At 39.7% G+C, this 115,343-nt stretch carries 85 protein-coding genes, 6 tRNA genes and 1 riboswitch (1 of these 92 cut by a window edge); of the genes, 47 read left to right on the forward strand and 44 right to left on the reverse strand.

Annotated features, from left to right (window positions below):
• Positions 1–169: 169 nt before the first annotated feature.
• Complete coding sequence (locus HDE68_RS11580; RefSeq protein ID WP_260171752.1) at positions 170–706, forward strand: porin family protein; 537 nt, start codon at positions 170–172, stop codon at positions 704–706.
• Between the two features lie 80 nt (positions 707–786).
• Here the strand turns inward: HDE68_RS11580 and HDE68_RS11585 are convergent, their stop codons facing one another.
• Positions 787–2,574 (reverse strand): M61 family metallopeptidase, encoded by a 1,788-nt coding sequence (locus HDE68_RS11585; protein ID WP_183882046.1) that lies wholly within the window; start codon positions 2,572–2,574, stop codon positions 787–789.
• 145 nt (positions 2,575–2,719) lie between these two features.
• Between HDE68_RS11585 and HDE68_RS11590 the strand changes: the two genes are divergently transcribed.
• The 4 genes from HDE68_RS11590 to HDE68_RS11605 are packed head-to-tail and all read left to right on the forward strand — an operon-like array spanning position 2,720 to position 9,129.
• Positions 2,720–3,811 (forward strand): efflux RND transporter periplasmic adaptor subunit, encoded by a 1,092-nt coding sequence (locus tag HDE68_RS11590; RefSeq protein WP_183882048.1) that lies wholly within the window; start codon positions 2,720–2,722, stop codon positions 3,809–3,811.
• 5 nt (positions 3,812–3,816) lie between these two features.
• Entirely contained in the window at positions 3,817–6,930 is a 3,114-nt protein-coding gene (locus tag HDE68_RS11595; protein ID WP_183882050.1) for an efflux RND transporter permease subunit, read from the forward strand.
• Between the two features lie 16 nt (positions 6,931–6,946).
• A complete protein-coding gene (locus HDE68_RS11600) occupies positions 6,947–8,260 on the forward strand; it encodes a TolC family protein (protein WP_183882052.1) in 1,314 nt (437 codons plus the stop codon).
• A 17-nt stretch (positions 8,261–8,277) separates the two neighbouring features.
• Positions 8,278–9,129 carry an N-acetylglucosamine kinase gene (locus HDE68_RS11605; protein WP_183882054.1) on the forward strand — a complete coding sequence of 284 codons (852 nt, stop codon included), beginning with the start codon at positions 8,278–8,280 and terminating at the stop codon, positions 9,127–9,129.
• Between the two features lie 517 nt (positions 9,130–9,646).
• Here the strand turns inward: HDE68_RS11605 and HDE68_RS11610 are convergent.
• Together HDE68_RS11610 and HDE68_RS11615 are read right to left on the reverse strand one after the other, a co-directional pair.
• Positions 9,647–10,063 carry a GNAT family N-acetyltransferase gene (locus HDE68_RS11610; RefSeq protein ID WP_183882057.1) on the reverse strand — a complete coding sequence of 139 codons (417 nt, stop codon included), beginning with the start codon at positions 10,061–10,063 and terminating at the stop codon, positions 9,647–9,649.
• 572 nt (positions 10,064–10,635) lie between these two features.
• Complete coding sequence (locus HDE68_RS11615) at positions 10,636–11,100, reverse strand: carboxypeptidase regulatory-like domain-containing protein (protein WP_183882059.1); 465 nt, start codon at positions 11,098–11,100, stop codon at positions 10,636–10,638.
• A gap of 65 nt (positions 11,101–11,165) precedes the next feature.
• Between HDE68_RS11615 and HDE68_RS11620 the strand changes: the two genes are divergently transcribed.
• The gene (locus tag HDE68_RS11620; RefSeq protein WP_183882061.1) at positions 11,166–13,247 is read left to right on the forward strand and encodes a S8/S53 family peptidase; all 2,082 of its coding nucleotides are present in this window, start codon (positions 11,166–11,168) and stop codon (positions 13,245–13,247) included.
• 9 nt (positions 13,248–13,256) lie between these two features.
• On the opposite strand, the gene HDE68_RS11625 is transcribed toward HDE68_RS11620, so the two are convergent.
• The 3 genes from HDE68_RS11625 to HDE68_RS11635 form a co-directional block, all read right to left on the reverse strand.
• Complete coding sequence (locus HDE68_RS11625) at positions 13,257–13,760, reverse strand: GAF domain-containing protein (protein ID WP_183882063.1); 504 nt, start codon at positions 13,758–13,760, stop codon at positions 13,257–13,259.
• Between the two features lie 136 nt (positions 13,761–13,896).
• Positions 13,897–15,057: an iron-containing alcohol dehydrogenase gene (locus tag HDE68_RS11630; protein WP_183882065.1), complete on the reverse strand. Its 1,161-nt coding sequence runs from the start codon at positions 15,055–15,057 to the stop codon at positions 13,897–13,899.
• 56 nt (positions 15,058–15,113) lie between these two features.
• The gene (locus HDE68_RS11635; RefSeq protein WP_183882067.1) at positions 15,114–15,302 is read right to left on the reverse strand and encodes a hypothetical protein; all 189 of its coding nucleotides are present in this window, start codon (positions 15,300–15,302) and stop codon (positions 15,114–15,116) included.
• Positions 15,303–15,388: 86 nt separating this feature from the next.
• On the opposite strand from HDE68_RS11635, the gene HDE68_RS11640 reads away from it, so the two are divergent.
• Complete coding sequence (locus tag HDE68_RS11640) at positions 15,389–15,757, forward strand: PleD family two-component system response regulator (protein WP_183882069.1); 369 nt, start codon at positions 15,389–15,391, stop codon at positions 15,755–15,757.
• 47 nt (positions 15,758–15,804) lie between these two features.
• On the opposite strand, the gene HDE68_RS11645 is transcribed toward HDE68_RS11640, so the two are convergent.
• Genes HDE68_RS11645 through HDE68_RS11655 form a run of 3 tightly spaced genes read right to left on the reverse strand, consistent with a single transcriptional unit; the run spans position 15,805 to position 29,804 of the window.
• Complete coding sequence (locus tag HDE68_RS11645) at positions 15,805–17,808, reverse strand: OmpA family protein (RefSeq protein WP_183882071.1); 2,004 nt, start codon at positions 17,806–17,808, stop codon at positions 15,805–15,807.
• Between the two features lie 9 nt (positions 17,809–17,817).
• The gene (locus tag HDE68_RS11650; protein WP_183882074.1) at positions 17,818–18,813 is read right to left on the reverse strand and encodes a PorP/SprF family type IX secretion system membrane protein; all 996 of its coding nucleotides are present in this window, start codon (positions 18,811–18,813) and stop codon (positions 17,818–17,820) included.
• A 29-nt stretch (positions 18,814–18,842) separates the two neighbouring features.
• Positions 18,843–29,804: a putative Ig domain-containing protein gene (locus tag HDE68_RS11655; protein ID WP_183882076.1), complete on the reverse strand. Its 10,962-nt coding sequence runs from the start codon at positions 29,802–29,804 to the stop codon at positions 18,843–18,845.
• A gap of 334 nt (positions 29,805–30,138) precedes the next feature.
• Between HDE68_RS11655 and HDE68_RS11660 the strand changes: the two genes are divergently transcribed.
• Positions 30,139–32,649 (forward strand): hypothetical protein, encoded by a 2,511-nt coding sequence (locus tag HDE68_RS11660; RefSeq protein ID WP_183882078.1) that lies wholly within the window; start codon positions 30,139–30,141, stop codon positions 32,647–32,649.
• Between the two features lie 76 nt (positions 32,650–32,725).
• Here the strand turns inward: HDE68_RS11660 and HDE68_RS11665 are convergent, their stop codons facing one another.
• The 5 genes from HDE68_RS11665 to HDE68_RS11685 all read right to left on the reverse strand — a co-directional run bounded on the left by HDE68_RS11665 (position 32,726) and on the right by HDE68_RS11685 (position 37,464).
• The gene (locus HDE68_RS11665; protein ID WP_183882080.1) at positions 32,726–34,333 is read right to left on the reverse strand and encodes a S8 family peptidase; all 1,608 of its coding nucleotides are present in this window, start codon (positions 34,331–34,333) and stop codon (positions 32,726–32,728) included.
• A gap of 223 nt (positions 34,334–34,556) precedes the next feature.
• Positions 34,557–35,348, reverse strand: coding sequence for a uroporphyrinogen-III C-methyltransferase (gene cobA, locus HDE68_RS11670; protein WP_183882082.1), 792 nt, complete (start codon positions 35,346–35,348; stop codon positions 34,557–34,559).
• An 87-nt stretch (positions 35,349–35,435) separates the two neighbouring features.
• On the reverse strand, positions 35,436–35,873 hold the full coding sequence (locus HDE68_RS11675; RefSeq protein ID WP_183882083.1) for an RrF2 family transcriptional regulator: 438 nt from the start codon (positions 35,871–35,873) through the stop codon (positions 35,436–35,438).
• Between the two features lie 50 nt (positions 35,874–35,923).
• Positions 35,924–37,150, reverse strand: coding sequence for a sterol desaturase family protein (locus HDE68_RS11680; RefSeq protein ID WP_183882085.1), 1,227 nt, complete (start codon positions 37,148–37,150; stop codon positions 35,924–35,926).
• A 68-nt stretch (positions 37,151–37,218) separates the two neighbouring features.
• On the reverse strand, positions 37,219–37,464 hold the full coding sequence (locus HDE68_RS11685; RefSeq protein ID WP_183882087.1) for a hypothetical protein: 246 nt from the start codon (positions 37,462–37,464) through the stop codon (positions 37,219–37,221).
• Between the two features lie 232 nt (positions 37,465–37,696).
• Between HDE68_RS11685 and HDE68_RS11690 the strand changes: the two genes are divergently transcribed.
• Together HDE68_RS11690 and HDE68_RS11695 are read left to right on the forward strand one after the other, a co-directional pair.
• On the forward strand, positions 37,697–38,098 hold the full coding sequence (locus HDE68_RS11690; RefSeq protein WP_183882089.1) for a hypothetical protein: 402 nt from the start codon (positions 37,697–37,699) through the stop codon (positions 38,096–38,098).
• Between the two features lie 95 nt (positions 38,099–38,193).
• Entirely contained in the window at positions 38,194–39,522 is a 1,329-nt protein-coding gene (locus tag HDE68_RS11695) for a sigma-54-dependent transcriptional regulator (RefSeq protein WP_183882091.1), read from the forward strand.
• Position 39,523: 1 nt separating this feature from the next.
• On the opposite strand, the gene HDE68_RS11700 is transcribed toward HDE68_RS11695, so the two are convergent.
• The 6 genes from HDE68_RS11700 to HDE68_RS11725 form a co-directional block, all read right to left on the reverse strand.
• Positions 39,524–42,037, reverse strand: a complete 2,514-nt coding sequence (locus HDE68_RS11700; protein WP_183882093.1) for a hybrid sensor histidine kinase/response regulator — start codon at positions 42,035–42,037, stop codon at positions 39,524–39,526.
• A gap of 50 nt (positions 42,038–42,087) precedes the next feature.
• On the reverse strand, positions 42,088–42,687 hold the full coding sequence (locus HDE68_RS11705) for an alpha-ketoglutarate-dependent dioxygenase AlkB family protein (RefSeq protein ID WP_183882095.1): 600 nt from the start codon (positions 42,685–42,687) through the stop codon (positions 42,088–42,090).
• Entirely contained in the window at positions 42,657–42,911 is a 255-nt protein-coding gene (locus HDE68_RS11710; protein WP_183882097.1) for an Ada metal-binding domain-containing protein, read from the reverse strand. The genes HDE68_RS11705 and HDE68_RS11710 overlap by 31 nt, the downstream gene beginning before the upstream one ends.
• A gap of 1 nt (position 42,912) precedes the next feature.
• The gene (locus HDE68_RS11715) at positions 42,913–43,626 is read right to left on the reverse strand and encodes a 2OG-Fe(II) oxygenase (RefSeq protein ID WP_183882099.1); all 714 of its coding nucleotides are present in this window, start codon (positions 43,624–43,626) and stop codon (positions 42,913–42,915) included.
• Between the two features lies 1 nt (position 43,627).
• Positions 43,628–44,476 carry a bifunctional helix-turn-helix domain-containing protein/methylated-DNA--[protein]-cysteine S-methyltransferase gene (locus tag HDE68_RS11720; RefSeq protein WP_183882101.1) on the reverse strand — a complete coding sequence of 283 codons (849 nt, stop codon included), beginning with the start codon at positions 44,474–44,476 and terminating at the stop codon, positions 43,628–43,630.
• A 79-nt stretch (positions 44,477–44,555) separates the two neighbouring features.
• Positions 44,556–45,110 (reverse strand): hypothetical protein, encoded by a 555-nt coding sequence (locus HDE68_RS11725; RefSeq protein WP_183882103.1) that lies wholly within the window; start codon positions 45,108–45,110, stop codon positions 44,556–44,558.
• A gap of 331 nt (positions 45,111–45,441) precedes the next feature.
• Here HDE68_RS11725 and HDE68_RS11730 point away from each other — a divergent pair, with 331 nt between their 5' ends.
• The 5 genes from HDE68_RS11730 (at position 45,442) to HDE68_RS11750 (ending at position 49,835) form a co-directional block, all read left to right on the forward strand.
• Positions 45,442–45,648, forward strand: a complete 207-nt coding sequence (locus tag HDE68_RS11730) for a hypothetical protein (protein WP_183882105.1) — start codon at positions 45,442–45,444, stop codon at positions 45,646–45,648.
• A gap of 75 nt (positions 45,649–45,723) precedes the next feature.
• Positions 45,724–46,896: an HlyD family secretion protein gene (locus tag HDE68_RS11735; RefSeq protein ID WP_183882107.1), complete on the forward strand. Its 1,173-nt coding sequence runs from the start codon at positions 45,724–45,726 to the stop codon at positions 46,894–46,896.
• Positions 46,893–49,046 (forward strand): peptidase domain-containing ABC transporter, encoded by a 2,154-nt coding sequence (locus HDE68_RS11740; RefSeq protein ID WP_183882109.1) that lies wholly within the window; start codon positions 46,893–46,895, stop codon positions 49,044–49,046. Before HDE68_RS11735 ends, HDE68_RS11740 begins: the two co-directional genes overlap by 4 nt.
• 295 nt (positions 49,047–49,341) lie before the next feature.
• The gene (locus tag HDE68_RS11745) at positions 49,342–49,557 is read left to right on the forward strand and encodes a hypothetical protein (protein ID WP_183882111.1); all 216 of its coding nucleotides are present in this window, start codon (positions 49,342–49,344) and stop codon (positions 49,555–49,557) included.
• Between the two features lie 92 nt (positions 49,558–49,649).
• Positions 49,650–49,835, forward strand: a complete 186-nt coding sequence (locus HDE68_RS11750) for a hypothetical protein (RefSeq protein WP_183882113.1) — start codon at positions 49,650–49,652, stop codon at positions 49,833–49,835.
• A 37-nt stretch (positions 49,836–49,872) separates the two neighbouring features.
• On the opposite strand, the gene HDE68_RS11755 is transcribed toward HDE68_RS11750, so the two are convergent.
• Complete coding sequence (locus tag HDE68_RS11755) at positions 49,873–50,721, reverse strand: helix-turn-helix domain-containing protein (protein ID WP_183882115.1); 849 nt, start codon at positions 50,719–50,721, stop codon at positions 49,873–49,875.
• A 90-nt stretch (positions 50,722–50,811) separates the two neighbouring features.
• Here HDE68_RS11755 and HDE68_RS11760 point away from each other — a divergent pair, with 90 nt between their 5' ends.
• From HDE68_RS11760 to HDE68_RS11770, 3 genes are all read left to right on the forward strand, one after another.
• A complete protein-coding gene (locus HDE68_RS11760; RefSeq protein WP_183882117.1) occupies positions 50,812–51,747 on the forward strand; it encodes an NADP-dependent oxidoreductase in 936 nt (311 codons plus the stop codon).
• A 227-nt stretch (positions 51,748–51,974) separates the two neighbouring features.
• A complete protein-coding gene (locus HDE68_RS11765; RefSeq protein ID WP_183882119.1) occupies positions 51,975–52,406 on the forward strand; it encodes a DUF417 family protein in 432 nt (143 codons plus the stop codon).
• 112 nt (positions 52,407–52,518) lie between these two features.
• Positions 52,519–54,723, forward strand: a complete 2,205-nt coding sequence (locus HDE68_RS11770; protein ID WP_183882121.1) for an alpha-galactosidase — start codon at positions 52,519–52,521, stop codon at positions 54,721–54,723.
• 8 nt (positions 54,724–54,731) lie between these two features.
• Here HDE68_RS11770 and HDE68_RS11775 read toward each other — a convergent pair whose 3' ends face one another.
• The gene (locus HDE68_RS11775; RefSeq protein ID WP_183882123.1) at positions 54,732–56,012 is read right to left on the reverse strand and encodes an acetyl-CoA C-acetyltransferase; all 1,281 of its coding nucleotides are present in this window, start codon (positions 56,010–56,012) and stop codon (positions 54,732–54,734) included.
• A gap of 400 nt (positions 56,013–56,412) precedes the next feature.
• On the opposite strand from HDE68_RS11775, the gene HDE68_RS11780 reads away from it, so the two are divergent.
• The gene (locus HDE68_RS11780; RefSeq protein WP_183882125.1) at positions 56,413–57,924 is read left to right on the forward strand and encodes a glycosyl hydrolase family 18 protein; all 1,512 of its coding nucleotides are present in this window, start codon (positions 56,413–56,415) and stop codon (positions 57,922–57,924) included.
• Positions 57,925–58,006: 82 nt separating this feature from the next.
• Here the strand turns inward: HDE68_RS11780 and HDE68_RS11785 are convergent.
• The 6 genes from HDE68_RS11785 to HDE68_RS11810 all read right to left on the reverse strand — a co-directional run bounded on the left by HDE68_RS11785 (position 58,007) and on the right by HDE68_RS11810 (position 59,917).
• Positions 58,007–58,078, reverse strand: a tRNA-Glu gene (locus HDE68_RS11785).
• Positions 58,079–58,119: 41 nt separating this feature from the next.
• Positions 58,120–58,192 (reverse strand) — tRNA-Met (locus HDE68_RS11790).
• A gap of 1,303 nt (positions 58,193–59,495) precedes the next feature.
• A tRNA-Glu gene (locus tag HDE68_RS11795) sits at positions 59,496–59,567 on the reverse strand.
• A 43-nt stretch (positions 59,568–59,610) separates the two neighbouring features.
• Positions 59,611–59,683 (reverse strand) — tRNA-Met (locus HDE68_RS11800).
• A gap of 48 nt (positions 59,684–59,731) precedes the next feature.
• Positions 59,732–59,803: transfer RNA gene (locus tag HDE68_RS11805), tRNA-Glu, on the reverse strand.
• A 41-nt stretch (positions 59,804–59,844) separates the two neighbouring features.
• Positions 59,845–59,917: transfer RNA gene (locus tag HDE68_RS11810), tRNA-Met, on the reverse strand.
• Between the two features lie 111 nt (positions 59,918–60,028).
• Here HDE68_RS11810 and era point away from each other — a divergent pair.
• The 3 genes from era to HDE68_RS11825 all read left to right on the forward strand — a co-directional run bounded on the left by era (position 60,029) and on the right by HDE68_RS11825 (position 63,868).
• Positions 60,029–60,907, forward strand: coding sequence for a GTPase Era (gene era / locus HDE68_RS11815; RefSeq protein ID WP_183882127.1), 879 nt, complete (start codon positions 60,029–60,031; stop codon positions 60,905–60,907).
• A 46-nt stretch (positions 60,908–60,953) separates the two neighbouring features.
• Positions 60,954–62,255, forward strand: coding sequence for a ribosome biogenesis GTPase Der (gene der / locus HDE68_RS11820; RefSeq protein ID WP_041879769.1), 1,302 nt, complete (start codon positions 60,954–60,956; stop codon positions 62,253–62,255).
• Between the two features lie 287 nt (positions 62,256–62,542).
• The gene (locus HDE68_RS11825; RefSeq protein ID WP_183882129.1) at positions 62,543–63,868 is read left to right on the forward strand and encodes a glycosyltransferase; all 1,326 of its coding nucleotides are present in this window, start codon (positions 62,543–62,545) and stop codon (positions 63,866–63,868) included.
• Positions 63,869–63,935: 67 nt separating this feature from the next.
• Here HDE68_RS11825 and HDE68_RS11830 read toward each other — a convergent pair whose 3' ends face one another.
• Positions 63,936–65,543 carry a S41 family peptidase gene (locus HDE68_RS11830; protein ID WP_183882131.1) on the reverse strand — a complete coding sequence of 536 codons (1,608 nt, stop codon included), beginning with the start codon at positions 65,541–65,543 and terminating at the stop codon, positions 63,936–63,938.
• A 191-nt stretch (positions 65,544–65,734) separates the two neighbouring features.
• On the opposite strand from HDE68_RS11830, the gene murQ reads away from it, so the two are divergent.
• From murQ to HDE68_RS11860, 6 genes are all read left to right on the forward strand, one after another.
• Positions 65,735–66,541, forward strand: a complete 807-nt coding sequence (murQ, locus tag HDE68_RS11835) for an N-acetylmuramic acid 6-phosphate etherase (protein ID WP_183882133.1) — start codon at positions 65,735–65,737, stop codon at positions 66,539–66,541.
• 8 nt (positions 66,542–66,549) lie between these two features.
• Positions 66,550–67,119 carry a hypothetical protein gene (locus tag HDE68_RS11840; RefSeq protein WP_183882135.1) on the forward strand — a complete coding sequence of 190 codons (570 nt, stop codon included), beginning with the start codon at positions 66,550–66,552 and terminating at the stop codon, positions 67,117–67,119.
• Between the two features lie 50 nt (positions 67,120–67,169).
• A complete protein-coding gene (locus HDE68_RS11845) occupies positions 67,170–67,919 on the forward strand; it encodes a Bax inhibitor-1/YccA family protein (protein ID WP_183882137.1) in 750 nt (249 codons plus the stop codon).
• Between the two features lie 227 nt (positions 67,920–68,146).
• Positions 68,147–68,256, forward strand: a riboswitch (SAM riboswitch).
• Positions 68,257–68,374: 118 nt separating this feature from the next.
• Entirely contained in the window at positions 68,375–72,034 is a 3,660-nt protein-coding gene (metH, locus tag HDE68_RS11850) for a methionine synthase (RefSeq protein WP_183882139.1), read from the forward strand.
• A 16-nt stretch (positions 72,035–72,050) separates the two neighbouring features.
• Positions 72,051–73,004 carry a methylenetetrahydrofolate reductase [NAD(P)H] gene (gene metF, locus HDE68_RS11855; RefSeq protein ID WP_183882141.1) on the forward strand — a complete coding sequence of 318 codons (954 nt, stop codon included), beginning with the start codon at positions 72,051–72,053 and terminating at the stop codon, positions 73,002–73,004.
• 74 nt (positions 73,005–73,078) lie between these two features.
• Positions 73,079–73,516, forward strand: coding sequence for an META domain-containing protein (locus tag HDE68_RS11860; RefSeq protein ID WP_183882143.1), 438 nt, complete (start codon positions 73,079–73,081; stop codon positions 73,514–73,516).
• Between the two features lie 53 nt (positions 73,517–73,569).
• On the opposite strand, the gene thrC is transcribed toward HDE68_RS11860, so the two are convergent.
• The 3 genes from thrC to thrA are packed head-to-tail and all read right to left on the reverse strand — an operon-like array spanning position 73,570 to position 78,271.
• A complete protein-coding gene (thrC, locus tag HDE68_RS11865; protein ID WP_183882145.1) occupies positions 73,570–74,880 on the reverse strand; it encodes a threonine synthase in 1,311 nt (436 codons plus the stop codon).
• An 11-nt stretch (positions 74,881–74,891) separates the two neighbouring features.
• The gene (locus HDE68_RS11870; protein WP_183882147.1) at positions 74,892–75,827 is read right to left on the reverse strand and encodes a homoserine kinase; all 936 of its coding nucleotides are present in this window, start codon (positions 75,825–75,827) and stop codon (positions 74,892–74,894) included.
• A complete protein-coding gene (gene thrA / locus HDE68_RS11875; protein ID WP_183882149.1) occupies positions 75,824–78,271 on the reverse strand; it encodes a bifunctional aspartate kinase/homoserine dehydrogenase I in 2,448 nt (815 codons plus the stop codon). The genes HDE68_RS11870 and thrA overlap by 4 nt, the downstream gene beginning before the upstream one ends.
• Before the next feature lie 578 nt (positions 78,272–78,849).
• On the opposite strand from thrA, the gene HDE68_RS11880 reads away from it, so the two are divergent.
• The 4 genes from HDE68_RS11880 to HDE68_RS11895 all read left to right on the forward strand — a co-directional run bounded on the left by HDE68_RS11880 (position 78,850) and on the right by HDE68_RS11895 (position 81,155).
• Entirely contained in the window at positions 78,850–79,338 is a 489-nt protein-coding gene (locus HDE68_RS11880; RefSeq protein ID WP_183882151.1) for a hypothetical protein, read from the forward strand.
• A 110-nt stretch (positions 79,339–79,448) separates the two neighbouring features.
• On the forward strand, positions 79,449–80,369 hold the full coding sequence (gene rsgA, locus HDE68_RS11885) for a ribosome small subunit-dependent GTPase A (protein ID WP_183882153.1): 921 nt from the start codon (positions 79,449–79,451) through the stop codon (positions 80,367–80,369).
• Positions 80,370–80,375: 6 nt separating this feature from the next.
• Complete coding sequence (gene dtd, locus HDE68_RS11890; RefSeq protein ID WP_183882155.1) at positions 80,376–80,828, forward strand: D-aminoacyl-tRNA deacylase; 453 nt, start codon at positions 80,376–80,378, stop codon at positions 80,826–80,828.
• Positions 80,829–81,155 carry a nucleotide pyrophosphohydrolase gene (locus HDE68_RS11895; RefSeq protein WP_068405648.1) on the forward strand — a complete coding sequence of 109 codons (327 nt, stop codon included), beginning with the start codon at positions 80,829–80,831 and terminating at the stop codon, positions 81,153–81,155. It begins immediately after the preceding gene.
• A gap of 33 nt (positions 81,156–81,188) precedes the next feature.
• Here the strand turns inward: HDE68_RS11895 and HDE68_RS11900 are convergent, their stop codons facing one another.
• Together HDE68_RS11900 and greA are read right to left on the reverse strand one after the other, a co-directional pair.
• Complete coding sequence (locus HDE68_RS11900; protein WP_183882157.1) at positions 81,189–81,581, reverse strand: HIT family protein; 393 nt, start codon at positions 81,579–81,581, stop codon at positions 81,189–81,191.
• A 9-nt stretch (positions 81,582–81,590) separates the two neighbouring features.
• Entirely contained in the window at positions 81,591–82,064 is a 474-nt protein-coding gene (greA, locus tag HDE68_RS11905; protein WP_183882159.1) for a transcription elongation factor GreA, read from the reverse strand.
• A 249-nt stretch (positions 82,065–82,313) separates the two neighbouring features.
• On the opposite strand from greA, the gene HDE68_RS11910 reads away from it, so the two are divergent.
• On the forward strand, positions 82,314–84,191 hold the full coding sequence (locus HDE68_RS11910) for a M1 family metallopeptidase (RefSeq protein ID WP_183882161.1): 1,878 nt from the start codon (positions 82,314–82,316) through the stop codon (positions 84,189–84,191).
• Positions 84,192–84,268: 77 nt separating this feature from the next.
• Here the strand turns inward: HDE68_RS11910 and HDE68_RS11915 are convergent, their stop codons facing one another.
• Together HDE68_RS11915 and rsmA are read right to left on the reverse strand one after the other, a co-directional pair.
• Entirely contained in the window at positions 84,269–85,192 is a 924-nt protein-coding gene (locus tag HDE68_RS11915; RefSeq protein WP_183882163.1) for a 2-hydroxyacid dehydrogenase, read from the reverse strand.
• An 11-nt stretch (positions 85,193–85,203) separates the two neighbouring features.
• Positions 85,204–85,986 carry a 16S rRNA (adenine(1518)-N(6)/adenine(1519)-N(6))-dimethyltransferase RsmA gene (gene rsmA / locus HDE68_RS11920; RefSeq protein WP_183882165.1) on the reverse strand — a complete coding sequence of 261 codons (783 nt, stop codon included), beginning with the start codon at positions 85,984–85,986 and terminating at the stop codon, positions 85,204–85,206.
• Positions 85,987–86,174: 188 nt separating this feature from the next.
• Between rsmA and HDE68_RS11925 the strand changes: the two genes are divergently transcribed.
• The 14 genes from HDE68_RS11925 (at position 86,175) to HDE68_RS11990 (ending at position 100,788) form a co-directional block, all read left to right on the forward strand.
• On the forward strand, positions 86,175–87,299 hold the full coding sequence (locus HDE68_RS11925) for a hypothetical protein (RefSeq protein WP_183882167.1): 1,125 nt from the start codon (positions 86,175–86,177) through the stop codon (positions 87,297–87,299).
• A gap of 32 nt (positions 87,300–87,331) precedes the next feature.
• The gene (gene pdxA / locus HDE68_RS11930) at positions 87,332–88,411 is read left to right on the forward strand and encodes a 4-hydroxythreonine-4-phosphate dehydrogenase PdxA (protein WP_183882169.1); all 1,080 of its coding nucleotides are present in this window, start codon (positions 87,332–87,334) and stop codon (positions 88,409–88,411) included.
• A gap of 75 nt (positions 88,412–88,486) precedes the next feature.
• Positions 88,487–89,020, forward strand: coding sequence for a YceD family protein (locus HDE68_RS11935; RefSeq protein WP_183882172.1), 534 nt, complete (start codon positions 88,487–88,489; stop codon positions 89,018–89,020).
• 18 nt (positions 89,021–89,038) lie between these two features.
• Positions 89,039–89,230 carry a 50S ribosomal protein L32 gene (gene rpmF / locus HDE68_RS11940; RefSeq protein ID WP_183882174.1) on the forward strand — a complete coding sequence of 64 codons (192 nt, stop codon included), beginning with the start codon at positions 89,039–89,041 and terminating at the stop codon, positions 89,228–89,230.
• Between the two features lie 99 nt (positions 89,231–89,329).
• Positions 89,330–90,268: a phosphate acyltransferase PlsX gene (gene plsX, locus HDE68_RS11945; protein ID WP_183882176.1), complete on the forward strand. Its 939-nt coding sequence runs from the start codon at positions 89,330–89,332 to the stop codon at positions 90,266–90,268.
• 13 nt (positions 90,269–90,281) lie between these two features.
• Positions 90,282–91,271, forward strand: coding sequence for a beta-ketoacyl-ACP synthase III (locus HDE68_RS11950; RefSeq protein WP_183882178.1), 990 nt, complete (start codon positions 90,282–90,284; stop codon positions 91,269–91,271).
• Between the two features lie 71 nt (positions 91,272–91,342).
• A complete protein-coding gene (accB, locus tag HDE68_RS11955; protein ID WP_183882180.1) occupies positions 91,343–91,822 on the forward strand; it encodes an acetyl-CoA carboxylase biotin carboxyl carrier protein in 480 nt (159 codons plus the stop codon).
• 36 nt (positions 91,823–91,858) lie between these two features.
• Positions 91,859–93,199 carry an acetyl-CoA carboxylase biotin carboxylase subunit gene (accC, locus tag HDE68_RS11960; protein WP_183882182.1) on the forward strand — a complete coding sequence of 447 codons (1,341 nt, stop codon included), beginning with the start codon at positions 91,859–91,861 and terminating at the stop codon, positions 93,197–93,199.
• Positions 93,200–93,279: 80 nt separating this feature from the next.
• Positions 93,280–94,170: a twin-arginine translocase subunit TatC gene (gene tatC / locus HDE68_RS11965; protein WP_183882184.1), complete on the forward strand. Its 891-nt coding sequence runs from the start codon at positions 93,280–93,282 to the stop codon at positions 94,168–94,170.
• Positions 94,171–94,174: 4 nt separating this feature from the next.
• Positions 94,175–94,609 (forward strand): ribose 5-phosphate isomerase B, encoded by a 435-nt coding sequence (rpiB, locus tag HDE68_RS11970; protein ID WP_183882186.1) that lies wholly within the window; start codon positions 94,175–94,177, stop codon positions 94,607–94,609.
• A 189-nt stretch (positions 94,610–94,798) separates the two neighbouring features.
• Positions 94,799–96,433 (forward strand): M28 family peptidase, encoded by a 1,635-nt coding sequence (locus tag HDE68_RS11975; protein WP_183882188.1) that lies wholly within the window; start codon positions 94,799–94,801, stop codon positions 96,431–96,433.
• 109 nt (positions 96,434–96,542) lie between these two features.
• Positions 96,543–97,934 carry a LutB/LldF family L-lactate oxidation iron-sulfur protein gene (locus HDE68_RS11980; RefSeq protein WP_183882190.1) on the forward strand — a complete coding sequence of 464 codons (1,392 nt, stop codon included), beginning with the start codon at positions 96,543–96,545 and terminating at the stop codon, positions 97,932–97,934.
• Positions 97,935–97,939: 5 nt separating this feature from the next.
• Positions 97,940–99,916 (forward strand): thiamine pyrophosphate-dependent enzyme, encoded by a 1,977-nt coding sequence (locus tag HDE68_RS11985; protein WP_183882192.1) that lies wholly within the window; start codon positions 97,940–97,942, stop codon positions 99,914–99,916.
• 53 nt (positions 99,917–99,969) lie between these two features.
• Positions 99,970–100,788 (forward strand): hypothetical protein, encoded by an 819-nt coding sequence (locus tag HDE68_RS11990; protein WP_183882194.1) that lies wholly within the window; start codon positions 99,970–99,972, stop codon positions 100,786–100,788.
• Here the strand turns inward: HDE68_RS11990 and HDE68_RS11995 are convergent.
• The 8 genes from HDE68_RS11995 to sprA form a co-directional block, all read right to left on the reverse strand.
• Complete coding sequence (locus HDE68_RS11995; protein WP_317617696.1) at positions 100,737–101,351, reverse strand: SprT-like domain-containing protein; 615 nt, start codon at positions 101,349–101,351, stop codon at positions 100,737–100,739. The two genes, HDE68_RS11990 and HDE68_RS11995, sit on opposite strands and share 52 nt — an antisense overlap.
• A gap of 18 nt (positions 101,352–101,369) precedes the next feature.
• Complete coding sequence (gene feoB, locus HDE68_RS12000) at positions 101,370–103,487, reverse strand: ferrous iron transport protein B (protein ID WP_183882196.1); 2,118 nt, start codon at positions 103,485–103,487, stop codon at positions 101,370–101,372.
• 7 nt (positions 103,488–103,494) lie between these two features.
• Entirely contained in the window at positions 103,495–103,710 is a 216-nt protein-coding gene (locus tag HDE68_RS12005; RefSeq protein WP_183882689.1) for a ferrous iron transport protein A, read from the reverse strand.
• Positions 103,711–104,269: 559 nt separating this feature from the next.
• Positions 104,270–106,690 carry a TonB-dependent receptor gene (locus HDE68_RS12010; RefSeq protein ID WP_183882198.1) on the reverse strand — a complete coding sequence of 807 codons (2,421 nt, stop codon included), beginning with the start codon at positions 106,688–106,690 and terminating at the stop codon, positions 104,270–104,272.
• 534 nt (positions 106,691–107,224) lie between these two features.
• Entirely contained in the window at positions 107,225–110,062 is a 2,838-nt protein-coding gene (locus HDE68_RS12015) for an outer membrane beta-barrel family protein (protein ID WP_260171753.1), read from the reverse strand.
• 229 nt (positions 110,063–110,291) lie between these two features.
• Positions 110,292–110,699, reverse strand: a complete 408-nt coding sequence (locus tag HDE68_RS12020; RefSeq protein WP_260171754.1) for a VanZ family protein — start codon at positions 110,697–110,699, stop codon at positions 110,292–110,294.
• Positions 110,700–110,702: 3 nt separating this feature from the next.
• Positions 110,703–111,083: a glycine cleavage system protein GcvH gene (gene gcvH, locus HDE68_RS12025; protein WP_183882200.1), complete on the reverse strand. Its 381-nt coding sequence runs from the start codon at positions 111,081–111,083 to the stop codon at positions 110,703–110,705.
• A gap of 137 nt (positions 111,084–111,220) precedes the next feature.
• A protein-coding gene (gene sprA / locus HDE68_RS12030) for a cell surface protein SprA (protein WP_183882202.1) crosses the window boundary here: on the reverse strand, positions 111,221–115,343 show its 3' portion. 3,041 nt of this gene lie beyond the right edge of the window; only the last 4,123 of its 7,164 coding nucleotides appear in the window; its start codon lies beyond the right edge, outside the window; it ends in the stop codon at positions 111,221–111,223.

Raw genomic sequence — 115,343 nt, forward strand, 5'->3', positions numbered from 1 at the left:
TCATCCTGCTGGAAACAAATTTAATATGATCCTGGATAACAGGCTGTCCTGTTACTACTGTATGTCAATCCATATCACTTCTATAAACGGTTCACGTTGGGTCCACCTATTTTCTGCAAATACGTGGACTCACACCCTACTCAGCCAGAAGTAATTTCGAGCAAAAAGAATGCGCGGCATAATAATTGATAAGCTCATTTTTACATTTAAACATTATATAACTCATATGAAAAAAGTATTTACAATACTTTGCCTTACTGTAATCGCAACGTTTGCGATCCAATCTTCTTCTCAAGCTCAGAGCTACAAAAATGCCATTGGTGGTCGTTTTGGTGCTGCTAACGGCGTGACTTTCAAAACATCTTTAGGTGAAAATAAGATGCTGGACATTATTGCAAATTTCAGGTCTAATAATAACTACAACTATTTCCGCGCAACAGCTTTATATGAAGTTTATCAGCCTGTTAACGGTGCGCGTGGCCTTAACTGGTACTATGGTGGTGGTGGTAGTATTGGTACTGTAAAATACAAACCATATAATTCAAGCGATCTGTACCTTTCAGTTGATGGTGTTTTAGGTTTGGACTACAAGTTTGCAGACGCACCTATCAACGTTTCTTTAGACTGGAAACCAGCTATTCAATTAGCTCCTGATACTAATTTCGATGCTTCTGGCGTGGGGATATCTCTGCGCTTCACTTTCTAGGCATCAGATAAAACGTATTTATACAAGAAAGGCGTATGGATTTTAGTCCATACGCCTTTCTTGTATAAAAATAAATGAATCTATATTCCTGTCCAGCGCTTAAAAACTGCCTTATCAATTTCCGTTCCTTCCGGATCCATTGAAGAGACCAGCTGAACATTAGGACTTTCTTTCAGTGTAACTTTAATCTCTTTTGGCAGACCATCTCTTCTAATCTGAAAAGTTACTATATCTCCAACTTTCTTTTGTTTCATCACAGACATTTTATCAATAGCCGGCTCTGCATAAGTGCCGTCAACACCGATCAATTCGTCATTCACATTTAATCCATCAACCCACGCTGCAGAATTACGGGAAACTGCAGTAATCAGGATATGACCTTCAGTTACCCTGGTTGCAATACCAAGATAAGCATCTTTTTGTGCCATATCTTTTACCTTGATCCCTGCATAACCCAGATACTTTTCATACTCAATCGTCTCAGTACCATTCACATATTTAGCCCAGAAATCTGTAAAACTGATTCCACTGATTTTTTCCACCATAGCTTTAAATTCAGCATCTGTATATCCTCTGCCTTTAATTTTGCATTGTTCATACATCGCCTTCATTACATTGTCAAGACTCGCTTTACCTTTTGTTGCCTTTGCAATTTCAAGATCCATAAGCATTCCTACAATTTCGCCTTTGCTGTAATAAGAGATACCACTGTTCTTTGAATTTTCATCCGGACGGTAGTATTTGATCCATGCATCAAAACTTGACATCGCTGCCGACTGCACATAACCACCACGTGAATTGATAACATCGGATGTTGCCCTGGTCAGGTTTCCGATAAATTCTTCCGGACTAATCAGTCCTGCACGCAGCAGCAGTTTATTTTCATAGTATGCTGTAAATCCTTCAGCAATCCATAAATCTGTCGTATAATTTTCATTTTCATAATCAAAAGGCCCCAGAGCTACGGGACGCAGTCTTTTCACATTCCATAAATGGTGATACTCATGTGCTACCAGGCCAAGGAAATCTTTATGTCCCTTTTCTGTGGCATAAGCATCTCTGGAAGCACCTAATACTGTAGAATTTAAATGCTCCAGACCACCACCGCCTCTCAGGAAATTATGGACAATAAACGTATAATGTTTGTTTGGGTTCTCGCCGTAGATTGCAGTTGCCTGCTCTACAACCTTAGCCATATCAGTTTTTAAACGTTCCACATTATAGTTTCCTCCGCCATACATTGCCACTTCATGTTTTACACCCGCAGCTGTAAATTCAAATACTTCCTGATTACCAACTTCTATCGGGCTATCAAATAAAATATCATAATTTTTTGCCGTATAGGTAAATTTCTGACCAGCTACGGGCTCCAGTCCTGTAGAAACCTTAGTCCATCCTTCAAAAGGAATAACTTTAACCGTGCTCGATAAAGCAAGTTGATTATCAGGGTACATAAAAATCGCAGTTGGCGATAAAAATGCATGGGTAGCATCTATAAAAGGGGTACGCACTGATATTTCAAAAGCATAAACACTGTAGTTGATATCAATTGAATTAGAATTACTGGTATAGACTCTCCAGGTATTTTTTTTAAGCTTTTCTGTTTTAAGCAGTTTTTTACCCGATGTAGCTGCAAAGCCTTCCACATTCCTTGAAAACTCTCTGATCAGATAAGATCCGGGAGCCCATACAGGCATTTTAACGTCTACATATTCTTTATTCAGACCACCGATATGCATTTTAACATCTGTATAATGCGCTTGTGGTTCTCTGAAACTTACTTCATAATTAACTTTAATTTGTGCTTTAGCAGCCAGGGCAGGCGCCAGTAAAATTAATAACCCTAATCCTATTTGTTTCAACAGCATATTATAATTCTTTTTGCGCAAATTTAGAATTTATCACATTTGTTATAAGTTTTAATCGGAAATTAGCTGTAACATACTTAATACAAGCATGGCTGGCGCACATATTTAAATATTTTTGTATAATTAGTCGCTCCAAGAACCCATTATGAAACTGAAATACGTCATTTACCCCGTTATTTTCCTGGGGATCGCTTACCTCATTTATCACAGGATATCTACTAACAAGAAACTTGAAAGCTCTGGAATGGGTGCTGGTGCCAAAGGTTCAGGAAGTGCTAAAGGTGGAAAATCACAACATATGCTGGTTAACGGCATAGTGGTACAGACTACCTCTTTTGCCAATAAACTGGACGTTACCGGAACTATAGAAGCCAATGAGTCCGTTGCTTTACAAAGCGAGGTCCCTGGTTTAGTCACTGGTATTTATTTTAAAGAAGGCAGTAATGTAAGTAAAGGCAGTTTACTGGTCAAAATTAATGACCGTGATATTCAGGCACAATTACAGCAGGCCATCACTAAACAAAATTTGTCCGCTGCGAATGAAAACCGGGCAAAACAACTTTTACAAAAAGGGGCAATCAGCCAGGAAGAGTATGATACAGCACTTGCCGATTTAAAATCATTAAAAGCGCAAACACAGTTAATCAGTGCACAACTTGCTAAAACTTCTATTCTCGCACCTTTCAGCGGAAAAATAGGTTTACGTTCAATTTCTGCCGGTGAATATATTACACCGACTAAAATCATTGCAAACCTGCTCAGTACAAACCCTGTAAAGATCAACTTTTCTGTTCCTGAAAAATACATGGGCCAGATCAAAGTAAACGCGACCATCACCTTCCGCACAGATGGTTCTGCGCAACTTTATACAGGAAAAGTTTTTGCACTGGAACCTGGAATCAATGCACAAACCAGAACCTTACAGGTAAAAGCACTGGCATCAAACGAGAATAATGAATTACGTCCCGGCTCTTTTGCGAAAGTGTCCCTTACACTTGATAAGGTTGAAAATGCGATACTAATCCCTAACCAGGCTGTAATTCCTGTATTGAGAGGTAAAACTGTATTTATTAGCAAAAACGGTAAAGCCAGGCAGGTTGAAGTACAATCCGGCACACGCACAGATGACAACATATTAATTACCTCCGGACTAAAAATCGGTGACACAGTTTTAACAACAGGAGCGCTTGCTTTAAAGAATGAGGCCCCTGTAAAAGTATCAGTAGTTAAAAACTAACCGAAATGAGTATATCCACCACGAGTATAAAAAGACCCGTTCTGGCAATTGTAATGAATCTGATGATCCTCCTTTTCGGGGTTATCGGGTACAATTTTCTGGGTGTAAGAGAGTTCCCGAATATTGACCCTACGGTAGTTTCTGTGCGTACCTCCTATCCTGGTGCCAACTCGGATATTATCGAGTCACAGATTACCGAACCCCTGGAAAAATCCATTAACGGGATTGACGGGATCAGAAACATGTCTTCTTCCAGTAACCAGGGAAGCAGTACAATTACCATAGAATTTAACCTGGGTAAAAATATTGAGGAAGCAGCGAATGATGTCCGTGATAAAGTTTCACAGGCCACGCGTAATTTGCCTAAAGATATTGACGGGAACCCGGTAGTGAGCAAGGCCGATGCCAATTCGGATGCGATCATAACCATGACTATCCAGAGTGATAAAAGAAATCAGCTGGAGCTAAGTGACTATGCAGAGAATGTAATTGCCGAGCGTATACAAACTATACCAGGCGTGAGCAGTGTGCAGATTCAGGGGCAGAAGAAATATGCTATGCGGATTCGTATTGATCCGAATAAACTGGCTGCCTTAGGCCTGACTTCGCAGGATATTGTCACCGCTCTTGATAATGAAAACGTAGAACTTCCTTCTGGAAAAATTACAGGTTCGAGTACAGAATTAACTGTAAAAACATTAGGTAAGTTAACGAATGAAAAACAGTTCAACGATCTGATTATTAGAAATGACGGCAATAATGTTATTCAATTGAAAGACGTTGGTTATGCAGAACTTGGTCCTGAAAATGAAGAAACTATTTTAAGGGACTCAGGTAAACCCATGGTTGCAGTAGCTCTTATTCCGCAACCGGGAGCAAATTACATGGATATTTCAACAGAATTTGAAAAGCGTTTTGCGAGGCTGAAAGATGATGTCCCTAAAGATATCAAACTGAATGTTTCTCTGGATAATACCAGGTTTATCAAAAACTCAGTAACAGAAGTTGCAGAAACGATTATCCTTTCGCTGGTGCTGGTTATTCTGATTATCTACTTGTTTTTCAGGGATTGGGCCATTGCCGTAAGACCTTTAATAGATATCCCTGTATCGCTGGTTTTCACTTTCTTTATCATGTATATTTTTGGCTTTTCCATCAATGTACTGAGTTTACTGGCTATAGTACTGGCAACAGGCCTGGTAGTGGATGATGGAATTGTGGTAACAGAGAATATTTTCAAGAAAGTAGAGGAAGGCTATTCTCCTTTTGAAGCTGCAATTAAAGGTTCCAATGAAATTTTCTTTGCTGTTATTTCCATTTCGGTTACACTGGCAGCAGTATTTTTACCTGTAGTATTCCTGCAGGGATTTGTGGGCCGGCTATTCAGGGAATTTGGAATTGTAATTGGTGCGGCAGTATTAATTTCGGCTTTTGTATCGCTTACTTTAACCCCGATGTTAAATGCTTACCTGATGAAAAAGACAGGTCACAAAAAATCGAGGTTTTATGAATGGTCTGAACCTTATTTTGTCAGACTGAATGATAATTATGCCGAAAACCTCAATAAGTTTCTGAACAAAAGATGGCTGGCGATCCCTATTATAGTAGCCTGTCTTGGTCTGATTGTCTTGTTCTGGAAGATCCTTCCTAAAGAAACTGCGCCTTATGATGATAGAAGTGCAATCAATATGAGCATCACAACTCCCGAGGGTGCATCTTATGATTACACGGATAAGTTCATGATGAAAATAGCCAAAATGGTCGAGGATTCTATTCCCGAAAAGAATGTAAACATCACCGTTACTTCTCCGGGATTTGGTGGAACAGGGGCTGTAAACAGTGGTTTTGTCAGAATAGGGCTTATTGATCCCGAATTGCGTGGCCGTTCACAGGAAGAGATAGCCGCTCAGCTTACGCGGATTACAAAAAAATATACCGAAGGAAAAGTATTGGTTACCCAGCAGCCAACGATATCAGTTGGCCGTCGTGGCGGCTTACCGATCAGCTATATTATCCAGGCACAGAATTTTGAAAAGCTCAGAGAAAAAGTACCTCAGTTTATGGACGAGGTAAGTAAAGATCCAACATTCACTGTTTCGGATGTCAACCTGAAATTTAATAAACCAGAAATCAATCTGACTATAGACAGGGACAAAGCCCGGAACCTTGGTGTATCGGTCTCCGCCATTGCGCAAACTTTACAGCTTGGGCTAAGTGGTCAGCGTTTCTCCTATTTCTTTATGAATGGTAAGCAATATCAGGTGATTGGACAATTCGATCGCGGTAACCGTAAAGATCCTCTGGATCTGAGTTCTGTGTATGTAAGAAGTGATAAAGGAGAGCTGATACAAATTGACAACCTGGTAAGTGCAAAAGAAGAAAGCAGTCCTCCGCAGTTGTATAGAAATAATCGTTTTACTGCAGCGACAATTTCTGCTGGTCTGGCTCCCGGAAAAAGTATAGGTGATGGTATAGCGGCAATGGACAAAATCAGGGACAAAATTTTAGATGAGACATTTTCTACAGACCTGAGTGGTGAGTCCAGAGATTTCCAGGAAAGCTCTTCGAATACCATGTTTGCTTTCGGGCTGGCTTTATTATTGGTATACCTGATTCTATCGGCACAGTTTGAGAGTTTCAAAGATCCTGTTATTATCATTATGACTGTACCTATGGCAGTAGCAGGTGCCTTTTTATCGTTATGGCTATTTGGACAAAGCTGGAACATTTTCAGTCAGATTGGTACAATCATGCTGATCGGTCTGGTTACCAAAAATGGTATTCTGATTGTAGAATTTGCTAACCAGCTTAAAGAGGATGGTAAGAGCGTACATGATGCGATCAGAGAAGCTTCAGTTTCACGTTTGAGACCCATCCTGATGACCAGTCTGGCTATTGCCATTGGTGCTTTACCAATTGCTATGGCACTGGGTGCTGCAGCAAAAAGCCGTATGGGTATGGGTGTTGTCATTGTCGGCGGAACCACTTTCTCATTAGTCCTTACCCTGTTCGTTATTCCTTCAATTTATTCTTACTGGTCTAAAGAGCACAAAACAAATACTGATTTACAAGAGTCCTTAAAAGCAGCATTGGCTGAAGAAAAAAATCCTTCGGCCTAAATAATTATACAGACAAATGAACAAGCATTTCTTTTATTTCTTAGCATTCCTGATTACCTGCTGTACACCAAGGTTAATAGCTCAGGATACGCTCAGCCTGGAGGACGCGATCAGTACTGCATTAAAGAACAACTATGATATCAGGCTGGTCAATAATGAAATACAAATTGCCAAAAACAACCTGAATGCAGGAAACGCAGGAATGCTGCCTGGGCTTGCAGGAACTTTCAGCAATGGGGGCAGCAGGCAGAATACGGTACAGAGCCCGGCAACGGGTCCGGAGAAAAAAACGACTGGTGCGCGCAGTACCAGTTTAAACTATGGAGTGGCCCTGGACTGGACTATTTTTGATGGGTTTCAGATGTTTGCTAATTATGATAAACTAAAGGAGCTACAAAAACAAGGCGAGGTTAATGGTAAACTAACGATATTGAATACAGTGTCTGATGTTGTATCGGCCTATTATGCACTGGTCAGACAGCAGCAACTCGTACTGGCAACAGACAGTGCGCTGAAAATCTCCAGGTTAAGGGTATCTATTGCAGATAATAAATTAAAAATTGGCCGCGGTTCCAGACTGGATGTGCTGAGTGCGAAAGTAGATTACAATACAGACACTACTTTATTTCTGCAACAGAAGAACATTCTGAATACTTCCAGGATAACGCTGAACCAATTAATGGCAAGAGATCTGAATATTGTATTTGCTGTGAATGAGAAACTCAATATGGAGAATGATCTGAAATTAGCAGATCTGGAATTGTCTATGCAGCGTTTGAACCCCGCTTTACAAAATGCCTTTATCAATAAGAAGATTGCCGAACTGAGTTTAAAACAGGTTAAAGGACAACGTTATCCTACGGTTGCCTTAAATAGTGGCTATGAGTTTTCAAGAAGTACCAGTCCAACAGGATTTAACCAAAAATTCAGGGCTAATGGTCTTACTTACGGGTTAACGGCGAGTCTGAATATTTTCAATGGTTTTTTGCAAAGACAGAATGAGCGTAATGCAAAAGTGCAGCTCAATTCTTCGGAGTTAAGTCTTGACAAGACGAAACAGGATGTCAGTGCATTGCTAAACACTACTTATCAAAATTACGTGACCAACCTGGATCTGCTTAAAGTGGAAACCGGGAATGTAGATCTGGCAAAACAAAACCTTGATATTACATTTGAAAAATATCGCCTTGGCAGTATCAGTCCGCTGGAATTGCGTGAGGCACAAAGAAATTCTATAAATGCCATTATTCGCTTTCTGGATGCACAATATCAGGCTAAACTAACAGAAATTAATTTAAAAGAGATTAGTGGTACTTTAAATGTTAAATAAGATTATTACTTTCGTTTATGATACTAGTAGCAGATAGCGGGTCTTCAAAGACAGACTGGCTTGGATATAAAGATGGCAAAACAATTAGTTTTAGCACGCAGGGCATCAATCCGTATTTTTTAAATGCGCAGGATATCTTCAAGATATTTTCTAAAATGAAGGTAACGGAGGAGTTTGCTGAGGATGTCAGGGAAATTTATTTTTATGGCTCCGGATGCTCTACTCCTGATAAACATGAGGTCATCTCTAATGGCTTATCTCTGTATTTTACCAAAGCTTTTATCAGTGTTGAGAATGATTTAATTGGTTGTGCTTACGCAACCTGTGGTGATGAGAAGGGATTAATCTGTATCCTTGGTACAGGATCTAATGTTTCTTATTTTGATGGGGTATCGACCTATGACAGTAATTATGGCTTAGGTTATATTCTGGGCGATGAGGGGTCAGGTACTACTTTCGGAAAGAAAATGGTTACTTCTTATCTTTATAAACAGATGCCTGAAGATTTACGCACCCTATTTGAAAAGGAGTTTAATACGGATAAGGAAACTATTATTACTAATGTTTATCAAAAACCTTTTCCAAATACTTATTTAGCGGGATTTAGCAGGTTTATGTATACGAACCGGGAACATCCTTTTATTAATCAAATACTGATTGATGGCTTCCAGGAATTTATTGATGTAAATATTAAGAATTTTAAGGATTATAAGACGCTTGATTGTCACTTTGTAGGATCTGTTGCCTATTATTATCAGGATACGCTGAAACAGGTGTGTGAGTTGAACGGATTGAAGATTGGCAGGATTATGCAGAAGCCGATTGAAGGGATATATAATTATATTCTGAAAAAAGAAGGGATTCTCTAGGGGTAAGTCTAGCTTCGCAAAAAAAACAAGATACCATGTTCGGTGGGCATTGCCTTCGCTTGAAGGAGCTCGGAACGCTATACCCTCACATTGGTATATTGTTTTTTTTTCAAAACTCTCCAATTGGCGTTCACCTGTGGGCTGGCGTGTTAACATGATGTGACTTTGAGAATTGTTAATATAGATTGCTGATGCGAGTATTCATATTCGTTTATGATCTGGCAACCCGAATTTAATGCTTCATAGTTACCCCATCTCCCGAACAGACAACATTAAGAATGCTCATAAACTTAATATTGATAATATCTCTATAACAGAATATGCACGATACCGGCAGTTAGACTAGTGAGCTCAGGCAAACGGTAATATGTTCAGTTCAATTCTAAACTCAGTGCGTTCTGAATTGGCCACACGTTTGATAAAACTGATCGACACACCATAAGGTCATGCGCATTAAAGCTACCTCCCAAAGGTGCTATTATCTTATAATTGCGTTAGATTAATTGATTAAAGCACTTCATGTAAAGATTGCTCTTTGCATCTTCACATAATTGATTCCCCCTTTAATAAATTCTTCGCCAACCTCAACCATTCCGAATTTCTTATAAAACGGTACTTTATCCAACCTTGCATTACACCAGACCCTGGCAATATTTTGCTGCTGTACTACCCCCATTAAATGCTCTAGTAATTTTGATCCATATCCCCGCCCCTGCATAAGATTATCCGTAGCAAACTTCCTGAACTGGGCCTCCTGTCCAAAAACAAAAAGGGACACTATTGACCTTAACTGCCCATCCTCAAAAAGCCCAAAATGTAGCCCATCTTTATCTTCTTCCAACTTCACATACTCAACAGGCTTATCCGGCCACATCACCCTGTGCCGTAAATCCCACGTTTTAGAAGCATCTATTTCCTTTATTATTATTCCCATTTATAAATAAACTGCAATTTCCCCTCATTATCCCTACTATTAATCATCTTATCAAATAATCTAAACCCCACCTGTCTCAATTCAGAAAACTAACTAACTAACTAACTAACTAACTAACTAACTAACTAACTAACTAACTAAAATCTCTTCCTTTTATAGAACCTAACCGCCTTCCTATCTTTCTTCCTCATCATATAATCTAACCTCTTTTTAAGCTTCTATATAACAATCCATATCAGCGCATCCTATTAACACGCCAACCAATAGACGCCCCCCAGTTGGAGAGTTTGGAAAAAAAAACGATATACCAATGTGAGGGTATAGCGTTCCGAGCTCCTTCAAGCGAAGGCAATGCCCACCGAACATGGTATGTTGTTTTTTTTGCGAAGCTAGACTTACCCCTCCCAGTAACACGCCAACCAATAGACGCCCCCCAGTTGGAGAGTTTGGAAAAAAAAACGATATACCAATGTGAGGGTATAGCGTTCCGAGCTCCTTCAAGCGAAGGCAATGCCCACCGAACATGGTATATCGTTTTTTTTGCGAAGCTAGACTTACCCCCCGAAGCCCCCTTAGTACACTGCTTTATGATTCACCACAATATCACAAACACTTACCTTACCTGCAGAAACCTCCACAGGATTCAACTCCCCTTTTCCATTAGACAAACTTGCGAAAAACTGACCGTCCTGTTCACCAGTAAACACCGAATACGTTCCCGCAGGCACTTTACACTGAAAAAAACCCTTTCCATCAGTTTTCACCTTTGCAATCAATGGCTGATGAATAGCTTTATACAAAGGGCCATTGCCCTCAGCCTGCGCACCCGTAGTAACTGCATAAATATAAACGGTACGCTGCGCCCCCTTACTGCTTCCCTGCTTTATACCAGGCCCTGGCATCATGTTCCCTTCCTGAACCGACACCCTTCCACTTATTCCTTCCACGATACTTTTTTCCTGGCCAGGATTTCTGGAAGCGCAAGAAAAAGCCAGTAATGTGATCACTGAACAAAAAATAGCTAAATAAAATTTCATCTGTATAAGTATTAAAGTTAAATTTGGTTACCTCAAAACGCAATTCATGCAATCCTTTGTGCATTATGATTAATTCTCTCAATTTACGAAAGTGTGGACTATTATCCATACTCCTTTGCACAAGTATAGCATTTTCTTCTGTTTCTTCTATCCAGGCCCAGGGAATTGTCACGCCAAATGTAACCAATACTACATTCCTGCGCAGCAATAGTGTTTCCTTAGCAAACATCGCCCAACAGCAAAGAATCACTGCTTTTTCTCAGGCGGCCAGAAAAGGATGGGTCATCACAAGAAAAGCTCCGGATGGAACCGTAATGAGATTACAACGTACCGATGATACTGGTTTACCAGTATACTATGTCACTAATAACAATACAGTGGCTGCTGCTACCACAAGAACCAATAAATTATATAGTGGAGGTGGCTTAGGCCTCGCACTCAGTGGGAGCAGTATTCCCGTTGGGAAAATAGCCATATGGGACGGAGACGGAGTTTTAACAAGCCATGTAGAGTTTGCCGGAGGAAGAGTTGAAATTAAAGATCAAACCACAACCACATCAGAACATTCTACGCATGTAGCCGGAACGATAATGGCCGCGGGGGTAAACCCTATTGCCAGAGGTATGGCTTTTGGACTGCCAAAACTTTATTCATTTGACTTTGACAATGACACGCCCGAAATGTCCGCAAATGCGGCCGGACTGCTCATCTCAAATCATTCTTATGGTGTAGTAGCAGGCTGGTCTTTAAATACAGATGTTAACCCTCAGCGCTGGGAATTCTACGCCTCACCGGGAGCAACCGAAGACTATAAATTTGGATATTATGACTCACAGTCTTCTGATTGGGATAAAATATGTTATAACGCACCCTATTATCTGCCGGTGAAATCTGCAGGCAATAACAGATCTTCTAACGGACCAGCCGTAGGAGCTCCTTATTATAGATTTAATGCAGATAAAGTGATGGCTGATGCTGGCAAACGCCCTGCTGGTCTGAGTGACAATGATAAATATGATAATATCGCAACTTATGGTACCGCAAAAAATATTCTGACCATTGGTGCAATTAACCCATTAGCGGACGGCCCTTATACACCTGACCGCATTCAGGTTACAACTTTCAGCAGCTGGGGACCAACCGATGACGGCAGGATTAAGCCCGATTTAGTAGCTGACGGTATTAGAGTAACCTCTACAAGTAATGCCGGAGATGATCGATATACAACACTTTCCGGAACCTCTATGGCTACACCTAATGTCAGTGGGTCACTGATTCTTCTGCAAGAGCTTTATAACAGCCGCAATAATGCCGGTTATATGCGCTCTGCTACCTTAAAGGCTGTAGCTATAGGTACAGCAGCCGAAGCTGGCACTGCACCAGGCCCCGATTATAGTTATGGCTGGGGCTTGTTAAATATGGAGGCTGCCGCACAGGCTATTCTGGATAACCAGCTTAAAAGTAAAATTGCCGAAAATATACTCACACAGGGTGAACAGCAATTTATTGAAGTTAAAGCGAAAGGTGGAGTACCGCTAACCGGAACGATCTGCTGGACTGACCCGGAAGCAACCCCTGTAAGTACTTTAGATGCATTAAACAATCCGGCCCCCAGATTAATGAATGACCTTGATTTAAGAGCAGTTCAGGAATCAACAACCTATTATCCATGGGTACTTAATCCGGCCAATCCATCAGCTCCAGCTACCAAAGGGGACAATACAAGGGATAATGTAGAACAGGTGAAAATTGATGAACCGGTTGCAGGAAAGACCTATAGGTTCAATGTATCTCACAAAGGGACACTCAAGCGTGGTGCACAGGCATATTCTATCCTGCTTACGGGAATAGATGCCGATGCCGGCTTTGTATCCAATAAGGTAAATAAAGATGATTTGAACATGGTAGTTTATCCCGTACCAGCCCGAAATGAAATCAATGTTAACTTCAATGTAGCCGATAATAATAATGTGAGCATCGAGCTGATCAATATATCAGGACAAAAACTTTATACAGAGAAGAAAAATGATTTCAAAGGGGTATACTATAGCCAGATCAATTTATCAGGCTATGCAAGCGGATTGTATTTTATGGTGATAAAAATCGGGCAGAACTCCTATACCAGGAAATTTGTCTGCGCGAAATAAGAAAAGGGCTTAAACTCTTTTTTCTATTTCGATTTGTATCAGCTTTGCTACCCACTCCAGCTTCTCCTTATCTTGCGGAGTAAACTCGCGGACCTTTTTATCAACAATACAAACTGCACCAATATTAAAACCTTCGGGGGTAGTAATGGGTACTGCAGCATAAAACCTAAGGCCAAATTCCCCTACAACCAGGGGATTGGACATCAGACACGGCTCAGCCAATGCATTTTCAAATACGGTGGCTTCACCTTTCAGAATCGCAAGTGAACACAAACTTGTACCCCGCTCAACTTCACTCCCAGAATCACCCTGCTGGTCTGCTTTAGTCCAGACATGATTCTTATCCACGAAATTGATCATCGCCAAAGGTACCTTAAGCATCGTTGCAGCAACCGCAGCCAGCTGATCAAAAATAGGTTCGGATTTGGTATATAGAATATTATACTTTTTTAAGTTCTCTAAGCGCGCCTCTTCATTCTGTGGAATTATATTCCTTCCAAAAGTATTCTCCAATTTGTTATTTTATTACTTGTATAACTTATACCCGCTAACCTATACAATTACCATACCCTTTTAAAATTTTTTATTAAAAAAAACATACACCAAACAGGAATACAACGTATACTGCCTGGTGTATGAACACGAAGAACTAATAGCTTAATTCAACAATTTTTCTTACATCATCCGGATTAAGGCTTTTACGCTCTCCTAAGCCCATCCATCCCCTTTCAGTAAATCGTTTTGCTATTTTTTCGGCAGTACCCTGATAATCACCAGTATACTCTGAAAGTTTAGTGTCAATTCCTAAAGAATGAAAAAAAGATTCTGTTTTAACAATGGCAAGTTCTGCCTTTTCGTCTGCTGTACCTTCCTGAATATTCCAGATACGCTCCGCATACTGGGCAAGTTTTTCCTTTTTATGCTCAAAATTATACCTGTAATGGCCGGGCACAATGATTGCTAAAGTACGGGCATGATCGATCCCGAATAGTGCGGTAAGCTCATGTCCGATTGCATGTACCGACCAGTCGGTAGGCACCCCCTTTTGAATCAACCCGTTTAAAGCCATTGTACAGCACCACATAAAATTAGCTGCAGCCTCATAATCTGCAGGATCTTTTTGTATCCTGGGTGCAATCTCTATCAGTGTCTGCATAATTCCTTCTGCAAACCTATCCTGCAGAAATGCCTGGGCAGGATAAGTCATATACTGTTCCAGTACATGGGTAAATGCATCTGTAATCCCATTCGCAAGCTGGCGCTGGGGCACAGATTTTACGACAAGCGGGTCAAGTATAGAAAATTCAGGGAATAATCCTGGTCCGCCCATTCCAAATTTTTCCTGGGTAGATGCACGTGTAATTACCGCTCCCGAATTCATTTCTGAACCCGTAGCCGGTAAAGTCAGCACTGTGCCAAAAGGCATACCTTTATCAGTTCTGATCTTATTTTTTAAAATATCCCAGGGTTCATCTCCCTGATACAGGGCGGCCGCAGAAAGGAACTTAGTACCATCTATGACAGAGCCACCGCCAACCGCAAGCAGATAAGTTATATTCTCTTTTTTGATCACATTTAGTGCCTCTATTAACACTTCATATTCCGGATTGGCAGGAATTCCACCAAATTCTATGACATCGAAACCTGCAAGCGCCGAAATCACCTGATCGTAAATACCGTTCGACCTGATACTTCCACCGCCATAAAGCAGTAAAACTTTTGCATTTGCCGGGATCTCCTGTGCAATTTTCACGATCTGACCTTTCCCGAAAATTATCTTTACCGGATTCTTAAATTCGAAATTCAACATATTCCTGAGCTTATTTATAAATGAAGAGCCTGTTCTGAAAATGACTCATTTTATCTTTAACGTTCTGCTTCTTCAAAGCGTATAAACTGCCATTTTGCCTTTGCATCCTTTTCAAAGAAAACTTTGTAACTATTGTCCGGAGGCAGCGTAAAATGAAAAGACAATGTCGTTTCCTGGCTATCTTTAGGTATAAAACTAGGCATTAAGGTATTAGCGATTGCTTCTATTTGATCTTTTAGCTGCATGTGTATTTTGTGAGTAATAAAGCAAAAGTATCAATTCTTTCTGCCAATCATGGCACTCTGTTTGTTCAGCATGTATTTTTTAATTTATGAATAGAATACTTGTTGTTGAAGACGATCCTGATTTATTGGAAGTCGTTCAAATGGTACTGGAAGAAAATAATTATAAGGTTTTCCCCCTGATGAACGGAAGACCAATATTTAAAATTATTGAAGAGTTCAGACCAGATATTATTTTAATGGATATCAGGCTCGACGGAATGGATGGAAGGGCAATTTTCAAAGAAATCCGGACCAGACCAGATACGGCTCATTTGCCTGTTGTCCTGACTTCGGGTGGTTTCTCTGAAGATTATATCATGAGAGAAAGTTTACTCGCAGATGCTTACCTGGAAAAACCATTTGAGATGGCTGTTATGCTCGAAAAATTACAGCTATTATTGAAAGAGCCTGCTTAAATCTAAAATTTAAGCAGGCTCTAAGCTATGATACAGGTCCTGAGCTTTTATTTTTTGGTGACCTTAAATTCTGTTCTCCTGTTCAGCTGACGGCCTTGTGGATTGTCTTTTCCACTTGGAAGCTGATTTGGTGCTATAGGTTTACTAAATCCATAACCTTTACTTGTCATCCTGCTGGCAGCAATACCTTTACCAACCAGGTAATCCACACACGACTTAGCCCTTCTTTCTGAAAGTTTCAGGTTATAAGCTGCCGTACCTATATTATCAGTATGTGCACTGAGTTCAATCTCCAAAGTTTCATTATCAACCAGTTTTTGGTAGAGTTTATCTAAAATAGCCTCTGATGCCGGGTTAAGCTGATAACTATTGAAATCGTATAGTATATTCTCCAATATGATTGGCTTATTAATTATAAAACCATCCAGACAGATTCTAGGATTAACAAGAGTATCTGATTTAGCCAGCTCATCATAATTATAAGTCAGTACTTTTTTGAAATACATATTTCTTTGAGCAATTAATTTCAGCTGACGGTTAGAGTTAATCCTGAATGAATATTTTCCATCCTCTGCAGTTGTAAATTTCATCTCCTGAGTAGAATCACTAAGCGTAACTACAGCACTATCCAGAGGCAAATTAGTTTTACAGTCTAAAATTGTTCCCTCAATAGTCATAAAGTCTTTTTTAACACGGAAGATTTCCAGACAACATACCGACTCTCTGTCCGAACTGATATAGCCTTCGCTATCCTCGCTATCTGATGGTGTAAAGTAAATATCATCCTTAGAAGAGTTAAATGGATATCCTACATTTCTTGGCTCAGACCAACTCCCGAAATCACCTGAACTTTCATAAAAATCAAGTCCTCCCATTCCTACCCTTCCATCACTGCTGAATAGCAATTTTTTAGTACGGGTATTATAATAGGCCGCTTCATCATTCTCTTTGGAATTGATTGCATTCCCCATATTTGAGGCCTCACTTAAAGTCCCGTCGCTACGAATCCTGCAATACCAAAGGTCAAATTTACCTAAACCTCCCGGCCTGTCCGAAGAGAATATCAGGTATTTACCATCCTTTGTCACGAAAGGCTGCATCGAGTTAAAACCTTCAATATTGACTTCGGTACCCAGCATTTTTGGTGCAGACCAGACATCTCCGTTACCTTTTGAAACATTGACCTGGTAGATTTTCTTATTCGCCGTGCCATTCCAGATTGTCAGATACATCACCCTTCCATTAGGGCTGAAAGCTGGTGCTGCAAACTCCTTCCCTTTCTCTGGTGTTCCCACTTTTTTAACCGTTGTTGATGCTCTTTGCGGATTACCGGAAGCCGAATAAATCGCATTCACGAAAGGGTTTTCTGATTTAACCACCTTAGTCTTCATCTTACTGTCCCGGATAGTCTCGGTTTTGTTACCCACAGCAACAGGTCTGGAAGAGGTGAAATAGAAATTATTATTCAGCAATAATGGTGCATAGTTAGAACCCTGATCATTGATCTGATTCAATAACTTACTAAATCTGTATAAACGCGGATAACGCATTTCATACAAGGCAAAATTACAGGACGCGATCTCAATTTTTGCCTTTTCCGTATAGCTGTCATTAGTTTTATACTTTGACAGGAAATCTTTGAAGGAAGTGATCGCATCATTAAATTTCTGATTGGAACGCTGACTTTCTCCGTAGTAAAATAAACTTAAAGTGTATTTAGGGTCGCTGAAATTCCTGGAAATGGCATACCAGGCTTCCGCTCCCCTAAAATCTTTATAAAGACGAAGTGAGTTGGCCAGCTGATATACGCAATATTCGTATTCAGCGCGTTTAGGGCTTTCTTTCTTCATTTTAACTTCAAAGGCATATGGCACTACAAAACCAGTAGTATCAGATGATATATTCAATGCTTTTTTATAGTACTCTGCTGCTGCGTAATAATCCTTATTCTGGAAATATACATCAGCTACTCTTTTATTATTTGTTACGTATTGAGCCTGTGCCCCTGTACTGAGTAAACAGATCAAAAGCAATAGTCTGAGAGGTTTCATATAAGTTGTTTATAATCGTGGACAAAAGAAGTTAGGACCAGAAATCCCCTTACGGCTGGTAAAGGATATGGATAATTCCAGTCCGCCTTTACTGCCTGTTGCACGGTTAAGCCCTGAGGTATTAAAATCATAACTCACTCCGAAAGCCATATTCTTCAAATGCAGCCCGAAAAAAGCTATTGCAGCATCATCAAAACGATAATTAGATCCAAACATCAGATCTGCTTCCGGATTGACATAAAATTGTCCATAGGCCCCTACCGAAGTTTCATGCGCATTTCCCTGTTTCATATAAAGACCGTTAGGCGTGATGTCAAACACATCGTTTACTTTAATACGCGCACCACCATGTACAGTATATCTGATTGGAATCCTGACATCATTTCCAAGAAAACGGTCAATTGGCCTGGTCAGGTGATTTGCTGCTGCCCCACCAAAAACGTTAACACGTTTATCCCCGCTTCCATCGAAATACATGACCCCGAAATTGACATCAGGGACAAGCGTATTACTCGAAGTAAAGTTTTCATTAAAAGGCAAACCCGGGTCATATCCCGTTCCAGGATTAAACTGGTTACCCAGCGTAACTTTCGAAGGATCGAAACTCTTGTTCAGGATACCTGCCTGCAAACCAAAATTAATCATATTCAAACCTGCTCTCCCAAAACGGATCCGGTAAGCTGCCGAAGCTAAAGCATTCAGGTAATTATAACTCACATCCCCCGCATTCTGATTCAGGATCATTCCACCAAAAGCCAGGTTTTTAGTAGGCGCCATATCAAAGGAGGCGCCTGCTGTAAGATAAGAATGAGAAACGGACCCCCATTGTTGTTTTGCATTTACTGATACTCTGTAATCTCCGTCGATTACGCCTGTTAAAGCCGGGTTAAGCCAGAGCGGATTGGCATAGTATTGTGAAAAGTGAGGATCGATCTGTGCACTAACCCTCGAAGCTCCCGTAATGCACAACAAGCCCAAGACGATGATTTTTGATAGTTTCTTCATGTTATTAATATTTCAGGTTAATGTGTGTCTTATCTTAATATTGTAATTGTTCCTTTTCTCTTAACTGTAGAACCGTCTGTCATTACGAGTTCAACATAGTAGACATATACCCCATTTGGCTGTATCTGTCCTCTGTATGAACCATCCCATCCTACTTGCTGCTGCAGTGATTCAAAGATGAATTGTCCCCACTGGTTATAAACCTGCAATTTCAGTTTTGAAATTCCAGTTCCATAAACATAGAAGATGTCATTTCTTCCATCCCCATTTGGCGTGAACGTATTCGGGATAAAGACATCATTAGGTACTAGTCCATCCGTTGCCGTACCTGTAACACTTCCTGCAGCACTGGTCTGACAGCTTGTGTTTCCTTTTGCCCTTACCATCAGTTTTACCATGGTATTTGCCTGAAGGCCTGTGATCAGATGTGTAGTACCCGCAGCTCCCGAACTTGGATTTACCCAGGTGGTACCGCCATCAGTTGATACTTCGTAAGCTGTTGCTCCAGGGACATCGTTCCAGCCAAACGTTATACTGCTCAGTGTACTTGATTTCACAGTCACCACAGGTGATGCAAGCGCAGTGGCTACAGTAACATTTACCGGGATTCTACCGCTGGTAGCCGTTCCTGAAATTGCCTCCACATAGTAAATCGTTGTCGCAGTTATCGCCGGAGTCTGGAAGGCTGGCCCTGTAAAGAGTATTGCCCCTCCTGTCGGTGTACTGTACCAGTTATAGGTAACACCTGCAATTACATTGGTTACTGTTAAAGTAACAGGCGTTCCTCCGCAACTTACTGCATCTCCTACTGCTGATGCCGGGACGTTAACGACCACCACATAATCATTGGCTGCTGTTAGTCCGTTTCCATCAGTTACAGTTACGGTCACTGTGAAAGTTCCTCCAAGTGTCGGTGTCCCTGAAATTGTTCTGGTTGCCGGATCAAATCTTAATCCCGGAGGCAGATTGTTAGCCACATAGGTAAATGGTGCTGTTCCTCCAATTACCGCAGGTAAGGTTTGTGGTACATATGCCGTACCTACCTGTCCGTTTGGCAAGGTTGCTGGCGGCAATGAGATTTGCGTACCACTGCCTACTGCAAGTGTAAATACAGCTGTTGCATTACATCCTTTGCTATCGGTAGCTACTATAGAGAAGGTATAATTTCCGGTAGCTGCTGGTGTTCCGGTCAGCTGACCTGCAGGCGACAAGGTTAAACCTGCAGGAAGAGTGCTTCCTGATGCCACCGAGTAGGTATATCCCGGTGTACCACCTGTTGCAGAACCGATCTGCGCAGAATAAGTAGTTGTTGTAGATGCACCTGCCAATGCTGCTCCGTTGAAAACCAATGCCGGATTGACAGTTAAGGTAACAACTTTGGCAGTGGCCGGTGAACTTTCACAAGTATTAGGTCCTTGTACAGTTACATAATAAGTGATGTTTGCTGTAACCGCAGGGATATTATAGACCGCACCGGTAAATACAAGACTGGTCAATGCCGGATCTGTATACCATTTGAATACAGGGCTGGTTACTGTAGCACTGCTGGCGGTTAAAATAACCCCTGACCCTGCACATACTACTGAAGGCACACCTGCAACACTGATATCTGCTGCTGTAGCCGGAGTTCCAATATTTACATTTACTGCCACTCTGTTGCTGGTTGTTCCGGCAAACCCTTCTGCATAATAGGTGGTGCTGGCTGTAATTGCCGGTGTCTGGAAGCTTGTACCTGTAAAGATCGGCGCTCCTCCTATAGCACTGGTATACCAGTTATAAGTAACCCCGGCTATTGGATTTGAAACTGTTAAAGTAACTCTTGAACCGCCGCAGCTTGATCCGTCAGCAACTACTGGTGCTGGCACGGTCACTGTAACCGGATAGTTACCTGTTGCTGTTGAACCGTTTGCATCAGTTACAGTTACTATAACGGTGAAGGTTCCTCCTAGTGTTGGTGTTCCTGAAATTGTTCTGTCTGCAGGGTTAAAGTTGAGTCCCGGAGGTACACCTATAGCCGTATAGGTATAAGGTGCTGTTCCGCCAATTACCGCAGGTAAAGTTTGTACCGGATAAACCGTACCTACTTGCCCGTCTGGCAGGATTGCCGGAGGTAAAACCAGAACTGCTATTGCCCCAATATTTAAAGTGAACTGCGCAGTAGCACTACAGCCTTTACTATCTGTTGCAGTAATTGAAAAGGTATAATTACCAGTTGCTAATGGCAATCCACTGATCAATCCTGAGTTAGATAAAATTAAGCCTGCTGGTAAAGTACTGCCACTGGCCAGTGCATAGGTATAAGGTGCTGTGCCCCCGGTAGCAGCGTTCAGCTGTGTATTGTAAGGACTAATGGTAGAGCCATTGGTTAATGCGCCGCCCGCAAAGTTCAACTGAGGATTTACATTCAGTGCAACCACTTTTGCGGTAGCTGCTGAACTTTCGCAGGTACCTGGTCCCTGTACCGTTAAATAATAGGTTGTATTTGCTGTAAGTACAGGAGTAGTAAAGACTGCACCTGTGTAAACACGGTTTGTTAAAGCGGCATCAGTGTACCAGTTAAATGTTGGATTACTTACTGTTGCACTGCTTGCAGTCAGCGTAGCTGTTGAGCCTCCGCATACCACAGAAGGTATACCTGCCACACTTACATCTGCAGCCGAAGCAGGAGATTTCAGGCTGACATTTACGGCCACCCTTATACTGCTTACTCCTGCAACTCCTTCTACATAATAGGTCGTATTAGCTGTGATTACAGGGGTTTGGAAAACTGTTCCTGTAAATATTGATGCTCCGCCTGATGCCTGGTTGTACCAGTTATAGGTAACTCCGGTAATTACATTTGAAACGGTCAGTGTAGCACTGCTTCCACCGCAATTTGATCCATCAGCAACAACTGGTGCCGGTACTATAACTCTAAGCTGATAATTAGCTGAAGCAGTTGAATTGTTACCATCAGTTACTGTCATCGTAGCAGTAAAGAGCCCGCCTATAGCTGGTGTTCCCGAAATATTTCTGGTTGCAGGATCAAAGTTCAGCCCTGCTGGCAGTCCCGTTAAACTATAAGTATAAGGGGCGCTTCCACCGATTGCAGCTGGTAAAGTCTGCACTGTATAAATTGTTCCAACTATTCCGTCAGGCAGGGTTGCTGCCGGCAATGATAAAACAGAACTAGTACCAATATTTAAGGTAAACATACCTACAGCACTACATCCTTTACTATCTGTAACTATAATAGAGAAAGTATAATTTCCTGCTGCTGTTGGTGTTCCGCTAATCAGTCCTGAAGGAGACAATGATAAACCTGCTGGTAAATTACTTCCTGCTGCCAGCGCGTAGCTATAAGCAGGTGTACCTCCGGTAGCAGGGTTAAGTTGTACACTATAAGGGTTAACTGTAGATCCATTACTTAATGCTGTACCTGTAAAGCTCAATTGAGGATTTACATTCAACACAACTACTGAAGCTGTTCCCGCAACATTCGGACATTTATTTAATCCTTGTACAGTTACATAATAAGTAGTATTAGCAGTTAATACTGGTGTAGAGAATACCGCACCTGTAAAGACCGCATTTGTTAATGCAGCATCACTATACCAGGTAAATACCGGATTATTGACAGTCAGACTGCTTGCAGTTAAGCTTGTACCTGATCCTGCACATACCACTGCCGGCACACCGTTCACACTGATATCTGCAGCAGTTGCTGGCGGATTAATAGTCAATGTCACAACTTTCGCATCAGCAGAATTTGCACATTTGTTACTTCCACTAACAGTTACATAATATTGTGTAGTCACTGTTGATCCCGGAGTATTAAATACGGCCCCGGTATAGACCACATTAATTAAAGCTGCTTCTTTATACCAGGTAAATACAGGATTGGTTACTGTAGTTGTACTCGCTGTTAAAATAACCGGAGTTCCTGCACAAAGACTTGCTGGTATACCACTAATTGTAATATCTGCCGATGACGCCGGCGGGTTCACTGTTAAAGTAACCACATTAGCTGTTCCCGGTTCATTTGCACATCTGTTATCTGCTTTTACAGTTACGTAGTAAGTAGTAGTTGCAGTAACAGAAGCGATATTAAAGGTTGGCCCGGTAAATACTGCATTAGTTAAAGCAGCATCACTATACCAGGTAAATACTGGATTTGGCAATGCACTGGTGGCAGTTAACACTGCACTGGTTCCTGCACAGAATGGATTTGCTGCACCAGAAACGGTGATATCACCTGCAGTTGCAGGAGGATTAATTGTAATTGATATTTTAGTTCTTGCTGATGTACTCACACAAGAATTACCATTTACGGCTTCTACATAGTAATCAGTAGTTCCGGTAGTAAGCGTTGCCGGAGTGGTAAAGCTATTGGTGTTCGAAGCAACCGGAGTTCCACCTGTTAAACTGGTGTACCAGTTATAGCTGACACCCGCAACCTGATCTACTGATAAGGTAACCGGAGTATTCAGACAGGTCGTTACCGGATTGCCTGTAGCTGGTACAGGAGCCGGAGCAGAACCGTTAATTGTCACAGTTACATTTGTTCCCACAGGGCTTGCACAACCATTACGGTTTGCTTTTACAAAATAAACATGGGTTCCTGCCACTAAATTAGCAGGTGTTGTATAGGTAGCTGTGTTTGCAGCCACAATTGCGGTTGGATTTGCCGAATCATACCAGTTATAGGTTAATCCCGCTACCGGATTGCTGACTGCAAGCGTAGCTGAACTACCTTCACATGCTGAAACATTAGCAGAAACAACAGTTGGAGAAGCAATAATCCGCTGCGCGTAATTCAGGTTGATAGAAGTAAGCAAACCTACCAGACCAGAATTAAGTTTCAATTGTACAGCATCGAATACTTTAGCTGGCGTAAACTGAACAGTTGCATCTTTATTACCTGTTCCTATATTTAAGTTAAGTGCCGGATCTGAGATAAAGGTTTCATCATTATTACTGATACCGTTATTATAGGTAGTTACTGAAATACTATTGGCAACGCCTAAAGTAAGCAGTGCACCAGTCTGGGTCAGGCCAAGTTTTACCTGATCCCCAATAACCGAAGAACCTGTGAACCCTACAGTCTGCTGAACGCTGGCAGCACCTAATCCAATTGGAATGAAGAGCGAAGAACTGGTGTTAATGTCATCATCAATTGCAAAACCCGGATTAGCTACGCTTGGTAATAAAGCTGAGCCTCCGGCTGTATGGGTTTCGGTCACTGCAGCTTCACAAGGAACTGAGCCTGGATTTGGTGTAACCGTATTTACGGTCACAACTACCGAAGCAGTACCTGAAATACATGTACCTAATGCACCCTGTGCAGTTACATAGAAAGTTGTAGTGGCAGTCAATGGATCTGTAATGAAAGTTCCATTTGCGCCATTAGTTAATGTTGATATTGGAGTTGCACCTGGCGTAGCCGGATCAACAAGATACCAGCTATAGGTTAAACCTGTAGTTGATGAATTAGCAACAAGAGATGCTTTTTCACCAGAATTAATAGTGACTGCCGGTGGAGTAAGCACTGGTGGGGTAAGCGAGCCAACAACAATAGAAACTGTAGCTTGTGCAGAAACGACGCCGCAAGCGTTAACAGCTTCTACAGCATATATTACATTAGCTGTAACCACATCATTGAATACTGCCCCTTTTTGAACAGGGTTTAAGACACCAGCTTTATACCAGTTATAAGTAACCCCGGCTTGCGGATTTTGTACTTTTAGCGATACGCCTGAACCCACACAGGTATTTTCTGTTGGAGATAGTAATTGCGGTACTGCAGGTGCAGGTGTTACAGTTACGTTCACCTGAGTCCTTGAACTTCCGCAGCCTCCTCTTGAAGCTTCCACAAAGAATTTAGTATCAGCAGTAATTGCTGGTGTTGTAAAAGTAGCACCGTCATTACCCAGATAGTTGCCCGAAGCATCGTACCATTTATAAATTATACCTGGCTGCGGAGCAGGCACAGATAAAGTTGCTGTCGCATTTAAACAAGCGGTTACATTAGCAGAAGCTACTACCGGAGCTACTGCAGTTCTTTTTGCATAGTTGAAATTGATTGCAGTTAATGCACCTAAAAGACCTGAATTCAATTTAACTTCTACACCGTCAAACTGGGCGGCAGGAACAAAAGTAAGCAGGGCCTGAGATCCTCCGCTTAATAGCTGAAGATTAATCAGAGGATTGTTTACCGCAACTCCGTCATTATTACTTACTGTACCTTTATAAGTAGTTACAGTCACACTTGGTAAAAGTGCAAGTGATAAAACCTGGGCTGGTGAAGTCAATAGCACACGCACTGTATCACCCACATTTGATAAACCAGCAAAATTAACCTGCTGAAATACATTTGAACCTATACCTACCGGAATAGATAAAGTTGATGCTGTTACCTGATCGCCATCAATAGCCAGGGCCGGATTATCTACTCTGGCCAACAGGGAGATTAAACCTCCAACGCCATGTGTTTCACTAACCGGGCCTTCACATCCAACTGGCACTGGTGTTCCGGTTGGGTTTACGGTAATCGTTTGCTGAACGCGCACTGAAGAAGCACATCCTGTTACTGTTGAAACAGCATCCAGATAGAAAGTTGTAGTTGCTGTAAGTGGTGGAGTTACATAAACAGCTCCTGTAAATACAGGCGTAACTGCATTTTGTGAGGTATACCAGTTAAAGGTAACGTTGGTTTCTGTCGATGAACCTGTCAGAATTGCACTCTCTCCCTGGTTCACTGTAGTTGCCGAAGCAGTAATCTGTGGAGTAGCCGGACGTGGATTAATTGTAATGTTTGCTGCTGTACGCGTTGCAGAAACACAACTGCCATTCGAAGCTTCCAGATAATAGGTGGTATTTGCAGTAAGTGCTGGTGTAGTGAAAACTGTACCGGTAAATACTGATGTACCTCCTGTAGCGGCAGTAAACCAGTTATAGGTTACTCCTGCTACCGGAGAGTCAACTGATAAGGTGGCTGGTGAACCTGAACAGACAGGAACTACTGCTGCCAGTACTGGTGGCGCAAGCGCAGTAGTCACTGTTACTGTTACAGGAACACGAGTTGGATTTGCACAGCCGGCTTTACTCACTTCTATATAATAAATCGTAGTTGCAGTTAAAACAGGTGTAGTGAAAGTAGTATTGGCAGATAAAATAGTTCCTCCGGTTGCTGCACTGTACCAGGTAATTGTAGTTCCGGTAACTGGTGTAACTTTCAGGGTCGCTGTCGATCCTGAACAGATACTTTGATTGCCAGCATTAATAGTTGGATTTGGGGCAATAACATTTGCACCATAAATATTCAGGTTAGTTAGTGCAGTAAGCAAAGCATTTACTTTAACTTCTACCCTGTCATAAACACCACCGGCTGCAACTGTTGCTGTAAACCTGTTTCCGGTGATCAGTCTTAAGCCAAGTAAATTTCCATTCAATGGATAACTGCTTACTACTGTCGTGCCATTCATAACGCTTACGGTTATACCACCTAAAGCAGTTAAGTCCAATAAGCCGGTAGGTGTTTCCAGATCAACACTGATACTATCGGTTGCAGCACCCGGATTTTGGAAAATTAAACGCTGATATCCTGTAGTCCCTATACCCACTGGCAGAGAGATACGTGTAAAATTGGTCAGATCAGCATCTGTAGAATAACCAGGATTCTGAATCGTACAGGCCACACAAAGTAAGCCCCCTGTAATACCGCTTTCTTGTTTTGTAGCAGCATAGCAATTAGGGTTAACTGTTCCGTTAATCACAGTTACAGTTACTGGTATCCTGGTTAGGCTCATACAGCCTGAGCTGTTTGTTGTTCCTGCATAATAAGTAGTATTGGCACTCAGTGCAGGCGTGGTAAAGCTTACACCTGAACCCAGCTCAATACCGCCAGTTGCTGCCCCATACCATTTAATGGTAGAGCCAGATGCTGCAGAAGCCTGAAGTGTCGCTGTTTGTCCGGCACTTATTGTTACATTATTAATGGCTACAACAGGCAGATCCGGTACCGGGTTTACGGTTACTGTAACCGGCACACGTGCACTTACTGCGGTTCCTGAAACTGCTTCAGCATAATATGTGGTTGTCACAGTTAATGCTGGTGTTGTAAAAGTAGTTCCGCTTGCAATCGGTGTATTGCCTGTAGAAGAATAGAAATTATAAGTTGTATTTGCCTGGCTGTTATCAATCACTAAAGTTGCTGTGTTTCCACTGCAAATAGTCATTCCGGCAATTGAAGGTGCATCCACAGTAATATTGAGCGCATAGTCAGTACTTGTGCTGTTTCCTGCATTGTCAGTAACCTTCATCGTTACAGTATAATTACCGCCGGATGTTGGGTTTCCTGAGATGACCCTGGTTGCAGCGTTGAATGATAATCCCGGAGGCAGGTTAATTGCAGAATAAGTATAAGGGCCAGTGCCGCCACTTACTGCCGGCAGCGCTGGCGAAGTATAAGCTGTGCCTACTTTTCCATTTGCCAGTGTAGCGGTAGGTAAAGTAAGCGCTCCCGCAACTTTTAGCGTATATGGGACAGTGATTGTTCCGTTTCCGCTATCAGTTACTTTGATGGATAGCGTGAAAGTACCAGACTGTGTGGGTGTTCCTGAAATGGTCCTGGTTACAGGATCAAATATCAGTCCCGGAGGCAGGTTTGTACCTATATAAGTATAGGGTCCGGTTCCTCCTGTTGCTGCAGGAATAACCTGAGCAGGATAAACAACATTTACCGCTCCGTCTGGCAAGACTACATTTGCCAGTGCCAAAGGATCTTTAACTACAATCGTATAGTTTAAGGTCGTTGTATTCCCTTCGTCATCTGTTACCGTAACAGGGAAAGTAAAAGTTCCTGTTTGTGTTGGTGTTCCTGTGATTGCTCTGGTAGCCGGGTTAAAGCTTAATCCCGGAGGCAGATTAGTAGCCACATAAGTATTCACACCGCTTCCGCCTGTCGCTGCAGGAATAACCTGAGCAGGATATGGAGTTCCGGTAGTACCATCCGATAAAACAGAGGCCGTTAATACCAGCGGGCTTCTAACTATAATCGTATAGGTAGTTGTCGCAGTATTTCCGTCTGCATCAGCAATGGTTACCGGGATCGGATAGGTCCCGGCTGTAGTCGGTGTTCCGGTCAGCACACCCGTAGCCGGATTCAGTATAACCCCGGGAGGCAAATTAGTTGCTGTATAGGTATAGGGTGTACTGCCGCCTGAAGGTGCCGGTAAGGTAGTGGAAGGATAAACTTTATTAACTGTACCATTCGGTAAAGTTCCCCCTGGCAAAGTTAAGGTTCCTGTAATCGTTAAAGTATGTGTTGCTGTAGCCGTACAACCTCCGGCATCGGTAGCTACCACACCAAAAGTTCCTGCCGCAACTGCTGTTGTTGGTGTTCCGCTAATCAAACCGGCCGGAGTCAAAGTCAAACCTGCTGGTAATGTACTTCCCGCAGCTAATGCATAAGTATAGGCTGGTGTACCGCTGGTTGCGGGATTAAGTTGTTTGGAATAAACTTTACCAACTGTACCATTACTAAGCGGAGTTGCCGTAAACAATAAGGTTGGATTCACGGTAACTACCACACTGTCCATATCAGACTCTGCGGTACAACCTGTTAACTGCGCTGCTACATAATAGGTATAAACGCCGGCGGTAAGGCCAGTTTCTGAAACAGTATTACCAGTCACTCCTGTGATCGCCGTTTTTGTACCATTAGCTCCTATCTTTTTATAAAAATTATAAGTATAAGTGGCATTAGGGCTTTGCGGAGCTAAGGTCAGGGTACTGCCGCCACATAACGTTTGTGCATTGCCGGTTATATTTGTAAATAATGGTTTAGGCACGGTACGCTGTGCCTCGTTAATATTAAGGCCACCTGCCAGAATATTTCCTCCTATTGCCAACCCATTATCTAAAGAGACTCTGATCCGGTCAAAGGGGACTCCCGGAGTAAAAAAGACGGGAAATGGTCTATTATTTGAAAACAACCCGAGTAAATCAAGATTGATAAGATTACTTATGGATATAGGTGTACCTATTGCTGTATTGCCATTGAATGCCTGTACTGTAATTGTTTTCAGCACATTCACAGTAAGCAGTGAACCACCTTGTGATAAAATAACTTTAGCCACGTCTCCCGAACCAGACAGTCCATTTAAATAAATAGTCTGCGAAACAGAAGATCCCAGGGTAACCAATCCGGCTTGTAATTGCGAAGAGGTGTTGATGTTACCATCAATGGCATTTTGAGGATTAGTGACTAAACTGGTCAGTGAAACATTTAAACCTGTAGCAGCGACACTGGTAAATATAGAAGTACCGCAATTATCAGCACTATAATTGAATGCCGGATATACATTCATATTAATTGAACTGCCAAGACTGATTGAAAGTGCATTACTTCTTACTCTTAACCTGATGCGGACAGAATTATAGGCAGCAGCTGAAGTAACAGCAAAATAAGTTTTTCCGGCTGCGTCTGTAACGACAGTAGCCGACACATTTGCTGCGGGTACAATAGTACCATCACTGCTGGCCGTTGCACCGTTATAAGCGTCAATCTGAACAATTTTTCTTGTAAAGAGCCCGGTAAGATCTCCTACAATTCCTAACAGATCTAGATTCAGGCCATTATTGGTAGGCTGATCAAAACCAATATATGTTGTTTTGCCTGCCGCCAGCGGGCTGCCATATTTCAACTGTATATAGGCTTCCCCTTCGTAACCTAATCCGAGCAGACTAAAATATCGGGCGTTCAGTGTTGCCGGAGCTCCCGGAGGCTGCAAAATTGCATTGCCCGGATTATCAATCGACGCTACATTACCCGGATTGGAATTTGGAGTCTCCGATCCAATGTTATAACTGGCAATTCCTGTTGAAGGCGTTACCAGTGCGTAGTTTTTAGTTTGTGCATACGATCGTGTATTAAATAGCGTTATAGCTAAAATACTTACGAGAAGACAGAGGTAATTTTTAAGAATTCGGGGAGTAGAAGTATATTTCATACCGGCAGTTTTAGAGGTTAACTTTAATAGTTACGGCAATTTTAAGTAAAGCGGACTTCTAAACTCGCGTTCAAATCATTCATTTGAAAAAAGGGAAATGAACAGTGCATTCCGTTCATTTTGTTCAATTTTTGATTTCTAAATCAGAAAATTTCTAACATCTGCCTTAAAACACATTCTAAATGCATTTATCTATTTAAAGGATAATTTCCTGCTTTTTTTATTTAAATGCTTTCTGTTCATTTATCACGTATATGTGTATATTCGGTTACTATTGGTGTCTAGCTAGCTTTTTTACCTAAAATCGAATAATACAATAGAAAAAAACGGATCTATGGAATACAGTCACCGGCTGAACGAACTTAAAAGCTTGATTCTCTTAAAATGCGGTATTCGATTTATTACACCTGCTGATTGTAAGAGAATCTCAATTGAGATTAGTAAGCATCTTAACAAGAACGTTAGTGAAACAACTATTAAAAGGTTATTTGGTTTCGCTGTTGTTAAACATAAATTTTCTACGTTCACCCTCACCACTCTCGCTGAATACGTTGACATCGCAACAATTGATATCAACGATATGCCACTATTATCTGGTCCTACAGACGAATGGAAAAGTCTAAAGGACAAAGCAGATAAGATTACACAATTCACCTTAAAAACTATCAGGAACAGGTCTGGTATTCCTTATGATATTACAATCAGCCGGAAATTTGCAGAGTATGATTTTGATGAGTTTTATGCTGGTGATTATATTTTTAGCAGTGTAATTTCACAACCTGGTTATGGGAAAACAATTTTACTCAGCCATCTGGCCGAAGACTTGTTTTATAAACAGGATGCCGCTTATAAAAACTCTACTGTTTTGTTCGTCCAGGCTTATAATTTCTTTAATAAAGATCAGGCAGATCTTAATATGGAAGACCAGCTCAAACTCCAGCTGCAAATTGACTCCCATGAGAACACGCTTGAATATATTAATGATATACAAGCAGCACATGGCGGCAAATTCATCATTATGTTAGATGGATTTGCAGAACTGATCTTGAAAAAAGATGACAAAAATCGCTTGTTTGATAATATTATTAATCTGATTTGTTCTCTGGAAGATTTCAAGAACATCAAATTAATGATGAGCTTACGTTCTACTACATGGATGAGATTTTATGAACGCATCCGCCATTCGTCCTTTCTAAAGTCTAAATGGTTTCCCGGCAATTATTTTAATCTGCACGAATTATCTAATGTTCCTCCCCTTACAGAGAAAGAAGTAGATATTATCATCTCCAAAATAAATTACCTGGATAACAAAGAAATTAATCCAAGGCTCAAAGCGCAGTTAAAATTCCCGCTTCATATCCAGTTATATTACCAGCTCAAAGAAGAGGACCCGGATTTTAACTATTATACGAACATTACTTTTTATGAACTTGTTTCCCGTTTCATCCAGGAAAAAATCTACCGCTCAAATTATTATACAGAGAAAATACTCTTCCTTAAAAAAATCATCCAGCTCACGGAGTATGGAAAACAAACCAATGCAGTAGAAAAGGACAGTCTTCTTTCAGAACTCTCTGCTTTCAGAAATGCCTATATGGAGCTGCTTGCTGATGGTATTTTAATGGAAGAAAAGCGAACTGAAAATGCACATCCAAAAGAATATGTGCGCTTCTTGCATCCGCATATGTTTGAATACTTTCTATTTGTTGAAATACTGGAGAAATTCCACCTGCAGGTGAACATGGATTTCTTTACTTATATCAATACGGAATATGAATCTAACCAGGTACGTTTTCAACTCTTGCAATGGACTACACGCTTCCTGATTAAAACAGGTAATTTCCATGAACTGAAATCTGTCTTCAAACTGAATCTCAATAGCTTTGAAACTAATTACCTGATCCTGTTCATGGCCGAGGAGATTAAATACAGATCAAAGTTTAATCCGGATATTATCAGGGTGCTGGACGAAAACCAATTCCATGAAATTATTATCTCCAAACTGATCAATTTTGATTTTATAGATTCCTGTTATAAAGAAGCTGTTGCAGCCCTGATTGATATTGCAAGTAATGATGATCACTTACTGGTCTATAATTCTATATTAGGTGTCCTTGAAGTCATTAAACTTGACAAACCAGCTATCAAGGCCCGGATTAAAAGCATCAGTACGCTGAACACAGCCGACTGGATGGTAAACCCTGTAGAGGCGCTGGAGATCATCTATGCTAAGATCAATGCAGAACAACCAGTAAAAAAAAACTTACTTGGTCATATCGAGAGCCTAAAAAATGGAGATAATCCGTTTGGGGTTAAACCAGAGCATCATATAGATCCCAGGCAAGGCATTTCATACCTCCTGATTTTATATGTTAACCTGTTTACCGGAGATGCTGCATCAGGACATGAAGTAATTTCGAACATCGTCAAACTTCATCCAAGAGAATTTGCAAAAAAAACGACTTTCACTATTTATATTCTGGCGGTTTATGGAATGTACACTTCCAGGAGCGGGCCCGATAAAAAAACAGATCAGATAGAAAATATCATAGTTTATCTGTCTAACAGGAATTGCACTAATTTTGCCAAGTACCAGGAAGTGATTTTATTAATGTTCCAGGCACAACAGTATTATAACAAGAAAGAGTATGAGATTGCTATTCATCATACCAAAGAATGTCTTTTAATGTTTAGAAGAAATAATGTGCTGTTAAATGCCATGTTCATGTTTAACCTGCTGATTAAAATCTATACAGATCTGAAAGAATATGACCTGGTTAATGAATACAAATATGAAAAACTTTGTCTGTTAGATGAAAATCAGGTGTCAAGACAACTTTTTTAAATCAACATTATAAAAAGGCGGGTTGTATCTTTAAGAGATACAACCCGCCTTTTTATAATGTCATACTGAATAAACCTTATTTATAATCAGCAGCCAGTTTTAATGCGTTATAAGCATTTACAATTCCACCTGTGATACAAAGATCTGCAAAAGGTACAGATTTAGGTGTTTCACCATCTTCGCCAGTTACATCTACGTTATGGTTCACTTTCACAACTGATTTCAGGATAATATCCTTAACCTGTACAGCAGTTAATTTTGGATAATATTCTCTGATCAGTGCTGCAATACCTGCAACTACAGGGGATGCCATACTTGTACCGTCATAAGCTTCATATTTTGAACCAGGCACTGTTGAGTAAATTTTCACACCAGGTGCAAATACATCTACTGTAGTTTTACCATAATTAGAGAAATCTGCTTTCAGGGTTTTATCGTCTGCAGATCCCGAAGCACCTACTACGATATAAGAATCAGCAATCCCGCCGTCTTCATATTTACGGTCCGGGAAGCTTTTAACCACATCCAGGTTTTTATTGTCATTACCAGCAGCCTGAATGATAAGAACGTCTTTAGACATTGCATATTTAACAGCTTCATCAACAGTCTTTTTATCCCATGAATAAGCTTTACCAAAACTCATGTTCAGTACCTTTGCTCCATTCTCAACGGCATAACGGATCGCATTGGCAACATCTTTATCACGCTCATCACCATCTGGTACACTACGGACACCCATGATTTTCACATTATCTGCAACTCCTTTAATACCAATAGTATTGGTACGGTCTGCAGCTATAATTCCTGATACGTGCGTTCCATGACTTGCATCAGGACCTGTTACATCATTATTTCCATAATTTCTTTGCTTACTGTCCGCATAGTTATCACCAACAAACTCAGCTCTGGGATCAAAATCGAGATTTAAATTATAAGCCAGCTGATCCTGATAATGCTCCAGTCCTTTAACAATCTGTGATTTATAGAAAGCTTCGTAAGTAGAGTTCTGTAATTGAGCAATCATTATATTTTTCAAACGGCCCTCTATATCTGATCCGGGTGCATAATTTTGAAAATCAGCAAGAGTTGGATTTTCTTTACCCATGGACTTCACCATTGCATCCAGTGCCATTTTTAACCCTCCGATATTGGCAACCGCATTTTTTGCTTCATTGGTTTGTTTATCAAAATCAGCCTGCTCTTTTTGATAAGCTTCAAAAGCAGGTAAATCAGCAGGTTTAACCGTTTGGGCAGTTACTCCGTCAAACCTGGCTTTATCTCTGCGCAGCACACGCGTAAGTTCTAATGCTTCGTGACTTACCGAACCTTTTGCCGAACCAATAAAGTTCCATCCATTGACATCATCAATATATCCGTTCTTATCATCATCTTTTCCATTACCAGCGATTTCCTTCTTATTTACCCAGATCACGCTTAAAAGGTCTTCATGTTTGATATCAACACCACCATCAAGAACTCCAACTATAACCGGTTTAGATTTCTTACCTTTTAATAATTCTTTATATGCTTTTTCTGTACTAACCCCGAAAACAGAGTCCGTTTTTAAATCCAGGTTATGCCAGTTATCCTTTTGAGCTTGTGCAAATGAGCTGAAACCCAACCCTGCTATAAATACGGCACTAAAAATTCCCCGCAATACAACTCTGCTTCTTAATATATTCATATGTGTTAATTAAATTATACTATAAACGTTAATAATGATAAATAGTTATGCCTTTAATCTATTTAATTGTCGATTTAAGAGCCAATTCAAAGGTAACGGTTTACAAACTATTACAAATCAAAAAACCAGGTATTTCTCCTGGCTTTCTATTATAAACTCATAAGATTTTTATTTAACACAAATGATCGTTTACGATTTTAACTATAAATAACTGGAATTATTATTAAGATTCAGCAAGCATATGGTAGAAGTCCCTGATTCTGGCAAAAGCCGGATGTAAGGAAACTACATCACCAAAAATCAATAAAGCAGGAGATGAAACCTTATGTTCTTCAACCAGCTCTGCAATAGTTTCGACCACGCCAACTACTGTTTTCTCATCATGGGCCGAGCCGTTTTCAATAAAAGCAACAGGCAATCTTTCTTTACCTTCTGCTATAAAAATAGCTGCAATTTCTCTGATACGCTCAATTCCCATTAAAACTACAACGGTAGCCTTTGATTTGGCAGCGCCTTTTAAATCAGAAGAAAGCTCCCCTTTGGAATTAACACCCGAAAGAACCCAGAAACTTTCACTCATATTCCCATAAATCATTGGGATCTTCTGCAAGCCGGGAACGCCGATAGCACTTGATATACCCGGTACGATTTCAGTCTTTATACTATAAGATTCTGCAAAGTTGATTTCTTCGAAGCCTTTCGCAAATACAAATGGATCACCGCTTTTAAGTCTTACAACATGACCATAATTCAAAGCATAATCAATCATTAACTTATTTACGGCATCCTGTGAGAATGACTCTCCGTCAGATTGTCCTCCCACAAAGATTTTGATGGCATGTTCAGGAGCATGATTGAGCAATGCTCCATTGACTAAGGCGTCATATAAAACAACATCGGCAGTGTGAAGTGCCTTTACTCCTTTTAAACTAATTAAATCAGGATCTCCCGGGCCGGCTCCTACTAAAGTAATACGGGATTCCTGGATGCTGTTTTTTATTTTATTTAAAATCATAACCGGCTATTTTAAAGGTTTATATATCTGTTGATAAACAAATATAATAAAGTCTATTCAAATAGTCGTCTTTTTTTTATGATAAAATTAATAAAGCAGTTCTCCGCTATTTTCACGGGCAATTACATCGGCAACAGAGGTCTTTGAAAGTACTTCCAGGGTCGCATCTCTAACATCAATAAATGTTTTTCTGATCCCGCAGGTTTTCTCATCATGACACTCGTCACATTTACGGTAAAACTTTAAGCTTGCACAAGGAACCATAGCGATAGGTCCGTCTGTTATTCTCAAAATGTCTACCAGATATATATCCGCAGCATTCTTGTTCAGACTATAACCACCACCTGCTCCCTTCTTACTGTACAAATATCCTGCATTACGCAAATCCAATAATATCTGTTCCAGAAATTTTCTGGGTATCATCTCCTGTTCTGCCAACCTTACGATTTGCATCGGAGGATTCTCTACGTTCTTGCCTAAAGCCACCAGTGCTTTAATGGCATATTTTGTTTTCTTAGACAACATATTAAATACAAAGCTAAGAAAAGATTTAGGTATTGATAAATGTGACGAATTTAATATATTGTTTCGTCCTTTAATATATAACGGTAATATAATCTGCTAACCTGAAAAACACGTTCCAGGATAATCATCACTACCGCAGGCAGTAAAATCCATTCAAAGATGCCAGCTTTCCAGAAGATATAACTCAATAGCAGAATTAACCGGATACACTCCAGCTCATATATATATTTACGCTGTTCCATCAGCGCACCGCAATTAATCAGTGTCAAGAGTATAGTTACTGCAATGAAAAGCTTATCGGCCGGCCCAAGCACAGGAAACCATGCGGTAAAACCAGTCAGCATCAAAATAGAAAAAATGACCTGAGCATTGAGATAATTCCTGACTTTAAACTGAGGATTATCTCTTCGCCCTGACATTAAAAATTTCTTTTCCAGCGCAGGCCGGATATCCTGATCTAACAAAGCAGGGCTCCCAAAAATAATCCGGCATTTTTGTTTAAAGCCTTTTACACGACGGCAGGCCTCTATAATTTCCAGATAATAATGAAAATGCTGCCATAAAAAGCTATAGCTTTTTAGCGGGTGTGTCAATCCATAACTTGGCTTTTCTTCTTCGGGCTGAAAGGTCCCGAAAAGCTTATCCCAGAAAGTAAAAACATCCCCATAATTTTTATCCAGATATTTTTCGTCACTGGCATGATGAATACCATGCAGGGACGGAGTGATCAGCACCTGTTCAAGCCAGCCTAGTTTACCGATTAATTGGGTATGGGTAAAAAATGAATAAGCCCCATGTACTAATAAAATAGTAAAAACCATAACCGGAGGAAAACCGATTAAAGGCAGAACCGCATAAAAGATATTTCGGATTAAGGCCTGAATAGTGGTGATCCGGGCAGAGACCGTCAGATTGAATTCTTCACTTTGGTGATGGACAATGTGAGCAGCCCATAAAAAATTTATTTCGTGCCCCAGCCTATGGTACCAATACCATAACAGATCTGTTGCCAGCATCAGAATAATATATACCCACCAGGTATTGGGGATATGAATAAGGGCATAATTTGTATATATCCAGTCAAAAACCTGGTAAAAACCAACAGTAACAAAAAGGTTGATTAAACGTTCTGCTATCCCAATACTCACATTAGCTACCGAGCTTTCATGTTTAAAGTAGTGTTCTTTCTTTTTCCTTTTAGCCAGTTTATACTCTAAAAGCAAAAAGATAAAGAATACAGGTATAATGAAAGCAAGGTAGTTTATGGGTAACTTCATATCAGGCATTTTTGATTTAATCTTTCAAAAATACCTTTATTAAATAAAGACTACTAATTTTATAGTCTTTATTTAATAAACTCTTCAAAGAAGTTACCCGGGGCCTCCTGATCAATAGACTCCTCATTTTTTATTGTGGCTATCAGCGCAACCAGTTTCTTTTCCAGTCTTTCGTATTCTGCTCTGTGCTGCTCGGCTTTATCAGAAGAAAAATCATTGTCATCAACTAAGGTTGAGATTTTCGCCTGTAAATACAGGTTATAAGTTTCAGCAGTCTTTTTAGCCAGCATATCCAGCATTTCTTTATAGGTCATAACAGTTCTGATTAAGTTTTCTCAGCAAATAACACCCGGCAGATCGATTTGTTCTGCCAGATATGCTGTAAATCAGGGCAGAGTGTAGAGAAAGTCAACACGTTTATTTTTGGCTAAAAATCATAAATCACTCTAAAAAAGCCAATTACTTGTTTTCTGGCACGCTGGCACCATTTTGAAACCTAACTAAACAGAATTAGTCAATTAGAATTTTAAATTAAAATAAACAATTATGAGAAATTTCATTTTATCAGCAGCAGTTATAGCAATCGCAGGAGTATCAACAGTTAAAGCAAATGAAATTAAAAATCCAATTGATAGTGCAGCTTATACAGCCACATTGGATAGTGCAGCAACTTTAGTAAAAACAGACAGTGCTTCTTATACAATGAAAAAAGACAGCGCAGCTTATTCAGTAAGACAAGACGATGGTGCTAAAGTACCGGTTAAACTGGAAGAATTACCAGAACCAGTAAAAGCTACTTTAAAAGCAGATGCTTATAAAGACTGGACACCAACAGGAGCATTTTTAGTTACAAATGCAGATAAATCAACTTATTACCAGGTTGACGTTAAAAAAGACGAGAAAGTTGCCTTCTTAAAAGTAGGTGCTGACGGTGTTGTTCAACAATAGTCATTACACACAAATAAAATATAAATAATATAAAAGCCGGAAGTTCTCCGGCTTTTGTATTTTTGCCTGTATATTCAAAAGAGAAGCGGATACTTATGGCGAAAATACTTATTATTGAAGATGATCTAACTTTCTCACAGTTGTTAGAAGGCTTTCTTAAAAAGCATGGCCACGAGCCATATGTGGTCCATGATGTTAAAAGTACTTTCAAAATCATCACACAACACAATTTTGAACTATTCCTGATTGATTATCGTCTTCCTGATGGAACAGGACTGGATGTCCTGGCTCATTTAAGGGAAAACGGTTCAAACTATCCGGTCGTGATCATGACCAGCTTTAATGATGTACGAACAGCTGTAAAATCAATTCAGCTTGGTGCAATGGACTATATTACCAAACCAGTTAACCCTGATGAACTGTTAATGATTATCGGAGGTGCGCTGGGTAAAAAAGTTGAAAATAATCAAACGGCTTCTGTTGAACATGAAGATTTTATCAAAGGAAAAAGCGCAACAGCCGATAAACTATATGGACATATAGACCTGGTTGCCCCTACTGATATGTCTGTCATTATACAGGGCGAAAGCGGAACTGGTAAAGAATATGCTGCCCGTACGCTTCATACCCAAAGTAAAAGAAACACTAAACCCTTTGTCGCAATTGACTGCGGTGCGCTTTCTAAAGATTTAGCCGCAAGCGAATTATTTGGCCATGTCAAAGGTGCCTTCACCGGTGCTGTTAATGACAAAAAAGGACAATTTGAAGCTGCTGAGGGTGGCACCCTATTTTTGGATGAAGTAGGTAACCTGAGCTATGAGGTACAGGTTAAACTATTAAGGGCCCTGCAGGAACGCGTTATTCAACCATTAGGCAGTACGAAGAAAATCTCTGTAAATGTGCGCATCATTACAGCTACAAACGACGATTTATTAACCAGTATACAAAATGGTGAATTTCGTGAGGACCTTTATCACCGTTTAAATGAGTTTAAAATTCTTCTGCCTGCTTTACGTGAACGGGGTAAAGATCTTGAACTTTTCATTGACCATTTTATTAAACTTTCTAATGCTGAGCTTGACAGAAATGTTCAAAAGCTGTCTGCACCTGTTAAAGATCTTCTTTTACAATACGATTGGCCTGGTAACCTGAGAGAGCTGAAAAATGTGATTAAAAGAATGGTCCTGCTTACTCCCGGGGATACCGCTGGTATTGAATCACTACCTGATGAAATGATCCTGGCTATTAAACAAACGCCTAAACCTGGCGGCTCGGACCTGAAGGCTATTAATGAAAGTAATGAGAAAAGCCTGATCATGGAGACACTGATTAAGGTAAAATACAATAAATCAAAAGCTGCAAAATTGCTTAATATAGACAGAAAAACGCTTTACAGTAAAATGGAGCGCTATGAGATTGAGTAGATCAGTTAATTTTCTGATCTACCAACTGCATCAATAAGCTGAGTTTTTTGATTAGAAGCGTCAGCTTTTCCTGATGTACAGCATCAATTTCCTGTATTTCAGCAAGCTCTATTTCCATTTTCCTGAATTCTGCAGCCAGTTGTCCCGAACCCATTTGTGCGGTTCTTCCTGCTATCCGGTGAACAATTAACCTCGCCAGTGGCTGATCGTTTGTGCTCATACTTTGCTGCAATTCAACCATATCATGCTGACAGTCTTCTTTAAACCGGTTCAGAATTTTCAGTAACAGCTCCTCATCTCCAAAAGTCATCTTTTCTACCATCGCAGTATCTAAAGCGATGTCAGAGAAATCATCAGTTTCAGTGATTTCTTTCTGGTCCGCTGGTTTTGTACTGCTAAAAACAGCCAGCAGGTCATTTTCACGGAACGGTTTCATAATTAATCCGTCAAATCCTTGTTTTAAGACCGATTCCAGCTCTTCAGGGAGTACCTGGGCAGTCATTGCATAGATCTTTACATCCGATGGGATCTTAGCCTTCATCCGTCTGCAAAGCTCCGCACCTGAAATCTCTGGCATACGCATATCCATCAGGATATATTTAACTTTAGGGTCCCAGGCCGCAGCCAGTAAATCTGCAGGTGAATTGAAACATAAATGATCAATATGTTTCTTCGTGAAAATAATCTGGCACAAATCCAGAATTAACTGGTCGTCGTCTACTACCCAAACCTTATCTTTAACATATACTTTTTCACTGATCAATGGAATATGTTGTTCTCCAACCGGCGCAGCAGCAATCCCAAAGGTTAGATAAACAGTAAAAGTACTTCCTTCTCCCGGCTTACTCTTCACATAAATACGACCGTCCTGGTTTTCTACCAATGATTTAATAATAGTCAGTCCAAGCCCTGCACCTGCTTTATTAATCACTTCTTTATCGGCCGAATCAATCTGCTCAAATTCATTAAAAACCCGGTTACTTTCTTCTTCCGTCAAACCAATTCCTGTATCTTTTACCATAAAAGTAAAGTGCAGGTTATCGGATTGCCGCTTGTAAAAAACACTCAGCAATACCTGACCGGTTTGTGTAAACTTAATCGCATTGCTCAACAGGTTATATAAAATCTGTTTAAGCCTGAAAGCATCTCCCATTACAAAATCAACACCATGCAGCTCCATTTCTGTCTGCATTTCAAGTTTTTTCTGCTCTGCCTGAGGCTTCATGATCGTAATCACTTCTTCCAGAAGCTCACTAATATTAAACGGTTTTTGCTGGAAAGTGAATTTACCTGATATGATCCGGTTATAATCAAGAATTTCATTTACGATCTGCAATAAATGTTCTGAAGAATGATAGATTGCATCTATATCTTTTAATTTAGGATGCTCCTGATGTCTGATAATTTCAGCATAACCGATAATAGATTGCAAAGGTGTCCTTATTTCATGGCTCATATTGGACAGGAACCGCTGTTTGGCCATACCATGGTACTCAGCCTCATCTCTCGCTGCTTCCAGTTCTTTCCTGTAGAGATTACTTTTAGTAATATCTGTCAGAATCAGGTATAATAATACCACAGTCAACAGGAAAAAGCCAATCATAATAAAGCTGATCCTTGTAATCCCCGTATTGACAACTGCTTTAGCTTCTACCCCATTCTGCTCGATCTGTGTAACGACCTCACTTTCTACTTTTCTTAAAATATCAAGCATCTGACGGATAAGCACTTCATTTGCACTGGCAAGCGTGGCCTCCCTGTCCAGAAAACGGGCACTTTTTAACTGTTGTTCTTTGGCTATGCTTCGCAATGATTTCTCTAAACCTTTTGCAATTACGGTCTCTCCGGCTAAAGCAATCGTATCCCTTTTTATCTTTTCTTCATTGGTCACCTGGTAAGACTTGTCCTCTTCTTCCTTTTTCTTACTGAACAAACGGTTAAAAAAGCCTTTACGCTGTTTCGACTCATCTACCGGAAGTATGGTCACCGTAGAAGTCTTTTTTTCAGTAGTCACAATAGTACTATCCTGCTGCTGCGGCCCTTTATTGACCATTTCATTCAGCTTTTGAACCTCCTGGGTAAATGATTTATTATTAACCAGTCCTTCTCTGACTTTCAGGTAATTGATGAACTGTTTATCTCTTTGAACCAATAGCTTTTCTATTGATTTTATTCTGTTTAGCTGAACAGAATCCGTACTATACATTCCTCCTAAAGAATCAAGCATTCCCCTGAGCTGACCGGACTGTTTAAAGAAGTTACCGTAATTTCCCGGAGAATTAAAGGCCAGGTTTCTTTGCTGCTGGTCCAGGCTGGCTACTTTTCTGGAAACCTTATTCACCAGTCGTAATTTGGCATTAGGTGTTGATATTGTATCTACGGTATTCAGCATTTCATCAAAAGCAATCTTACTAACTCCCCATGCTAAAAAAAGGGCAAAAAAGGCAAGTACGAAACCGATTATAATTTTGCCTTTAGCATCACTCAGAAAACTTTTACGGGAAACATCTGTCATTTGCTGGTTTTGATAATATCCGTAAAGATAACAATGATCAAAAGAATTTGTTACACGATTGTCCTGAAGGTTAAGTTTATCCTTGGACGGGCAACCTTAGTTGTTTTGGGTAAAGCGTGTAACCAATGGCTTTGCGTCGCTCCTTTCATCACCAGTAAACTCCCATTTTCCAACAGTACCGACAGTGCTTGTTTCGTGCTTTTGTGCTTAAAGGCAAATTTGCGTTCAGCACCAAAACTTAAAGAAGCAATGGTGGTATTCCTCCCCAGTGATTTTTCATCATCACTGTGCCATGCCATCCCTTCATTGCCATCATGATATAAATTAAGCAGACAGGAATTAAATTGAGTACCGCTCAACTGCTCTACCACCTGTTTCAGGGCCAGCAAATCTTCAGTCCATAACAAGGCATGTTTGGTGGTATTAGAGTAAGTATAGGCATATTCAGCATCCCCATACCAGGCTACTTTCCTTTTAGTGTTGATATGTTTCCCGAAAATAATTGCTTCATCATTCTTCCAGACGATATCTTCTAACAGCCGCTGTAAATAATAAGCAAGCCTGCCGGAACTGATTACCTGCCCGTAATAAATCACTTCCCCGTCATAGGGCAATAAGTTTAAAGGCTTTTCTGTACTGAATAAATCCATTCTTTATATAAATTTCTTTTACAATTTCCGCATGGGCGGAACCCGTTAGAGACCGCTTCTTTTTCATCTGTAAAAAAGACCCTGTTTACCCGCTTCATCCTTTTTCCGCTTTTACAGTTCAGACATCCGTAGATTTTCAGTTTTTCATTTCCACCGATGGTGATTATACCCTTTCTGATTAATTTTCTGAGGTCTTGATCACTGGTTAATATATGCCTGATCATCTTAAGTTAATGCATCATGAAATATAATGCCTACGGCATAACGTTCACCCTGATGTACTTCACTGACACCATGTTTCATCTTCATCTGATAGTATCCTTTACTGCCTTTTGCAGGTCTGAAATTAGTAGTAAACATCAGCATATCACCTTTACGCGGTTTCAATACAATTGCTTTAGACTGCGCCCTTGGATTTTGCTGAGTTAGCACAAACTCACCCCCGTCATAATCTTCTCCAGGTTCATTTAAGAATAAAACCAATTGAATTGGAAAGTAAAGATCTCCATAAAGATCCTGATGTAAAGTATTATATCCCCCCTGTCCATATTTCAAAATAAGTACGGTTGCTTTAGTTTGCCCCTGCTGTTCACAAAGATTCAGCAGTTCTTCATGTACAAGGGGATACTGATTATCTATTTGGAGAACCCTCATCCAGGTATTCGCTATTGGTGCAAGGCGGGGATAGATTTGTGTTCTGATGGACTGAATCAATGCAGGCAATGGATAATTGAAATATTTATATTCTCCAAGACCAAAACGATATCTTTCCATGACAACGGTTTTACGATAGCCCTCCGGATTCTGATAATTATGGATCAGCGCTGAACAATCTGCTGCTGTCAGGATATTTTCAATAATAGCATAACCTTTATCATGCATACTTTCTGTTACCTGCTGCCAGTCAGCGGCATTTATTTTTTCATCAATTGTCTTCATCTTATCCTTCTTTAGCTGTCATTGCCGCTTCCCATCCAATTATAGCCGTTTTACGGGTACTGCCCCAATGATAACCACCAAAAGCACCTGTTGACTGAATAATACGGTGACAAGGAATTAAAAAAGCAACCGGGTTAGCCCCTATTGCTGTACCGACAGCTCTTGAAGCAGTTGGCATACCTATATTTTTAGCTACAGCTCCATAAGTAGTTAACTGACCTGCCGGGATCTTCAATAAGGTTTCCCATACTTTCAACTGGAAGTCTGTTCCTTTTAAATGCAGCTTAATTTCACTGATCTTTTCCCAGTCATGTGTAAATATGTAAAGGGCATTTTGCTGAATCGCGTCAGCAATCTGTTTATAGGCAGCGTTGGGGAATTTAGTTTTCAGAACATCCAGTCCGGTTGCTGCATCATCAGCAAAAGCGATATGACAAATTCCTTTGGATGTAGAGGCCACAAGGATATTTCCAAAAGGGGTTTCAGCAAAACTATAGTTGATCACCAGGTTCTCTCCACCATTTTTATATTCCCCGGGCGTCATCCCTTCGATATTAACAAATAAGTCATGTAACCTGCTGGTTCCTGAAAGACCAGTTTCGAATGCAGTTTCAAAAAGTGTTGCCTGATTTTCTTTCAGCATCTTTTTGGCATGTTCTATAGTCAGATACTGTAGAAATTTTTTAGGGCTTACGCCTGCCCATTCTGTAAATAACCGCTGAAAATGAAAAGGGCTTAGATTTATTTTTTCAGCTACTTCTTCCAGACCGGGCTGTGTTTTAAAGTTGCCATTGAGATAACTGATTGCTTCGGCAATACGGCTATAATTAGTTTCTTCCTGTGCTTTCATTGCTTCTGTAATTGATTTGACTCTACAAAAATAGAGACCGGAATAAGCTTTAACTACCCGAAACTTGCTATTTTAAAGACTATTTACTGCCGGTAGCTTTATTCAGTTCTTTCATATACAAATTATAGACCGCAATATAAGTCAGGTTATGATAAGCAGGATTGGCAATGAACTGCTTGAAATCATCAATATCATTTTGCGTAAAACCCATCATTACAAAAAATGGCTGGGCAAGGTCCCATTCTGCCAGGTTTACCTTTCTGTTTTCCAGATTTCTATATAACTGCAGTGATTCTATAAACTGACGATAGTCTTGTGTTGTTTTAAATTCATGCATAAAATCGATCATGGTCCGATAGGTAGCTGGTTTTCCTTCGTCCATTGCAGTATGTAAAAATGCAGAAAGTACAGATCCTTTTAATATCATACTATCTACCTCTGCATAATCCCCGCAATGTTTTAATATTTCAATATCCCTCAAAAAAAGAGAATCTGTTTGTACCACCTGATGTTTGGCAAAATAAGGTTCCTGATCCAGCACCTGGTTACAGTCAATCTTGTTCTGTCCAAAAGAGATACCTTTTACTCCAAAAAGTATGCTGATCAATAGTGTGTAAAAAATATATTTCTTCATAAAAAATAGCCCGCAAAACGCCTACAAGGTAATAAATTCCGGAAGTTCATGGCCTGCCTCCCTGCAGAATTTTATCCGGCCTGATCACCATCCTTAATAATGAATAAACTGAATAAAGGCTCAGACATCAGGTATTTTTTCAGAAAAAGGCTTTTATTAGCCCAAAAAGCCTATTCTTAAATGATAAAATCAGGTTTATCCTGTTTTCCATTATTTATCCCCGCAATGTTTTTAACTTCTTATTATCTATTTTCGATCCAGCGTTTGACCAAAGAGGCGTATCCTGAAAAGCCTTAAATGAGTAGGGACGTATTTGTAACAATCTGATATTATGAAAAAATTAGAGTTAAACAAAATGGATGTTCAGGAAATGAGCAAAACAGAAATGTTAAACACCGAAGGCGGTAGTTTACTTGGTGGTGTAGTGGATCTCCTTAATGGGCTATTTGGGGGAGTAAACACGCTATTAACCAATGTTGTTGGTACGCTGAATAAGCTTCTTGGCCCACTCATCAATATCGGCATAGGTCCTCTTTAAAAAATTAGAATTCTACATTCTTAACGATAACCGTTATGCCATTTTTAGCATAACGGTTATTTTATATAAGCCAGTATGTCTCTGTCTACTTACTCCATTGAAACCATATCAAGCAATTCCATTGTTTACCGGTCAAAAATCGGTAAGCCAAGCCAGCTTATTTATATCGTTACTGTGCTTGCTATTCTATTGACATTCGCAGCATTACCTTTTATTAAGACACCTATCAGTGTAAAAAGTACAGGACTTTTACAATCTTCTATGGAGAAAACCGAACTGACCGTTCCTGTTAACGGCAGGATTATTCAGCTTGAATTAAAAGATAACAAAAAAATAAAGCAGGGGGATATTCTCTTAGTGATCGATGCCTCTGCCCCTAAAAAACAAGATGCCCTGGTACAAACAAGGCAGGAACAAATCAGTGAATTTCTACAGGACCTTAACAAACTGTTAGTTTACCTGCAGTGGAACGGATATAGCTATCCTAATCCCAAAACCGGCCAGTATACCGCAGCCTGGCAGGAATTTGCACAGGAGTCTGAAAATTCAAGAATTGCAAAAGAACAGACCGAGACCACCTTTAACAGGTACAGTAAATTGTACCACAACAAGGTGGTCACAGAATCCGAATACGAAAAATATAAATTTGAAAAAGAACAGGCAGCCTCAGCCTATCTGATGGTAAGTACCAAGTATAAAACAAAATGGCAGACGGAAGCAAATCAGTTCAGAAATGAATTGCGTCAGCTTTCAAGTCAGCAGGTAGACCTGAATGAACAGAAAAAACAATACACCTTGAGGGCACCGATCAGCGGTTCAGTACAAAACCTTTCTGGTATACAAAAAGGGACTTATGTATTTGCTAATCAGAAAATCGGGGAAATATCACCAGATACAAATATTACCGCCTTTTGTTATGTCAGACCTGCCGACATAGGGCTCATCAAAAAAGGTCAGGAAGTCCGTTTCCAGGTAGACGCCTTTAACTACAATCAATGGGGCCTGGCCACAGGTAAAGTACTCGATATATCAGATGATATCATCATTATCAATAACAACCAGCCCGTGTTTAAAGTGAGATGTAATCTGACCAGAAATTATTTAGTGCTCAAAAATGGCTATAAAGGATATTTAAAGAAGGGAATGGATTTCACTGCACGTTTTACCGTAACTGAACGCAGTTTATATCAATTACTTTATGATAAAGTAGATGACTGGGTGAATCCTAATGTAAGCGACAAAATATGAGCACCAAAGTAAAACAAAGAGATATTACAGATTGTGGTGCGGCTTGTTTAGCTTCAATTGCATTCCATTATAAACTGGACCTTTCTGTAGCACGTATCAGACAAATGGCTGGAACGGATAAGAAAGGGACTACAGTTTTAGGAATGGTTGAGGCGGGCAGGAAATTAGGCTTCGAAGCGGCAGGTGTAAAAGGTCCGTTTGATAGTTTATTCAAGATACCAAAACCTGCTGTTGCCCACCTTATTGTTGATAACATCTTACAACACTATGTAGTAATCTACAAAGTGACCAGTAAATTCATTTTGGTGATGGACCCTGCTGATGGTCAGATGCACCGGAAAACAACTGATGAATTTAAAAAAGAATGGACTGGTGCGCTGGTACTGTTGTTACCAGCAGAAGAATTTAAGAGTGGAAATGAAAAAATATCGGTACAAACGCGTTTCTGGAATCTGATCAGACCTCATCAAAGCATTTTAATCCAGGCTTTATCAGGAGCAATCGTCTATACAATTTTAGGTCTGTCCACTTCAGTTTTTGTACAAAAATTAGTAGATTTTGTACTGGTAGACGGCAACCGGAACCTGCTCAATTTAATGAGTATGGCTATGGTCATTATTCTGGCGATTCAGTTATTTATCGGAACCGCGAAGACTATATTCACACTCAAAACAGGTCAGATGATAGATACCCAGTTAATTTTAGGGTATTATAAACACTTGCTAAAATTACCCCAGCAGTTTTTTGACACGATGCGTGTGGGTGAAATTATTTCAAGGATCAATGATGCCGTAAAAATCAGGGCATTTTTAAACGATGTCAGTATTAATTTCCTGGTCAACATCTTCATTGTATTCTTTTCGTTTATTATGATGTTTACCTATTACTGGAAGCTGGCGCTGATTATGCTGACTGTTATTCCACTGTACCTGATGATTTATTGGATCACAAATAAACTCAATAAGAAAGCACAGCGGAAATTGATGGAAGAATCTGCAGAATTAGAATCTCAACTGGTTGAGAGTTTAAATTCAGTAGGTACGATCAAACGTTTTGGCCTGGAGGCTCATGCCAATGAAAAAACAGAAATCCGTTTTATCAATCTTTTAAAGACGGGTTATAAATCCAATATGAATGCCGTTTTTTCAGGTACATCATCCGAATTAATATCGAGGTTATTAACCATTGTTCTGCTTTGGGTAGGTGCAGGATATGTACTGGATGGTAATATCACGCCAGGAGAACTCTTATCATTCTATACCCTGATTGGTTATTTCACAGGCCCTGTTACTTCGCTTATCGGCATGAACAAAACTGTACAGGATGCTGTTATTGCGGCAGACAGGCTGTTTGAAATTATGGATCTGGAACGTGAAAATGATGAAAATCAGGTTGACCTTACGCCAGATAAGATAGGAGATATACATTTTGAAAAAGTCTCTTTTCGCTATGGCACAAGACTCAATGTTTTTGAAAATTTAAACCTGACTATTCCTAAGGGCAAGTTTACAGCCATTGTTGGCGAGAGTGGTTCGGGAAAGTCAACACTGATGTCAATTCTGCAAAACATCTACCCTATACAGGAAGGCAATGTGCGTATAGGAAGTTATGATTTAAAATATATCAGGAATTCTTCACTCCGGCAGGCTGTAGCTGTGGTCCCTCAGAAAATTGATCTGTTTGCAGGAAATGTCATTGATAATATTGCTGTAGGAGATTATGAACCTGATATGCAGAAAATCATCGAGATATCCACACAGCTTGGAATCATTGATTTTATAGAAACACTTCCAGGAGGGTTTCAAACCTATCTGGGTGAAAATGGAACTGCCCTATCTGGTGGTCAAAGACAACGTATTGCTATTGCAAGAGCATTATATCGTAATCCAGAGATACTTATTTTAGACGAGGCCACTTCTTCGCTCGATTCAGCTTCAGAACAATATGTTCAAAAAATGATTGATCTTTTAAAAACCAACCAGAAAACAGTCATTGTAATTGCACATCGGCTAAGTACACTGAATAATGCAGATAAAATCATTGTACTGGACAAGGGAGTAGTCGTTGAACAAGGTACACACCATGAGCTGATTTACAGTCCTGACTCGGTCTATGCCAACTTATGGAAACTCCAGTTACCACAGCTGTAATTCAATTTTCCGCAACCCTAAAACGGCTATTTACAAGGTCAACCTGAAAATGCATTAAATGAACGAATTGAATAAGAACCACAGCGTACCACACTTCGGCACAAAAAAGCTCATTTTTAATGCTAAAAACCAAATATTCAGGCAACTGCAAAACAAAAACCAATTACAACCATCCTGTTTACACCTCCACGTTTTAGCTAAATATCATTACTTTCGTTATAGTGTTTGGCCAACCTAGGCGTATCCTGAAAAGCCTTTAACGAGTAAGGAATTTATTTTATAATAATCCCCCATTATGAAAAATTTAGAGTTAAAAAACCTTGGCGTTCAGGAATTGAATGCGAATGAAATGTCAACAATCGAAGGCGGTGGTTTACTAGGTAATATTTTTGGTATACTTGGTGCGGTTAGTACTACTGTAGGCGGAGTTGTAAATACAGTAAGCACTGTTGTAGGTAATACTGTTAAATTTGGTCTTGCCCAACTTTTTACAATTTTAGGCTCGCTTTAAGCAATAAATTATTCTCCGTTATTCTGTCCCCCGGAATAACGGTTAGTCTGCCTATCCAAAACAACTGAATACCTAATTTAATCAACCCCATTATGAAAAATTTAGATTTAAAAACCCTTGGTGTTCAGGAAATGAACACAACAGAAATGTCTGCAGTTGAAGGAGGAGGAGTTATTGGCGATTTATTTAAAGAGCTTACAGGAATCACAGGTAATCTTGTAAAAAGCACTCTTGGATTTGTCGGGGATCAACTAAAAATTATTTTCGGCTCTCTATAAAACCAATCATAGATTAACGCTTGCCGTTATGCTGAAATCAGCATAACGGCTCTTTAAAAGACTTCCTGTACTGCCCCGGGCTAAGTCCTTTTTGCTTTTTGAAAAACTTATTCAGATGGCTCTCGTCTGTAAAACCAAGTTCATCAGCAATCTCATTGATCCGCATATCGCTATGCTGTAACCTGTTCACGATAAACCTGGTCCTGTAATTGGTAGTATACTGCTGCAAAGTCTCATTCATATGCTTTTTGAAATACCGCCCCAGGTAAGTTTCTGAAATGCCAAAATGCTTACTGACCATTTCGGTCCTGATCTTTTCAGGATGATAAATATTATTTTGAATATACTCCAGAATGCCTATAGCCTTTTCTTCGGTACATTCACTCACTTTTTTGGGAAGATATCTTGCAATATTTCTGGCAACGACCACAATCAGGGTATTCACTAATTGCTGTACCAGCTCCTTATTATACAAATCACGATTTAAATATTCACGGATAACAGCCTCGATTACGGGTCGCACCAGACTTTTATCCGGTTGATTTTTCAGTATACAGCCTGGCTGATGATTTGCATTATGCAGAATAAATTCCAGCCGCTGCAAATCAGCACTGCTGATCCCTTTTGACCGGATATAAATATCATTAAAACGAAGAAAGAAAAACTGTGAAGACGTTTTGATATCCAAAGAATGACAATCATCGGGCGTAATCAAGAACATATGATCCGGATGATAATCAAATTTATGCTGATTGATACACTGCTGGCCGGTACCGGAAAGTACATATATCAACTCAAAAAAACTATTTTTATGTGCCCAGACTCCCCCTTTATCCAGGGTTTCAAAACTAACTGAAAATGGTTCATAGAGATTTTCTTTCTTCATGCAGTAAATATACCGAAATAAGGAAAATATATACCGTAAAAACACTGATAATTAAGTACAATTTTGCGTTACAAATTTAAACACTGAAAAATGAAAGCAATAATTCTAACTGAAGCCGGTGGCATAGAAAAACTGGTGATCAATACATTACCTGTTCCCGTTATTACAGAGAATGAAGTTTTAATACAGGTTAAAGCCATTAGTATTAATCCTGTGGATGCAAAAACAAGAAGTGGAAAAGGATTATACGGCAGACTGAAAGAAAACCCTCCTGTTATCCTGGGATGGGATATTTCCGGGATTGTTACTGAATCAAATTCTCCATTATTTAAAACTGGTGATGAAGTTTTTGGAATGGTTAATTTCCCTGGTCATGGAAGAGCTTATGCAGAATACGTTGCTGCCCCGGCAGCCCATCTTGCTTTAAAGCCAGCCAATATATCACATGAAGAAGCTGCTGCAGCAACGCTTGCAGCACTTACAGCCTGGCAGGCATTAGTGAGCCATGCAAAAATCAAAGCAACAGATAAAATACTGATTCATGCGGCAGCTGGTGGCGTAGGACATTACGCAGTACAAATCGCAAAACATATAGGGGCCTATGTAGTTGGTACATCGTCTGCAAAAAATAAAGATTTTGTCATGGAACTTGGCGCAGATGAGCATATTGATTATACGAGTCAACGCTTCGAAGAAGCTACCAGCGCTATTGATTTTACTTTGGACACAATTGGCGGGGATAATATAGATCGTTCACTGGAAGTCATTAAAACAGGCGGAACAATCATTAGTATACCTTCTGGTTTAAATGAAGAAGTTACTTCCAAAGCATCAGCCAAAGGGATCAATGGATATTTTATCCTCGTTGAATCTAATGGAGAAGATATGAAACAGATCGCTGCATTACTGGAAAAGGGTATTATCAAATCACACGTATCCAAAACCTATCCGTTTGAGCAATTACCAGAAGCGCATTCAGCAATAGAATCAGGCAGAACTGCTGGAAAGATAGTGGTCACTGTCTGAATGAAGACTGACGTCTATTAGTGGCCGTAGTTGGAAGGGTGTTGGAAGGGTGCAGTACCCTTCCAACACCCTTCCAACGTAAATGACAATACGGTCTGTCCTGTACCAGCATTCGTTTACACCAAACAGTAAAGTTCCGGTCATCAGGTGATGAGCTCCTTTTCGGGAGACATTCATATTTTTTCAAATTCCTTGTAAGGTTTGCCCGTTGCTTTCGACAAAAGGTTATGAAAACAAATAAATCAGGATACGTAACAGGCGTAATCGCCGCTATCATTGTACTATTGTGGATAGGCATAGTAAAATTCACACCTTCAGAAGCAAAAGCTATTCAACCCCTGGTAGAACATAGCTGGTTAATGAGCTGGCTTTATCAGCTTTTCTCTATTCAAACAACTTCCACAATTATTGGAATTTTTGAAATCGTTACAGCACTATTTCTGACTGCTTCTTTCTGGAGTAAAAAAGCCGGAAAAATTGCTGGTTTACTAACGATTGTCATATTCGCTACTACACTCAGTTTCTTAATCAGCACTCCCGGAATCTGGAAAATGATGGATGGTGTACCGGTTACAGATTTTTTCATCGTAAAGGATCTGGCATTTTTAGCTGTGGGCCTGCAGGTATTGGCACAGTCTGAAGCTGAAAACAATTCATAAAAAACAATTAATCAATTAAATACAGCTAAATCATTTTATGATTTACAAAGCAGAAAGACTGTTTTTTTCTATTATTTTATCTCTCTATATTCGTCAGACCAGATATTAAAATATGAGAAAAATAGTCGCTTTTTTACTGCTGTTTCAGGCCGGCAGTCTTTTTGCACAAGATCAGATTTCGACCCTTCCGATATGGAAAAAAATAGAAGAACCAGGCAAAAAACAAGACTGGCTGATTAACAGTTCTGGCAAAAATGCACAGGTATACCGAAGTATAAATAATAAAGATATTATTCTTTCTAACGGGCTTATCAAAAGATCTTTCCGCTTACAACCAAATCTGGCCTGTACCGATTTCATTAATTTAAGCAACGATCAGCAGTTAATACGGGCAGTGAGCCCGGAAGCCAGATTAACAATCGATGGTAAAACCTACCAGGTTGGCGGTTTGCATGGTCAAAAGCAGAAAGCTTATCTTTTAAATAACTGGCTTGATGAACTCACCGCCAGCAATGCTGATTTTCTTTATAAATCTTATAAAATAAACCCGGTTACCCCTGTTGTCAACTGGAAACCTGCGGCAAATGAATGGGCCTCCAACAGGAAACAACCCACAGGAAAAATGCTGACATTTTCTTTCGAATCTGATCTGGTAGCCCTTAAAGGGGTTATAGTAAATATAAATTACGAATTATATGACGGCGCACCTTTGATTTGTAAGTGGCTGAGCATTGAAAACAAGAGTAAAAAAACACTCAAAATCAACAAGGTGATTAACGAGGTCATAGCAGCGCATGAAGAGGAATCTACGGTAGATGGTAACCCTGCTGAGATGAAAACTCCTCATGGAATTTATATAGAAAGCAATTATGCTTTTAATAATTCTATGAATGCCCGCCTGTCTGATCAGACCACACACTGGAATATAGATTCTGCCTATACTTCTCAGGTAAACTATAGCTACAAGGCGCCTTGTCTGCTGGAGGTATACCCTCCTATCGGTCCGGGGGTTGAACTGGCGCCCGAAAAAACCTTTAATTCTATCAGAACAAACGAGCTTTTACTGGATAGTTATGATAGAGATAGAAATGGATTGGCACAGCGAATGATGTATCGTAAGCTGGCCCCCTGGTCAACAGAAAATCCAATTTTCATGCACCTGATCTCTATAGATCCGGCAGTTGTCAGAAAAGCAGTTGATCAATGTGCAGAAACTGGTTATGAGGCTATTATTTTAAGTTTTGCCAGTGGTTTGGAAATGGAAGACCTTTCTGCTGAAAACATCGCCAGAATTAAAGGCCTTGTTGATTATGCACATAGTAAAGGCATATTGATGGGTGGATATTCTTTATTTTCCAGCCGCCGTATCAATGATGACGAAGATGTTATCGATCCTAAAACCGGAAAAGCAGATGTTCATGCACAATTTGCCCATGCGCCCTGTTTAGGTTCGAACTGGGGCTTAGCCTATCTGGCTAAAATCAAAGAATTTATAAAAAAAACAGGACTGGATATATTTGAAAATGACGGCCCCTATCCGGGCGATGTCTGCGCATCTGTTAAACACCCGGGCCATAAAGGATTAGATGACTCTCAGTGGGCACAAATGGAGCTTCAGAAAGAGTTGTATCACTGGTGTAATGAAAATGGGGTTTATGTCAATGCGCCTGACTGGTATTTTCTGGATGGAACAAATAAAATAGCATTAGGCTATCGGGAAGCAAATTTCAGTTTGCCAAGGGCACAGCAGGTGATCTTAAACCGTCAGAATATTTATGACGGAACCTGGGAAAAAACACCTGCCATGAGCTGGGGTTTTGTTCCACTGACCCAATATCAGGGTGGTGGTGCAGCAGCTACGCTAGAGCCGCTTTCAGAACACCTGGATTCCTATCAGCAATTGATGATGCAATATTATGGTTCAGGAATACAAGCCTGTTACCGTGGCCCCAGACTATATGATACTGAAGTAACAAAGAAACTGGTGATCAGGGTAATTAACTGGTATAAGAAGTATCGTACGATTCTGAATTCAGATATTGTACATCTGCGCAGAGCGGATGGAATAGATTGGGATGGAATTTTACATGTCAATCCATCCAGTAAAGAAAAGGGATTAGCGATGCTGTACAACCCTTCTGCTGAGAAAATCACCAGGAAGATTGTACTTCCTGTTTATTATACCGGGCTTACCAATCAGGTAAATATCAGAGAAAAAGAAGGTAAAACCGTTTCTTATCACATAGACAGGGACTATACGGTAAGTTATGAAGTAACCATACCAGCAAATAGCTATACCTGGCTGGTTATGGAGTGAACAGGAATTTATCTTTCTAAAATTACTGTAGCCCCCATCCCGCCTGCTGCACATACAGAGATAAACCCTTTACCACTGCCTTTTTCGTATAATAATTTGGCCAGTGTAGCCAAAATACGTCCCCCGGTAGCAGCAAATGGATGCCCGGTGGCAAGGCTGCTCCCATTCACGTTTAATTTATCAGGATCAATCTGACCAAAGGCTGCACTAAATCCAAATTCTTTAATTAGCTCAGGGCTCTCCCATATTTTGAGAATAGCCAGTACCTGAGCAGCAAAAGCTTCATGAATTTCATAAAAATCAAAATCCTGCAGCTTCAAGTCTGCCTTTTTAAGCATATCTGCAGCCGCATAAACCGGTGCAAGCAATAGATTTTGTTTTTGTTTCAGGTATTCAATTCCAGTTACTTCGGCAAAGGTTATATAAGCAAGAACCGGCAATCCATGTGCAGCTGCCCATTCTTCACTGGCCAGTAAAATACAGGATGCACCGTCTGTTAACGGCGAAGAATTACCCGCAGTAAGTGAACCGTTTTCTTTATCAAATGCAGGTTTTAATCCGGATAATTTTTCCAGACTGGTATCTCTGCGCATATTGTTATCCTGATCCAGCCCTAAATATGGGCTTAACATATCATTAAAGAATCCACGGTCATAAGCTGCAGCCAGCTTTTGATGACTTTTTAAAGCAAAACTATCCTGCTCCTCCCTGCGGATATGATAATATTTAGCCGTTATCTCTGTATGTTCCCCCATAGACAAGCCAGTACCAGGTTCCATGTTCATCGGTGCAACCGGGGTCAGATCTTTAATTCTGAGCTTAGAAAATTCCGTTAATTTTTGACCAAATGTTTTCGCACGGCGTGCAGCCAGTAAAATTTTGCGCAGTTTTTCTCCTAATACCAATGGCGCATCACTCGCAGAATCAACACCACCAGCTATCCCCGCATCAATCTGCCCCAATGCAATTTTATTTGCAATATAAATAGCCGTTTCAATACCTGTATTACAGGCCTGCTGAAGATCACAGGCAGGAGTTTTCTGGTCCAGCGCAGAATCCATCACACATTCTCTGGTCAGATTCAGTTGTGTGCTGTGTTTGATTACTGCCCCTGCGGCGACCTCTCCAATCAACTTACCTTGTAAATTATAACGTTCAATCAACCCATTCAGGGCCTGGCTAAACATATCTTTATTACTTGCCTGAACGTAAAAAGTATTGTGACGTGCAAATGGAATGCGATTGTATCCAACTATCGCCACTTTCCTTGAATTGTTGTTACCCAGCATAATCTGACTATTGGTTAATGAATATTAAATCTACTCATTATCAATTCGTTAAACATATTTTAATTTCAAATTATTGACTTCAAGGCCTCCACAGCCTATAAAGACGAAAATACAGCGCAAGGTTTACAACAAAAGATCTAAATATTTATCATATACATTAAACACTTTCATCTATTAAAACAAATAAAAACACTCATTTTTCATAACAATGTGACAATTAGACACATCACTAATATAAACACTTCTCAAAACAATCTAAAAGACGAGTAATTATTATCTTACAACAACAATAATTAACGAATAAATAATAAATTCATAATTTATCACGATAATGTTACAATTAAAGTTGCGAATGTCATATCCAATACTATTTTTGATATTAACTTAAAAACCTAACCCTATGAAACAACATTTATCAGTTGATGACAACATCTTGTCATCAAAAAAGAAATTGTGCAATTTCGTCAAGAACAGTACCGCAGCAGGTCTGTTATTTTTAACCATTTTTTCTTCCTGTAAGAAATCAGACGTCGGCAACCCACAATCCGGGGACCAATCATTAAGCAATTCGAAAACACAGGTCAATTTCGAACGCAACACCAATCCAAGTTTAAGCAAGCCAATTACCATAGGCTACTATCCAAGCTGGACAGAAGGATGGCTGAATGAAGACGGAAAAAGTGCATTTACCACTTTACCAACAGCTGTGACCCATGTATTTTTCGCTTTTGCCAAACCTAACTTAAAGTACGTAAAAGGCTCTTACAACATTTCCACAGCAAATACCGGACTGGAGTGTTATCAGGCAACAGAAGGAGGCCAAATGTTAAAACGTGCAGTTGGAATCCTGAAACAGCGCGGCATCACCGTAATTTTATCATTAGGTGGTGAAACTTACTGGAGAGCTCCGGAAAACTTCAACGACATCAATTATCAGCAGATTAAAGATTTCGTGGACGATATCGGATTCGGAGGAATTGACTGGGATTTTGAACCTAACGGTAGTTTTAGCGAATCAGGCAATGCTGCCAATGTAGCCTATTTAACAAGGTTCATTACCGAATCAAGGAAACTAATGCCAAAGTCAGCAGGATACATTATTGCTACAGCCCCTGTTGGCTCAGGAGCAATAGGCGGACTGAATAACGATGATGCTGCGTCTCCATTTGCTTACAGCAAACGCAATACAGTAACCGGTGAACCTGACACCTATCTGTATAGCGCTACTGACGGCACAAAGAGTATCAGTTTATTTGGATTCAGCTCTACAGGTGCAATGATACCTGTGATTAAATCTGCAGGGGATAAATTAGATATTATTGCCTACCAGGCTTATAATATCGGGGCAGCCCCTAATCGTAAGCTTATGTATGATTCTTATGCTTATTATGCGAATATATATGGCTTCCAGCTGGCACATGGTACACACGTACCCAATGAACCATGGGGACCTTATTTTGAACATACACCACAATTTGAAGCGGATTTAGCAAAATACATCCATGATGGCGGTTCACAAAGCAGAGCAGGCAAAAATGATGGTATTATGATCTGGAACCTTGCACTGTTATCTGCAAAAGGAACAAATTACACTGGTGTAACTTATTTGAACGTCGCCAAAAAGGTTTTAAATGGCCAAAGTACTTCAGCAGCACTGGCAAATGCATTTGATTATAAAAATGAAGTACCAGTTATACCTACTGATCCAACCAACCCAACCAATCCCACCAATCCAGGAACAGGAGGCTGTGGAATAGCCGCTTATAATGCAGCAAACCCTTATCCGACACCGGGTACAAAAGTTTATTATAATAGTAAAATATTTAAGAACAAATGGTATGTAAACCCTAATGAAGTACCAGAGGCTAACCAATGGGGCCCGTGGGAGTTTGTAGAGAACTGCGCCAAATAGTTATTTGACTATTACAGTAAAAACAAAATCTTTTATGAATAAAAAAAGGTCTTCCTGAATGAACAGGAAGACCTTTTTCTTGTAGCCCGTAGGGGAATCGAACCCCTATTTCCAGAATGAAAATCTGGCGTCCTAACCGGTAGACGAACGGGCCATTTCAAAGCTGACAACCTTTGCAGGCTCTGCTTCTCCAGGTAGCGGGGACCAGACTCGAACTGATGACCTTCGGGTTATGAGCCCGACGAGCTACCAACTGCTCCACCCCGCACTATATGCTTTAATAAACAGGCCTTCAAAGGCTAATACTGCTGTTTTCTAAAGTGATGCAAACATAGGATTATTTTTTAAAAACCACAAGTAATAGTAACTATTCCTTGCATTAATTTTAATAAAAAATCATATCACCCTAATTAACAGACACATCTAATGTTAATTTTTCTTTAAAAAACAGGATCACCATACATGTTTACATAGAATTAACATCAAACATCCAATTCAATATCCCGATTTAGGATTAAGTCATAAACTTGTGGATTAGGGATTAAATTTCAAGTTTTGTGTTTGATATTTTTTGAGTTCAAAGCAGATGGTTACGATTCTTTAATAAGCTAATTACTTCCTGATTTTATAGTTCAATTTATCATTATTAAACGTCCTGATTACTTTGATCAGAGATCGGTCAACGCTTCAGCGGAATTCTTAGGGGGAGGAAAGATCCTGTTTTTTTCGGTTTCCATTGATTGTTTCATTGTGCCCGGTACAGAACTTTTGAAACAACCTGTACTCCAGACTGCTGCCTTAAAAATGAAATCGCCCAGGATTCCCTTTGAAAATTTACCCGTTAAACTTCCCATAATAAATACCTTTCTACCAATGTAAGCTATTCGCGTTAAAGATTATCCTGATGAGTAAAAAATGTCCGTAATTGTCCGCAGCTGTCTGCAATTGTCCGCTTTGTCCATGGGTTAGTCAAAGGGAAAATTATAATTTCATTAATCTTCATCCGGTTATGATTTAGTTGTGCCTGAATAGAGATCGGGGTGACACTACGTTGAGAACAGGTTTTAAGCATAGTAACTCTAAGTCATTTCAACTAGTTGTTTTTACTTGGACTTGCCATGCTCTTACCTTACTTTAGCATTGCTCTTACCCTAACGAGTACCCGGGCAGTACCCGGCCGGTATAGATTGATTATTTAGCTATTTTGAATCTATTTACTAACAGCACGGCCTTGTTTCGGCTTTGAGTCATTCCCATGCAAATTGAAAGCTTTCAGCGCAACTTCCAGAGCTATAAGAGCATCCCTGAAATCAAAGACTTTCTGTTTAGCGTGTCAAAATTTATGCTTAAAAACAGCCTGCTCCACAAGTTGATGACTTGATACCAATTTATGACTTGATCCCAAAATCAAGCGCTACTGTCAGCAAAAGCTCAATGTGGATACCGGTTTTTTATAAGATAATTAAATGCTGAGAATGATTTTGAAAAGGAGATCCGGTCAAAAAAAACAGACAGAATAATTCAGCAGGTGAATAAGATTTTTAGCTGAGAAAATAAGATGGAATTCTAAGTAGCCCGTAGGGGAATCGAACCCCTGTTTCCAGAATGAAAATCTGGCGTCCTCACCCCTAGACGAACGGGCCATAAATTAAAGCGCTTAACTTATCAGGTTAAACGCTTTCCAGGTAGCGGGGACCAGACTCGAACTGATGACCTTCGGGTTATGAGCCCGACGAGCTACCAACTGCTCCACCCCGCACTATGTTTTTAATCAAAAACGCTGACGTGCAGGTCAGCGTTTCTTTTGTAGCCCGTAGGGGAATCGAACCCCTATTTCCAGAATGAAAATCTGGCGTCCTAACCGGTAGACGAACGGGCCATTTCAAAGCTGACAACCTTTGCAGGCTCTGCTTCTCCAGGTAGCGGGGACCAGACTCGAACTGATGACCTTCGGGTTATGAGCCCGACGAGCTACCAACTGCTCCACCCCGCACTATTTATCAATTTAAAAGCCAGAAATTTTAATGTTCCTTTGTTTTTAAATTGGTCTGCAAAGATATATTTCGTTTCTTTGCAATGCAAATTTATTTTAAAAAAAAATTCAATGTCGCATAAAGCAGGTTTTGTAAGCATAATAGGAAAGCCAAATGTTGGTAAATCCACGTTAATGAATGCACTGGTGGGGGAGAAACTATCGATCATTACACCGAAAGCTCAAACTACTCGTCACCGTATTCTTGGAATTGTCAATGATGAAAATTCACAAATAGTTTTTTCTGACACTCCGGGGATCATAAAACCACGTTACGGACTACAGGATTCAATGATGAATTTTGTTAAAGGCGCATTGAGTGATGCAGATTTAATTCTATTTGTAACAGATATCAATGAGCAGCATGATGAAAATGATGTGCTGGAGAAAATAATCAACACGACCATTCCTATGATTGTACTGATCAATAAAATTGATGGTGCAACCCAGGAGCAGGTTGATGAAAAACAAGCCTACTGGCAGGATCTGTTAAAACCTAAATATATCTATGCAATTTCTGCATTGCACAGATACAATTTAGACGGGATTATGGAAAGAGTATTAGAATACCTTCCGGAACACCCACCCTATTATGATAAAGAAGACCTTACTGATAAGACACAGCGTTTCTTTGTTTCTGAAATTATCAGAGAGAAAATCTTTAACAATTACCAGAAAGAAATCCCATATAGTACAGAGGTAGTGATCACTTCTTTTAAAGAAGAAGAAAAAATCACCAGGATCAGTGCAGAAATTATAGTTGAACGTGACTCCCAGAAAAACATCCTGATTGGCAAAGGAGGATCAATGCTGAAAAAGGTTGGTACTGAAGCCCGTAAGGATATTGAGAAATTCTTAGATCAGAAAGTCTTCCTTGAAACCTTCGTAAAGGTACTTCCAGACTGGCGCAGTAAAAAGAACTATTTAAAAAGTTTCGGGTACGAAAATTAAACCTACCTTTGCAACCCCTTAATAATTAATACAATTCACAAAACACATGAGTAACATTATCGCAATCGTCGGAAGACCAAACGTAGGCAAATCTACCCTTTTTAACCGCTTAACTGAAAGTCGTAAAGCAATTGTTGATGATTTCAGTGGTGTAACACGCGATCGTCATTATGGCGTTGCTGAATGGACACACAAACAATTTACTGTAATTGACACAGGAGGTTATGTAGCAAATTCTGAAGATCTATTTGAAGCGGCAATCCGCGAACAGGTAGTTATCGCGATCGAAGAAGCTTCCGTTATCCTGTTTATGGTTGACGTAATCACTGGAATTACAGATTTAGACGATGAAATAGCACAGCTATTACGCCGAAGTAAAAAACCGGTTTTCATTGTTGTAAATAAAGTAGACAATACTTCATTAGAAAATGATGCAGCTGTATTCTACGGATTTGGCCTTGGAGATATTTATTCAATCTCTTCCATGACAGGTTCAGGTACAGGTGATTTACTGGATGACGTGATCTCACACTTTGAGGATGACGTAGTCGAAGAAAATGCTTTACCAAAACTGACAATAGTCGGCAGACCAAATGTGGGTAAATCTTCCCTGATTAACGCCTTAATGGGCCAGGATAGAAATATTGTTACCCCAATTGCAGGTACAACACGTGATTCCATCCATATTCACTATAATCAGTTCGGACATGAATTTATGTTCATCGACACCGCAGGGCTTCGTAAAAAAACAAAAGTAAAAGAGAATATTGAGTTCTATTCTGTTATGCGTACTATTAAGGCTCTTGAAGAAGCCGACGTAGTATTATTGATGATAGATGCTGTTGATGGACTGGAGTCTCAGGATGTCAACATTTTCCACTTAGCTGAGAAAAACAAAAAAGGTATTGTAATCCTGGTTAACAAATGGGATTTAGTAGAGAAAGATCATAAAACAATGAAAGCTTTCGAGGAACAGATCCGTACTAAATTACAACCATTTACAGATGTACCGATTGTATTTACATCGGTATTGAGTAAACAGCGTATTTTCAAAGCAATCGAAGTAGCATTAGAAACATTCCAGAACAGAGGTAAGAAAATCCCTACTTCTAAACTAAATGATGTGATGCTGCCTATTATTGAGAAATATCCGCCACCAGCATTAAAAGGAAAATACATCAAAGTAAAATATGTGACGCAAATCAATGCGACTTCACCCATGTTTGCTTTCTTCTGTAACCTTCCACAGTACATCAAAGAACCGTATAAACGTTTCATTGAGAACAAATTACGCGAAAACTTCGATTTTAGCGGAGTGCCGATTCAGATCTATTTCAGACAGAAATAAGCCCTGAAATTTAAGCATATCATTAACAATTCAGTACGAAGCAATGCCCCCGGAATTCAAGTAATCACGGGGGCATTTTTACAGGTAGAAAAACTCCTTTGCTGAGAGTAAATCAAACAAAAAAAACAGCAGGTGGCTTTTCGTTTATATTTAGCTGAATAATAGAAATTTCCATACCTGATTGAAAGATATAATTAACCATTTCAATAAAAACCATCTTTTTTAGGAAGCCAAAAATATACCCCCAATATGTGCGTTTAAACTACGTTAAACTAAAAAACGCACCAATGGATCAACTTATTAAAGAACAACTCACCGGCAAAAAAATCTTATTTGCAACTGTTCCCGCAGACGGACATTTTAATCCGCTTACCGGTCTGGCAAAATACTTTCAGGAAGCTGGAGCCGACGTACGCTGGTACGCATCAGATACATTCACTAAAAAGCTGCAGCAACTGGCTATTCCACAATTCCCATACGTTAAAGCTATAGATACTAACGCAGCCGGTATAGACAATCTATTTCCAGAAAGAAAGCTCATCGACGATCCTATTAAGAAAGCAAACCTCGACATCATCCATGGACTGGTTAACCGTTCATCAGAGTTTTATGAAGATCTTCAGCAAATACGTGAATCATTCCCATTTGATTTACTGATTTCAGATTCTGTATTTCCTGTCGCACCCCTGGTCAAACATCTGATGCATGTACCAGTTGTCGCAATTGGCATAATGCCTTTAGGAGAAATTTCAGTGGATCTGGCACCTTATGGAATGGCTTTATTGCCACCGCAAAATGAAGAAGAGCGAAAAAAATATGATGGATTACGCGACCTGGCCGCAAATGTACTCTTCAAGGAATCAATTGATAGTTATGATGCCCTGCTCAAGAGTTATAATATTTCCCTGCCCCCATCTATGCTGATTAATTTATTGATCAAAACATCAGATCTGTATTTACAGATTGGTACACCTGGTTTTGAATATGAAAGAAGTGATCTTGGCAAAAACATCCATTTTATCGGTGCATTATTTCCATACACTCAAAAAGGCGGACATAAGCTATGGTTTGACGAACGCTTAAATCAATATAAAAAAGTAGTCCTGGTTACTCAGGGTACTGTTGAAAAAGATGTTCAAAAAATAATTGTACCGACACTGGAAGCATTCAGGGATACCGATGTAATGGTCATTGCCACCACAGGAGGAAGTGAAACTGCTGCTTTGAGAGAAAAATATCCTGACCATAACTTCATCATTGAAGATTATCTTCCATTTGATGAAATTCTTCCTTACACCCACGCTTTTATCACTAATGGAGGATATGGTGGCTCACTGCTTGGCATTAAATATAAAACACCGCTCATTGCGGCTGGTGTACATGAAGCTAAAAATGAAATTTGTGCGCGCATAGGCTATTTCAATTATGGGATCAACCTCAACACTGAAAATCCTGCTCCGGAACAACTCCGCGCTGCCGTAGAGGAGATTATAGCAAATGATCTTTACAAGAATAATGTGATTAGGTTAGCAGAAGAACTCAACAACCTGAATTCTAATGAACTGAGTGCAAAACATATAGCCGACCTGCTCAGCAGAAAGGCCGTTTCATAAACCTATTAAGATGCCTCCGGAAAATCAAATATTTATGGGGGCATTTTTATGAATAAAGAATTTTAATTTATTGCATGCTCGAAATAGCCTGCTTAACCATGCTGTCGTTTAAGTTCAAAGCCTTATAATAACCTGCTTCGCCTAAATGATACTTACAAAGCAATGCTTTTAAGTCGCTATATATAACAGGTTTTGCAGCAGCCAGCTGTTTAGGGTCAATTACAATATTTTTAGATTGTATATACTTCACAAAATCTTTATAATCTGCATCGCTAATCGTAAAAGAAGCAAGGTTCTGTTCCAGATAAGCTGCATTATAGCGATTAGCTAAAATATCGAAGACATAATCAAAAAGTACCTTTTTAGTTAAAAGCAAGCCATAAAATTTATTCATGCCGGTGGTATCCATTTTCACATAGATATCTGGCTCGATACCGCCTCCGGCAAAAACCTTTTTACCGGAGCCTGTAGTAAAAGCAAGGTTTCTTCTTAAACTATCTTTTGCTGCAACAGGCTTCTCTGTAAGCTCACCATCGTTGAAACGATCATCTATCTCATTCTGATAAGCTGTATATCCTTTTTTATAAGACTTTTGAATACTGCGTCCCAATGGCGTATAATATCTGGCAATAGTCAGGTTTAACGCAGAACCGTCTCCAAAAGGGAACTGTTCCTGTACCAGCCCTTTTCCAAATGAACGGCGTCCAATAATGATTCCTCTATCCAGATCCTGAACAGCACCTGCAAGTATTTCACTTGCAGAAGCCGTATTTTCATTAATCAGTACAGCAAGTTTACCATTTTCAAACTCTCCGCCCCCTGTAGCGATATAATCAGTACGGGGTTCATGTTTCCCTTCCGTATATACAATCAGTTTATTCTCCGGGAGAATCTGATTGGCCAAACCAGTAGCCGCAGTCAGATACCCTCCCCCATTATCTCTGAGATCAAGTACCAGTTTTTTCATTCCGGCAGCTTTCAGTGTTTTTACTGATTCCACAAAATCTTTATCTGTATTTGCCCCGAACTCACTAATCCGGATATATCCGGCGTCAGCATTGATCATATAGGCGGCATCAATACTGCTGACATTAACCCTTCCTCTTTTTATAGTTAATAAAACAGGGTGAGGGGAACCGGAATGCAGGACAACCAATTGTACTGGTGTTCCTTTTTTTCCTTTGATCTTTCCTATCATTTTATCTTTTGTAAGATGTTTGCCACTCACAAAAAGACTATCAATTTTCAGAATTTTATCGCCAAGCCTTAATCCTGCCTGTGCAGCCGGTCCATCCTTGATCACATTAGTTACCAGCAATGTATCTTTCAGGATATAATACTCGATACCAATGCCTTCGAAATTGCCTTCCAGAAGATCAGATTGAGCATTTGCTTTCACAGGAGGCAGATAGACACTGTGCGGATCGAGCTGATGAAGCAGACTATCAATTTCCAGATGGCTCAGGGTATCTGCATTGATTTCATCCACGTAATTTTTATTGATCAGATTGATAATCTCGTCAACTTTATTAGAGTTCTTATCAGCAAACTGTACATTCCGTTCAAAAGTGAAACCCTGATCCTTTAAAAACTTGTAACCCAAAAACATACCACCTATTAATGTTACTGAATAAGTGATCGCGATAAGCAGGTTTTTACGGGTAGTAGGTTTCACTGAGGTAGTTTTGTACAAAGTTATGAAATTACGCTGTTAATTAAGTCATTAACCCCATTAGAATTGTAATTGTTTCATATTTAATTATAATCCTCAAATGTTTATAAAAATCAGGCTATAAATCATCCCGAATCGTATTCATATTTCCCTGTTAAAAAGAAATTGACGATTTTTATCAAAAAATAAACAATATGATACGCATCACTGAACAAGAATCAAAATATCATCATATTGATCAGATGGAAGTCCTTGATATCCTTAAAAGTATAAACAATGAGGATAAAACAGTTCCGCTGGCAGTAGAGAAAGCAATCCCCCAGATTGAGAAACTGGCGAGCGCTGTTGCAGAACGCATGAAAAACGGCGGAAGACTATTCTATATTGGTGCAGGGACAAGTGGCAGATTAGGTGTCGTTGATGCCTCAGAATGTCCTCCTACATTTGGAGTTCCTTTTGATGAAGTTGTCGGAATTATTGCCGGTGGGGATAAAGCTATCAGAAGGGCAGTGGAAAATGCCGAAGATGATGATGTTCAGGCATGGGTAGATTTACAGGAATTTAATATAAATGCCAAAGACAGCCTGGTTGGCCTTGCAGCTTCCGGAACAACGCCCTACGTAGTTGGAGGACTGAAAAAAGCCAAAGAAAACGGAGTTCTTACCGGCTGTATCATTTGTAACGAAGGCGGCCCTGTGGTCGAAGCCAGTGATTTCCCTGTGGAAGTAGTTGTAGGTCCCGAATTTTTAACCGGATCGACCCGTATGAAATCCGGTACCGCTCAAAAATTAGTATTAAATATGCTGAGTACCACTGTAATGATCAGATTAGGCCGGGTTAAGGGCAATAGAATGGTCGATATGCAGTTAACTAATCATAAGCTCGTTGACAGAGGAACCCAAATGGTCATGAACGAACTTCATGTGGATTATAAAAAAGCAGAAGATCTGCTGCTTCGTTATGGAAGTGTAAGAAAGGCTGTTGAAGCCGGTACTAAATAAGAAAGAAAATGCACGAAATAGAACCTTTTTACCGCTGGCGTGACGATTATATCGCCGCAGAAGACCCAAGGTCACCTTTTTACAATACGGAATACTCTGAGTTTTATTTCGATAAACAGTTATATAATTTCCTGATCCATCCGCAATGGGATGATTTTGGTTCAAATACACTGTACATTAAAGTTCTGTTTGTTGATTATGAACATAATTATGCAATTATTGAGTTTATCGGGGAATGGAATGATGCGATAGGAAATGATATTATGCTCTTAAAACGGGAGATATTAGAACTGATGATTGACGAGGGGGTTAATAAATTTATCCTGATCGGAGAAAATGTCCTTAATTTTCATTCTTCAGAAGACAGTTATTATGAAGAGTGGTTCCAGGATGTAGAAGATGGATGGATTACCGGAGTAAATTTCAACCCGCATGTCATCGAAGAATTCAGAAGCAGCAATATTGATTATTATATCAATTTCGGCGGTGAACTTGACGATTTGGCATGGAGAACCCTTAAACCTCTTCAAATATTCCATAAAGTTGAAGAAATTCTGACAAAAAGACTAGGGGCATAGCTTTTGCTGATACAAATAGATTCGTATATTTAATTAAATTTTAAAATAACATGGATAACAATAATAATAATTGGTCACAACAATCAGTTTTTGTGGAAAACCAATCAGGAACTGTTGCAAAGAAATTCTTTGCCAACGTGTTTTTATGGATGTTCGTAGCACTGGGTATCTCTACACTTGCTGCAGTTTATATGGCTAATACTCCTGAAATGTTCGGTTACCTGATCAATCAGGCAACAGGTAAAATGTCTATTATAGGTTACGCAGTAATGTTTGCGCCACTCGGACTTGTACTTTTAATGAGCGCTGGTTTAAGCAGACTATCTTACGGAGCTTTATTAGGTGTTTTTATCCTGTATTCTTTATTGACTGGTGTAAGTTTAAGTTTCATCCTTTTAGCATATACCACAACTTCAGTAGTGGCTTGTTTTGCTGCCGCAGCAGGGATATTTGGTTTAATGGCTATATTAGGTTATACCACCAACACTGATTTAAGTAAATTCGGCTCCATCCTGATGGTTGGTGTAATAGGTCTGGTTATCGCAAGTGTCGTTAATATGTTCCTGAAAAGTTCAGGTTTTGATTATATTATGAGCTTCTTTGGTGTAGCGATCTTCACTGCATTAACAGCTTATGATGTTCAGAAACTAAAACGCATTGGTGCTGGGATCGAAGAAAACGGCGGTACAATGGCAGTTGATGACACTAAAAAATTAGCAATCATGGGAGCTTTATCCCTATACCTTGACTTCCTTAACATCTTTATCTTCTTATTGAGAATATTCGGCGGAAGGAAATAAACAAGCATAAATTCTTTTTAAAAGGCTGGCTGGATTGAATCCTTCCAGCCTTTTTTGTTATGAATACGTACCGCAATTAATAACTCCCCTCGTTCCTTTTAACTCATATTTCCGAGCGCACAGAACATTGTTCGGAACACCCCTTCTATTTGCCTGATTTTTGCAATTTTATATGCTTTAAACTCTATTTCCTTGGAAATGATTTTTCTTTGTTGCATTTTTGTGTCCGCTTATAAAGAAAGACGGAGGGATTAGACCCAACGAAGTCTTAGCAACCTGTGCTTACAAGGTGCTACATTCTACTTGAACAGCTTTGGTTGTTCTTGAAAGATAAGTTAATTCGATCCGATACCGGATTTCTGATTAGGCCTGTTACATCAAATTTTTCCGTATTTTTTATCAAATAGCATTGTAAAGCTATAATACGAAAAAATGGCTATCCACCATACAGATAAATGAGCATAAGAGAAGAGCTTGCAAAACGAATACTAATCATCGATGGCGCTATGGGCACCATGATCCAGCGCTATATCCTGACCGAAGAAGATTTCAGGGGAGAGCGGTTTGCGAACCACCCATGCGATGTGAAGGGTAATAATGACCTGTTAAATATTACACGCCCTGATATTATCAAGGCTATACATACCGAATATCTCAAAGCAGGTACCGATATTATTGAAACCAATACTTTTAGTACGCAGCGGATCTCGCTTGCGGATTATCAAATGGAAGAGCTCGATTATGAAATGAGCTTTGAAGGTGCTAAGATTGCTAAAGAGGCAGTCAATGAGTTCATGGCAGCAAATCCGGACCGGGTCTGTTTTGTTGCCGGAGCTGTAGGACCAACTAACCGTACTTTATCTATTTCTCCAGACGTTAATGATCCGGGATACAGAGCATTAACCTTTGATGAATTGGTTGATGCCTACTATGAGCAGGTCAGGGGTCTGATTGATGGCGGTTCTGATGTATTATTAATCGAGACTATTTTTGATACTTTAAATGCCAAAGCCGCAATTTTTTCAATCAAAAAATATGAAGAAGTTATTGGCCGCAAGATCGAAATTATGATTTCCGGAACTATTACAGATGCGTCAGGCAGAACCCTGTCCGGCCAGACTGTAGAGGCTTTTCTGAATTCAATTATTCATGCAAACCCTTTAAGTATCGGTTTTAACTGTGCCCTTGGCGCAAAAGATATGAGACCGCATATTGAAGAACTGGCTTCAAAGGCCCCATGTTATGTGTCCGCTTATCCAAATGCAGGATTACCAAATGAATTTGGTGCCTATGATGAAATGCCAAATGAAACAGCCTCAATGGTTGGAGATTTTATTCAAAATGGCTTTGTCAATATTGTGGGTGGTTGTTGTGGCACCACGCCAGAGCATATCGCAGCTATTGCTGCAAAAGCTAAAAATGTTACCCCAAGACAAATCCCGGAAATACCACGTTACCTGCGCTTAAGCGGATTAGAACCCGTTACCATCACACCCGACAGCATGTTTGTCAACATTGGTGAAAGAACCAATATCACGGGCTCTCCAAAATTCTCTAAATTAATTTTAAGCGGTGACTATGAAGCAGCACTGACCGTTGCCAGACAACAGGTTGAAGGTGGCGCACAGGTTATTGATGTGAACATGGATGAGGGGATGCTTGATTCTGAAGCTGCAATGACTAAATTTCTTAATCTTATTGCTTCAGAACCGGATATCTCTAAACTGCCAATCATGGTCGATTCCTCTAAATGGAGTGTCATTGAAAATGGCTTAAAATGTTTACAGGGAAAAGGGATTGTCAACTCGATCTCTTTAAAAGAAGGGGAAGATAAATTCCGTGAAAGTGCCCGTAAAATTATGAATTACGGTGCTGCTATCGTTGTGATGGCTTTCGATGAAAATGGCCAGGCAGATAACTTTGAACGCAGAAAAGAAATCTGTAAACGTTCTTATGATATCTTAGTAGATGAAATTGGTTTTCCGGCAGAGGATATCATTTTTGACCCTAACATCTTAACTGTTGCCACAGGACTGGAAGAACACAATAACTATGCGGTTGATTTTATCAATGCAGCACGCTGGATCAAAGAAAACCTGCCTTATGCAAAAGTAAGCGGAGGTGTATCCAATATCTCTTTCTCTTTCAGAGGAAATAATACCGTACGTGAAGCGATGCACTCTGCCTTTCTTTTCCATGCGATTAAAGCTGGCCTGGATATGGGAATTGTGAACGCCGGGATGCTCGAAGTATATGAAGCTATCCCTGCTGAGTTATTAGAACGTGTAGAAGACGTCTTACTGAATCGTCGGGAGGATGCCACAGAACGCCTGGTAGACTTTGCAGAAACGGTAAAATCTAAAGGAAAAGAATTAGTTAAAGACGAAGAGTGGAGAAAAGAATCAGTAGAATCACGTCTATCCCACTCTTTGGTGAAAGGAATTATTGAATACCTGGATGCCGACGTCGAAGAAGCAAGACAACAATATGACCGCCCTATCCACGTCATTGAAGGGCCGCTGATGGATGGGATGAATATTGTAGGTGATTTATTCGGAGCTGGAAAAATGTTCCTTCCGCAGGTTGTAAAATCTGCCCGGGTAATGAAAAAAGCGGTAGCTTATCTGCTCCCATTTATTGAACAGGAAAAACTGGACAATCCTGACGGCAATCAAAGTTCATCTGCCGGAAAAATTTTACTGGCCACTGTAAAAGGTGACGTACACGATATTGGTAAAAACATTGTAGGTGTAGTTTTAGCTTGTAATAACTTTGAAATCGTTGATTTAGGGGTGATGGTCCCTGCTCAGGAAATCATTAAAAAAGCAAAAGAAATCAATGCAGATATTATTGGTTTAAGTGGGCTGATCACTCCTTCGCTGGATGAGATGGTGCATTTTGCCAAAGAGATGGAAAGGGAAGGTTTTACTGTACCCCTGCTTATCGGTGGTGCAACAACTTCCAGAATTCACGCAGCTGTAAAAATAGCGCCAAATTATTCTGGTCCTGCTATTCACGTACTGGACGCTTCCAGAAGTGTGACTGTATGCAGTACACTGATGAACGAAGAAACCCGTGGCGATTATATTGACAATATCAGAAAGGAATATGATAAAGCGCGTGAAACGCATTTGAATAAACGTAACGATAAACGTTTTAAATCTATAGCGGAAGCGAGAACAGATAAATTTACTATAGATCCTGCACTGGTTGCTCCGGCGCCTAAATTTACAGGAACAAAGACATTTGAAGATTTCCCGTTAGAGACCCTTGTGCCTTATATTGACTGGACTCCTTTTTTCCATACCTGGGAATTAAGAGGCAGTTACCCTAAAATATTCAATGACAAATCTGTAGGTGACGAGGCAAAAAAACTATATGATGATGCCCGGGTCCTGCTGCAAAAGATTGTTGAGGAAAAATTATTAACTGCTAAGGCAGTAATCGGCTTCTGGCCTGCATATGCCAAAGGCGATGATATCGTATTAGAGGCCGATGGAAAACCTGTAACAATTCATACCCTGCGTCAGCAGGCAGAAAAAGTTGCCGGAGAACCTTATTATGCTTTATCTGATTTTGTAGCGACCAAAGAAGATGGCGTTCAGGATTATTTTGGCGGTTTTGCAGTAACAACTGGTATCGGCTGTGATGAAATGGTAGCCGAATTTGAGGCTAATTATGACGATTACAACAGTATTATGGTCAAAGCATTGGCAGACAGACTTGCTGAAGCCTTTGCAGAGCATTTACATGAACTGGTACGTAAAGAGTATTGGGGTTATGCAGCAGATGAACAACTGACCAATGAGGACCTGATTAAAGAAGAATACGCAGGTATCCGCCCCGCACCAGGTTACCCTGCCTGTCCGGACCATACAGAGAAAGAAACACTTTTTGACTTATTGGGAGCAGAACAAAAAATAGGGCTTCGTCTGACAGAAAGTTTTGCCATGTACCCTACTGCAGCTGTAAGCGGATTTTATTTCTCACATCCACAATCAAGATACTTTGGCCTTGGAAAAATAACCAAAGATCAGGTAGAAGAATATGCCATCAGAAAAAATATGTCACTTGAAGATACAGAAAGATGGCTTAGCCCGAATTTAGCTTATTAACTTCTAACAAAAACAAATGAAGATCACCGACCACATCACCAATGCCAAGGGTAAAACCTTGTTTTCTTTCGAGCTCCTGCCGCCGGTTAAAGGAAAAAGCATCACCGATATCTATGCTGCCATTGATCCTTTAATGGAGTTTAACCCACCCTTTATTGATGTGACCTATCATAGAGAGGACTATATTTATAAACAGCATGACAACGGCCTGCTGGAAAAAGTTTCTTACCGTAAACGCCCTGGAACTGTAGCGATCTGTGCTGCTATTATGAACAAATATAAGGTAGATGCTGTTCCTCATTTAATTTGTGGTGGCTTTACCAAAGAAGAAACCGAAAATGCACTGATTGACCTCCAGTTTTTAGGTATCGATAATGTTCTGGTATTACGCGGGGATGCCAGACATGCAGATTCCTCTTTTATTCCTACACCAGGCGGACATGCTTATGCGACTGATCTATTAGGCCAGGTTAATGATATGAATAACGGGAAATATCTGTTCGAAGATCACTCGGCTTTCCAGACAGACTTTTGTATTGGCGTAGCAGGCTATCCTGAAAAACATTTTGAAGCCCCAAATCTTAAAACCGACTTTAAATACCTGAAGCAAAAAGTGGATATGGGTGCCGAATTTATCGTTACACAAATGTTTTTCGATAACTCTAAATATTGTGATTTTGTTGCCCAATGCAGAGCAAATGGGATAAATGTCCCCATTATTCCCGGACTTAAACCCCTTACTTCTTCTAAACAACTGATCAGCTTGCCAAAAATTTTCCATATCGATCTGCCCGAAGATCTGACAGAAGCGGTACAGGAATGTAAAAATGAGAAAGAAGTAAAAGAGGTAGGAATAGAGTGGATGATACAGCAGTGCAAAGAGTTAATCAAAGTTGGCGCTCCGGTTCTTCATTTTTATACGATGAGTAATCCTGAACCTACTCAACGAATTGCACGCGCAGTTTTCTAATCTGATAGTCAGATTACACACCTGAAGAATATTTGGCAGATTCTTTGTATATTTCGTTCTCTACAAAGAACGATATGAGAAGGACGACATTGATGGTACTTACAGTTATTGGCACTTTAACTTCCTGTAATGCTTTAAAGAATACAGTAGAAGCAAGTTCAGATTTATCAAAGCTTGGAGGAACCTGGGAATTGAATTATATTTCGGGACCAAGAATTGCTTTCAACGGCTTATACCCCGGTCAGAAACCAACCTTAGTTTTTGACCTTGCAGATAAGAAAGTAAGCGGGAACAGCAGTTGTAATTCCTTTTCAGGGAAATTGAATGCAGATGATACCTCTATCAATTTCAATCAGCCTATGGCAGTCACTAAAATGGCCTGCCCGGGTGAAGGAGAAGCCGTCTTCTTTGAGACACTCAAAAAAGTAAATAAATACTCCGTGAAAGGAGATACGATACTGAATTTTATGATGGGTGATATTGCCATCATGAGGTTCAAAAAAATTAAATAAGAAAAAGCCTGTTTAAATCAATTAAACAGGCTTTTATTTGAAAAGACAAACGCTTAGTTTGACGTTAGTAAAAATGTCTTAAAAGCAGCAAAGTCAGCCTGCATAGCTGTAGCTGTTTTCTCTTTCTTTTTCAGTTCATTCACCTGCTCAGGAATTCTGATCTGTGCAGCAAGTTCCGCATCAAAGATATCAGGGAACTTACATGGATGCGCAGTAGACAGGAATACAAAAGTATCCTCAGCAGAGAAATGCTGTTGCTGATATTCCTGTACCGCTAACCAGGCAATAGCTGTATGCGGACAGGCCACATAGTTAAATTTCTGAAAAATATCCGCAATAGCCTGAACAGTCTGTTTATCTGTATAACGATAACTTTTAACGAGCTCTTTGACTTGTTCTCTTTGATCGTTAAACAAAGCCATAATTCTTACCCAGTTGCTTGGTGCGCCCACATCCATTGCATTTGCATAAGTCTGTACAGAAGGTCTTGTCTGGTAAACACCGGTCTCCAAAAAGCGTGGAACAGTATCATTTGCATTCGTAGCTGCTATAAACTGTTTTACTGGCAGCCCCATTCTATAAGCTAATAAACCAGCACCAATATTACCGAAGTTTCCACTTGGCACTGAAAACACAACCTCTCTTTTTCCTGCTCTGAATAATTGGGCAATTGCATTAAAATAATAGAAAGTTTGTGGAATAAGTCTTGCAATATTAATTGAGTTCGCAGAAGTAAGCCTCATTTTGCTATTCAGCTCCTCATCGGCAAAGGCCTGTTTCACCAGATGCTGACAATCATCAAAAGTACCATCAATCTCTATGGCACGGATATTATGCCCATTACTGCATAATTGCAGTTCCTGAATTTCACTTACTTTTCCTTTAGGATATAAAATGGTTACCCTGGTATTTGGCACACCTAAGAAGCCCAGCGCTACTGCTCCTCCTGTATCTCCGGAAGTAGCCACCAGCACATCAAGCAATTGCTCATTGTCTTTTAGAAAATAAGCCATAATCCTGCTCATAAATCTTGCTCCGAAATCTTTAAATGCTAAAGAAGGGCCATGAAACAATTCAAGCACGTAGGTCTTTTCATTTAATTGATGCAAGGGTGCTTCAAAATTAATGGCGTCATCGATTATAGCTTTGAGATCAGCTGCAGGAATATCATCCTGTAAAAGTGCAGAGGCTACTTTATAAGCAATTTCAGGTAGTGTATACTGATCCAGGTGCTGAATAAAATCCTGATCAAGCACAGGAATCTCTACAGGCATATAAAGGCCTTTGTCCTGTGGCATACTATTGAAAACAGCTGTTTGGAAATCTATTTTCAGGTCGTGGTTATTCGTACTGTATAATTTCATGTTTGTGTTTTTTAATCTAGTATAACCGGCCCCTTTTTATTAACCGGAGATACAAATGAAAGACTGTTAATCTGAATAGATTTCAATTGTTTTTGCAGTGCAACGGTGATCCGTCCTGCAGTATCCTGATCTTTAGTCAGTGCAAATACAGAGGGCCCTGAACCGGAGATCCCAAAACTAATCGCTCCCAGCTCCATTGCAATACTTCTCATTTTATAAAAATCAGGAATTAAAATAGATCTTGTAGGCTCTACCAATACGTCAACCATACTCCTGCCAATCAAATCATAATCATTCGTAAACAGACCGGTGACCAGGCCTGCTACATTTCCCCATTGTTTAACCGCATCTTTCAGAAAAACTTTAGAACGGATCATTTGCCGCGCATCTTTAGTCGGTACATCCACTTCAGGATAAACAATAGCTGCGCACATATCCTGTGGAAAAGGAAGACTGATGACGTCCAGAGGTTCATAACTTCTAACCAACACAAAACCACCCAGTAAAGCAGGTGCAACATTATCTGCATGCCCGTAACCGCAAGCCAGTTCCTCTCCTTTCATGGCAAAAGGCACCAGTTCTTTATTGCTCAGCTGGTTATCAAATAAAGTATTAATGGCAAACAGACCAGCCACAGTACTTGCCGAACTTGAACCTAAACCACTCCCGATAGGCATTTTTTTATGCAGTTCAATATCAATTCCTATATCAGTACGGCCAATATGTTTCAGGTAATCCTGTACACTGGCACTTACTGTATTTTTTGCCGGATTAAGCGGCAACCGGCCATCATCGCCAGTAATTTTAGAAATAAGCACACCTGGTTTATCAGTAACCCGCATGATGACTTCATCACCAGGGGCATTCACTGCAAAACCCAAAACATCAAATCCGCAAACTACATTCGCTACAGTTGCCGGAGCAAAAACTTTTACTGACTCTCTCATTTCTTACCTACATTTATAATATCCGCAAATACACCAGCAGCAGTTACCTCAGCACCGGCACCAGGCCCTTTAATCACTAAAGGACGATCTTTATACCTGTCAGTCGTAAAAGAAATAATATTATCACTACCCGAAAGCATATAGAAAGGATGAGTCTCATCAACCATCTGAAGATTGATTTTAACCTTTCCTTCTTCCAGTCTTCCGATATATCTCAACACCTTATTACCTGCAGCAGCCTGGTTCTTTAAATCCTCAAAATAAGCTGTTTTTTTTTCAAGTTCCTGATAAAAATCAGCTACGCTGGTCGCAGCCATACAAGCTGGCGGCAGCATACTTTCCAACTCTACATCTGCTTCTTCCAGTGGGTAACCTGCATCTCTGGCCAGGATCAGCATTTTACGCATAAAGTCTTTTCCATTTAAGTCATCACGGGGATCAGGTTCTGTATATCCCTTTTCCTGTGCCTCCTTTACAATTTCGTGGAAGAGTACCTCATTTTTAAAGTTATTAAAGATAAAAGAGATCGTCCCTGACAAAATAGCTTCAATACTGAAAATATTATCTCCGCTCAGCATCAAATCTTTAAGTGTACGGATGATGGGCAGGCCAGCCCCTACATTCGTTTCATAATGAAAATCTACCCCATATTTACGTGCTGCTGTTTTAAAAGCATCATATTGCGCATATTCTGCAGAATTACCAATCTTATTACAAGTAACCAGCGAAATACTCGATTCCAATATTTCCTGATAATAATTCACCGGATTAACGCTTGCAGTATTGTCCACAAAGACACAATTAGGCAGGTTCATTGCTTTCATCTGCTTCACAAATGAAGCTAAATCTGCTTTTTCAGCATTGTTATTTAGTTCATTTTCCCAGTCAGCAAGATCCAGTGCAGTTTTACTTACATACATCTGTCTTGAATTACTGATTCCCATCACCTTTACTTCCAGGTCATTATTTTGAGCAAGAAGCGGGCTTTGCACCAGTAACTGACGGAATAAAGTTTTACCAATATTTCCTGTACCCAGACAAAATACATGAAGTGTTTTTTTCAGATCTTCAAAAAAGGCATCGTGTACTGCATTTACAGCTTTTGATAAATCTGTTTTTGATAGAATAACTGATATATTGTATTCTGAAGACCCCTGTGCAATAGCACGGACATTGACACCGTTTCTGCCTAATGCATGAAACAATTTTCCAGACATCCCTGGTGTATGTTTCATATTTTCCCCTACAATTGCCAGTACAGCTAATCCATTCTCTACTTCCGGATACTCCAGTTTTTTAGCCTGCAGTTCCAGTTCAAATTCTTTATTGATAATCGCTAATGCACTTAATGCATCTGCGGGTTTAACAGCAAAAGTGATACTATGTTCAGATGAAGACTGGGTGATCAATACGACATTGATCTGCTCGCGCGATAAAAGAGAAAACAATCTGCCGCTAAAACCAGCTTTCCCAACCATTCCACTTCCCGACAAATTCAATATACTGATCTCATTGATAGATGAAATCCCTTTGATCGGTAATGTTGAAGTATTTACGCCATGGCGGATATAAGTGCCTTTGAAATCTTTATTAAAGGTATTTTTAATAACAATAGGAATCTTTTTAAGAAAGGCCGGTGTCATTGTAGGCGGATAAATAACTTTCGCCCCAAAATAAGATAACTCCATAGCTTCCGTATAACTTAGCTCAGGTAAAGAAAATGCTTTCTCTACCATTCTTGGATCAGCGGTAAGCATTCCATCTACATCAGTCCAGATTTCAATTTCATTTGCATTTAATGCCGCGCCCCATATTGCAGCTGTAAAGTCACTGCCACCGCGCCCCAAAGTTGTGGTTCTTCCTTCGGTATTGCTGGCTATGAATCCAGTTACAAACAATAGTTTATCTCTATTTGCCCCATAAAAATCCTGAATAAGTAATTCTGTTAAAGGTGTATTTACTTTGGCCTGTCCAAAATTACTATCAGTTTTAATTAACTCGGCCCCATCTACACAAAGCGCATTTGGAAAATCCTGCTTTGCAATATGACTAATCATAAAAGCAGAACAGCGCTCTCCAAAACTCAGGATCAGATCTCTGGTTTGAGCACTCAATTCCTTTAAATGATAAACCGATTGTAAAATATCTTCAAGTTCATTGAAGTATATTTTCAACCTGGTAAACACTGGATTTTGTGCAGAGGCAGGAAGCAGCGCTTTAATCACATCGAAGTGTTTTTCTTCGATTTCTTTGAGCTCTGCAGCATACTCTTCTGCTACCTGTGCTTTTTCTGCCATTGCCTGTAGCAGATTGGTTACCCCACTCATTGCTGAAAGTACAACTACCGGATAATCATCCTGTTCTCTTTCTTTGAGGATGCTGATCAGGGTTCGGATACCTGACGCAGATCCTACTGAAGTACCGCCGAATTTTAGAATGTTCATAGTTTTAATTGTTAATCTATTTTTGAATAGGTATTAAGTTTTTGGTTCAGGTATTAAAAAAAAAAGCGCCTTCCGGTTTAGAGGAAGGCGCTTTTTTATGGTTTTTATTTTTCTTATTATACCAATATACACCTGCCTCCGGCTTCCCCGGTGGTAGTAATAATAATGGATGTAAGTGTTGAATTATTTATCATATGTCTATAGCAATATTGCTTCGTTATCGCTACGCTATAAAGTAAAGTTATATTTTTCTAATAAACAAGGGAATAAGAAAAAAATTACTGATTTTTAGCACTTTACTTCTATACTGCTCTTATCAGGGCTTTGCACAAAGCCCTTTGTTTATATGGGGTCCTGGCTTGAATGGATCTGATTTTCAAAAGACAGCCATATTTCAGATTTGACAAATGGACTTCTCTTTGAGGCTCCTTTATCCCCTGCCGGAATGAAACTACCTATATACAAGCAGTAAAAACTATGCTAATTTCAGTTCTAACAATCATGGATAAGTTTTAATATCATCCAACTTATATTTCAAGTTAGATGACAACTTGTTAATTGCTAAATCTCATACTACAATGTCAGGCGCCTCTATATTAATACCAGGTAATTCCAGACCTTATCAGGGAGGAATCTTATTTTATACTAACCGCCCGGCAGCGGCAATAGAAGATGCAAATTTCACAGGTAAACTATCCATGTTAATTAAAAACGACGGTAATGTGGGTATTGGAACAGATGAACCTGGCATTTACCGGCTAGCTGTTAACGGAAAGATAAGGGCCAAAGAGATACAGGTAGATACAGAATGGCCTGATTTTGTATTTGAAGAAACCTATCCACTCAGAACACTTTCATCTGTTGAATTATACATTAAGAAAAATAAACATCTTCCAGAGATCCCCTCTGAAAAAGAAGTCAGAGAAAATGGCATTTCATTAGGTGAAATGAATGCCAAGCTATTGCAAAAAATTGAAGAACTGACACTTTATATGATCGAAATAAAAAAAGAAAATGTGATTTTAAAAAAAGAAGTAAAGGATATTAAATTGCCCATAAAAAAATAACGTATTCTGATTAATAATAATCCTTGTTGAGGATTATTATTAATCAGAATACGTTTTGCGGGTTAACTATAAGAAGCTTGCATATTTCCTTACCTTTGCCCTGTAAAATTATGCAAGGACTAATAATAAAATCAACAGGGAGCTGGTATTTGGTTCATGGGGAAGATGACCGTGATTATCAATGCAGGATTAAAGGAAAATTCCGGATCAAAGGAATTCAGACCACCAATCCTATTGCAGTTGGAGATCAGGTAGATTTTGAAATGGAACCAAATTCTGAAAATGGGGTCATTTATAAACTTCATCCCCGAAAGAACTATATCATCAGAAAATCAATTAACTTATCAAAACAGGCTCAGATTATTGCAGCCAATATAGATGAGGCCTTTCTGGTTGTCACACTCGCTTCACCACGTACCTCATTAGGTTTTATAGACCGGTTTTTAGTTACTGCAGAGGCTTATAGTATTCCTTCGGTCTTAATATTCAACAAACTGGATTTATACAATGAAGACGGTCTGGAAGTATTGGCAGAATATAAAAATATTTATGAACGCCTGGGTTATCCATGTTATGAAGTCTCTGCTACAGAAGGCACCAACATGCCTTTGATAGAAAGTTTATTAAAAGATAAAACGACGCTTTTTTCAGGTCATTCGGGGGTAGGAAAATCCAGTCTGATCAATGTCCTGTTACCAGACAGAAATATTAAAACCGGAGAAATATCTGAGGCGAGTGACAAAGGACAGCATACCACTACTTTTGCCGAAATGCATACATTACCTTTTGGCGGCTACCTGATCGATAGCCCGGGAATCAGAGAACTGGGTATTTATGATATTAAACCAGAAGAACTGGGACACTATTTCAGAGAGATGCGTGAGCTGATGCCTCAATGCAAATTTCACAACTGCCGTCACATTAATGAACCTAGCTGTGCTGTTTTAGATGCGGTTAAAAGCGGAGAAATAGAAAGCAGCCGTTACGAAAGTTACCTGAGCATGTATCATGGTAATGAAACCAGAGCATAAATATTCATGAGAGCAGTCATACAAAGAGTTACACAGGCAAGCTGCAAAGTAGATGGAGTGATAACCGGCGCCATCGAAAACGGATTACTGGTTTTACTGGGTATCGAAGATGCTGATGAAACAGAAGACATGGAATGGCTTGCAGCTAAAATATTCAACATCAGGATTTTTAGTGATGAGAACGGTTTAATGAATAAGTCTCTTGCAGATATTGATGGCAATATTTTACTGATCAGTCAGTTCACTTTATTTGCAGCGACTAAAAAAGGAAACAGACCGGGTTTTACCAGGGCTGCAAGACCAGATAAAGCCATTCCGCTTTATGAGGCTATGATCAAACAGCTCACCTTACATTTAAACAGACCTGTACAGACAGGTATATTTGGTGCAGATATGAAGATCAGTTTGGTGAATGATGGCCCGGTTACCCTGGTAATAGATACTAAAAACAAAGAATAGATGACCATACAGGAAGCACAAGACACCGTTGATCAGTGGATTAACACGACCGGAATCCGCTATTTTAATGAATTAACCAATACAGCCATTTTAATGGAAGAAGTAGGCGAGGTGGCCCGCATTATGTCCCGCAAATACGGAGAACAATCTTTCAAAAAAAGTGATGAGGCAGTAGATCTTGGTGATGAAATGGCTGATGTCCTATTTGTGCTGATCTGTCTGGCTAACCAAACAGGGATTAACCTGACTGAAGCAATGGAGAAAAACCTGGTTAAAAAGAGTATCAGAGATGCCGACAGGCATAAAAATAATGAGAAGTTAAAATAGCAATAGAGCCAGTAAAACTGGCTCTTATCTTTTTTATAACTGTGCTTTAATTTTCAGTGCAGCTTCCTGCAGTTCTTCCTGCGTAGGAGTTAGCTTCGCTTTGCTGAAGTTCATATCCCCTACTGCATTCATAGGAATCAGGTGGATATGTACATGTGGTACTTCCAGCCCGATAACAGCCATTCCTACTTTTACACATGGAAAAGCTTTCTTTAAAGCTACCGCTACAATCTTTGCAAATAAAGTAAGGCCGAAATAACTCTCTTCGTCCATATCAAATATATAATCAATTTCCTTTTTAGGGATTACCAGTACATGGCCCATAGTTAAAGGACTAACATCTAAAAATGCCAGAAACTCTGTCGTTTCTGCAACTACATGTGCGGGAATTTCTCCGGCTACGATCTTGGAAAATATACTTGACATATAAAATGATTATCTGGTGATTTCTAATATTTCAAATTCGATCTTTCCTGCCGGAACTTCGATCTCTGTTCTATCACCTACCGATTTACCCAGCAAGCCCTGAGCAATAGGAGATTTCACAGAAATTTTTCCGGTTTTAAGATCAGCTTCAGTTTCAGCAACCAGCTGATAGCTCATTGTTGCACCGTTTTTAAGATTCTTTATTTTAACGATCGATAAAGCAAGTACCTTAGTCAGGTCCAGTTTCGATTCATCAATTAATCTTGCAGATGCAAGTGTAGTTTTCAATTTAGATATTTTTGCTTCATGCAGACCTTGTGCTTCCTTAGCAGCATCATACTCCGCATTTTCAGATAGATCGCCTTTATCTCTTGCTTCAGCTATAGCTTTGGAGATCAATTGTCTCCCTGTAGTAGTTAAGTAATGTACCTCTTCCTTTAGCTTATCTAATCCTTCCTGAGTGTAATATGTTACCTCTGTCATAGCTTAATTTATTATTTGTAAAACCTTTAAAATACAAACAAGACTATATTGGCAATAAGCCCCTATAGTCTTGCTTCAATTAAAACGAAGATAACAGGCAATTCTTACAAAAGCAAATCTTTTGATTTGAATTGTTTGGAAAGGCCAGGGACTGCGTTTAAAATTCGGCCAATAAACTTGTTTACAGACGTAAAACAATTACTTTTGAGCGCCTGCCCGACAGGCGCCGGATCAATTATAAAAAAGATTATGCAAAAAAACATTTTCAGGATAGCTGCTTTATTTTTAATGGGAACCCTTACTGCTCAGGCCCAGGAACTGTATATGCCAAGAAATATCAAAACGGCATACGACAATGGTACACGTTCTCTGGATGGCAAACCAGGTAAGAATTACTGGCAAAACAAGGGAAAATATGATATGACCATCACGGTCACCCCAAATGACAAGCTCGTTAAAGGAACAGAAACAATCACCTATACCAATAATAGCCCTGACACACTCAAAAAAGTTACGATAAGATTTGTCAACAACATTCATAAGCCCGAAGCACCAAGAGCAGGTTATGTCAATAAAGACTTTTTAACCTCTGGTTTAGACATCAGTTTATTCACTGTAGATGGCCAGAGTTACCATGTTGACACCCGTGACTGGGGCACTACCGGAGACATTAAGCTGAATAACGCTTTAGCCCCTGGTAAATCTGCTTCATTTAAAATCAACTGGAGTTATCCCCTGTCAAAATTAAGCGGCAGAGAAGGTCAGATAGACAGTACCACCTTTTTTGTAGCTTATGCTTTCCCAAGGATTTCTGTTTATGATGATTATAACGGATGGGATAAAATCCCGCATATGGACAGAGTAGAATTCTACAACGATTTCAATGATTATCTGTTAACCGTTAAAGCGCCTAAAAACTATGTAGTATGGGCCACAGGCGATTTAAAGAACCCTGATGAAGTCCTACAGCCAAAGTTTGCTGAGAAGCTTAAAAAGTCTTATACAAGCGACGAAGTTGTTTCTATCGCAAATGCACAGGAAATGGCAAATGGTGAAGTAACCAGGCAAAACGAGTGGAATTCATGGAAATTTTCAGCAGATCATATTACTGATATCACTTTTGCGATGAGTAATCATTATTTATGGGATGCAGGTAGTGTAATTGTAGACAATAAAACTAAAAGAAGGACTAGTGTACAATCAGCCTACGATAGCAAAGCTGAAGATTTTTCACATGCAGCAGCATGGACCAGACTGGCTTTAGACTGGTTCTCTAATAACTGGCCGGGTGTTCCTTATCCATTTTCAAAAATGACGGCAGTACAGGGTTTTGCTGATATGGAATTTCCAATGATGGTCAATGACTCCAGTACACCAGATATGGAATTCAGTCAGTTTGTACTTAACCATGAAATTGCACATACTTATTTTCCTTTTTATATGGGGACTAACGAAACACGTTATGCACATATGGATGAAGGCTGGGCAACGACACTGGAATACCTGATTGGCCAGCATCAGCTTGGAAAAGAGAAAGCAGATCAGAATTACAAAAAATTCAGGGTAGAAAGATGGATTAAAGATCCTTCTACTGAAGAAGATCAGCCAATTATCACATTATCTACCCAGGTTTCTGGTGCTGGTTATGGCAATAATGCTTATGTTAAACCTTCTCTTGCCTATCTTGCTTTAAAGGATATGTTCGGGGATGAGTTATTTAAGAAATACCTGCATACTTATATGGACCGCTGGAATGGGAAACACCCTATTCCATGGGATTTCTTTAATACCATCAATGATGCTTCTAAACAAGACCTGAACTGGTTCTGGAATAACTGGTTTTTCAGTAATAACTATATAGACCTGGCTATAGATAAAGTAACTATCAAAGGATTGACTTATAGTGTTTCTATTAAAAACACTGGTGGTTTTGCCATTCCTTTCGATATCAAAGTTACCTATACCGATGGTACTTCACAGGTGATTCATGAAACCCCGCAGGTATGGAAGTTCAACCAGAAAGCGATTAACATTCAGTTCACTGCGAAGAAAACAGTTTCTTCCCTGGTTCTGGATGGCGGTATTTATATGGATGCTAAACCAGGCGATAACAGCTGGAACAAGTAAGTATATCAAAACCTTATTCAATAAAAAATGCCCACAAATTTGTCTGACTTTTTGGGGGCATTTTTTATATCAGGTCATTAAAGCTGCCCCAGTTTATCGGCAAGCACCTCAGAAATTTTCCTGTACGAATCAAAAGTCCAGCCACCTACATGCGGTGTCAGTATCACTTTAGGGGATTCTTTCAATTCCTCATACCAGGGTTGCTCAGCAAGGACCGGAAATTTTTCTGCTTCCAGTACATCCAGTCCGGCACCCAGTATCTTACCCGATCTGATCGCAGCAAGTATCGCTGTGGTATTGACAATTTCGCCTCTGGCTGTATTGATAAAGAAGATATTCTTTTTAAAATGGTATAAATATTCTTCATCCACCATCTGCCTTGTTTCAGCAGTCAGCGGAATATGCAAACTTAACACATCACTATGTTTAACAATTTCTTCCATACTGCATTCCTGAGCATAAGCATCAGAAAAACCCGTTTTATATTTATCATAAGCAAGCACCTTCACCTCAAAACCCGAAAGTTTCTTAGCCATGCTGCTTCCCATAAAACCGTAACCAATAATGCCGACAGTTTTGCCTTTCAGCTCCCATCCACGGTTTCCTTCCCGATCCCAGATACCATTTCTGATCTCAATATCCGCTTTACGGTGATTGTTGATTAAGGAAAGAAGCATTCCCATAGCATGTTCCCCTACTGCATCTCTGTTACCTTCGGGTGCATTCAGCAATTGAATATTTTTCTCTTTAGCATAAGCTTCATCAATATTATCCAGTCCTGCTCCTGCTCTGGCAACAAATTTAAGTCCTGGTGCTGCTGCCATCAGCTCCCTGTCTATCTTAAATTTGGTACGCACTGCAATACCATCATATCCTGAAATCACAGCCAGCGTCTCTGCTCTGGTGATTTTAGGCAGATCATCTACTTCGTAACCTAATTGCTCTGCCCTGCTTTTAAATACAGGGTGTAAATCATCAACAATTAATATTTTACCATTCATCTGTTTTATAATTATAACGCCAGCTTAGTGACCAGCTGCGTAAGGGTAATAAAATCTTCTACGCTCAGTTGCTCTGCTCTTTTCTCAAAATAGATGTTATCATCCATTTTAGCCTTAGGCAATACACCCGACAAAGCATTTCTTAATGTTTTTCTACGCTGATTAAATCCGGCTTTAACCACAGTCCAGAATAATTTCTCATCGCAATCTAAAGTCACCCTTTCGTTTCTGCTCAAACGGATTACACCCGAGTTTACTTTAGGCGGCGGATTAAAAGTCCCTGGCTTTACAGTGAATAAATAATCAATATTATAATAGGCCTGAATCAGCACACTTAAAATTCCATAATCTTTAGTTCCGCTTTTCGAAGCACAGCGTTCTGCAACCTCTTTTTGAAACATCCCCACCATCTCCACTACATTTTCTCTGTGTTCCAATACTTTAAATAAAATCTGAGAAGAAATATTATAAGGGAAGTTACCTATGATAGCGAATTTACCAGGAAACACCTTTTTCAGATCCATGGCCAAAAAATCTCCGTTAATCAGCCTTTCACCCATTTGCGGATACTTCTCATTTAAAAAATGATAAGATTCTACGTCAATATCGATCATGAAGGTTTCCAGGTGTTCCCTTTCCAGCAAAATATCTGAAAGAATCCCCATACCCGGTCCTACTTCAAGTACCTGGCGGTATTGGTCTGTATGGACAAGACCGTCTACAATTTTAGCTGCTATTTTTTTATCGGTCAAAAAATGTTGCCCTAAATGTTTTTTCGCCCTTACCAAACTCATATGATTGCTGTTATATTTTATTAACCTGAAGAAGCCTGAACTTCTAAAAGGTGCAAAATAACTAAAGTTTTACGAGTAAAGGTTAAATTTTAGAAATCAGGCCCTAAATACCGGCGGTATTTCTAACTCCTCTACCCTATATTATGTATTGATAAAGTTGATTATCTTTAAGATCATAAACCAACATCATGAGAAACATTGGTAAAATAGTGCTGCTGCTGATCTTATTTTCTTCTTGTAAATCCACACAGAAATTATTTGATAAAGGTGAATACAGCAAAGCCTATTATGCAGCAGTCAACGATCTTAAAAAAGACCCTTCCAATGCCATAGCTTTAGGAATACTCCCGGTTTCTTATAGAGAAGCTGCTGCCAGTTATGAACAGGATATTACAGCAGCACAAAATAGCAAAGGCAGAAAAGGAGAAATCCTTGATCAGATTTACACTGGCTATCAGGCATTGCAAAAAATGTACGATGCACTGATTGATGCCAAAATTCAAATCAATTCTTTCAGCCCTAAAGATTATAGTACAGAATTAAATGCAGCAGCAACCAATGCCGCCGCTGCAAATTACAACCGGGGTATTGCGCTATTGCAACCTCACCAGGATAAGCTCAGTGCGAGAAAGGCTTATGAAAGCTTCAAACTGGCGGATACCTATGTTCCCGGTTATAAAGACGTCATTGAAAAAAAACAACAGGCCTATAATGCTGCAATCATCAATGTAGCAGTGAACAGGGTGGATCAGCGTTTTGGCTATTATTCTATCAATGGAAATTTCTTAGAAAGTGATATACTGTGGAATCTCAATTCGATCGGAGATAGAAATTACTACAGGTTTTTCAGTATAGATTCCGGACAGCAAACTGATTTAAAAACAGACCAGTATATGGACATCAATCTCTATGATATATGGTTCAGTAACCTGTCAACAAATACTTATTCTTATAATGTTTCAAAGAAAATCCCCGTAAAAAGTAATAAAATGGCTGGCAGTGAAAGCACTAAAACAATTACAGCCACGGTCTATGTAACCAGACGCATCATTAATTCAAGAGCAGTACTGGACTATCGGATTACTGATGCCGTTTCACAAAAAATAATAGCCTCAAACCGCATTCCTGCACAGTATACCTGGGAAAGTCTCACTGGAAGATATACAGGTGACCCGGCCGCATTAAGCGGAAGGGACCTCGCAATCATCAACGGTACAGCCGGTAACAAACCGGGCTATGATGAGCTATACAGAGAGCTGACCCGGCAAATCATGACGCAGTTTAATTTTGCCATGAGGGATATTTATCGTTAAATTCTGTATTTTGCGCAAATTTTCATTTGAGCATGAGCAATAAAATCAAAATAGGAATCAGTATAGGTGATGTAAATGGCATTGGTTTAGAAGTTATTCTTAAAACATTAGCCAACAACAGTATTCTTGATTACTGCACCCCTATCGTTTATGGACATACAAAAGTAGCTTCTTACCATAGAAAAGCATTGGGTTTAGGAGATTTCAGTTTTAACGTCATCAATGACGCTGAGGCCGCTAATCCTAAAAAAGCAAATATGATCAATTGCTGGGAAGAGGATGTAAAAATTGAACTGGGTGTAGCCAACGAAACCGGTGGAAAATATGCCCTTTTATCCTTAGAAAGAGCAACAGAAGATCTGGTTAAAGGAAATATTGACGCTTTAGTTACTGCCCCTATTAATAAACATACCATTCAGTCAGAGAATTTTAAATTCCCCGGACATACAGAATATTTACAGGAACGCACCGGAAGTCCGGATGTACTCATGTTTTTACTCAGCGAGGATATTCGTGTAGGTGTAGTTACCGGACATATCCCTGTAGCGAAGGTATCAGAAAGCATTACTAAAGAAAGTATTGTTAAGAAACTGATCCTGATCAATAAAAGCTTAAAAAGAGATTTCTGGATTGAGAAACCAAAAATTGCCGTATTAGGATTAAATCCTCATGCCGGCGATAATGGTTTACTGGGAAGCGAAGAGCAGGATATTATTATGCCTGCTATCCAGGAAGCCTTTGATTCGGGTGTAATTTGTTTTGGTCCTTATCCGGCAGATGGATTTTTCGGCAAAGGTGCTTATAAACAATTCGATGCGGTATTAGCGATGTATCATGACCAGGGTTTAATTCCCTTCAAGACCATAGCTTTCGGAACCGGGGTTAATTTCACTGCCGGAATGAAATATGTACGCACTTCACCTGATCATGGCACAGGGTTCGATATCGCAGGAAAAGACCTGGCAGATCCGTCTTCTTTTATAGAGGCAGTTTTTGCAGCAACGCACATCGTAAAACACAGACGTGAGCAGGATGATCTGTTAAGCAACCAGTTAAGAAGCGGCGGAAAAATTATAGAAACTGCGGCAGATGTGAAGGACGATGCAAATTAACGACAATAATATTTCTAAAACATTTCAGAAATATCAAATTAATTCATACATTTGCGGGCTAAAATTTTGTTACAATTGAAACCTTTAAAACAATTTTCAATCCCGTTTACTGGCTTAAAAATTGGCAAGCATCAATTTGATTTTGAGATTGATAACAGCTTTTTTGACGCTTTTGAGTACTCTTTGGTAAAAAAAGGGGCGCTGAAAGTAACTGTGGAATTGGATAAACAGGAGACAATGCTGATTTTGAAAATCCGCATTGCCGGAACGATAAAACTTGATTGTGATAAATGTTTAGCTGAATTTGATGCCCCTCTGGATATTTCAGAGAGACAGATTGTTAAGTTCGCTGAAGATGATTTGGAAAGTGATGATTTAGAAATCATCGTTTTGAACAAAAAAGAAAGTAGTATCGATATTGCGGAGATTCTATATGAATTTATCACTGTATCGGTTCCCTATATAAAAATTTGTGAGCAGAACGGCAATGGTGCCAAATGCGACAAAGAGATGATTGAAAGACTGGAAAGTCTGGCTAATCCTTCTCAACAAGAAGAAAATACAACAGGTGCAGACCCACGCTGGGAAGCATTAAAAAAATTAAAATAATAATTAAATAAATCAGCAATGGCACATCCAAAACGTAAGATCTCTAAAAGTAGAAGAGATAAAAGAAGAACACACTATAAAGCGGTAGCTCCTTCTTTATCTACTTGTCAAACTACTGGTGCAATCCACACTCCTCACCATGCATACAATGTTGACGGTAATTTGTACTACAACGGTAAACTGGTTATTGAAAACACCTCTATAGGTTAATTTTCCTGAGAAATTGTTTGTGTTTTCAGCCTCATTAAGTTTAACTTAGGCGCTTGAAAAAAAGGCAATAATGCTTTACTCACAAACTGATTTTTTACTATGAAAATAGGTCTCGATATAATGGGCGGAGACTATGCTCCCAAAGCAAACGTTTTGGGAGCAATAGCTGCCCATGAATTATTAGCGCCAAATGAGCATTTAGTGCTAATCGGCGATACTCAGCAAATTAAGCCTTTGCTCGCTGAAAATGGGTTTAATCCCGATCACTTTGAATATGTTCATACCGAAGAGGTAATTGGTATGGGCGAACATCCCACAAGAGCAATTGCTCAAAAACCAAACTCAAGTATTTCTATTGGTTTCTCTATGTTAAAAAAAGGAGAGATCGACGCATTTGTTGGCGCAGGTAATTCTGGTGCGATGATGGTTGGTGCTGTTTTTAGTGTAAAAACGGTTCCTGGCATTATCAGACCTTGTCTGTGTACAATTGTTCCCAAACTTGATGGAGGAAGAGGTTTAATGCTTGATGTTGGCGCAAATGCCGACTGCAAGCCTGATACTTTACTCCAGTTCGGTGTTTTAGGTAGTTTATATGCTGAAAATGTGATGCAGATAAATAGTCCTAAAGTCGGCCTGATCAATATTGGCGAAGAAGATGAAAAAGGAAATATGTTAAGTCTGGCTACTTTTCCATTGATGAAAGATTGTAATCTTTTTAACTTTATTGGAAATATTGAGGGACGTGATTTATTCAATGAAAAAGCTGATGTAATTGTATGTGATGGGTTTACCGGAAACATTATGCTTAAATTAGCTGAATCGTTTTACATAATGACCATCAAAAAAGGACTTAAAGATGAGTTCTTTGACAGGTTTAATTATGAAAATTACGGTGGAAGTCCGGTTCTTGGAGTAAATGCACCTGTGATCATAGGTCATGGAATCTCCTCGCCTACCGCTGTAAAAAACATGATCTTTCAAGCGAGAGACATGATTACTACAGGTCTGGTTGGAAAAATACAAGATGCATTCAAATAAAATCTGACAACAAATGAGTAAAATTCACGCTGCAATTACTGCGGTTCAAGGTTATGTTCCTGATTATGTCCTTTCTAATAAAGAATTAGAAACGATAGTTGACACAACAGATGAATGGATCACTTCTCGAACGGGTATTAAAGAGCGAAGAATATTAAAAGGTGAAGGATTAGGTACCTCTGATATGGCAGTTCATGCGGTTAATGGACTGTTGAAAAAAAGAGGTATTACGGCAGAAGAGATCGATCTGATTATCTTCTGTACAACGACTCCCGACATGCCTTTCCCAGCCACTGCAAATATTTTAGCTGATAAAATCGGCGCAAAAAATGCATGGGGTTTTGATCTGCAGGCGGCCTGCTCCGGATTTATCTATGGGATTTCTACCGCTTCACAATTTATTGAATCTGGAAAACATCAGAAAGTACTGGTAGTTGGCGGCGACAAAATGTCGTCAATTATTGATTATACAGACAGGACAACCTGCATCATTTTTGGTGACGGATGTGGTGCGGTATTGCTGGAACCAAATGATGAGGGTAACGGGATCATTGATTCTGTCCTGAAATCGGACGGTGCCGGAAGACAATTTCTGCATCAGAAAGCTGGTGGATCTGTTAAACCAGCTTCGCATGAAACTATTGACCAGAGAGAACATTTTGTATATCAGGAAGGAAAAGCTGTTTTTAAATTTGCAGTCACCAACATGGCAGATGTAGCAGCCGAGATCATGGAACGTAATCAGCTAAGTGCTGATGATGTAACCTGGCTGGTTCCGCATCAGGCAAATAAAAGAATTATTGATGCTACGGCTTCAAGAATGGGGGTAGGATCTGAAAAAGTAATGATCAATATTGAGCGTTACGGTAATACCACCAACGGAACTATACCTTTATGCTTATGGGAATGGGAAGATAAACTTAAAAAAGGAGACAACATTATTCTGGCTGCTTTTGGAGGTGGATTTACCTGGGGATCAGTATACATAAAGTGGGCTTACTAAATTTTATACAAATAAAAATATTAACTTAGAGTCTTTAAAAGACCAATATCTTTTCAACAAAACACCAAAAAATGGATATAAAACAAATTCAGGAACTCATTAAATTTGTTTCTCGTTCGGGCGTCAATGAAGTTGCAATAGAACAAAAGGACTTCAAAATCACTATTAAAACTAACCAGACCCCAACAGTTATTACAACGACAGTTCCTGCACAGGCTGTGGCACCACAGGTGTTACCATCTGCTCCTGCTGTACAACCAGTAGCTGTAACGGCGAACAATAATGCTGCTGCAGAAGCTGATGACTCTAAATATATTACCATCAAATCTCCAATGATCGGAACTTTCTACCGTTCATCAAGCCCGGATAAACCTTCATTCGTGAATGTTGGTGACGAGGTTACTGCAGGTAAAGTTATCTGTATCATTGAGGCAATGAAGTTATTCAACGAAATTGAAAGTGAAGTTTCTGGAAGAATCGTTAAAGTATTGGTTGATAACTCATCACCAGTAGAATACGACCAACCATTATTTTTAGTAGAACCTATGTAATATTTGCTTCTGGCAAATTATCATCTTATCAATTATATGTTTAAAAAAATATTAATTGCCAACAGGGGCGAAATTGCCTTGCGTATTATTCGTACCTGTAAAGAAATGGGCATTAAAACTGTTGCAGTTTATTCAACTGCTGACAGAGAAAGTCTGCATGTTCGTTTCGCAGATGAAGCTGTTTGTATAGGCCCGCCTCCGAGTAAAGATTCTTACTTAAGTATTCCGAATATTATTTCTGCTGCTGAATTAACAAATGCAGATGCAATTCATCCTGGCTACGGCTTTTTGTCTGAGAATGCTAAGTTCTCTTCTGTTTGCAGAGACTATGGAATTAAGTTCATTGGTGCTACACCTGAGCAGATCAATTCTATGGGAGATAAGGCTTCCGCTAAAGAAACGATGAAATTGGCTGGTGTACCGACTATACCTGGTTCTCAGGGTTTGCTGGAAAGCGTTAAAGAAGGTATTGTATTAGCGAATGAAATCGGTTATCCGGTAATCCTGAAAGCAACTGCCGGTGGTGGTGGCCGTGGAATGCGTGTGGTATGGAAAGATGAAGAATTCGAGAATGCATGGGATAGCGCAAGACAGGAATCTGGTGCTGCTTTTGGAAATGACGGTTTATATTTAGAAAAATATATCGAAGATCCACGCCACATTGAAATCCAGATTATTGGTGATCAGTATGGTAAAGCCTGTCACCTTTCTGAGCGTGATTGTTCTATTCAGCGTCGTCACCAAAAATTAGTAGAAGAAGCTCCATCTCCTTTCATGACTCCGGAATTGAGAGAACGTATGGGTGAAGCTGCAATTAAAGGTGCTACTGCTGTCTCTTACGAAGGAGCAGGAACTATTGAATTCCTGGTTGACAAACACCGTAATTTCTATTTCATGGAAATGAATACCCGTATCCAGGTAGAGCACCCGGTTACAGAAGAGGTAATCAACTACGATTTAATCAAAGAACAAATTAAAGTAGCTTCAGGCGTTCCGATTTCTGGTAAAAACTATCTTCCGAATATGCATGCTATTGAATGCAGAATTAACGCGGAAGATCCTTTTAACAATTTCAGACCTTGTCCTGGAAAAATCACTAATTTCCATTCTCCGGGTGGACATGGGGTAAGGGTTGATACACATGTTTATGCAGGTTATCAGATTCCTTCTAACTATGATTCAATGATTGCTAAACTAATCTGTGTTGCACAAACACGTGAAGAAGCAATCAGTACCATGGAGCGTGCTTTAAGTGAATTTGTAATTGAAGGTGTAAAAACAACTATTCCTTTCCACTTGAAATTAATGAAAGATCCGAACTTCAGAGCAGGAAACTTCACTACTAAATTCATGGAAACATTTGTTTTTTCTGAATAAAGACATCTAATTATTATATTTAAAACGTAAATACCATTCTAATAAAATAGAATGGTATTTTTGTTTTACAAATAACGTACATGAGTGATAATAAAGCGCAGGACCTTATAGGGGCCATTAAGAATAAAGGAAAGAATCTGGAGTCTGAAATGTCTTTCTTTGACCATATTGATGTATTAAGAAAACACTTGCTCAGAGCATTGTTAGCCATTGTAATTTTTACAGGTTTAGCCTTCTGGTATTACGATTTCCTGTTTAACACGGTGATTATGGGCCCCAAGAGCCCGGATTTCTGGACCTACCGGATGATGTGCAAATTAGTTCAGATCTTCCCTTCACTGGGATCGGACTTCTGTATTACCGATATCAAGGGTAAAATTATCAATACTGAAATGGCCGGTCAGTTCACTTTACAGATCAATTCCTGTATTATGACCGGTATAGTTTTTGGGATTCCCTATATACTTTTTGAACTCTGGTTATTTATAAAACCTGCCCTTCATGAGAAAGAAAGAAAGGCTGCAAGGGGATTTGTCTTCTTTGCTTCTGTATTATTTCTGATAGGTGTCCTTTTCGGTTATTACATTATTTGTCCGTTATCGATTAACTTCCTGACCAATTTCTCAGTAAGTCCGATGATCGAAAATACTTTCACCATTGACTCTTATTTGTCATCTGTCTCGACTTTAACCATTGGAACAGGAATTATATTTGAATTACCTGTTGTCATCTATATCCTCTCTATATTCGGTATTATGACTCCTGCCTTTATGCGGGCAAGCCGGAGATATGCAATTGTAATTATCCTGATTATAGCTGCTGTAGTTACCCCTACTCCAGATATGATGACCATGCTTGTCGTTGCATTCCCGCTATTCATTTTATACGAATTGAGTATATTCATTTCTGCTAAAATTGAACGCAGAAAAAACAAAGAACTTTACGGTACAACAAAAGGTAATAACTCTTAATTACATGTCCACACAACTAAAAATTGCCATTGGTGCTGACCACGCTGGTTTTGCCTATAAAGAGTTATTACGTGACTATCTTACGGATTTTGAGGTACAGGATTTCGGAACCTATTCTTCAGCTTCTGTAGATTATCCTGATTTTGCACATCCTGTAGCTTCGGCTGTGGAAAATGGAGAATTCTCTTTTGGTATTCTGATTTGTGGAAGTGCTAACGGGATTGCGATCTCAGCAAATAAACACCAGGGTATCAGAGCTGCAATTTGCTGGGAGAATGAACTGGCTTCTTTATCAAGACAGCATAACAATGCGAATATCATCTGTATACCGGCAAGATTCGTATCAGAGAAACTCGCTAAAGAAATGGTAATAACATTTATAAACACAGCATTTGAAGGCGGCAGACATGCTTCACGTGTAGAGAAAATATCCTGTTAGTACCTAAAAAACGATCAGGAAACAATATCAATGGCCCGAAATCAAGAATTTCGGGCCATTGATATTTTCAGAATACCCGTAGGCTGTAACATAATAGTGACTCCTGAGAAAAGCACCGCCAGTTTATGAAAGGATATAGTTAATTTCTTATCTTGATAACCTCTAAAAAATACAGCATAAAATTAAATAATGAACAAACACATTTTAAGTACAAGCATGGCTTTATTGCTTTGCTTAGGTGCATGTGCACAAAGTCAGACTTCTGTTCAAAATAAGACAGCAGTTAAATTTAGCGCAAGCATTGATAAGACAAACGCTTATAAGCATTTATCTGTACTCGCATCTGATGAATACGAGGGCAGGGAAACTGGTAAAAAGGGTGCATGGATGGCAGCCGATTATATCAAAAACTACTTTAAAAGTATCGGCCTGAAAGGCCCTGTACAAGGGGACTATTTTCAGCCTATAGATATGGTAACCTATAAGCTTACCCAAACGGTTTTCACGATTGATGGCCAGGCTAAAGAGAGCAACAAAGATTTCGTAATCCCTGCGGCCAATGTATCGCTTCAGGGTTTTACATTCAATACAAAAGAGATTGTATTTGCTGGTTACGGGCTGGACTCAGAAGGTTATAATGATTATGCAGGTATTGATGTTACTGGTAAGGTTGTATTGATTTTTGCTTCCGGTAACCCGGGCAGAAAAGATGAAGCTGCCCCAACCGACCGTGCTGCAAGAAGAAAAGCAATGGCCTCTAAAAGAGAGAAAATACAATACCTTGCTAACCATAAAGCACTGGCAGTAATTCAGATAGACCCTTCACTGGATACACTCAATGAAGAAACAAAAGCTATGTATGCAGGTTCAGGGCAACTTTCGCTCAAAACTGCAGAGAACACGGCAAGGATGGCAAAAGTTAAAACTTTCCCAACCATTAATGTATCTACTGCTACTGCAAATGAACTTTTAAAAGCTGCAGGAACAACAGTTGAAGCTTTACAGCAAAAAATCAGTTCAACTGGTAAACCAGCTACCCAGGTCATCAATATTGCGGTATCAGGAAGCGCTCAGAAAGACGAAGTCAAAGTAAGGGCTGAAAATGTTTTAGGTTTTCTTGAAGGCTCCGATCCTGTCCTGAAAAAAGAAATTCTGGTAATCACTGGTCACTATGACCACATTGGCTTAACGCTTTCCGGTACTGATAAAGTGAACAATGGTGCTGACGATGATGGTTCAGGAACTACAGGGGTATTGTTAATTGCTGACGCTTTTGCTAAGGCTAAACAAGCAGGAAAAGGCCCTAAAAGAAGTATTCTGTTTATGACAGTTGTCGGAGAAGAAAAAGGGCTTTTAGGTTCTGAATGGTACTCTGAGCATCCCGTACTGCCATTGGAAAATACAATTACCAATTTAAATATTGATATGATTGGCCGTGTAGATAAAGAGCACGAAGACAAACAGGACTATATTTATATTATTGGTTCAGACATGCTGAGTTCAGATTTGAATGCTGCCGGAATCAATGCAAATGAGCAGTATATCAAAATGAACCTGGATATGAAGTACAATAACCGTACAGATCCAAATCAATTCTACTATCGTTCAGATCATTATAACTTCGCTAAACATGGTATCCCGGTCATCTTTTATTTCAATGGTGTCCACGAAGATTACCACCAGCCAGGAGATGAAGTGAGCAAGATCAATTTCGATTTACTGGCCAGACGTGCGCAGCTTGTCTATTATACCGCATGGGATTTAGCCAATAGGCCTAAACGACCTGTGGTTGATAAAAACGAAGATGGCACTCCAAAAAAATAATTCTGAAAACCTGCATAACCTGCAGGTTTTTTCGTTTAACTGCCAGAGTATGTTATAAAATTATAATCTTAATATAAACAGACTCTAACTCTAATTATTATATTTGAACATGACGAAGATTGCTGAGGAGTTTTTGGTAAAGGCAGATGAGAAGGCATTTGATGTAGATCATCGTAACACAATCAACCACAACATTGGAAAATACAATGATGCGGTTGGAAGAGGTTTAACGAGGTTTGAGAATTTAGAAAATTCCAAGAAGAGGGCGCATGTCATCAAGTGGAGGGTAATGGAAAACCTGGACAAATTCTTACCGGAATTTGAGGCCAATTTCCAGCGCCGTGGTGGAAAGGTAATCTGGGCAAATGACGCAGAAGAAGCACAAAAAGAGATATTAAATATAATTAAAAGAAGTGGTGGAAAATCGGTTATTAAATCGAAATCCATGACTACCGAAGAAATTCATCTGAATGAGTTTCTTGAAAAAAATGAGATCAGCTCTTTAGAAAGTGATCTGGGCGAATTTATCGTTCAATTGCTGGGCCAGGCCCCCTATCATATCGTTACCCCTGCCATGCACCTCACTAAAGAGGATATTGCTAAGCTTTTTCACGAAAAGTTTGGGACCCCCATAGATTATACCCCAGAGCAGCTTACACAGAAAGCCAGAGAACTTTTAAGAGAGAAGTATCTGACTGCTGACATAGGGATCACTGGTGGAAATTTTCTGATCGCAGATACAGGAAGTATTGCATTAACTGAAAACGAAGGAAATGCCAGATTAAGCACAACCTTCCCTAAAATCCATATTGCTATTGTTGGGATTGAGAAAATCATTCCTTCTATGGCAGACCTAGATCTTTTCTGGCCATTATTATCAAGCCATGGAACAGGTCAGAATTTAACTGTATACAATACAATTTTAAGCGGGCCAAGAAAACCAAATGAAACAGATGGTCCCGAAGAAATGTACGTCATCCTGCTGGATAATGGCCGTACTAACCTGCTGGCACAAAAAGATCAGCGTCAGGGCTTATATTGTATCCGTTGCGGGGCCTGTCTGAATGCCTGCCCCGTTTATAAAAACATAGGCGGTCACACTTATAATACCACCTATAGCGGCCCTATTGGTTCTATCATCACCCCGCATCTGCAGGGAATGAAAGAATTCAAACATCTGAGTTATGCTTCAAGCCTTTGCGGCAAATGTTCTGAGGTATGCCCTGTAAAGATTGATATTCATAAGATGCTGCTGCTTAACAGAAGAGACGCAGCAGAACAACATCAAAATACTAAAGCCGAAGATATAGGCTGGAAGATCTGGAATTCTGGCATGTCTAAAAGATCCAAAATGGACATGTTCGGAGGGAAAATCAAAAACTTCCTGATGAAGTTCCTCTTTAAGAAAATGTGGGGCAAGTATCGCGTTATGCCCGAAGTTGCACCGAAATCCTTCGCCAAACAATGGGAGGAAAATTCTAAAGCTAAACCTCAAACCTAACTGATATGCATTTTGACCGCAAAGAAAAAGACGATGGGACCTTATTATCACTTTATAAGCGTCTCCTTTATCCCAGAATGGTCGAAGAAAAAATGCTTATCCTGCTCAGGCAGGGCCGTATAGGAAAATGGTTTTCGGGCATTGGTCAGGAAGCCATTGCTGTAGGCGCTGCCTTAGCAATGAAACCCGAAGAGTATATCCTGCCCATGCATAGAAATCTGGGTGTTTTTACGACCAGGGATATCCCTTTGCGCAATTTAATGGCGCAGTGGCAGGGAAAAACTACAGGTTTTACCAAAGGCAGGGACAGATCTTTTCACTTCGGTACACAAGCTCATAAAATTATAGGGATGATCTCTCACCTTGGTCCGCAAATGGCCCTGGCAGATGGAATTGCTCTGGCAGATCTGATTGCTGGCAGAGAACAGGCTACCCTTGTTTTTACAGGTGAAGGTGCAACCAGCGAAGGTGATTTCCATGAAGCAATCAATGTGGCTTCGGTATGGGACTTACCAGTCATTTTTCTGATTGAGAATAATGGCTACGGGCTCTCTACTCCTGTGAATGAACAATACAACTGCGAACATCTGGTTGACAGGGCTGTTGGTTATGGAATTGAGGGCATTCAGATCGATGGAAACAATGTCTTAGAGGTTTTCGATACGATTACTGAAATTACAGCAAACATCCGTAAAAACCCAAGACCTGTTCTACTGGAATGTATGACTTTCAGAATGAGAGGTCATGAAGAAGCCTCAGGCACAAAATATGTTCCCCCTCATCTGTTTGAAGAGTGGTCTGTTAAAGATCCGGTGAAGACATTTGAGCACTATCTATTTGAGCAGAATATACTGAATGATAATCTCTTACAAGAAATAACAGCTGAATTTAAGATCATACTGGATCAAGAAATTGAGCAGGCCTTTACTGATGAAGATCCACAGTCTTCTGTAATAACAGAAATGGCAGATATGTATTATCCATATGTACAGCAAGTAGTTTTGCCAACTGAGCCAGCTGCTGAAATACGTTATCTTGATGCGATCAGTGATGGTTTAAGAATTGGCATGCAGCAGCATCCCAATCTGGTCATGATGGGTCAGGATATTGCCGCATACGGAGGTGCATTTAAAATCACCGCAGGTTTTACAGAAGAATTTGGTAAGGCCAGGGTGCGCAATACACCCATTTGTGAATCTGCAATTGTAGGTGCCGGACTCGGCTTATCTATCAATGGCTATAAGGCTGTGGTAGAAATGCAATTTGCAGATTTTGTGACCTGCGGATTTAATCAGATCATTAATAACCTGGCTAAGACACATTACCGCTGGGGTGAGAAGGCAGATGTAGTTATCAGAATGCCCACAGGTGCAGGAACTGGTGCAGGTCCATTTCACTCGCAGAGCAACGAAGCCTGGTTTACCAAGACACCTGGTCTTAAAATAGTTTACCCGGCTTTCCCTTATGATGCTAAGGGGCTTTTAATAGCTGCTATTGAAGACCCTAATCCGGTTATTTATTTTGAACATAAATATTTATACAGAAGTTTAACAGGAATGGTTCCTGCTGGTCATTATACCCTGGAAATCGGAAAAGCCAATTGGTTAAAGAAAGGCGATCAGTTCACTATTATCACCTATGGACTGGGTGTACACTGGTCTTTAGCTTATCTGGATGATCATCCCGAATTATCAATCAGCCTGATAGATCTTTACAGTTTACAGCCCTGGGATAAAGAAACCGTTGCTGCCGCAGTAAAAGCCACCGGAAAAGTCATTATTCTCCATGAGGATACATTAAGCAGTGGTTTTGGTGCCGAAATAGCCGCATGGATAGCTGAACATTGTTTTACAGATCTGGATGCCCCAATCATGCGCTGTGCAAGTATAGACACAGCAATTCCAATGAGTAAAGTACTGGAAGATCAGTTTTTAGCCAAAAGCCGTTTGCATGAAACCGTGCAAAAACTCCTGGCCTGGTAAACCCTTGGCACGATAATGGCCTGCTTATAGCGATACTACAATTAACCGGAGCTATGAGAACCATCTTTTTACTATATATAGGGATTTTACTGTTTATACTTCCGGGTTGCCAGTATTTTAAGTCTACACATCCTCAGGCTGGTTTACCAGATGAGGCAACGACCGGTATGACGGACAAATCGATACTCAATTTTGCCGCGGCAATTGACAGGAACATTAACGATTATAAAAAGCAATATAGCCTTATTTATCAATCCGGTGATCTTTCCGTGTACGCAGAAAAGTACAGCGCACATAATGACGGGTTGTTATATAAAACCTATACCGCTAATGGCACCATCAGTAACACAGTAAAAAGTTATTATTTTAAGAATGACAGCCTGATTCTTGTGAAGGAACGGATTAAACTCATGAACGAAGAAGGGAGTGTTTTTAAGGATATCCGTACCTATATACGGAACAATGTTACTTTCAAAATAGACAGCCGTACAGCCAGCACAGCTGATGCGCTGCGTACCCTGCCCTATTTACTGGTGCAGGTGGCTGACAACAAGTATCCTGAAGAGAATTATCCCTCGGATATTAAAGGGATAAACGATGCTATCAATGGGACTGATAAATTTGATATGGTATTTGACAATATCTCCACCTATCCTGATGCGCTTTATATTATGCTTAAAAGTAAGAAACAGCCTAATTACAGGTCCAGCATTCTGGTGAAAAACAAAGACACCTATATTGACAGCTTATTGAATTTCCCCTCATTATTTAAAGACGGGAAGTTAAAATTGAAATGGAAAATAGAGGATAATCTGACTATCTATGTACCTGTGGCTGATACAATGACTTCGGCAAGCGGGCTGAATAAGTAAATGTTTCCGTTATCAAGACATTCGCATCTGAAACGTTTCCTCAGCTGTTCTCCCTTTTTAAATCTCCGCCCATCCTTAATGGTAAATATAGTGTGCTTAGGCAATTCTTCGAGACGGGAATGATCCATAACGCCATCATATTTTTTAAGCGCCCTGGATAGCTTTAAATCAGTGCAGCTTGATGCCGAAGGATTACTCAGATAAGTACTAATGGCCTGTTGCAGATCATCAGGAAAAATCTGCTGATCCAGAAAAGGAGTCATCATTCTTTTAAAATTATGCTTCCATTCTCCGCCATGCGGCCTGACCTTATTTTTATGGTCATTCCAGGTAAGCAGATGTGCAAATTCATGCACTGTGGTTACCAGAAAGGCATATCGGTTTAAATTATTATTAACCGATATCTTATGTCCCAATTCTTTAAACGGGTGTCTGTAGTCTCCTAATTTAGTTGCCCTGCTTTTGGATATCTTAAATTCACATTGAAAATAGTCAATCCATTTAGCTATTACCGGGGCCGCCTCAGGGGGCATATACTGTGCTAAAACATCAACTTTTTCCACAGTACTAAGATAAAGAAATTACTTTAGAAACTGGTAAGCTATTAAACTGGCTACGTAGGCCATAGCTGTCATATACACCATTTGTATAGCAGGCCATTTCCATGATTTTGTCTCTCTGTAAACGACGGCAACCGTACTCATGCATTGCATGGCAAAAGCATAAAATAGCATCAGTGCAAATCCCGTGGCAAAAGTAAATACCGGCAATCCTGTTTCAGGATTTTTAGCTTCCCGCATTTTATCCCTGATAGTTCCTGTATTCTCTTCACCGTTGTCGACACTATAAATTGTAGCCATCGTACCGACAAATGCTTCTCTGGCTGCAAATGAGGTAATCAGTGCAATTCCAATCTTCCAGTCAAAACCTAAAGGTTTAATTACCGGTTCAATTGTTCTTCCTAAAATACCTGCATAAGAGTTTTCCAGTCTTTCGGCCGATTTATCTCTTTCTAAAGTACTGATCTGAACACTATCTTTTTGCAGTTCAATCTGCGCATATTTCTTTTCTATTTTCTCGAAGCGTGATGGCGGACCATAAGCAGACATTACCCATAAAACAATGGAAATAGCTATAATCACCTTACCGGCTTCAAATACAAAAGTCTTAGACTTTTCGTACATGGTGAATATTACATTACCCCAGCGCGGCATCCTGTAAACGGGCAGCTCCATAATAAAGTAAGACTTCTCTGTAGCCTTGATGATAAATTTCATAACAAAAGCAACAAGCACCGCGGCTACAATACTAATCAGGTACATTCCCATTAATGCCAATGCCTGCAGGCTGATAAAGCCTAATAGTTTCGTATCCGGAATAATCAGAGAGATCAGTAGCGTATAAACCGGAAGTCTTGCAGAGCAGCTCACTAAAGGAGAAACCATGATGGTAATGATCCTGTCTTTCCAGTTTTCAATCGTCCGTGCACTCATAATAGAAGGTACTGCACAGGCAAAACTGCCTATCATAGGTACAACCGATTTCCCGCTCATTCCAAACTTACGCATGATCTTATCCATCATAAAGGTTACCCTGGCCATATAACCTGTATCCTCCAGAATGGAGATCATTGCAAATAAAATAGCTATCTGAGGGATAAACACAACAATTCCACCCAGTCCGGCAACGACACCATCCAGCAGCAGATTGGTTAATATCCCATCCGGAAGATAGGCATGTCCTGTTTTAGCAATCCAGCCGAAAAGACCTTCGATAAGTCCCATTGGATAAGCGGACCACGAAAAGATAGCGTTAAAAATAAAGAACAGGATAAAAATGAAAATAAGGAATCCCCAGAATCGGTTAGTCAATACGGAATCGATCTTATCACTGAATGCAAATTTCTTTACTGCACCGGTATCTTCAATAACACCGGATAGTACTGTACTTAAATATCTGTAACGGGCAATTGTTTCGGCTGCCTGTAATTTTGAAGAGTCGAAATGGTGTATTTTTTTGATCTGCTCAAAAGCCGTATGCTGTTCAGCAGTGTAAGCTTCCAGATATTCATGCTGATGCAGGACCTGCAATGCGAAGTAATCATTTTCGGTAGCCAGTATAGCTTTAGCTTCATTGATAGGAGCCGCAGCGAGCACATTAACGTCAGTGCCATCAACCTGTGTAGGTATACTTGTGGTATTGGCAATTGCTTTTTTCAGCTCTTCTAATCCTGTTTTACTTCTTGCTGAGATGGCTACAACCTGTATGCCCAGACGTGAAGAAAGTTCATCAATATTGATATTGATTCCTTCTTTGTTGGCCATATCTGTCATATTCAGTGCTAATATGACTGGAATATTGAGGTCAGCAACCTGTGAGTACAGTAATAGATTTCTGCGAAGGTTGGTTGCATCAGCAACCAGTACAACCAGATCGGGATGGCTTGAATTATTTTTGTCAGCAAGTACCTGAAAGACGATACTTTCATCTTTACTTTTTGGATATAAACTGTAGGTTCCTGGTAAATCGATGATTTCACCTTGCTGTGTGGCAGAAAGTTTACAGAAACCAATTTTTTTATCAACGGTAATTCCGGGAAAGTTTCCAATTTTCTGGTTTAACCCGGTTAATAAGTTAAATAAGGTTGATTTTCCAGTATTTGGATTACCAACTAAAGCAATTTTTAATGTAGTAGCCAAGATAGATCTAAGAAATTATAATAACAGAAGCTTCGTTTTTACGTAAACACAATTGGTACCCTGCAACACGTATCGCGATAGGATCTCCTAGTGGTGCAAAACGTTCAACCTCCACAACTTCTCCAGGTAAACAACCCATTTCCATTAATTTTACTGACATTTCTAAGTCTGTAAAAGCTACAATAGTGCCACGTTCTCCTGGATTTAACTGCGAAAGGTTCATATCTTTAATTATCGCACTAAGGTATCCTTTATCAATAATAAATCCAAATAAAGCCCCTCGTTGTGACACCATTAATACATAAAATAAAAAGAGACTTATGTTCAGGCGGGCATTACTTTGCCTGAAGGGGCAAAAGAACGCTAGGCCTTCACATTAAGTCTCTTTTTATTTTATCCAATCCTAACTGGAGTTGGTGTACATAGCGAGGGGCTTGACATTGTGGTTAATTATGGACTGCAGTTTTTGGTGGTTGGCGCGTTATATGATAACTTTTTTTCCTGGACAGCACCTTAGATTGATAATAGATGAAGCTCTTGGTTGGTTTTCTTAGACAGCGCCTTTGATTGATAATTGATGAAGCTCTTGGTTGGTTTTCCTGGACAGCACCTTTGTTTGATAATTGATGAAGCCCTTGGTTGGTTTTCTTAGACAGCGCCTTTGTTTGATAATTGATGAAGCTCTTGGTTGGTTTTTTAACCAAAAATGGCCTTACATTAATTGCAAGGCCATTTTTGGTTATTTATTTTATTGGTGTCTTAGATGATCTCAGGCTGTTTCATTAGAATTTGTATTTAACACTGATTCTTCCATTTCTAGGTACTTCATAAATGTAAGTGTAATAAGAAACTGCCGTCGCTGTTTCTTTTGCCAATTTAGTATAAGATCCCTGGGTAAACAGCTTTCTGTCTAACAAATTACTCACCAGGCCTGTAATCTCGAATTTACCTTTTACGTAAGATATACCTGCGTCGAAACGAATGTAATCTGCAAATGGGATTTGAGTGGGGCCAGATCCTGCGTAGCGGCGAAATTGCATTTGGTAACCACCTGCGAATCCGATTCCATTAAATATAGAGCTTGCATTTCTGTAACGGTAAGACAACCATCCGTTAGTGATGTGTTTAGCCGTATTAGCCAGGTAAGTCCCAGTTGCATTTTTTGCCGGGTCTTTGTTCTCATCCCTGGTTACTTTTGGATCTGTGTAAGCATAGTTCAGGGTTAAGTTTAAGCCTCTTGCTATTTCTCCTACTAAGTCAAACTCAATACCTTTAGATTCAACTTCACCTAATTGTACCATGAAATTATTTGGGTCACCAAGAGGATATGCAGGGTCAGGGGTTAACACATTTTTCTTTTTAATCTTATAGATAGAGAAAGTCGAGTTCCACTTACCTTCAAACCAGTCTTTTTTCAATCCAAATTCGATGTTATTACCAGTTACTGGTTTAAAGACTTCTCCGGTTGCTGATCTCGATGCTTGTGATTGCGGGATAAAACTTTGATCGTATAAGGTATAAGCTGAGAAATTTTTAGTGATGGAATAACTTAAGCCCACTCTTGGGGTAAATGCATTATCAGACATCTCTGTCGCATTGGTTTTACCAACAGTTTCTGCATGGGTAAAACGACCAGCCAATGTCAAACGTAGTTTCTCATTCAGAAAACGCAATTCGTCTTGTAAATAAGCTCCTGTATAAGTTGAATTGGTAGCATAAGTGTTTGCACCTGATCTTACCTGAATGCTTCTAGACCTGTCAAACACAGGAATATTAGCTGCCGGGATACCATAAACAGGATTATAAATATTAAAAGTACCATTTGCCAATTGAAGATCTGGTTGTGAGGTACTTGAAAAGTCACCCCAGGTTTTTAAGTTCCCCATATCCATACCACCTAAAACACGGTGTACAATTTCACCTGTTTTAAACTCGCCCTGCACACTAAACTGGATATTTTTATTGATAGCCAGTTCTTCACTGATATTCAGTCCTCTTTTCATGTCGCCATTCGCAGCAATCATAGAAGGCCATACCGAACTGCCCACCAGGGAATAGTTCAAATAGGCAGCTTGTGCATTAAATGTCCAGTCTTTATTGAATTTATGATTGAAATAAAGTGTAAGGTTATGGTCATTCAGCTTATTCGGGTCTAATGAAGGATCTCCAACAAAGAAGCTGGGATCGGTATCACCAAATCCTTTCGGAGAAAATCCGTAGTTACCCAATGCTAATGCTTCAACGTGCTGGTGTGTATATTCAGCAGTAACTTTCGTATTGCTGTCAATCTGATAGCTGATTACCGGTGCAATTACATACTTATCATTGTAATTGTACTTATTGAAACTGCCTTTAGTTTGTGCAGCTACGTTTAAACGGAATAACAATTTACCATCAGCAGAAAGCTTGGTATCCAAATCTACCGCTGCACGTGCCAGGTTATATCCACCAGCACTCAGGCTGACAGAACTTTGATTCATACCTGTAGGCTTTTTAGTAACGATATTGTAAAGACCACCCGGCTCACCATTTGCCATCATGAAGCCAGCAGGGCCTTTCACGAATTCAATACGGTCAATTGTAGCAGCATCATCTGCAAGCGGCCCCCATGGAGTCTTTAAATTCATTCCGTTACGGAAGGCTGGAATAGAGAAACCACGCATCAGGATGTTTGCATACTGCGCATCCCAGTGGCCAACCCTTACGGCACCACTTACGTTTCTGGTTACACCATCAACAATATCAAAAGCCATTTGGTCTGCCATCAGCTGGCTTGTAACCACTTTAATATTCTGAGGCAATTCCAATAATTTTGTCTGTAAACGTAGAGAAGAAGAGACTTTTTCTACTTTGTATTTTTTATTGGTAGAAATCTGTACATCCTTCAACTGCGACTTGTTCTCATTCAAAGAGAAGTCAGCGATTACAGTCTCTCTAGTCACCGTAATTTGTTTTTCTTTAGGATACAGACCAATTGCAGAAACAACAAGAGTATATTCCCCTGCTGGTACCTTTCTGATTGAATAAGAACCATTCTCTTCTGTAACTGCACCAAAAGTAGTACCCTTTAGCTTAACTGTTACCCCATCAGCAACTGTTCCATCAGAAGTAGTAATCCTACCTTTGACACTTCCCGTATGCTGGGCAAATAACTGTGTACTTAAAAATAAAATAAAAATGAGTGAAAGTAATTTTTTGGGCATAATAATGATTTAGATTGATTAAATATAATTCAGCGCAAAGTAACTGCTATTTTACTAAGTATTCAAATTATTTTTAATCATTCTAAATAATTGACCTTTAACACAGAATATTGTGCCTCTAATCATTAAATTGTTTTAGCTTATTTGGTCCCTTAGATAATTATTTCCTATATCCGCAACAAATCCCTCAGTAAAAACATTCAGAATTACAATCAAAAACCCACATATTCAGCCCTATAATTTTATTTGATTATTACCAAAAAAGCAGGATATAAATCGCAAGCCAAAAGTATTATCTATTATCACAATGGTGATGTCTAAGAAAACCAACCAATGGCACCATCTAAACAATAATCCAACAAGTACCCCCTAACTAACAATCCAACAAGTATCATCTAATAGCAATCCTACCAGCACATTCCCCCAAGGTTATTGATTAAAAAAAATTGATATACCAATGTGAGGGTATAGCGTTCTTTTTCCTTCTTCAGGAAATTAATGCCCACCGAACATGGTATGTCAATTTTTTTTAAATTACATATCCCCCCCTCTTCGACCACCACCACCGCCACCACCATAACCTCTTCCACCCATACCTGGCATTCCCATATCGCCACTTTGCATAGTCTTCCCACCCATTCTGCTCAGCGAATAGGTAAAAGAAAACATATAATATCTTTGCAACACATTATACCTTAAATCTGTAATCGTGTTATTGCCAGATGTTCTTGAAATCCCCTGATTCTGGTTCAGCGCATCATTTACAGCGATCTTAAAAGTTCCTCTATTTTTAAAAAACTGTTTACTCACATAACCGTTCATAATCGTAAAGTTCGTATCATAACCAGGGCCTCTTCCTGTATTTTGATAATAATCAACATTTACAGCAAGGCGGATATTTCCAGGAAACATATAGCTCACATCAATTGCAGGGTTTAACGTATAATAAGTAGTATTTGAACTAGATTGTGCAGAATAAGTAGCTCTGTTTAACGAACCGGCGATACTCGCTGTCAGATCCAGTTTATCCATAGAAGAAACCAGTCTGTATTTATTGGTAATCGATAAATCGTTCGTAATATTCTCCAATGAATTTGTAAAGTTTACCCCTCTTGCATAAGTACCACCAAGGTCAATATTCAGATTCAGTTTATTTTCCTTAATAATAGGCAGGCCAAGAGAAGAACCTAAAGTACCCTGATAAACCCCATCCACATTTACAGGAGTAACCGAAAGTTTTCCAAAGTTAGGGTCATTAGGTGCATTAATCAGCTTCGTATTATTTCCAAAAGCGTTAAATGTCTGGCTGATATTAGCAAAGATAAACAGGGATCTGGTTTTGGCGAAATCAAAATTATTATATAATACCGTAAGATTATTCGTAAAAGAAGGTTTTAAACCAGGATTTCCGATAGGTACTGTTTGCGTATTCGTATTATCAGGTATCGGCTGGATCTGTGCAATTGACGGTTGAGCTGTTGAACCGCGGTATCTGAAAACTAACCTTTTGCTCTTGCTAAACTTATAGCGCAATTGTGCTGTAGGAATAATATTATAAAAATTCTGATTGATAATATTACCTGTTGTCAGGTTCTCATTTCTTCTATCCGTATTCTGTACGCCAACCCCTATATTCCAGTTATACTTATCCGTATTCTTATTGATACTTGCACCAACCGCATTAGTCAATGTCCTGTTCTCATAAGTATTCGTATAGGTAAAATCAGGTATATCATACTGTGAAGTCACAGGATTAAAATTAAAGTTATATCGTTCACTGTTACTGAAGCTATATAAATTCTGATAGTTCAATTCCAGGTTAAGTGTTTTAGAAAGAGGCTCCGTATAAACCAATCTTGATGTATTACTGATTGCATGCGAATTCTGCTTATTCAGCTGATTCGTAATTGCATTGGTCACTGTATCGCCCTTAGTTGTTACATTGTTAATATCATTATAGATCTTTGAATCATTATCATTAATACTTGTATTGATATTTAATGATAACGTACGCCCTTTCTTAGCAAACTTCTTCCTTAACAGAATATTATTACCAATCACCGGTGTACTGGAATTCGTATTATACCCTTGAGTACCTACAGTCTGATATTTACTATAGTCATTCACATAATCAGTATTCTGTCCCGTTCCACTTTCCGTATAAGTAATAGTTGGCTGTACGCGGATAGACATTGACGAATCAATTTTAGTATCTATCAAAAAGTTGAAACGGTGATTTCTGCTATCTGTAGTACTGTTCAGGTTCTGATTAAATGTAGTTTTATTATTATCCCCTAACAGGTTCTGGATAGAGCTTGTCTGGTCATTAAAAAGCGAAGTCTTATTGAAGAAATAACTTGCAGTGATTTTAGTCTGGTCTGTATAAACATCGGCAAAGTTAATACCGAAAGCATTGGTATTGGTAATCCCTTGTGGCGGCGCACCTGATGCTACACTAAAGCGACCACCACCTCCGCCGCCGCCACCGCCGTTTCCTACCCCACCGCCAGCACCAAAATTCTGTTTATTCACATTATTAAACTGCCCGATCACAGAAAACTGCTGTTCCTTATTAAACTTATTCACATTCAGGTTCACATCATAGCGGTCATCAGTGCCATAACCAACGCTTGAATTACCGAAATAACCATTTTTCTTATCCTTCTTAGTCGTAATGTTAATAATCTTCTCTCTGTTTCCATCATCTACCCCGGTAAACTGGGCCTGATCAGAAAGCAAATCAATCACCTGGATCTTATCAATCATATCTGCCGGTAAATTCTTTGTAGCGAGTAAAGGGTCATTACCAAAGAAATCTTTCCCATCTACACGCACACGGGTAATCGTTTCTCCCTGAGCTTTTATCGATCCATCCTTAGCGACATCAACACCAGGCAATTTCTTCAGCACATCTTCCACTACAGCATTTTCAATCACCTTATAAGCACTCGCACTATATTCGACAGTATCAGTTTTAACCACTACCGGGGTAACCACCCCTTTAATGACTACCGTATTTAAATCAAATCCGGTATTATCCATAGCCAGCGTCCCCAGATTAATGACAGGATTTGCAGCAGATACAGTAAATTCTTTATTAATATTTTTTAAACCCAGGTAAGCTACAGTAATCCTGTAGGGTCCGGGAGCAAGCCCTTTGATGACAAAAGCACCATTCGCTTCTGTGTTAATCACACCTGCTACACTGGAATCTTTAAGACTTTTAACTGCTACTGAAGCATAGTCTACAGGTAATTGGTCTTTCGCATTCACGACCTTTCCGCTTACGGAGCCGTTTTTTACCTGTGCATACGAAGAAACGCTGAAAATAAGGAATACAATCAGCAAGAGGTTTTTTGTAAAAGTCATCATTGAGGGAGCTTGTTTCTATTAACTCCTTATCAGACTCTATTCACACGAAATAGTTTGTTGTTAATCTTTAAAAAAAGGGTAACATTTTAAATACATGAGTTTAAACACTTAAGAATTCCGTCCGATTTTATCGGCAGAGGGAGCAGAATAACTCACTTTAGGACAATGACACCCTGGTTTAAAAATGCTGCAGCTGCTCAGCAGCCCGATCGCTAACAAAAACAGAATACTAACTTTCTTTTTCATTATAGTTGGATTTATTTAAAAGTATATAGGCAAATATGCCCATAAATACACCAATCATGTCAGCTCCCAGATCCCACCATTCCGCAGATCTGTAAGGGAAAAATTTAAGCTGTATCAACTCAATTCCACCACCCAGTGTAAAGGTAAGCAGTAAAATCTTAAAGATAGTTGAAACACCGAAATTATAACGCTGCTGACTTTTGGTTTCACCAAAAAACAGTAAAATAGTAAGTACGAAAAAAAAGCCCAGGTGAACTACCTTGTCAAATCCTGTAAAGAAAAAGCCCGATTCACCAATTGAATCAGGCATTTTCATTGTACAAAGAATCAAGATAAACACCGTCCATAAAAGGGCAAGGCGCTGATGTGAGAATACTTTGATTTTATTCATTTACTAAGCACCAACTAAAGCCTGGTATGCCTCAGCATCTAATAATCCAGCTACCTGAGCAGCGTCAGAAAGCGTAACTTTTACCATCCAGCCATCTCCATAAGGATCATTATTCACTAATTCCGGGCTGTCGTTCAATTCAGCATTAATTTCTAATACAGTAGCAGTAACTGGCATAAATAAATCTGATACAGTTTTAACAGCTTCAACGCTACCGAAAACCTCATCCTGACCTACTTCCTCACCTACAGTATTGATATCGATATAAACGATATCACCTAATTCGCGTTGTGCAAAATCAGTTATACCTATAAAGGCTTCATTACCTTCAACTCTAACCCATTCGTGGTCTTTAGTGTACTTTAGTTCTGATGGAAAATTCATTTTTTATTCGATTTGATTGTCCAAAGGTAATTAATATATACTTTATACAAAACGTTAGTTTTTCATTCCTATTGTTTTGTTTTTTTGGAATAAAATCATCCCGCACAGCAGAACAAAAACTGCTGCGCAGGATAATCCTAATTCAAGGTGATCCTTAAACTAAATCCGAAATTGCTGAATGAGGTATTAAATGACTGCGAAGTATAAGGTTTGGTAATGTTCGAATCATAGAAAAGCTTGATATTAAACCGCTGATTAAGAATATAGTCAATACTTGGCCTGTAAGTAATGTTTTTAGCACCAGAGGAAATCTCTGCTGTAGCAATATCAGCCCTGTAAATTACAGTCTTATTATCCCTGATTGAAATATCCAGCTTAAAGTCCATGTTGTTATCCATTTTTAACTGTTTAAATAAGCCAAAAGGGAACCTGAACTTCGTAGTACGGTAACCGATCCCGACCACCACATTGTTTTCAGACAATTGCGCAAGCTGACTGTTGGCAAGGCTTAAACCTAATAAACGGGTTCTGCCTATTTCAAAATTAGCCGTCAGGTTATTCTTTAAACGGGTATCAATTCCAATCAGTGGGGCAAACTGCTCCGCAATGGTTACCTGCGAGTATTGATAGAAAGGAAGGAAATTCTGATTATCATCCCTGCTGCTCACATAGCCGTCAGTTTCCTGATAACGTGCCAGCGAGTTAAATCCGTTCACACTATAAATAGAGCGGTAAGAGTGCCTTAAATCAATAGATTTAAAGTAATCACCCAGAAAATCCCATCTCGTCAAGCCACCATAATTGATACGCCAGTTAGGCAAAGGTATTTTAGGGAAGGAATTTAAACTCACTTTAGAAGCATCCTTACCCGTATAAGCTGCGATAAACGCCGATATAATTACATCCTGTGAATTCTTATCATATCCATCTGCAAAACCACGGCTCACCCCATTAGAATTCGGATTTATTAATCCTAAACGCTGGGAGATCGTTGAACGGTTAGCCATAAACTGGTTAAACAGCTTAGAGACTGTACTACCAGGGCTCTCTGAAAACGCGGTACCCAGGGTAATAAATGAAATGCTGTAATCACCAGTAGTAGACGGGCTCAGGTTACGGAAAGCCTGACTTGTATTATCATACCTGAAATTGGTAGAATAATTCATTGTCCTGTTTTTGTTTGCCGTCAGCGTAATCCTGAAATCACGGAAAGGCTCTATCACACTGGTAATACTTAAGTCTTCTCTCATCGTATTCACATACAGCTGTGTCTGCAGGGTATCGTGCGTAATCCAGTTATTCCTTATCGCCATCTCACGGATATCACGCTGACTACCGAATACAAAACCCCAACCCGGCGCACCAGAGAATTTGTCAATTCCAAAGTAATCAGTTTTAGGTAAATAACCCGGTAAGAAGATTCCTTTAGTCTGCGTATAAGCCGCATTGATATTTTTAATGCTCGTTAACAGACCCATCAGAATTCCAGGGCCGCCGTCATTATTCTTAGCTCTTCGCAAAGCACCAAATTTATTGTACAGGCTGGTAAAGTTAAATGTTGGGTTGATCTGTATTGTTCTCGCATTCTGAATGGTATTACCCAGGTTAATCAGCGGATCTTTTAGCGTAGCCAGAGGCTCTGTCTGCCAGCTAAAGTTTGTACCATAACGCGTAGCCACATTAATCCAGTCTAAGCCCGGAATCTTATTGATAGGCAAAGCATAGGTAATATTCATATTATGGCTGTAGTCAGTTGTACGTCCCAACCTGATCAGGTTCTGCCATACCGTATCACGTTTCAATCCATTAATGCGCCCATCAGGCTCATCTATGATCGAGTAATTTGTCGCATCAAAATCCAGCGTCAGTGACTTGGTCAGGTTCCATGAAATTCCATAAACCCTGGTAATTAAAAAGTTTTTATTGAATGTCGTATTCACCGGAATACTATTGCCGGGATCATTGTTCCTCAAACTATTCTCTGAATAGTAACGGTTCACATCAATCCTGAAATTAATAGCTGTTGGCAAAGGACTAATATTAATATCCTTTAATAAAGTAAGCAGGTTTGATTTGATCAGTTTATCAAAAGGCCTGTAATTTTTTGACTGACCTGAATAGTTATAGGCAAGGGAACCGAAATAGGTTTTTTGTATCGAACTTTCATTGATAAAATCGTGATGCAGGATTTTAGTATAAGAGTAAGTTGCACTAAAGTTTTCTATATCCCAGAGCTTAGGCACCCTGGTAGGGTCAGTACGTTCTTTATGCACATTGGTAAAGTTCACACTATTTCTTGTGGTATAATCCTGTGAATACTCCAAAATAACCTTTTTCTCAGCCGCAGTTGCACCCGCCAGCGAAGTTTTCAATTCAATATCCGGGTTCCGGGGATCATACTGAGGAGTACTTACCTGTTTGGAATAACTAATATAGGTTGGAATTTTGATACCTGATTTCTTAGGGAAGAATTTACCAAGTTCCATACTCGAAGAGATATCAAAAAAAGTATTATCAGACCTGTTTCTTTCACTCACTCTTTTATCAATAGAGCCGAAACCAATAGTTGATTTACTTCCGGAAACATTGACTTCCGCAAAATCAGCAAGCTGCGCATTCATTCTGGCTGCTGCTGCCCATCCGCCCCGCTCATCAAATTCTGTTAACCTCAGCTCATTGAACCAGATTTGCCCGCTTTTATCCAGACCATCATCAGTGCCCGGGTTTGCAGCCTGTTTCAAAGGGTTTTTCACCCCAAGCATATAGACTTTGACCTGGCCCATATCCGGTTGTCCTTTGATCGTAATAGTTTTACCGTCTATCACATAAGAGAAAGGTTTACTGATATCCCACATTCCCCCCGTTGGCCCGGTAGCTCTGTTACGCGCCAGTTTAATATCCTGGAAAAGTGACAACTGAATATCCATTTTATTGGCATCAGGCCATATCGCATAAGGGTCACTGGTATTCGGCTGTGTCACGACCAGTGGTTGTGAATACTCATAATAGTTATCCTGGTTATCTGATCCGATCCTGATAAAGGCACTTAGATCCCCGTTATTTATTACTGTATTTCCGAGCGCCTCTAAATGGACAAACATTTCCAGCCTTTTGTAAGATCTGAAATCATTCAGTGCAGTTTTGAAAGTTGCACGGCCATAACCATCACGCAGATTTCTGACAGTGAAAGCAAGGGATTGCTCGTTTAACTTCGTGTTAGTTCTATAGTTATTGTAATCCAGCTCTCTTTGGATACCCGGTGGAACTACATAAGGAATAGGAGAACGTTTTCCATTTTCCTCAATATTCACTGTACTCACTTCGATCGTTGAATTATCAGGGGTCACTGTATTATTTAATCCGGGATCAGTAATCAGCTGTGTACCGATATTCATATCATTATATTTTCTCCAGTCCCCTCTTACCAATTGGATTTTGGCGAATCTCAGCACCGTAGTATCTTCAAAATTAGTCAGGAACATTCTGAAAAACCGGATAGATTTAAAATCCTGTATATTGCCTACTTTCTGCTGATAAGCTGACAAAGGGATACGGATCTGGTACCAGGTAACAGGTTGTGTTTGCCCGTTAGCCAGTTTCACCTGTGAAGTCACCGCATCAGTTACATAATTTTTTCCAACCTCAAGGTCTCCTTTACGCATAGAAACCTTATATTGGAAATACTCATCCGACTGTGTCATATTGTTATCCCTGTTTACATCTTCCCCATCTGGCAGAGAAGTAGACGCAGAGTTATCAATTCCTAAATCCTGTAAAGATTGCTGAGAGGTTTTTGAGTTACCATCTGTTCCGTTATATTTTTCATAACGTTTCATAATACCCGCGTTTTGCTGATCCAGCTGTGGCCCTCTGAAATAAGCATAATCATCAGAACTTGGGTCACCACGCAATTCATTGGCTGCTGCCGGATTTAATTTAGGGATGATCTGACCTAAAGCTGGCGCAAACTTAGTCTGCTCATCATTATTACTTAATCCGTCCAGACCAACATCCTGTGCTTTACGGGCAGCCGGGTCATTGTCAAATGCCTGTACAACGGGTTGTAATTTCGGCACCCTACCCCAGTTTGTTTCATCATATTTAGTTGGGTCTCCATCGGGAGGTAATCCATTTTCCAGAGATTTTCTACCGTCTTTCAGAATATCCTCAGAAATATTACCAATGTTAAAATATAAATCCCCGCCTGTTGAGTTGGTCCTGTAGATATTAGGGTCCATGACCCATAGCTCTATATATTCA

The sequence above is a fragment of the Pedobacter cryoconitis genome (assembly GCF_014200605.1).
Classification (GTDB): Bacteria; Bacteroidota; Bacteroidia; order Sphingobacteriales; family Sphingobacteriaceae; genus Pedobacter; species Pedobacter cryoconitis_B.

Excerpts from the sequence above, each read along its gene's own strand:
- HDE68_RS11720 (WP_183882101.1), bottom strand. The coding sequence starts at position 44,476 with ATGAAAGCACAGGAAGAAACTAATTATAGCCGTATTGCCGAAGCAATC.
- der (WP_041879769.1), top strand. The coding sequence starts at position 60,954 with ATGAGTAACATTATCGCAATCGTCGGAAGACCAAACGTAGGCAAATCT.
- HDE68_RS11900 (WP_183882157.1), bottom strand. The coding sequence starts at position 81,581 with ATGTCAAGTATATTTTCCAAGATCGTAGCCGGAGAAATTCCCGCACAT.
- HDE68_RS11610 (WP_183882057.1), bottom strand. The coding sequence starts at position 10,063 with ATGGGAATAATAATAAAGGAAATAGATGCTTCTAAAACGTGGGATTTA.
- thrA (WP_183882149.1), bottom strand. The coding sequence starts at position 78,271 with ATGAACATTCTAAAATTCGGCGGTACTTCAGTAGGATCTGCGTCAGGT.
- rpiB (WP_183882186.1), top strand. The coding sequence starts at position 94,175 with ATGTCCACACAACTAAAAATTGCCATTGGTGCTGACCACGCTGGTTTT.
- HDE68_RS11825 (WP_183882129.1), top strand. The coding sequence starts at position 62,543 with ATGGATCAACTTATTAAAGAACAACTCACCGGCAAAAAAATCTTATTT.
- dtd (WP_183882155.1), top strand. The coding sequence starts at position 80,376 with ATGAGAGCAGTCATACAAAGAGTTACACAGGCAAGCTGCAAAGTAGAT.
- HDE68_RS11660 (WP_183882078.1), top strand. The coding sequence starts at position 30,139 with ATGGAATACAGTCACCGGCTGAACGAACTTAAAAGCTTGATTCTCTTA.
- HDE68_RS11840 (WP_183882135.1), top strand. The coding sequence starts at position 66,550 with ATGCACGAAATAGAACCTTTTTACCGCTGGCGTGACGATTATATCGCC.
- HDE68_RS11665 (WP_183882080.1), bottom strand. The coding sequence starts at position 34,333 with ATGAATATATTAAGAAGCAGAGTTGTATTGCGGGGAATTTTTAGTGCC.
- HDE68_RS11760 (WP_183882117.1), top strand. The coding sequence starts at position 50,812 with ATGAAAGCAATAATTCTAACTGAAGCCGGTGGCATAGAAAAACTGGTG.
- HDE68_RS11740 (WP_183882109.1), top strand. The coding sequence starts at position 46,893 with ATGAGCACCAAAGTAAAACAAAGAGATATTACAGATTGTGGTGCGGCT.
- HDE68_RS11695 (WP_183882091.1), top strand. The coding sequence starts at position 38,194 with ATGGCGAAAATACTTATTATTGAAGATGATCTAACTTTCTCACAGTTG.
- HDE68_RS11640 (WP_183882069.1), top strand. The coding sequence starts at position 15,389 with ATGAATAGAATACTTGTTGTTGAAGACGATCCTGATTTATTGGAAGTC.
- HDE68_RS11675 (WP_183882083.1), bottom strand. The coding sequence starts at position 35,873 with ATGTTGTCTAAGAAAACAAAATATGCCATTAAAGCACTGGTGGCTTTA.
- HDE68_RS11650 (WP_183882074.1), bottom strand. The coding sequence starts at position 18,813 with ATGAAGAAACTATCAAAAATCATCGTCTTGGGCTTGTTGTGCATTACG.
- metH (WP_183882139.1), top strand. The coding sequence starts at position 68,375 with ATGAGCATAAGAGAAGAGCTTGCAAAACGAATACTAATCATCGATGGC.
- HDE68_RS11655 (WP_183882076.1), bottom strand. The coding sequence starts at position 29,804 with ATGAAATATACTTCTACTCCCCGAATTCTTAAAAATTACCTCTGTCTT.
- HDE68_RS11700 (WP_183882093.1), bottom strand. The coding sequence starts at position 42,037 with ATGACAGATGTTTCCCGTAAAAGTTTTCTGAGTGATGCTAAAGGCAAA.
- accB (WP_183882180.1), top strand. The coding sequence starts at position 91,343 with ATGGATATAAAACAAATTCAGGAACTCATTAAATTTGTTTCTCGTTCG.
- pdxA (WP_183882169.1), top strand. The coding sequence starts at position 87,332 with ATGAGCAATAAAATCAAAATAGGAATCAGTATAGGTGATGTAAATGGC.
- HDE68_RS11860 (WP_183882143.1), top strand. The coding sequence starts at position 73,079 with ATGAGAAGGACGACATTGATGGTACTTACAGTTATTGGCACTTTAACT.
- HDE68_RS11870 (WP_183882147.1), bottom strand. The coding sequence starts at position 75,827 with ATGAGAGAGTCAGTAAAAGTTTTTGCTCCGGCAACTGTAGCGAATGTA.
- HDE68_RS11585 (WP_183882046.1), bottom strand. The coding sequence starts at position 2,574 with ATGCTGTTGAAACAAATAGGATTAGGGTTATTAATTTTACTGGCGCCT.
- tatC (WP_183882184.1), top strand. The coding sequence starts at position 93,280 with ATGAGTGATAATAAAGCGCAGGACCTTATAGGGGCCATTAAGAATAAA.
- HDE68_RS11895 (WP_068405648.1), top strand. The coding sequence starts at position 80,829 with ATGACCATACAGGAAGCACAAGACACCGTTGATCAGTGGATTAACACG.
- HDE68_RS11630 (WP_183882065.1), bottom strand. The coding sequence starts at position 15,057 with ATGTTGAATTTCGAATTTAAGAATCCGGTAAAGATAATTTTCGGGAAA.
- HDE68_RS11780 (WP_183882125.1), top strand. The coding sequence starts at position 56,413 with ATGAAACAACATTTATCAGTTGATGACAACATCTTGTCATCAAAAAAG.
- HDE68_RS11845 (WP_183882137.1), top strand. The coding sequence starts at position 67,170 with ATGGATAACAATAATAATAATTGGTCACAACAATCAGTTTTTGTGGAA.
- HDE68_RS11925 (WP_183882167.1), top strand. The coding sequence starts at position 86,175 with ATGAGAAACATTGGTAAAATAGTGCTGCTGCTGATCTTATTTTCTTCT.
- cobA (WP_183882082.1), bottom strand. The coding sequence starts at position 35,348 with ATGATTTTAAATAAAATAAAAAACAGCATCCAGGAATCCCGTATTACT.
- HDE68_RS11705 (WP_183882095.1), bottom strand. The coding sequence starts at position 42,687 with ATGGATTTATTCAGTACAGAAAAGCCTTTAAACTTATTGCCCTATGAC.
- HDE68_RS11765 (WP_183882119.1), top strand. The coding sequence starts at position 51,975 with ATGAAAACAAATAAATCAGGATACGTAACAGGCGTAATCGCCGCTATC.
- greA (WP_183882159.1), bottom strand. The coding sequence starts at position 82,064 with ATGACAGAGGTAACATATTACACTCAGGAAGGATTAGATAAGCTAAAG.
- HDE68_RS11980 (WP_183882190.1), top strand. The coding sequence starts at position 96,543 with ATGACGAAGATTGCTGAGGAGTTTTTGGTAAAGGCAGATGAGAAGGCA.
- HDE68_RS11730 (WP_183882105.1), top strand. The coding sequence starts at position 45,442 with ATGAAAAAATTAGAGTTAAACAAAATGGATGTTCAGGAAATGAGCAAA.
- murQ (WP_183882133.1), top strand. The coding sequence starts at position 65,735 with ATGATACGCATCACTGAACAAGAATCAAAATATCATCATATTGATCAG.
- HDE68_RS11690 (WP_183882089.1), top strand. The coding sequence starts at position 37,697 with ATGAGAAATTTCATTTTATCAGCAGCAGTTATAGCAATCGCAGGAGTA.
- HDE68_RS11975 (WP_183882188.1), top strand. The coding sequence starts at position 94,799 with ATGAACAAACACATTTTAAGTACAAGCATGGCTTTATTGCTTTGCTTA.
- HDE68_RS11710 (WP_183882097.1), bottom strand. The coding sequence starts at position 42,911 with ATGATCAGGCATATATTAACCAGTGATCAAGACCTCAGAAAATTAATC.
- rpmF (WP_183882174.1), top strand. The coding sequence starts at position 89,039 with ATGGCACATCCAAAACGTAAGATCTCTAAAAGTAGAAGAGATAAAAGA.
- thrC (WP_183882145.1), bottom strand. The coding sequence starts at position 74,880 with ATGAAATTATACAGTACGAATAACCACGACCTGAAAATAGATTTCCAA.
- HDE68_RS11605 (WP_183882054.1), top strand. The coding sequence starts at position 8,278 with ATGATACTAGTAGCAGATAGCGGGTCTTCAAAGACAGACTGGCTTGGA.
- HDE68_RS11770 (WP_183882121.1), top strand. The coding sequence starts at position 52,519 with ATGAGAAAAATAGTCGCTTTTTTACTGCTGTTTCAGGCCGGCAGTCTT.
- HDE68_RS11680 (WP_183882085.1), bottom strand. The coding sequence starts at position 37,150 with ATGAAGTTACCCATAAACTACCTTGCTTTCATTATACCTGTATTCTTT.
- metF (WP_183882141.1), top strand. The coding sequence starts at position 72,051 with ATGAAGATCACCGACCACATCACCAATGCCAAGGGTAAAACCTTGTTT.
- era (WP_183882127.1), top strand. The coding sequence starts at position 60,029 with ATGTCGCATAAAGCAGGTTTTGTAAGCATAATAGGAAAGCCAAATGTT.
- HDE68_RS11880 (WP_183882151.1), top strand. The coding sequence starts at position 78,850 with ATGTCAGGCGCCTCTATATTAATACCAGGTAATTCCAGACCTTATCAG.
- HDE68_RS11580 (WP_260171752.1), top strand. The coding sequence starts at position 170 with ATGCGCGGCATAATAATTGATAAGCTCATTTTTACATTTAAACATTAT.
- HDE68_RS12005 (WP_183882689.1), bottom strand. The coding sequence starts at position 103,710 with ATGAACCTTTCGCAGTTAAATCCAGGAGAACGTGGCACTATTGTAGCT.
- HDE68_RS11615 (WP_183882059.1), bottom strand. The coding sequence starts at position 11,100 with ATGAAATTTTATTTAGCTATTTTTTGTTCAGTGATCACATTACTGGCT.
- HDE68_RS12010 (WP_183882198.1), bottom strand. The coding sequence starts at position 106,690 with ATGCCCAAAAAATTACTTTCACTCATTTTTATTTTATTTTTAAGTACA.
- HDE68_RS11595 (WP_183882050.1), top strand. The coding sequence starts at position 3,817 with ATGAGTATATCCACCACGAGTATAAAAAGACCCGTTCTGGCAATTGTA.
- HDE68_RS12020 (WP_260171754.1), bottom strand. The coding sequence starts at position 110,699 with ATGAATAAAATCAAAGTATTCTCACATCAGCGCCTTGCCCTTTTATGG.
- HDE68_RS11645 (WP_183882071.1), bottom strand. The coding sequence starts at position 17,808 with ATGAAACCTCTCAGACTATTGCTTTTGATCTGTTTACTCAGTACAGGG.
- HDE68_RS11590 (WP_183882048.1), top strand. The coding sequence starts at position 2,720 with ATGAAACTGAAATACGTCATTTACCCCGTTATTTTCCTGGGGATCGCT.
- HDE68_RS11910 (WP_183882161.1), top strand. The coding sequence starts at position 82,314 with ATGCAAAAAAACATTTTCAGGATAGCTGCTTTATTTTTAATGGGAACC.
- HDE68_RS11685 (WP_183882087.1), bottom strand. The coding sequence starts at position 37,464 with ATGACCTATAAAGAAATGCTGGATATGCTGGCTAAAAAGACTGCTGAA.
- HDE68_RS11755 (WP_183882115.1), bottom strand. The coding sequence starts at position 50,721 with ATGAAGAAAGAAAATCTCTATGAACCATTTTCAGTTAGTTTTGAAACC.
- HDE68_RS11635 (WP_183882067.1), bottom strand. The coding sequence starts at position 15,302 with ATGCAGCTAAAAGATCAAATAGAAGCAATCGCTAATACCTTAATGCCT.
- HDE68_RS11750 (WP_183882113.1), top strand. The coding sequence starts at position 49,650 with ATGAAAAATTTAGATTTAAAAACCCTTGGTGTTCAGGAAATGAACACA.
- HDE68_RS11775 (WP_183882123.1), bottom strand. The coding sequence starts at position 56,012 with ATGCTGGGTAACAACAATTCAAGGAAAGTGGCGATAGTTGGATACAAT.
- HDE68_RS11600 (WP_183882052.1), top strand. The coding sequence starts at position 6,947 with ATGAACAAGCATTTCTTTTATTTCTTAGCATTCCTGATTACCTGCTGT.
- HDE68_RS11745 (WP_183882111.1), top strand. The coding sequence starts at position 49,342 with ATGAAAAATTTAGAGTTAAAAAACCTTGGCGTTCAGGAATTGAATGCG.
- HDE68_RS11735 (WP_183882107.1), top strand. The coding sequence starts at position 45,724 with ATGTCTCTGTCTACTTACTCCATTGAAACCATATCAAGCAATTCCATT.
- HDE68_RS11950 (WP_183882178.1), top strand. The coding sequence starts at position 90,282 with ATGAGTAAAATTCACGCTGCAATTACTGCGGTTCAAGGTTATGTTCCT.
- HDE68_RS11985 (WP_183882192.1), top strand. The coding sequence starts at position 97,940 with ATGCATTTTGACCGCAAAGAAAAAGACGATGGGACCTTATTATCACTT.
- accC (WP_183882182.1), top strand. The coding sequence starts at position 91,859 with ATGTTTAAAAAAATATTAATTGCCAACAGGGGCGAAATTGCCTTGCGT.
- plsX (WP_183882176.1), top strand. The coding sequence starts at position 89,330 with ATGAAAATAGGTCTCGATATAATGGGCGGAGACTATGCTCCCAAAGCA.
- rsgA (WP_183882153.1), top strand. The coding sequence starts at position 79,449 with ATGCAAGGACTAATAATAAAATCAACAGGGAGCTGGTATTTGGTTCAT.
- rsmA (WP_183882165.1), bottom strand. The coding sequence starts at position 85,986 with ATGAGTTTGGTAAGGGCGAAAAAACATTTAGGGCAACATTTTTTGACC.
- HDE68_RS11990 (WP_183882194.1), top strand. The coding sequence starts at position 99,970 with ATGAGAACCATCTTTTTACTATATATAGGGATTTTACTGTTTATACTT.
- HDE68_RS11915 (WP_183882163.1), bottom strand. The coding sequence starts at position 85,192 with ATGAATGGTAAAATATTAATTGTTGATGATTTACACCCTGTATTTAAA.
- HDE68_RS11725 (WP_183882103.1), bottom strand. The coding sequence starts at position 45,110 with ATGAAGAAATATATTTTTTACACACTATTGATCAGCATACTTTTTGGA.
- HDE68_RS11620 (WP_183882061.1), top strand. The coding sequence starts at position 11,166 with ATGATTAATTCTCTCAATTTACGAAAGTGTGGACTATTATCCATACTC.
- HDE68_RS12015 (WP_260171753.1), bottom strand. The coding sequence starts at position 110,062 with ATGATGACTTTTACAAAAAACCTCTTGCTGATTGTATTCCTTATTTTC.
- gcvH (WP_183882200.1), bottom strand. The coding sequence starts at position 111,083 with ATGAATTTTCCATCAGAACTAAAGTACACTAAAGACCACGAATGGGTT.
- HDE68_RS11715 (WP_183882099.1), bottom strand. The coding sequence starts at position 43,626 with ATGAAGACAATTGATGAAAAAATAAATGCCGCTGACTGGCAGCAGGTA.